This is a genomic window from Shewanella livingstonensis (genome assembly GCF_003855395.1).
GTDB lineage: Bacteria > Pseudomonadota > Gammaproteobacteria > Enterobacterales > Shewanellaceae > Shewanella > Shewanella livingstonensis.
This window is the reverse complement of sequence record NZ_CP034015.1, coordinates 1,206,714-1,322,056: the sequence shown is the minus strand read 5'-3', so window position 1 is coordinate 1,322,056 and position 115,343 is coordinate 1,206,714. Positions and strand designations below refer to the sequence as shown.

General features: G+C 41.0%; 99 protein-coding genes (2 of these 99 cut by a window edge). 47 read left to right on the top strand and 52 right to left on the bottom strand.

Going from position 1 to position 115,343, the window contains the following annotated elements; translation table 11 throughout:
* The 3 genes from EGC82_RS05725 to EGC82_RS05715 form a co-directional block, all read right to left on the bottom strand.
* Positions 1-868 carry the 5' portion of a di-heme oxidoredictase family protein gene (locus EGC82_RS05725; RefSeq protein WP_124729907.1) on the bottom strand. The gene continues 761 nt to the left of window position 1, outside the view, so only the first 868 of its 1,629 coding nucleotides appear in the window; it begins with the start codon at positions 866-868; its stop codon lies beyond the left edge, outside the window.
* 142 nt (positions 869-1,010) lie between these two features.
* The gene (locus EGC82_RS05720) at positions 1,011-2,174 is read right to left on the bottom strand and encodes an imelysin family protein (RefSeq protein ID WP_124729906.1); all 1,164 of its coding nucleotides are present in this window, start codon (positions 2,172-2,174) and stop codon (positions 1,011-1,013) included.
* A 55-nt stretch (positions 2,175-2,229) separates the two neighbouring features.
* Positions 2,230-3,633, bottom strand: coding sequence for a porin family protein (locus EGC82_RS05715; RefSeq protein WP_124729905.1), 1,404 nt, complete (start codon positions 3,631-3,633; stop codon positions 2,230-2,232).
* A gap of 280 nt (positions 3,634-3,913) precedes the next feature.
* On the opposite strand from EGC82_RS05715, the gene EGC82_RS05710 reads away from it, so the two are divergent.
* Positions 3,914-5,053, top strand: coding sequence for an MFS transporter (locus EGC82_RS05710; protein WP_124732568.1), 1,140 nt, complete (start codon positions 3,914-3,916; stop codon positions 5,051-5,053).
* Positions 5,054-5,119: 66 nt separating this feature from the next.
* A complete protein-coding gene (locus EGC82_RS05705) occupies positions 5,120-5,953 on the top strand; it encodes a TIGR03899 family protein (protein ID WP_124729904.1) in 834 nt (277 codons plus the stop codon).
* Here the strand turns inward: EGC82_RS05705 and EGC82_RS05700 are convergent.
* The 4 genes from EGC82_RS05700 to EGC82_RS05685 all read right to left on the bottom strand — a co-directional run bounded on the left by EGC82_RS05700 (position 5,943) and on the right by EGC82_RS05685 (position 9,264).
* A complete protein-coding gene (locus tag EGC82_RS05700) occupies positions 5,943-6,542 on the bottom strand; it encodes a hypothetical protein (RefSeq protein WP_124729903.1) in 600 nt (199 codons plus the stop codon). The genes EGC82_RS05705 and EGC82_RS05700 overlap by 11 nt on opposite strands.
* A 224-nt stretch (positions 6,543-6,766) precedes the next feature.
* Complete coding sequence (locus tag EGC82_RS05695; protein ID WP_124729902.1) at positions 6,767-7,387, bottom strand: glutathione S-transferase family protein; 621 nt, start codon at positions 7,385-7,387, stop codon at positions 6,767-6,769.
* 126 nt (positions 7,388-7,513) lie between these two features.
* Positions 7,514-8,191 (bottom strand): type 1 glutamine amidotransferase domain-containing protein, encoded by a 678-nt coding sequence (locus tag EGC82_RS05690; protein WP_124729901.1) that lies wholly within the window; start codon positions 8,189-8,191, stop codon positions 7,514-7,516.
* 44 nt (positions 8,192-8,235) lie between these two features.
* The gene (locus EGC82_RS05685) at positions 8,236-9,264 is read right to left on the bottom strand and encodes an NADP-dependent oxidoreductase (protein ID WP_124729900.1); all 1,029 of its coding nucleotides are present in this window, start codon (positions 9,262-9,264) and stop codon (positions 8,236-8,238) included.
* A gap of 224 nt (positions 9,265-9,488) precedes the next feature.
* Between EGC82_RS05685 and EGC82_RS05680 the strand changes: the two genes are divergently transcribed.
* Positions 9,489-9,935, top strand: a complete 447-nt coding sequence (locus EGC82_RS05680) for a MarR family winged helix-turn-helix transcriptional regulator (protein WP_124729899.1) — start codon at positions 9,489-9,491, stop codon at positions 9,933-9,935.
* Positions 9,936-10,126: 191 nt separating this feature from the next.
* Here EGC82_RS05680 and EGC82_RS05675 read toward each other — a convergent pair whose 3' ends face one another.
* Positions 10,127-11,089 (bottom strand): sensor domain-containing diguanylate cyclase, encoded by a 963-nt coding sequence (locus tag EGC82_RS05675; RefSeq protein WP_164839096.1) that lies wholly within the window; start codon positions 11,087-11,089, stop codon positions 10,127-10,129.
* 219 nt (positions 11,090-11,308) lie between these two features.
* Positions 11,309-12,613: a metal-dependent hydrolase family protein gene (locus tag EGC82_RS05670; RefSeq protein WP_124729897.1), complete on the bottom strand. Its 1,305-nt coding sequence runs from the start codon at positions 12,611-12,613 to the stop codon at positions 11,309-11,311.
* Positions 12,614-12,743: 130 nt separating this feature from the next.
* On the opposite strand from EGC82_RS05670, the gene EGC82_RS05665 reads away from it, so the two are divergent.
* From EGC82_RS05665 to EGC82_RS05650, 4 genes are all read left to right on the top strand, one after another.
* Complete coding sequence (locus EGC82_RS05665) at positions 12,744-13,715, top strand: 2-dehydropantoate 2-reductase (RefSeq protein WP_124729896.1); 972 nt, start codon at positions 12,744-12,746, stop codon at positions 13,713-13,715.
* A 171-nt stretch (positions 13,716-13,886) separates the two neighbouring features.
* Positions 13,887-17,171 (top strand): nSTAND1 domain-containing NTPase, encoded by a 3,285-nt coding sequence (locus EGC82_RS05660; RefSeq protein WP_124729895.1) that lies wholly within the window; start codon positions 13,887-13,889, stop codon positions 17,169-17,171.
* 27 nt (positions 17,172-17,198) lie between these two features.
* Positions 17,199-17,576, top strand: a complete 378-nt coding sequence (locus tag EGC82_RS05655; protein WP_124729894.1) for a DP-EP family protein — start codon at positions 17,199-17,201, stop codon at positions 17,574-17,576.
* A 536-nt stretch (positions 17,577-18,112) separates the two neighbouring features.
* Positions 18,113-19,222, top strand: a complete 1,110-nt coding sequence (locus EGC82_RS05650; protein ID WP_208646931.1) for a sensor domain-containing diguanylate cyclase — start codon at positions 18,113-18,115, stop codon at positions 19,220-19,222.
* Between the two features lie 40 nt (positions 19,223-19,262).
* On the opposite strand, the gene EGC82_RS05645 is transcribed toward EGC82_RS05650, so the two are convergent.
* Both EGC82_RS05645 and EGC82_RS05640 read right to left on the bottom strand, forming a co-directional pair.
* Complete coding sequence (locus EGC82_RS05645; RefSeq protein WP_124729893.1) at positions 19,263-20,420, bottom strand: alkane 1-monooxygenase; 1,158 nt, start codon at positions 20,418-20,420, stop codon at positions 19,263-19,265.
* A gap of 10 nt (positions 20,421-20,430) precedes the next feature.
* Complete coding sequence (locus tag EGC82_RS05640; RefSeq protein ID WP_124729892.1) at positions 20,431-20,760, bottom strand: 2Fe-2S iron-sulfur cluster-binding protein; 330 nt, start codon at positions 20,758-20,760, stop codon at positions 20,431-20,433.
* Positions 20,761-21,183: 423 nt separating this feature from the next.
* On the opposite strand from EGC82_RS05640, the gene EGC82_RS05635 reads away from it, so the two are divergent.
* Positions 21,184-22,230: an AraC family transcriptional regulator gene (locus tag EGC82_RS05635; RefSeq protein WP_124729891.1), complete on the top strand. Its 1,047-nt coding sequence runs from the start codon at positions 21,184-21,186 to the stop codon at positions 22,228-22,230.
* 10 nt (positions 22,231-22,240) lie between these two features.
* Here EGC82_RS05635 and EGC82_RS05630 read toward each other — a convergent pair whose 3' ends face one another.
* Together EGC82_RS05630 and EGC82_RS05625 are read right to left on the bottom strand one after the other, a co-directional pair.
* On the bottom strand, positions 22,241-23,149 hold the full coding sequence (locus EGC82_RS05630; RefSeq protein ID WP_124729890.1) for a bile acid:sodium symporter family protein: 909 nt from the start codon (positions 23,147-23,149) through the stop codon (positions 22,241-22,243).
* 133 nt (positions 23,150-23,282) lie between these two features.
* Positions 23,283-24,101 carry a class II aldolase/adducin family protein gene (locus tag EGC82_RS05625; protein WP_124729889.1) on the bottom strand — a complete coding sequence of 273 codons (819 nt, stop codon included), beginning with the start codon at positions 24,099-24,101 and terminating at the stop codon, positions 23,283-23,285.
* Positions 24,102-24,192: 91 nt separating this feature from the next.
* Here EGC82_RS05625 and EGC82_RS05620 point away from each other — a divergent pair, with 91 nt between their 5' ends.
* The 3 genes from EGC82_RS05620 to fdhF all read left to right on the top strand — a co-directional run bounded on the left by EGC82_RS05620 (position 24,193) and on the right by fdhF (position 30,680).
* Positions 24,193-25,119, top strand: a complete 927-nt coding sequence (locus EGC82_RS05620) for a LysR family transcriptional regulator (RefSeq protein WP_124729888.1) — start codon at positions 24,193-24,195, stop codon at positions 25,117-25,119.
* A 129-nt stretch (positions 25,120-25,248) separates the two neighbouring features.
* A complete protein-coding gene (locus EGC82_RS05615) occupies positions 25,249-25,965 on the top strand; it encodes an oxidative stress defense protein (protein ID WP_124729887.1) in 717 nt (238 codons plus the stop codon).
* Positions 25,966-26,477: 512 nt separating this feature from the next.
* On the top strand, positions 26,478-30,680 hold the full coding sequence (gene fdhF / locus EGC82_RS05610; RefSeq protein WP_124729886.1) for a formate dehydrogenase subunit alpha: 4,203 nt from the start codon (positions 26,478-26,480) through the stop codon (positions 30,678-30,680).
* A 200-nt stretch (positions 30,681-30,880) separates the two neighbouring features.
* Here fdhF and EGC82_RS05605 read toward each other — a convergent pair whose 3' ends face one another.
* Both EGC82_RS05605 and EGC82_RS05600 read right to left on the bottom strand, forming a co-directional pair.
* On the bottom strand, positions 30,881-31,735 hold the full coding sequence (locus EGC82_RS05605) for a universal stress protein (protein ID WP_124729885.1): 855 nt from the start codon (positions 31,733-31,735) through the stop codon (positions 30,881-30,883).
* A 32-nt stretch (positions 31,736-31,767) separates the two neighbouring features.
* Positions 31,768-33,258, bottom strand: coding sequence for a SulP family inorganic anion transporter (locus EGC82_RS05600; RefSeq protein WP_124729884.1), 1,491 nt, complete (start codon positions 33,256-33,258; stop codon positions 31,768-31,770).
* Between the two features lie 543 nt (positions 33,259-33,801).
* Between EGC82_RS05600 and EGC82_RS05595 the strand changes: the two genes are divergently transcribed.
* A complete protein-coding gene (locus EGC82_RS05595) occupies positions 33,802-34,653 on the top strand; it encodes a sulfotransferase domain-containing protein (protein ID WP_124729883.1) in 852 nt (283 codons plus the stop codon).
* A 130-nt stretch (positions 34,654-34,783) separates the two neighbouring features.
* Here the strand turns inward: EGC82_RS05595 and lgt are convergent, their stop codons facing one another.
* Positions 34,784-35,560 (bottom strand): prolipoprotein diacylglyceryl transferase, encoded by a 777-nt coding sequence (lgt, locus tag EGC82_RS05590; RefSeq protein ID WP_124729882.1) that lies wholly within the window; start codon positions 35,558-35,560, stop codon positions 34,784-34,786.
* Between the two features lie 178 nt (positions 35,561-35,738).
* On the opposite strand from lgt, the gene EGC82_RS05585 reads away from it, so the two are divergent.
* Positions 35,739-36,584 (top strand): pseudouridine synthase family protein, encoded by an 846-nt coding sequence (locus tag EGC82_RS05585; protein WP_124729881.1) that lies wholly within the window; start codon positions 35,739-35,741, stop codon positions 36,582-36,584.
* A gap of 22 nt (positions 36,585-36,606) precedes the next feature.
* Positions 36,607-37,290, top strand: coding sequence for a DUF2057 family protein (locus tag EGC82_RS05580; protein WP_124729880.1), 684 nt, complete (start codon positions 36,607-36,609; stop codon positions 37,288-37,290).
* Between the two features lie 151 nt (positions 37,291-37,441).
* Here the strand turns inward: EGC82_RS05580 and ybaK are convergent, their stop codons facing one another.
* Both ybaK and EGC82_RS05570 read right to left on the bottom strand, forming a co-directional pair.
* Positions 37,442-37,915: a Cys-tRNA(Pro) deacylase gene (gene ybaK / locus EGC82_RS05575; protein ID WP_124729879.1), complete on the bottom strand. Its 474-nt coding sequence runs from the start codon at positions 37,913-37,915 to the stop codon at positions 37,442-37,444.
* 98 nt (positions 37,916-38,013) lie between these two features.
* The gene (locus EGC82_RS05570; protein ID WP_124729878.1) at positions 38,014-38,979 is read right to left on the bottom strand and encodes a TDT family transporter; all 966 of its coding nucleotides are present in this window, start codon (positions 38,977-38,979) and stop codon (positions 38,014-38,016) included.
* A gap of 174 nt (positions 38,980-39,153) precedes the next feature.
* Here EGC82_RS05570 and EGC82_RS05565 point away from each other — a divergent pair, with 174 nt between their 5' ends.
* Both EGC82_RS05565 and rnk read left to right on the top strand, forming a co-directional pair.
* Entirely contained in the window at positions 39,154-40,056 is a 903-nt protein-coding gene (locus tag EGC82_RS05565) for a LysR substrate-binding domain-containing protein (RefSeq protein WP_124729877.1), read from the top strand.
* Positions 40,057-40,312: 256 nt separating this feature from the next.
* Entirely contained in the window at positions 40,313-40,726 is a 414-nt protein-coding gene (gene rnk / locus EGC82_RS05560) for a nucleoside diphosphate kinase regulator (RefSeq protein ID WP_124729876.1), read from the top strand.
* A gap of 1,224 nt (positions 40,727-41,950) precedes the next feature.
* On the opposite strand, the gene EGC82_RS05555 is transcribed toward rnk, so the two are convergent.
* Positions 41,951-42,589 carry an NAD(P)-dependent oxidoreductase gene (locus tag EGC82_RS05555; RefSeq protein WP_124729875.1) on the bottom strand — a complete coding sequence of 213 codons (639 nt, stop codon included), beginning with the start codon at positions 42,587-42,589 and terminating at the stop codon, positions 41,951-41,953.
* 192 nt (positions 42,590-42,781) lie between these two features.
* Between EGC82_RS05555 and EGC82_RS05550 the strand changes: the two genes are divergently transcribed.
* From EGC82_RS05550 to EGC82_RS05535, 4 genes are read left to right on the top strand one after another with little or no spacing between them, the layout of a single operon-like run.
* Positions 42,782-44,374: a cryptochrome/deoxyribodipyrimidine photo-lyase family protein gene (locus EGC82_RS05550; protein ID WP_124729874.1), complete on the top strand. Its 1,593-nt coding sequence runs from the start codon at positions 42,782-42,784 to the stop codon at positions 44,372-44,374.
* Positions 44,364-44,504: a DUF2256 domain-containing protein gene (locus EGC82_RS05545; RefSeq protein ID WP_124729873.1), complete on the top strand. Its 141-nt coding sequence runs from the start codon at positions 44,364-44,366 to the stop codon at positions 44,502-44,504. The genes EGC82_RS05550 and EGC82_RS05545 overlap by 11 nt, the downstream gene beginning before the upstream one ends.
* A gap of 10 nt (positions 44,505-44,514) precedes the next feature.
* Positions 44,515-46,101 carry a cryptochrome/photolyase family protein gene (locus EGC82_RS05540; protein ID WP_124729872.1) on the top strand — a complete coding sequence of 529 codons (1,587 nt, stop codon included), beginning with the start codon at positions 44,515-44,517 and terminating at the stop codon, positions 46,099-46,101.
* 29 nt (positions 46,102-46,130) lie between these two features.
* Positions 46,131-47,030, top strand: coding sequence for a LysR family transcriptional regulator (locus tag EGC82_RS05535; RefSeq protein ID WP_124729871.1), 900 nt, complete (start codon positions 46,131-46,133; stop codon positions 47,028-47,030).
* A 435-nt stretch (positions 47,031-47,465) separates the two neighbouring features.
* On the opposite strand, the gene EGC82_RS05525 is transcribed toward EGC82_RS05535, so the two are convergent.
* Complete coding sequence (locus EGC82_RS05525; protein ID WP_124729870.1) at positions 47,466-48,260, bottom strand: alpha/beta fold hydrolase; 795 nt, start codon at positions 48,258-48,260, stop codon at positions 47,466-47,468.
* Between the two features lie 29 nt (positions 48,261-48,289).
* Positions 48,290-49,312, bottom strand: a complete 1,023-nt coding sequence (locus tag EGC82_RS05520; RefSeq protein ID WP_124729869.1) for a DUF2817 domain-containing protein — start codon at positions 49,310-49,312, stop codon at positions 48,290-48,292.
* 244 nt (positions 49,313-49,556) lie between these two features.
* Between EGC82_RS05520 and EGC82_RS05515 the strand changes: the two genes are divergently transcribed.
* On the top strand, positions 49,557-50,771 hold the full coding sequence (locus tag EGC82_RS05515; RefSeq protein WP_124729868.1) for a 4Fe-4S binding protein: 1,215 nt from the start codon (positions 49,557-49,559) through the stop codon (positions 50,769-50,771).
* A 70-nt stretch (positions 50,772-50,841) separates the two neighbouring features.
* On the opposite strand, the gene EGC82_RS05510 is transcribed toward EGC82_RS05515, so the two are convergent.
* The 3 genes from EGC82_RS05510 to EGC82_RS05500 all read right to left on the bottom strand — a co-directional run bounded on the left by EGC82_RS05510 (position 50,842) and on the right by EGC82_RS05500 (position 56,201).
* Complete coding sequence (locus tag EGC82_RS05510; protein WP_124729867.1) at positions 50,842-52,311, bottom strand: carbon starvation CstA family protein; 1,470 nt, start codon at positions 52,309-52,311, stop codon at positions 50,842-50,844.
* A gap of 230 nt (positions 52,312-52,541) precedes the next feature.
* Positions 52,542-55,127 (bottom strand): acylase, encoded by a 2,586-nt coding sequence (locus tag EGC82_RS05505; protein ID WP_124729866.1) that lies wholly within the window; start codon positions 55,125-55,127, stop codon positions 52,542-52,544.
* A gap of 558 nt (positions 55,128-55,685) precedes the next feature.
* Positions 55,686-56,201, bottom strand: a complete 516-nt coding sequence (locus EGC82_RS05500; protein ID WP_011636249.1) for a VF530 family protein — start codon at positions 56,199-56,201, stop codon at positions 55,686-55,688.
* Between the two features lie 321 nt (positions 56,202-56,522).
* Here EGC82_RS05500 and EGC82_RS05495 point away from each other — a divergent pair, with 321 nt between their 5' ends.
* From EGC82_RS05495 to EGC82_RS05485, 3 genes are read left to right on the top strand one after another with little or no spacing between them, the layout of a single operon-like run.
* Positions 56,523-58,586 carry a TonB-dependent receptor plug domain-containing protein gene (locus tag EGC82_RS05495; protein ID WP_244212543.1) on the top strand — a complete coding sequence of 688 codons (2,064 nt, stop codon included), beginning with the start codon at positions 56,523-56,525 and terminating at the stop codon, positions 58,584-58,586.
* 8 nt (positions 58,587-58,594) lie between these two features.
* On the top strand, positions 58,595-59,125 hold the full coding sequence (locus tag EGC82_RS05490) for a YfiR family protein (protein ID WP_124729865.1): 531 nt from the start codon (positions 58,595-58,597) through the stop codon (positions 59,123-59,125).
* Between the two features lie 4 nt (positions 59,126-59,129).
* On the top strand, positions 59,130-61,175 hold the full coding sequence (locus EGC82_RS05485) for a putative bifunctional diguanylate cyclase/phosphodiesterase (protein ID WP_124729864.1): 2,046 nt from the start codon (positions 59,130-59,132) through the stop codon (positions 61,173-61,175).
* A 92-nt stretch (positions 61,176-61,267) separates the two neighbouring features.
* Here the strand turns inward: EGC82_RS05485 and acuI are convergent, their stop codons facing one another.
* Positions 61,268-62,251, bottom strand: a complete 984-nt coding sequence (gene acuI / locus EGC82_RS05480; RefSeq protein WP_124729863.1) for an acrylyl-CoA reductase (NADPH) — start codon at positions 62,249-62,251, stop codon at positions 61,268-61,270.
* A 91-nt stretch (positions 62,252-62,342) separates the two neighbouring features.
* Positions 62,343-62,987: an acrylate utilization transcriptional regulator AcuR gene (gene acuR, locus EGC82_RS05475; RefSeq protein ID WP_164839095.1), complete on the bottom strand. Its 645-nt coding sequence runs from the start codon at positions 62,985-62,987 to the stop codon at positions 62,343-62,345.
* A 1,055-nt stretch (positions 62,988-64,042) separates the two neighbouring features.
* Between acuR and EGC82_RS21220 the strand changes: the two genes are divergently transcribed.
* From EGC82_RS21220 to proC, 5 genes are read left to right on the top strand one after another with little or no spacing between them, the layout of a single operon-like run.
* Positions 64,043-64,219 carry a hypothetical protein gene (locus EGC82_RS21220; protein WP_164839094.1) on the top strand — a complete coding sequence of 59 codons (177 nt, stop codon included), beginning with the start codon at positions 64,043-64,045 and terminating at the stop codon, positions 64,217-64,219.
* A 3-nt stretch (positions 64,220-64,222) separates the two neighbouring features.
* A complete protein-coding gene (gene putP / locus EGC82_RS05470) occupies positions 64,223-65,719 on the top strand; it encodes a sodium/proline symporter PutP (RefSeq protein ID WP_124729861.1) in 1,497 nt (498 codons plus the stop codon).
* Between the two features lie 14 nt (positions 65,720-65,733).
* Positions 65,734-66,840 carry a glutamate 5-kinase gene (gene proB, locus EGC82_RS05465; RefSeq protein WP_124729860.1) on the top strand — a complete coding sequence of 369 codons (1,107 nt, stop codon included), beginning with the start codon at positions 65,734-65,736 and terminating at the stop codon, positions 66,838-66,840.
* Positions 66,837-68,084, top strand: a complete 1,248-nt coding sequence (locus EGC82_RS05460) for a glutamate-5-semialdehyde dehydrogenase (RefSeq protein ID WP_124729859.1) — start codon at positions 66,837-66,839, stop codon at positions 68,082-68,084. Before proB ends, EGC82_RS05460 begins: the two co-directional genes overlap by 4 nt.
* Before the next feature lie 38 nt (positions 68,085-68,122).
* Entirely contained in the window at positions 68,123-69,001 is an 879-nt protein-coding gene (proC, locus tag EGC82_RS05455) for a pyrroline-5-carboxylate reductase (protein WP_124729858.1), read from the top strand.
* A gap of 86 nt (positions 69,002-69,087) precedes the next feature.
* Here the strand turns inward: proC and EGC82_RS05450 are convergent, their stop codons facing one another.
* Entirely contained in the window at positions 69,088-69,621 is a 534-nt protein-coding gene (locus EGC82_RS05450; RefSeq protein ID WP_124729857.1) for an NUDIX hydrolase, read from the bottom strand.
* A gap of 393 nt (positions 69,622-70,014) precedes the next feature.
* Between EGC82_RS05450 and EGC82_RS05445 the strand changes: the two genes are divergently transcribed.
* A complete protein-coding gene (locus EGC82_RS05445; RefSeq protein WP_124729856.1) occupies positions 70,015-71,217 on the top strand; it encodes a GGDEF domain-containing protein in 1,203 nt (400 codons plus the stop codon).
* A 78-nt stretch (positions 71,218-71,295) separates the two neighbouring features.
* Here the strand turns inward: EGC82_RS05445 and EGC82_RS05440 are convergent, their stop codons facing one another.
* From EGC82_RS05440 to EGC82_RS05415, 6 genes are all read right to left on the bottom strand, one after another.
* Positions 71,296-72,525: a dicarboxylate/amino acid:cation symporter gene (locus EGC82_RS05440; protein WP_124729855.1), complete on the bottom strand. Its 1,230-nt coding sequence runs from the start codon at positions 72,523-72,525 to the stop codon at positions 71,296-71,298.
* A gap of 546 nt (positions 72,526-73,071) precedes the next feature.
* Positions 73,072-73,962: a cold adaptation protein AtcC gene (gene atcC, locus EGC82_RS05435; RefSeq protein WP_124729854.1), complete on the bottom strand. Its 891-nt coding sequence runs from the start codon at positions 73,960-73,962 to the stop codon at positions 73,072-73,074.
* Between the two features lie 11 nt (positions 73,963-73,973).
* Positions 73,974-74,729, bottom strand: a complete 756-nt coding sequence (gene atcB / locus EGC82_RS05430; RefSeq protein WP_124729853.1) for a cold adaptation protein AtcB — start codon at positions 74,727-74,729, stop codon at positions 73,974-73,976.
* Positions 74,726-75,259: a cold adaptation protein AtcA gene (atcA, locus tag EGC82_RS05425; protein WP_124729852.1), complete on the bottom strand. Its 534-nt coding sequence runs from the start codon at positions 75,257-75,259 to the stop codon at positions 74,726-74,728. Before atcA ends, atcB begins: the two co-directional genes overlap by 4 nt.
* 7 nt (positions 75,260-75,266) lie before the next feature.
* A complete protein-coding gene (gene atcJ, locus EGC82_RS05420; protein ID WP_124015496.1) occupies positions 75,267-75,551 on the bottom strand; it encodes a cold adaptation protein ActJcold adaptation protein ActJ in 285 nt (94 codons plus the stop codon).
* A gap of 292 nt (positions 75,552-75,843) precedes the next feature.
* Positions 75,844-76,740, bottom strand: a complete 897-nt coding sequence (locus tag EGC82_RS05415; RefSeq protein ID WP_124729851.1) for a LysR family transcriptional regulator — start codon at positions 76,738-76,740, stop codon at positions 75,844-75,846.
* 139 nt (positions 76,741-76,879) lie between these two features.
* Between EGC82_RS05415 and fdhD the strand changes: the two genes are divergently transcribed.
* Together fdhD and EGC82_RS05405 are read left to right on the top strand one after the other, a co-directional pair.
* Entirely contained in the window at positions 76,880-77,695 is an 816-nt protein-coding gene (fdhD, locus tag EGC82_RS05410) for a formate dehydrogenase accessory sulfurtransferase FdhD (RefSeq protein WP_124729850.1), read from the top strand.
* Positions 77,688-80,069 carry an FdhF/YdeP family oxidoreductase gene (locus EGC82_RS05405; protein WP_124729849.1) on the top strand — a complete coding sequence of 794 codons (2,382 nt, stop codon included), beginning with the start codon at positions 77,688-77,690 and terminating at the stop codon, positions 80,067-80,069. Before fdhD ends, EGC82_RS05405 begins: the two co-directional genes overlap by 8 nt.
* Positions 80,070-80,365: 296 nt before the next feature.
* Here the strand turns inward: EGC82_RS05405 and EGC82_RS05395 are convergent, their stop codons facing one another.
* On the bottom strand, positions 80,366-81,013 hold the full coding sequence (locus EGC82_RS05395) for a DsbA family oxidoreductase (protein WP_124729848.1): 648 nt from the start codon (positions 81,011-81,013) through the stop codon (positions 80,366-80,368).
* Positions 81,014-81,193: 180 nt separating this feature from the next.
* Positions 81,194-81,736, bottom strand: a complete 543-nt coding sequence (locus EGC82_RS05390; RefSeq protein ID WP_124729847.1) for a carboxymuconolactone decarboxylase family protein — start codon at positions 81,734-81,736, stop codon at positions 81,194-81,196.
* A 399-nt stretch (positions 81,737-82,135) separates the two neighbouring features.
* On the opposite strand from EGC82_RS05390, the gene EGC82_RS05385 reads away from it, so the two are divergent.
* Positions 82,136-83,221 carry a PepSY-associated TM helix domain-containing protein gene (locus EGC82_RS05385; RefSeq protein ID WP_124729846.1) on the top strand — a complete coding sequence of 362 codons (1,086 nt, stop codon included), beginning with the start codon at positions 82,136-82,138 and terminating at the stop codon, positions 83,219-83,221.
* A 78-nt stretch (positions 83,222-83,299) separates the two neighbouring features.
* Here the strand turns inward: EGC82_RS05385 and EGC82_RS05380 are convergent, their stop codons facing one another.
* Positions 83,300-84,469, bottom strand: coding sequence for a lipid-transfer protein (locus EGC82_RS05380; protein ID WP_124729845.1), 1,170 nt, complete (start codon positions 84,467-84,469; stop codon positions 83,300-83,302).
* 553 nt (positions 84,470-85,022) lie between these two features.
* Here EGC82_RS05380 and EGC82_RS05375 point away from each other — a divergent pair.
* Complete coding sequence (locus tag EGC82_RS05375) at positions 85,023-86,225, top strand: ammonium transporter (protein ID WP_124729844.1); 1,203 nt, start codon at positions 85,023-85,025, stop codon at positions 86,223-86,225.
* Between the two features lie 107 nt (positions 86,226-86,332).
* On the opposite strand, the gene EGC82_RS05370 is transcribed toward EGC82_RS05375, so the two are convergent.
* On the bottom strand, positions 86,333-86,557 hold the full coding sequence (locus EGC82_RS05370) for a hypothetical protein (protein WP_124729843.1): 225 nt from the start codon (positions 86,555-86,557) through the stop codon (positions 86,333-86,335).
* Positions 86,558-86,814: 257 nt separating this feature from the next.
* Between EGC82_RS05370 and EGC82_RS05365 the strand changes: the two genes are divergently transcribed.
* Positions 86,815-88,293 (top strand): CotH kinase family protein, encoded by a 1,479-nt coding sequence (locus tag EGC82_RS05365; RefSeq protein WP_124729842.1) that lies wholly within the window; start codon positions 86,815-86,817, stop codon positions 88,291-88,293.
* Between the two features lie 87 nt (positions 88,294-88,380).
* Here EGC82_RS05365 and EGC82_RS05360 read toward each other — a convergent pair whose 3' ends face one another.
* The 3 genes from EGC82_RS05360 to EGC82_RS21215 form a co-directional block, all read right to left on the bottom strand.
* A complete protein-coding gene (locus EGC82_RS05360) occupies positions 88,381-90,582 on the bottom strand; it encodes an OsmC domain/YcaO domain-containing protein (RefSeq protein ID WP_124729841.1) in 2,202 nt (733 codons plus the stop codon).
* A 307-nt stretch (positions 90,583-90,889) separates the two neighbouring features.
* Positions 90,890-91,663, bottom strand: coding sequence for a retropepsin-like aspartic protease (locus EGC82_RS05355; RefSeq protein ID WP_164839093.1), 774 nt, complete (start codon positions 91,661-91,663; stop codon positions 90,890-90,892).
* Positions 91,629-91,793 (bottom strand): hypothetical protein, encoded by a 165-nt coding sequence (locus EGC82_RS21215; protein WP_164839092.1) that lies wholly within the window; start codon positions 91,791-91,793, stop codon positions 91,629-91,631. The genes EGC82_RS05355 and EGC82_RS21215 overlap by 35 nt, the downstream gene beginning before the upstream one ends.
* 317 nt (positions 91,794-92,110) lie before the next feature.
* Here EGC82_RS21215 and EGC82_RS05350 point away from each other — a divergent pair, with 317 nt between their 5' ends.
* A complete protein-coding gene (locus tag EGC82_RS05350; protein WP_124729839.1) occupies positions 92,111-93,379 on the top strand; it encodes a thrombospondin type 3 repeat-containing protein in 1,269 nt (422 codons plus the stop codon).
* Here the strand turns inward: EGC82_RS05350 and EGC82_RS05345 are convergent.
* Positions 93,376-94,497, bottom strand: coding sequence for an ISAs1 family transposase (locus EGC82_RS05345; protein WP_124729838.1), 1,122 nt, complete (start codon positions 94,495-94,497; stop codon positions 93,376-93,378). The two genes, EGC82_RS05350 and EGC82_RS05345, sit on opposite strands and share 4 nt — an antisense overlap.
* Before the next feature lie 236 nt (positions 94,498-94,733).
* Between EGC82_RS05345 and EGC82_RS05340 the strand changes: the two genes are divergently transcribed.
* On the top strand, positions 94,734-96,248 hold the full coding sequence (locus EGC82_RS05340; RefSeq protein ID WP_124729837.1) for a choice-of-anchor Q domain-containing protein: 1,515 nt from the start codon (positions 94,734-94,736) through the stop codon (positions 96,246-96,248).
* Positions 96,249-96,346: 98 nt separating this feature from the next.
* On the opposite strand, the gene EGC82_RS05335 is transcribed toward EGC82_RS05340, so the two are convergent.
* From EGC82_RS05335 to EGC82_RS05320, 4 genes are all read right to left on the bottom strand, one after another.
* Complete coding sequence (locus tag EGC82_RS05335; protein WP_124729836.1) at positions 96,347-97,363, bottom strand: hypothetical protein; 1,017 nt, start codon at positions 97,361-97,363, stop codon at positions 96,347-96,349.
* A 542-nt stretch (positions 97,364-97,905) separates the two neighbouring features.
* Positions 97,906-98,136, bottom strand: coding sequence for a hypothetical protein (locus EGC82_RS05330; RefSeq protein ID WP_059745611.1), 231 nt, complete (start codon positions 98,134-98,136; stop codon positions 97,906-97,908).
* Between the two features lie 335 nt (positions 98,137-98,471).
* Positions 98,472-98,684: a transcription antiterminator/RNA stability regulator CspE gene (cspE, locus tag EGC82_RS05325; protein WP_124729835.1), complete on the bottom strand. Its 213-nt coding sequence runs from the start codon at positions 98,682-98,684 to the stop codon at positions 98,472-98,474.
* Between the two features lie 771 nt (positions 98,685-99,455).
* Positions 99,456-99,842: a ribosome recycling factor family protein gene (locus tag EGC82_RS05320; RefSeq protein WP_124729834.1), complete on the bottom strand. Its 387-nt coding sequence runs from the start codon at positions 99,840-99,842 to the stop codon at positions 99,456-99,458.
* A 300-nt stretch (positions 99,843-100,142) separates the two neighbouring features.
* Here EGC82_RS05320 and trmH point away from each other — a divergent pair, with 300 nt between their 5' ends.
* From trmH to EGC82_RS05305, 3 genes are all read left to right on the top strand, one after another.
* Positions 100,143-100,844, top strand: a complete 702-nt coding sequence (gene trmH / locus EGC82_RS05315) for a tRNA (guanosine(18)-2'-O)-methyltransferase TrmH (protein ID WP_124729833.1) — start codon at positions 100,143-100,145, stop codon at positions 100,842-100,844.
* Positions 100,845-101,245: 401 nt separating this feature from the next.
* Entirely contained in the window at positions 101,246-102,217 is a 972-nt protein-coding gene (locus EGC82_RS05310) for an IS1595 family transposase (protein ID WP_124729832.1), read from the top strand.
* 154 nt (positions 102,218-102,371) lie between these two features.
* Positions 102,372-102,998, top strand: coding sequence for a protein disulfide-isomerase (locus tag EGC82_RS05305; RefSeq protein ID WP_011638560.1), 627 nt, complete (start codon positions 102,372-102,374; stop codon positions 102,996-102,998).
* A 129-nt stretch (positions 102,999-103,127) separates the two neighbouring features.
* Here EGC82_RS05305 and EGC82_RS05300 read toward each other — a convergent pair whose 3' ends face one another.
* Positions 103,128-103,760: a LysE family translocator gene (locus EGC82_RS05300; RefSeq protein WP_124729831.1), complete on the bottom strand. Its 633-nt coding sequence runs from the start codon at positions 103,758-103,760 to the stop codon at positions 103,128-103,130.
* Positions 103,761-104,109: 349 nt separating this feature from the next.
* Here EGC82_RS05300 and EGC82_RS21465 point away from each other — a divergent pair, with 349 nt between their 5' ends.
* From EGC82_RS21465 to EGC82_RS05290, 3 genes are read left to right on the top strand one after another with little or no spacing between them, the layout of a single operon-like run.
* A complete protein-coding gene (locus tag EGC82_RS21465; protein ID WP_244212541.1) occupies positions 104,110-104,355 on the top strand; it encodes a hypothetical protein in 246 nt (81 codons plus the stop codon).
* The gene (locus EGC82_RS21460) at positions 104,352-104,639 is read left to right on the top strand and encodes a hypothetical protein (RefSeq protein ID WP_244212540.1); all 288 of its coding nucleotides are present in this window, start codon (positions 104,352-104,354) and stop codon (positions 104,637-104,639) included. The genes EGC82_RS21465 and EGC82_RS21460 overlap by 4 nt, the downstream gene beginning before the upstream one ends.
* A complete protein-coding gene (locus EGC82_RS05290) occupies positions 104,636-105,229 on the top strand; it encodes a hypothetical protein (protein ID WP_124729830.1) in 594 nt (197 codons plus the stop codon). The genes EGC82_RS21460 and EGC82_RS05290 overlap by 4 nt, the downstream gene beginning before the upstream one ends.
* 734 nt (positions 105,230-105,963) lie before the next feature.
* On the opposite strand, the gene EGC82_RS05285 is transcribed toward EGC82_RS05290, so the two are convergent.
* On the bottom strand, positions 105,964-106,212 hold the full coding sequence (locus EGC82_RS05285) for a DUF3297 family protein (protein ID WP_011638562.1): 249 nt from the start codon (positions 106,210-106,212) through the stop codon (positions 105,964-105,966).
* Positions 106,213-106,544: 332 nt separating this feature from the next.
* Between EGC82_RS05285 and EGC82_RS05280 the strand changes: the two genes are divergently transcribed.
* Genes EGC82_RS05280 through EGC82_RS05270 form a run of 3 tightly spaced genes read left to right on the top strand, consistent with a single transcriptional unit; the run spans position 106,545 to position 109,388 of the window.
* Positions 106,545-107,675, top strand: a complete 1,131-nt coding sequence (locus EGC82_RS05280; protein WP_124729829.1) for a DUF2157 domain-containing protein — start codon at positions 106,545-106,547, stop codon at positions 107,673-107,675.
* The gene (locus EGC82_RS05275) at positions 107,668-108,852 is read left to right on the top strand and encodes a DUF4401 domain-containing protein (protein ID WP_124729828.1); all 1,185 of its coding nucleotides are present in this window, start codon (positions 107,668-107,670) and stop codon (positions 108,850-108,852) included. Before EGC82_RS05280 ends, EGC82_RS05275 begins: the two co-directional genes overlap by 8 nt.
* Complete coding sequence (locus EGC82_RS05270; RefSeq protein ID WP_208646930.1) at positions 108,852-109,388, top strand: GDYXXLXY domain-containing protein; 537 nt, start codon at positions 108,852-108,854, stop codon at positions 109,386-109,388. Before EGC82_RS05275 ends, EGC82_RS05270 begins: the two co-directional genes overlap by 1 nt.
* A 159-nt stretch (positions 109,389-109,547) precedes the next feature.
* Here the strand turns inward: EGC82_RS05270 and EGC82_RS05265 are convergent, their stop codons facing one another.
* Entirely contained in the window at positions 109,548-110,297 is a 750-nt protein-coding gene (locus tag EGC82_RS05265; protein ID WP_124729827.1) for a putative porin, read from the bottom strand.
* A gap of 567 nt (positions 110,298-110,864) precedes the next feature.
* Here EGC82_RS05265 and EGC82_RS05260 point away from each other — a divergent pair.
* Positions 110,865-112,058: a serine hydrolase domain-containing protein gene (locus EGC82_RS05260; protein ID WP_124729826.1), complete on the top strand. Its 1,194-nt coding sequence runs from the start codon at positions 110,865-110,867 to the stop codon at positions 112,056-112,058.
* Positions 112,059-112,150: 92 nt separating this feature from the next.
* Here EGC82_RS05260 and EGC82_RS05255 read toward each other — a convergent pair whose 3' ends face one another.
* From EGC82_RS05255 to EGC82_RS05240, 4 genes are all read right to left on the bottom strand, one after another.
* Positions 112,151-112,573, bottom strand: a complete 423-nt coding sequence (locus EGC82_RS05255; RefSeq protein ID WP_124729825.1) for a CBS domain-containing protein — start codon at positions 112,571-112,573, stop codon at positions 112,151-112,153.
* Positions 112,574-112,688: 115 nt separating this feature from the next.
* Positions 112,689-113,159, bottom strand: a complete 471-nt coding sequence (locus EGC82_RS05250; protein ID WP_124729824.1) for an acyl-CoA thioesterase — start codon at positions 113,157-113,159, stop codon at positions 112,689-112,691.
* A gap of 65 nt (positions 113,160-113,224) precedes the next feature.
* Positions 113,225-113,950 (bottom strand): CBM9 family sugar-binding protein, encoded by a 726-nt coding sequence (locus EGC82_RS05245; RefSeq protein ID WP_164839091.1) that lies wholly within the window; start codon positions 113,948-113,950, stop codon positions 113,225-113,227.
* 285 nt (positions 113,951-114,235) lie between these two features.
* Positions 114,236-115,343: the 3' portion of a malate synthase G gene (locus EGC82_RS05240; protein WP_124729822.1), read on the bottom strand. Its footprint extends 1,106 nt past the window's final position; the window shows 1,108 of its 2,214 coding nt (coding positions 1,107-2,214); its start codon lies beyond the right edge, outside the window — the gene reads right to left on this strand; it ends in the stop codon at positions 114,236-114,238.

Here is a 115,343-nt window from a genome sequence, read left to right as displayed (position 1 = left end):
CATCTTTGTTACTGTCATCAGCATCAACATTGGCGAGAATGCTTGCCTCAGGTATTGCTTCTAGCAACCCTAAACCAAACACAGGCATGCCGTTACGCCAACCCATTAACACATCATCTTGTAATAGATTTGAAGTTACATTGGCACTTTGTAGGGTTTCGCCTGGTGCATCATATGGATTTTCGACCGCGAAAATAGGCTTCTTCAAACTAATGGTGCGTCCATCGGCATACACTTCATCATGTCGCTCATAAGACAAATACACATCTGCTTGACCAATAAATGCATTGTCTTGCCAATCAGGGCGCGCTTTTAACACTCCGCGATGAAATAGCTGGTCACCAAAATCTGGCACTTTAATCGGCGCACAGTAATTATTATCTGCAGTTCCTACAGTACAAGGTTCAGCAGGAGCTTTGCTGATACGTAAGAAAATACCCGCTGCCGACCCCAGTTTTACCCGAGTTTCATCTGCGGCCAAAAAAGGAGTGGAATTTCGGCCATCGCGTTGATGGCAAGAATTACAGTCAGCGTTATTAAATACTGGGCCTAAACCATCAAGCTCAGGGTGTTGATCATTCGGCGCTGTAGTAAACGAGACTTCAAAGTTGGTATCACCTCGTAAATGTAACGCGAGTTCATCTGCCGTTAAATTTAACGATGGCGTTGAAAAGCCATGGCCAGAGTTACTGGCATCGAATGTCGTGGTGTCACCACCTAAAGCAACAATTGAGGTATAGCTAGGATAAGTCACTACCGGCTCAATGGGTGCTGGCGAGGTTTCATCATCGCCGCTGCCACCACAAGCACTAAGGCTAAGCCCCAGTAATGCTACAAACCAATATGGTTGTCGTAATAATTTGTTCATCTTTGTCTCACACATTCACACTGAAATTGAGTTTATGTAGCAGTAATGCGACCTTGTTATGAGTTGAGTCTCTATTTTTTGGGTCACACTAACCCTCTCAATAAGGTCGTTCCATGGCCTTATTGAGACGATAACAGCTAAATTATGAGTTCCAATCAGATAATAAAGGCAGCACATCTGACTGCAGCGTCGTTTGTAACTTTGTTAATGCATCCACGGCGACCTGGGTTCTAGCACGGCCATCAGCATCGAGAATCGCTTGGCGGAACGGCATGCTAGTGCTACCCGAAATGGCTTGAATTTTTAAAATGGCATCATCAATTTCGCTGGCGACACGCGTAGCTAAAGTCGCATCGGCTGCTGTTACAAAATCAATTAAGCCTTGCTTATCAGCGCCACCCGTAAATTCACCTTGATAAACGTTACGGACACCAATGATGTTATTTGAAAAGTCGGTTAGTGAGTTCCACGAATATTGCGACTCCACCTTAGAGGTGTCTGCCGTAGTTAATGACTCTCCGAATGGATCGGCAATTTTACCGTTCCCCACTTCATCGACAATACCAATCATGCCGTTGATCAATTCTTCAATAACCGCCAACTGTGAAGAGTAAATAGTGTTAGTGGCATCGCCCGGAGTTTTAAGCAACTCGGCATAAGGTTTGGCATTAGCATCTTGTGGGTTATGGCTCACTTGCCAAGCATCATCTAATTGCGCGGTGTAATCGCGGAACACTTCCGCTAAGGCGATTAAATACTCACGTTCTTTAGTGCTAAGATCTGCAATCAACTTTGTGTTGCTGTTAACACCATCGCCAAACAACAGATATTCCATGGTATGAAAACCTTGAACATCATCATTCCAACCTTTAATGGTGTCGGCATCAAAACCATTACTGTTGGCTAACTGGGTTTGTAAGTCTGTGGTGTTTAACGGCCAGCTGTCTAAATGCGGATCGATACTCAATGAGTCGACTGGGCCAAAGATATGCGACTCCCCTTGTTCCCAAGGTTGACGAGCCGACTTCCACGCATTTTGTGCTGCCACTAAATCGGCTTGTACCGTTGAAGTCAGTAAGGTTTGGGTTGCCAATAATAAGGCATCACCTTTGGCTGCTAAATCAGCATAACCAGCCACAATAACATCATCGGTTAAGTTAGTGATCATTTCTGTCGCGACAAAACTAAAACCGGTTGTCGGTGTAGTTGGGGTTGTCGGGGTGCTAGTGTCATCCGAGCCTGAACCGCCACACGCGGATAATGTTGCCACGAGTGCTAGTGAGATTGCAGTGTAGTTAAAACGCATAATAAAACTCCATGTAAAAAATAAGTCAAAAAACAGGTCAAAAAATTAAATTCGCTTATAGCGAGAACTGATATCCCACACCTAAAGCAAAGAAATTGGTGTCAGGAATGCTGGCAACAGCCACTTGATGAAGACCACCTTCGGCCTTAATCACAATCTCAGGTATCGGGAAATAGTTAATACCTACACTGCTCCAAGTATTTTCATAACGCTTGGTTGCGGTGCCCGTTTCAACGGCCATAAGTGGATTGGAATAATCGATATTGGCAAACACGGTCATCGGAATATCAAACCATTGATCAAGTTTGACGCCCGCCTCAACAAAGAACGACTGCGACTCTGAGCCCAGTTGAGCAAAATTACCTGGACGTAAACCTGGGGTGGTTTTATTAGCCTGGGTAATAGCGTCTGCATTGTCTAACGAGCCATATAAATATTGACCACGAAGAATCCATGGACCTTCAACAAAGGCTCCTGCAACAGACACAATGCTAAGAGCACCATCAACATCGAGTTTGTTACTCTTATGGCGATTACCACTGGTATTACCGTAGTAGTAAGCCACGCCGACTGCACTACCGGTTTTGAAATTGCCATAATCAATACGACCAGCAAACGCTAGGTCATCAGCATTCACTTCTTCAAAGCGTTTTTGATGGCCTGATGCCACCCAATCATAAGTGCGGAAATACTCAGAGTTTAACCCACTGACAACTTGTGCCTGATAATGAAAATCGGCAATTTCCCCGTAAACACCAATACCGTTTTCGTTCCAAACGGTCGGCATCATCGCAGCTTCACTCTTGTGACGTTGCACGGTAAGATATTGATTAGGTTTATGTAACATGCTCGATAAGCCAATAGGTAAGTGAATGTTACCGAATTTCACCCCAAAGGATTTTGATGGACGATAACGAATTTCCGCTTTTTCAACCACCACTTCGCCACCTGCTTCAACTTCGGATTCAAACTCACCAAATTCATCAAAGCCGTCATATTCTAGTGAGGTGCCAGTGCCACCGTGCTCATATTCAATTTCAACTTCCATACTCCAATCATCAGTGAACTGATAACCAAACTCGGTCACAATCCGCTCTAAATCAGTACGACTACGTCGCTCTGCGGATGTATCTTGTACGTTATCGAAATATTCATCACTGGTGTAAACAGCGCTGCCATATGAGTTAAAGCTAAAACGGCTTAAACGGTCTTGCGCTTTAGTGGTTTGTTGCACCACAGTGTCAACTTGAGTCGCCACTTGTTTGTTTTGCTGCTGTTGTTGTTTTTGCTCGGCGGCCAATGTGGCAAGCTGCTGTTTTAATATCGTAATTTCAGCTTCTTGCTTGGCAAGGGCTTTGGCTAATGTTTCAGTATTCGTTGCAGCTTGAGCATTAGGTATTACGCTCAAACCCAATACACTTGCCACAGATACTGCCAACAAGGTTAACTTTCTATTCATCTGTTTCTCCGACACGTCACGTTAATGCTCCCTCTAAAAACGCAACAACCATACAATAATTGATAACGATTCGCATTATAATTTACATTAAGATTAGCAATTTAATTTACACTAAATTACATTTCACTTAACAAACCGTTTTATGTCACTATGGAAAACAACAACCTAAACACTTCCTATAAACCGAGTATTTTCAATGCCAAACAGCAGTGATACGGCCTTATTCAATGGTAAATCCGCCTTTATTGAACGCACTAACCCACTACATCTGCTGCTATGGATGACTTTTGTAATGTCCATGGTGTTTGCAGTTTGGCAGGCTTTGTTAAATAACTTTGTTATTGAACGCGCCGCATTCACAGGCGCTGAAATTGGAATGCTGCAGAGTTTAAGAGAGGTGCCTGGATTTTTAGCTTTTACCGCGGTGTTTGTATTGCTACTGATCAAAGAGCAAACCTTTGCCTTAACATCCTTGGCACTATTGTGCATTGGAGTAGGGATTACCGGCTGGTTTCCTGATGTCATCGGGTTGTATTTAACCACCGTACTGATGTCGATTGGGTTTCATTATTTTGAAACAATAAATCAATCGCTTACGTTACAGTGGGTAGATAAAGCCGATGCACCTGGCTTTATGGGCAAAGCGTTAGCGTGGCGCTCTGCTGCAGCACTTGTTGGCTATGGTTCAATTTGGCTAATAATGAGTTGGTTGAGCCTGGACTACATCTGGATGTATAGCATTATTGGCGGATGTGGATTAGTCATGGTGTTCATTATGGCAGTGTATTTTCCTCGTTTTGCCATAGGTTCCATTCAGCACAAACACTTAATACTGAGAAAACGCTACTGGCTTTATTACTTGCTAACCTTTTTCTCTGGGGCGCGCAGGCAAATTTTTATGGTATTTGCCGGATTTATGATGGTCGAAAAATTTGGTTACTCGGTGTCCGAAATCACCGCTTTATTCTTAATTAACTATGTCGTTAACTTACTCTTTGCCCCAACCATAGGTCGCTTTATTGGTAAAATGGGTGAACGTAACGCGTTAATTATTGAGTACGTTGGCTTAGTGATTATTTTTAGCAGTTACGCCTATGTCAGCGACGCCAATATTGCGGCTGGATTGTATGTGATTGATCACCTGCTTTTTGCTATGGCGATTGCGATGAAAACCTATTTTCAAAAAATTGCTGATAAACAAGATATTGCTTCAACTATGTCGGTCAGCTTTACCATTAACCATATTGCCGCGGTCATTATCCCTGTTTTATTAGGCATGTTATGGCTCAGTTCGCCTAAAGCAGTATTCTTCATCGGTACTGGATTTGCACTATGCTCACTGGCACTAGCGTTCAATGTGCCGCGTCATCCAGCGCCTGGTAAAGAAGCCTTATGGTCACCATTAATGACAAAACGCTAAACGATTTAGCACAGATGTCATACCATACAAATATGGCGCAAGCGTAATGCACACCGAGGATAAGTGATGGCTGATATTGATGTAACTGAGATGCAAGATGACAATGCTCAAGTGTCCGCGCGCAAAAAAACCTTATTACTTGGGCGTATTATCGGTTTAGCCAGCGAAGAGGATTATCGGCCTTCTACTGCATCTGTTGCCGAGCGTGCAGAATACCGTCAACGCAAGCAACTCAGCCAACATCAGACCAACCTTGAAAGCATTTTTGCATTAGCCATTAATTACACGCCTTCAGATGTCACAGGAGTGGAGCTAGATCCTGATTGGCGCTACCAATTTTTCCAAATGGCAGAACAAATTCATAATCGTAAGATGCAAGATTTGTGGGCCAGAATTTTAGCCAGTGAAATCGTTAATCCAGGTAACTTTAGCCTACGGACCTTAGCGGTATTACTGCAACTGACATTTCGAGAAGCACTGATATTTGAAAAAGCCTTAGGCATGTCGGTTAAAATCAATACCGAGCCCAGATTCAAATTACTTAGCAGTTATCGTATTAACGGCGGGATGAAACAATATTTTCGTAAGCATACTCAAACCAACTTTGGCCTGTCCCAATTCGGCTTGCCTTATTCGAGTATTTTAAGTTTAGTCGATGCGGGGATTCTACATAAAAGCGAATTTGAAACTGGATTATTAAGCAGTAGTGAACATATTCAGTTAACCATGTGTAATGCTACTTTATCGCTAAAACCTAAACATCAGCACTTATTATTTACTTATTATCGTTTTACCACTGTCGGTGATGAGTTATGCCAGTTAATTCAGGCTAAAAATGATAATGACTTTATCGATGCAGTTAAAGTCATGTTAAGCAAAGATTTTATAGTTAGCGATTAATATTTTGATAAAGGTGTGAATATTTAGCTTTATGCTCGCTAAATAAAAATTGGCGCAATATCTCACGAGACTCACCTTCGGCACTAATTTTTGCCGCCATCACCCCATTTTCAGTCCTTACCGGCTCAAATACCATATCAAGGTGGACACCATTAGGTAAAATAAGCTGGGTTAAACGTGGCGTTTTAGCGCTAAGTTCTTGCGGCAATTTAATGGTCATGCCCGAGCTAGACAAAGATAACACTTCAACGTATTTAGCCGTGTCATTATCCATCACCTTAATATTTTTGACATCATCAAGCCGCCAGCTACGTTCTCCTCCGCGCATATCTATTACTTCAGGAATGCCTAACTCTGGTGAAAATTGCCCTAGATCATCTATTTTTAAGGTTAACGGAAACCACAAACGATAATAGCTAATTTCAGCTAGCAAAGTTAATTTGGCATTGCCGAGAATATGAGCAAGCACTTGTGGTACTTCAGTTGCGACACTTAATGAATGTCTCGATAGAGCGTTGTCGGTACTATCATCTTGCGGCGAAAAAACATCGCTAAAGTAAGCAAGTTCCTCATCTGATAAAGTAGCCATAATGTAACCTTTTAACACACAATAATACTGTCGGTATAATAGCACCTTAGTATGATAACGAACAAACTTTCACCACAACAACCCAACCTTTAAAGTGTGAAATATTAGCCTGTATACGGCAAAAGCATTATTAATGACGCAACGCGAACATAATGCATAATCAACCTCTACGCCAATAAAAAAGACGAACTGAGTTCGTCTTTAAAGATGGTGCAAGGTAATGATTAACGATCGTTATCAGCTTCGATTTGCATCGCTTTTTTAAATGAAGCATGGCTCATTAGCTGTTGATAATACTTCGCAATATTAGGATATTTATCAAACTCACCATTTTGGCCAACAAGCTCTGCAATAAACGACATCATAATATCGGCGCCACTAAGACTATTACCGACTAAATATGATTTACCCTCTAAACGGTCATTAAAATAGTTGATAACTTTTGCCGTTTCAGCATCTGCATACCCACCAATAAAACGAGTTTCAGCACCATCCATTTTAACAAAAATCTTTAATAATAATGGCAGTGCAGCAGAGCTTTCAGCAAAATGCATCCATTGTAAGTAATCAATGTAATCTGCAGTGCCTTTTGCTGGCATAAGCTTATCAGCGGCATAAGTTTGAATTAAATACTCGGTAATAGCACCCGACTCAGCAATGGTAAAGTCACTGGTTTCTAATACTGGTGATTTACCTAATGGATGAACTGCTTTTAACGACTCTGGCGCTAAAAATGTAATTGCATCACGGTGATAAGCAACTAATTCATAGTCCACGCCCAGTTCTTCTAATAACCAAATAATGCGTTTTGAACGTGATTTATTTAAATGATGTAGTTTAATCATTATGCCATCCTATCAAGCGTTATTGAGTGATGAAATAAGCCCAATGACTACTCATTGGGCTTATTATTATCCATTTATCTACTGTCTTATTTTGAATGTAGATTAACAAAATAAGTCATTAGTAAGTTAGCTTAACAAAGCTAACATTTTCTCTGCCACTAACTCAGAAGATGCAGGGTTTTGACCAGTAATTAATTTACCATCAGCTACCGCATATGGATGCCAATCGTCACCCTTAGAATAAGTTGCACCATTTTGCTGTAGCATATCTTCAACTAAAAACGGCACAACATTGGTTAGCTGTACGGCTTCTTCTTCGCCATTGGTAAAACCAGTGACATTTTTGCCGGCTACTAATGGAGTTCCGTCTGGCTTTTTAGGGTACTTAAGCGCTGCAGGTGCGTGACATACCAACCCTAAAAGTTTATCTGTTTTATAGCACTGCTCAATTAATGCAATAGAGTCTTTGTCGTTGGCTAAATCCCATAATGGGCCATGGCCACCTGGATAAAACACCGCGTCATAATCTGCTACATCAATTGATGCTAACTTATGGGTATTGGCTAACAGTGCCTGAGCTTTTTCGTCAGCGGTGAAGCGACGAGTTGAGTCAGTTTGAAAATCCGCTTCATCACTTACAGGATCTAATGGTGGTAAACCACCTTTAGGAGATGTCAGCACTACCTCAGCACCTTTATCGATAAATGCATAATACGGTGCGGCTAATTCTTCTAACCAAAAACCGGTTTTTTTGCCTGTGTCGCCTAATTGATCATGCGAGGTTAATACCATTAATACTTTCATTGTGATTCCTTAAAATAGTGTCTGTTTACTCGTAATCACTTAGATTACAGAGGATTGTTTACTTTAATGACAACCTTGCCGAAGTTTTCGCCTTTTAGCAGGCCAATAAAGGCTGCGGTCATGTTTTCAAGACCATCGACAATTTGTTCACGGTATTGAATTTTGCCCTGTGCCAGCCATTGGCCCATATCTTGGGCAAATTCTGGATAGCGGTCGCCATAATCGTCAAAAATAATAAAACCTTGCATCTTAATGCGCTTAACCAGCAAAGTGCCCATCAGTAATGACAAACGATCCGGGCCATCGGGTAACGATGTCGCGTTATATTGTGAGATTAATCCACACACTGGCACTCGAGCACCGGTATTTAATAACGGTAGAACCGCATCAAACACTTTACCGCCAACATTTTCAAAATACACATCGATTCCGTTATCACACACTGCCGCTAACTGTTGTTCAAAATCAGCCGCTTTATGGTCAATACATTCATCAAAACCGAGCACTTCTTTAGCATGACGACATTTTTCTGCACCGCCAGCAATACCCACAACTCGGCATCCTTTAAGCTTAGCAATTTGGCCAACGGTAGCACCAACAGGGCCGGTTGCCGCAGCAACAACAATGGTTTCACCTGCTTTTGGGGCGCCAATATCTAATAATCCCATGTATGCAGTAAAGCCTGGCATACCCATAATACCTAGCGCAAAAGACGGATTACTGGGATTGTCGCCCAGCTTCATCAGCCCTTCACCATTAGATACCACGTAATCTTGCCAGCCACCAAACGCTAATATCCACTCACCTACTTTGTAATCCGGATGATTTGATACTTCAACTTGCGCAACAGACGCGCCGACCATAACATCATCAATGGCTACGGGATCTGCATAAGACTTAGCATCATTCATGCGGCCACGCATGTAGGGATCAAGTGATAAATATACCGCGCGCAATAACACCTCACCTTCTGCAGGTACAGGTTTGTTGACGGTTTCTAAGCGAAAATTGTTAGCAACTGGCTCTCCTTGAGGACGGCTGGCCAATACTATACGACGGTTTTGAGTGTTCATCTTGTATCCTTTAAATGAGATAGGCACCATAAGATGGTGCACGAGAAGACAATATGACCTAAGTTATTAGTAAATGTTAAAAATTGTTAAAAGCTGTTAACACTGCAATACAGATATCATCTAAACACTGATACCATACACAACCAAGGCCGACTAATACGTTCCTTTTACCTAAATTGATCAGCGTAAACATGATCAACTATTTTGCGAGCTAAGCGATTGATATGAATATAAACAAACCCATGTTACTTGAGAATCAGTTATGTTTTGCTGTCTATTCAACATCATTGGCAATCGTACAGCTCTATAAACCTTTACTCGATTCTATTGGACTTACCTACACTCAGTACTTAGTCATGCTAGTGCTTTGGGAGCAAGATGGCTTAAGTTTAAAAACCTTAGCCAGCAAACTCGGACAACAATCGGGAGCATTAACACCCGTCATCAAACGTCTTGAAACCGATGGCCTACTGATGCGTATTCGTGAACCTAAAGACGAGCGAGTGTTATGCATGCAACTAACCGAAAAAGGCCATTTGCTTCAACCTCGAGCTCAACAAATCCACGAATGTATTATTGAACAATGTGGTATCGACATAACTGAACTTATCGATCTCAAGCAACGACTCAATCAATTTAGGCTAAAACTACCTACACATATTGAGTTCTAACGCACAAAACAACTCAAAACTTGATTTAAATATACTGTGTCTTGGCTATATGATAATCACGATAACTAATTGCGCGCAACCTAAATTAACAATATTTAAGATCTAGAATCGATTACGTTATACCGACGCATTGACTAGTTGGATTAAGTCTGCTTAGTTATCATATTAAAATAATTATAAAAGACAAGGGATTACGCTACGTTGACATTATTACGACCGATATTTTTCGACGAATATAATGCTTTATCAGCTCGCTTAAATATATCGACAAAAGTTTTATCTTGCGAGCACAAGGTGGCAATACCTATGCTGATGGTTATAGCGGGAGCTTGTTGCTCATAATGTTGCTGAGCTTCTCTTATACGTTCGGCCATTATATAAGCAGAGTCAATATCAGTATCGGGTAATAAAATAGCAAACTCTTCACCGCCAATTCGCGCCAAAATATCCGACTCACGAACATGTTCATTGCATATATTAGCCACGCGCTTAATCACCTCATCACCCACTAAATGGCCGAAGGTGTCATTAACATTTTTGAAAAAATCAATGTCGATAATCATAAATGACAGCGATTCCAAATAGCGCACGGCCCGAGAAAACTCATGGTCACTGAATGTATTAAACGAACGCCGATTATATAATCCTGTTAATGAGTCACTGTTGGCTAGCTGCTCAAGCTTGGTTCGTAAGTGATATTCTGCAGTTATCTCGGTAGAGATACCAATTACCCCCATGAGTTTGCCCTTATTATCGAACAACGGCTGTTTAACTTCATGGTAGACGATAGTGTCGTTATCAATATCTACAATAATATCGTCAGACATTTTACGCTGAAGCGCTAATACCTTACGGTCATTGCCTTGTAGAACATCTGTTATCTCTGAGGAAAAATAATGACTATCTGAAGTGCCCTTCAGCTGTTCAAGGGTAACGCCAAAGTAATCTAAAGTGAGTTGGTTGCCATAAACGTAACGGCTTTGTGTGTCTTTGACATAAATGTAGGCCCCAACTTGATCGAGGATTTGCTCATAAGAATTTAACATCTGGGTTTTAGTTTGTGCTTGGCGATACTCTTTTAAATTAAAAAACAGTAACAAAGCAATAAAGAATAATAAGATGAAGATCAATAATCCGATGGTTTCAATTGACATAAGCATTCCTTAGCTACTATCTACATCCATGTATGTCATTAATAATGTTAACAACTGCGAGTCAATCACAGCGCTTAATGCCATATGGTTAATCATACTGTTTACACAGCGCGAGCAATTATGAGAACATCAGCAGTAAAAATCAAATAATTAATCTATTATCTTCAAACGGCTGAAATTACAATAAAATAGCCGCTTATCATTACACTAAAAATAGCATTACCGTTTGTATATAACGCCAGCTTTCATCACAAAAGGGACATTCAATAGTGTATCAATTTGCGTCAAAGGACTTGCTGACAACGCAATAATATCGCCATATTTACCAACCTCAAGCGAACCGAGCTTATCCGTCATATCGATTAATTTAGCAGCATTAATTGTGGCACTTTTCAAAATATCCTCATTACTCATACCGGCTTGGCTCATCAATACCGCTTCTTTGGCATTATCACCATGATGCGACACTCCACTGTCGGTACCATAGGCGATATTTACGCCAGCGTTGTAAGCTGCACTGAAGTTTTTCATCATGTCGCCGCCAACACGAATTGCCTTTGCCTTTATCGCAGGCGACATAAAGTCACCACCTGCTGCATTGGCCATTTTCACTACCGTGTCACCGGCAAGTAATGTTGGTACTAAAAAAGCGCCGCTTTTCTTCATTAACTTAATACTTTCTTTATCGGCATAACTGCCATGTTCAATACTGTCGACACCGGCGCGTAGCGCAGCATTAATACCTTGAGCAGCATGGGCATGGCTAGCCACTTTACGCCCTAACGCATGAGCTGTTTGAACCACTTCAATTAACTCATCATCATCCATTTGTTGGCCGGTACCGGTATTGGTGTCCGATAACACTCCGCCAGTAGAGGTGATTTTAATGACATCGGCGCCAAACTTTATTGCTCGTCGCGTTGCTCTACGGCAATCATAAGGGCCGTCACAAATGGTTTTAGAGGTGTATCTATCCATTAAATCAGGGCTCATTCCATCAACATCACCATGACCACCGGTTACTGATACTCCGCCAGAGGCAATAATTCTTGGACCATCGACCCAACCTTTATTAATCCCGTCACGTAATGCATAAATCTGCTCAGGCTTTGCGCCTAAATCGCGTACAGTGGTAAAGCCTGCCAATAACGTTTTTTTAGCAAAGTAAGCACTGCGCATTGCTACATCGGCATCCGACATTCTTAACGCTTCACTGTCATTTTTAGGCCCTAATTCACCCTGTAAATGCACATGCATGTCCATCAACCCTGACATAACAAAGCGGTCTTTTAAATCGATAACCTCAACAGTATCTTGCTCGCTCGCATTGGGCCCTGATACATAACCTTTCTCAATCGAACTGATTACCCCATCAGTAATAACCAGAGTACGTTCAGTGAGTGGTGACTCACCCGCTAGAGTTAATAGTGTTCCGGCATGGATGACTTTAATGTCGGCGGCATCAACTTGCGCCGTTACTGCTAAGGCGCTAAATGCCAGTGCAGCTATGTGATAGTTGCTCATGATGACTCTCTTATTGTTTTAAATTTCTACACTGCCAAAAATACTGATATGTTACAAGCAATAACAAACTCATTTCTTCGGTTAACATTCGTCACCGTGGCTTGCGATAATAAAAAAGAGAAATAATTCAATGAGAATTGCAATTTATGGCGCGGGTTCTACAGGCTGCTATCTAGCAGGTCAGCTGTGTTTATCAGGCTTTGATGTCAGTCTTATTTGCCGCCCAGCGATTAAACAAAAAATAATCACTCACAATGGCATCACCCTAAGTGATTATCAGGGCTTTCTTCACACGGTTATGCCACCAGCCATGATCACCGATATAGAACAAGCACCATCGGCCTATACACCTTTTGATGTCGTGTTTGTGACCCTTAAATGCCATCAAGTAAGCAGTATCAGAGATTCTTTGATCGCCATCACCCACAGCAATAGCAATAGCAGCATAGTGTTCATGCAAAATGGTTTAGGCAGTTTCGACAGCATCAACGAGTCAATTAGCCACTGCACCAGGCTGCAAGGCATAACGCCATTTAATGTGTTACAGCAGCCCAATGGGCGCTTTCATAAAGGCACTGAAGGCGTATTTACCTTACAGCAAAATGAACATACCCAAACGATACAAACCGCAATGCAAGCTCAAGGTTTTGGCTGTGACTTACACCAAGATATGGCACCCGTGATTTACGGTAAACTATTGTTAAACCTAAACAATGCATTAAATGCCATAACCGACCTACCGATTAAACAACAACTCAGCCAGCGCGACAGTCGCCGTCAACTAGCTGGTGCCATGACCGAATGGCTCAGCGTATGCCAGGCGGCCAATATCACGATACACCAATACACTAAAGTTAAGCCCAAATGGTTACCGGTGATTTTATCGCTACCCAATGTATTATTTACAATATTGGCCAAGCAAATGCTCGATATCGACCCACATGCACGTTCATCAATGTGGGAAGATATTCAAGCCAAGCGTAAAACAGAAATAGAATACCTTAATGGCGCAGTAGTTCGTTTAGGCAAAAAGTATGGGATAGACACGCCGGTAAATAGCACTATTGTTGAGAAAATACATCAACGAGAACAACAGCTTTAACCAGATGGCATACTAGATATATAAATCGATACTCATTTAAACCTGTTGTACAATTTAGTAACAAAAGATACCTAGCGTAATGACAAAATAAAATGAGAGTTCATCGTGTTTTGGGGTATTGAATAATGACTTCTGGCTTAATCATGGATTGATTGATTTATTGGGTGACACATGAGCAATAGCACTTTCTTTTTTGGCGATTGGCAAATCAATCCACAAAGCAATAGTATTCAGTCGGGTGATATAATCCGCACCCTCGAACCTAAAGCCATGGACGTATTAAAACTACTGTGCCAACACCAGGGAGAGGTGCTCACCCCTGACGATATTATTCGTCAATGTTGGGGCAATATTGCCATTGGCGATAACCCACTGCATAAAGTCATAACCCAACTGCGTAAAGCTTTGGGCGACCAGGCATCAAACCCCAGCTACATTGAAACCATCCGCAAACGCGGTTACCGCACCCTTGCAAAAGTTGAGTTCCCCATTGGGCACCACACCCGAGCCACAACAGAGCCCTGGCAAGGTCAATCGCCCTTTCCTGGTTTACGTGCCTTTGAAGCAAACGATGCTAACGTGTTTTTTGGCCGTGGTGAGCAAGTCGACACCTTACTCAATCGTATTTCTAAACAAATTCACTTCGGCCGTGCATTTTGCTTAGTGCTTGGCCCAAGTGGTACGGGTAAATCGTCGTTAATTAATGCGGGGGTGATCCCTAACCTCAAAAGTGCCAGCGGCTTTAACGGCGTAGGGGTACTCGATTATGCCAGCCTGGACTTAGCCGATGTCATCCAGGACCGCCTGCTTATTGATATTGCCGGCGCCATGCTCGACTGGGAAATTAACGATATTCCGGTGTTTAACCAGTTAAGCGCACAACAACTTGCCGTGCAGCTAATGCAAGATATACCTAACGTTATCAACCAATGCCAACAAGCCATAACCGCAGCCCAAACGAGCCATCACTATAGCCAACCGCAATTTTGTTTATTTATCGACCGCTTAGAAGTGCTGTTGTCATCACCTATTTATAGCGAACAGCAACGCACAGAGATTCTCGATGTGCTCGAAGCATTAGCGACATCAGGATCAGTACTGATTATTAGCGCCTGTCGTAATGACTTTTACCCCCAGGTGGTCAGCCACCCAAGCTTGATGGCAGGTAAAGCCAACGGTTCACACTTTGATTTGTCGGCACCAAGCCGAACCGAACTCATGCAAATGATCCGTTTACCCGCCAATGCCGCTAACCTCACATGGTCAGTTGATCCCAATACCGCCATGCCACTCGATGAACTGCTTTGTAGTGACGCCGCATCCAACCCAGATGCACTGCCCATGTTGCAATACACCTTAGAGGCGCTATACCTCAAGCGCGATGAAAATGACCAGCTTTTAGTGTCTGAATATCATTCTCTTGGCGGCTTAGAAGGGGCTATTGGTAAAAATGCCGAGCAAGTGCTTGCAGGGTTTAATGAAGCCGAACGTACTGCGTTACCTAACGTGCTATCGATGTTAATCACTTTATCCGAAGACGAAAAGTCAGTGACCAGCCGCGCAGCTAATTGGGAAGGATTAAAAAATGAAGCAGAACAAAATCTCGTTAAAGCCATGGTCGACAACCGCTTGTTTGTCTCGCATCTGCAATACGATAAAGCCTGTTTCAGTATTGCTCACGAGGCCTTATTAAGGCGCTGGCCGCGAGCAACCCAATGGATAAACGAGCATAAAGACAGCTTAGCGATTAAAAGCCGCTTACAGAATCAAACACAGCGTTGGTTAACTGAGTCAAAAAGCGCGGCCTATTTACTCACTGAAGGTAAACCCTTAGTGGAGGCACAAAGCTTAATCAGCAATTCGCTGTTTACCCTAGAACCTCAACAATTGGCCCTCATTCAAGCCTCTAGCAAACAAGCCAATGCCGGCCGTTGGCGTCGCCGTTTTACTATGCTCACCTTGGTCACCTTAACCGTTATTGCTGTTGCCATGAGCATTCGCAGCCTTGAGGCCGAAAACCAGGCACAACAAAAACGCCTTGCGGCAGAAAACTTACTCGGTTTTATGGTGGGTGAATTCGCCGACAAAATGCGCGGCATTGGCCGCATGGACTTGCTCGATGGTATCAGTAATAAAGCATTAGAATATTTCAGTGACTTTTCGGCCGACGATGCCAGCTATTTAAGCTTTGAAGCCCAGTTTCAACACAGCCAAACCTTAGAGGCCATGGGCGAAGTGGCTTATTCGCGCGGCAATACCGACGAAGCCCACAGCGCCTTAATTGCTGCCCAACAGCGCATGCTGCCGTTACTCGAAATACAACCGCAAAACCTCAACTTACTTAAAACGTTAGGTGCCAATGCTTTTTGGCTCGGCCAGCTTGAATACGATAAAAGTGATTGGGCTGCAACACAGCCTTGGTTGGAGCAATACTTAAGCTACAGCCAAGCCATGTATCAATACGCGCCAGACGATGACGATGCCGTTATGGAATTGTCGTACGCCCACAACTCCTTAGGCTCGATCCACATGAAGCAGCAACACTTTACCGCCGCCCGTGAGGCATTTGAGCAATCATTGCTACTCAAGTTACAACTATGGGATAAAAATAACACCAACAGCCAATTGATTGCCGATATTGCTAATGCACGCTCTTGGCTTGCCAGCGCCGCCACCGCCCAAGGCGACATTACCGCGGCGATACAAATACACCAACAAATTCAACAGCAGTTGGCCAATCAAGCTTTAGAAAAACAGCCTTATTTACTTGAACGACTATCCAGTAGCTACCAACAACTGGCCATTTTGTTAAGTTATCGAAGTCATAACTCACAAGCCTTTGAAAAAGCAAAACTTGGTCTCATTGCTATTACCAATGCCCTAAAACAAGACCCTGAAAATGAAGTTTGGAAAATACTCCAATATCATGATTATCTGAATATGTTGGCTTTTAGTCTTGAACCAATTGAACACACTATGAGCTACAGTGTTGACTCATTAGCATCCAAATTTGCTGAAGATTTGTACTTACAAACCTCCAACAAAAAAAATGAGTTATGGGCAAAATATCAAATGGCCGCAGCAAATTATTTAGCCTCACAAGGACTGCTTTCAGAAAGCCTTGTTTATGCGCGTCTAGCAATATCCTCTTTTAGCGAATTAACCACTGAGTTTAAACAAAGTTCACTTTATGTGGCGAATTTAACCCAAAGCAATATGTTAGCGGCGTCATTACTGGCTTCCATCGGCCAGCCACAACAAGTTATCACCTTGTGTCGGCAATCTAAAAGTCTGTTAGCAACTATTGTTGAAAAAAATAACGACCCACAATTTACCATTCCTTATGCTCAAGCTCTCGATTGCCTTGGCGAACTCGACCAACACCCTGATTTATTGCAACTGTTACAACAATCGGCCATAACCGATTTTAGGTTTAATCCTAAACTTAAACCCTAAACCCTAAACCAAAGTATGGAGAATATAATGTCAAACACTCAAGGCCAAGCAACGTTTTTTAATCTCACTATCACCCTAAACGACAAAGAAGTGCCTGTATTTACTTATACCAACCTGGATGGCACAGATGTATGTGGCAATGTCGTCGTTAACCAATACAGCACCATTTCTTACCAGCTAATTGATAAAACCGGTAAAGGGCTAAAATTTGTTGGTGCGGCCTTCACCACACCTTTTGATAAAATTATTGATGCGATTACCATTAGCAGCGATGGCACATTAATTCAATTAACCGATTTAGATAAAACACCAGGTAATACCGGCTTTCAGTTTGTATTATCAAACAGCTGCAATACCTTGCAGGTACTCAGTCCCGATCCTGAAATCGTCAATCACCCAAACTAAACATTAAATAAACCTAAGATAAAAGTTCAGGCTTGCCCTGAGCTTTTATCTTGTTCAATATCATTAAAACAACCAATAATTAAACCTTGATAAAACGGCTAGTGTGATCCATTAACATCACCTGAGGTTGGAGTTATCTTTTACCCGTTAACCGAACTCAAAAACCAATCATTTCTCAATAGCCCAACGAGCAAACGCCTGCCAAATAACGGTCTCGCTACCTCCCAGTAACGGCTTACTATCTGTCAACGATGCAACCAAATATAGCCATAAAAAAGGCTGTTTCGGCTAAGAAGACTATCGATTCTAAAGAGACAAATCCTAAAACCCAGCAACAAAACCGGCTTACATCCAAGGTACATGCAATAGCGTCAACTCAATAACAACCAATTTATACTATAAAAAGAAACTTTAAACACAAATAAATCAACAGGTTAAAATAAGAAGATTACCGAAAGGTTAAAAACCGCTATTTCTAATAGAGTGTTTGACATCAACAAGGGGTTACCAATACCAAACGCTTAAGGGAATGCACCATGTTTACCAATGATAAATTAACTGAACTCAATAACACGATTTCTCGTGTGACTAAATTAACAAACTCATTCGCTAAATTTCCTGGCGGGACAAAAAAACAAATTTTAAATAACGTCCAAATCCACGAAAATACCATGTTAGAAAATATGGCCACTGCCGATAATAATGGTCAAATGACGGCGGCAGAAAACGTGCAAATTACCACCTTGCTCAATGTAATTGGGGCCATTTCTGAAGCCATTTTTGTGATTAATTCCGCCGGTGTTATTGAAATGATTAACCCATTGGCGGCTAAATTATTTGGTGCCCCGAATGAAATGTTAATTGGCCAAACCTGGACCGATTATCTACAAAGCCCTTTTAAAGATGAGTATCAATCTTTATTTTCTTTGTGGAATAGTGCCAGCGATGAGGCCAATAAAGTGACTCAGTTTAATCATGGTCCTAAAGAAATTATTATTAATCGCGCCGACAGCACGTTACTCGAAGCAGACTTATCATTGTCATGTTTACCGTCGATGCAGATAGGATCTGAGCCGTTATTTATAGGCATCATGCATAATCTCACTACGCATAAAGCCGAGTACAACAAACTGCGCCACTTAGCCCATACAGACAAATTAACCGGCCTTGCCAACCGTCACGCTTTTGATGATGCCCTGCAAACCAACTGGAACGACAGTATTAACCACGACCAACCGCTGTGTTTAATCATTATCGATGTCGATTATTTTAAAATGTTTAATGACCAGTATGGTCATGTTAACGGTGATAAATGTTTGCAAAAAATTGCTCAAGTACTGGCAGAGGTGCTCCCGTCTAACAATGCGATGGCTGCCCGTTATGGTGGTGAAGAGTTTGTGGTCATTTTGCCCAACAGTAATCCGTTAACAGCAGAATACATTGCCAAAAATATTCAACGTCGTATTAACCAGTTAAGCTTTACCGATATAGGGTTACCTGCACAAACCAAAATCAGTGTTAGCCAAGGTATAGCCTGTGAACGCAGTGGCCAATACCGCACGCCAACCGCACTGGTTTGCGCAGCAGACACAGCACTTTACCGCGCAAAATCAACAGGCCGTAACCGCATTAATATGAGTAGCTAATATCTATTAGCTACTAAACAATCATCAAACAATCAAAGGGTTAACAACACGCTTGATAAGCGACTATGCCACTTTGTTGATTAGCTTGCTGGGCCATATTATATTCAGCTGGCGTGGCAAAATGTGCATCCCAATGTTGTAATTTAGGCAGCATAAGTCGATGCCACAAAGGCGGAATAAGAGTTAATACAAAGGTGCTAAGGTAACCGCCAATCATTTGCGGTGCATCGGGATAAGGCGATAACTGATGATAAGGCAACTGCCCTTGGGCGTGATGATGTGAATGTCGGGTTAAGTTAAACATGGCCCACGAGCTTACCCGCTTATTGGTATTCCAGGAATGATGGGGTTTTACTGGCGAATTAAGTTCGCGAACCAAACCATAATGCTCCATGTAATTGACTATCTCTAAGGTCGCTTTAGCCCATAACGCCATTAATACAAAAAAGCTTAAGCCCTGCCAACCCGCAAGCCAAAATACCCACATCATAATCACTAAGCTCATGGCGTAGCCTCGTAATGCTTTATTGTGCCAACTCCACACCGCAAGCTGTTTACGCACGAGCCTTTGCTGCTCAATGTGCCACGCACTAATATTGCCCTTAATGGTCGAAATAATAATATGGGCATAAACACCACGACCACGAGGGGCGGTAGCAGGATCGTTCAAGGTACTAACGTATTTATGGTGGCCATATACATGTTCAATGGCAAAGTTAGCATCAAAGCTAAATGCCAATAACCAGCGTCCAATCAATAATGACACTGGCTCCCAAGTGCGATGCGTTAGTTCATGGCCAGTAATGGTTGCCATTACGCCAACCACTAAGCCTAAGTAAACCACCATCACCCCATATTGAAGTACACTCGTGTTTTGACGCGCTTGCAAGGCATCATAGCCCGTTAAACTGTTTACCCATGCACCATATTGCCCGATATCTTGACTGGCAAACTGCCAGCAACACACAAACACCAATATCACGGTTAAAGGCAATGCCAACCATAACTGCCACGTCAATAAAGTCGGAAATCGATAGTTTGGTGTGCACACATCGTCACCCAACAACATATCGCCACCTAAGTACACGGCCACCCAAATGGCAAACCCCATACTGATGTACGACTCACCTAGGGTAATACTGGCAATGGCGATCAGTGCCATAAGGTGAAACGACATAAACTTAAGATACTTAAACATGACTGTCTCCTCACTCTTGCGGCTCATCGGCCAACTGGCGTTGACGCAGATTAACCTTAATATTAATCGCAGATTTAGGTACGCTTTGACAGGCCAAAATCATGCCTTGAGCTATGGCCTTAGCTGACAATACATAAGCACTGTCGGTTAACTGCTTAACCTCACCAGACACTAACTGGCACCGACAAGCGCCACAACTGCCTACCTGGCAATAATGGGGAAAAACAATATCGGCTGCCAGTGCCGAAGCTAAAACGGTTTGTTTTACGCTGGCTTGCTCAACCACAAGGGTGTCATTAATGGTTAAGCTCACAGCTTTGGCGGAAAACATCGACAACATAAGTAATCCTTTAAAGGTTAAAGGGTCACTTTACGTCAGCAGACAAAATAGAAAAGAGGGATAAATAGACATAAAGGGGTCATTAATAGACAAGCACCGACAAATCCGTTACAACTGATGAATAGGATTGATATATACCCAAACAACCTGAAGATGCTCGATTTCAGCAAGAATTTACACGCGTTTAGACAAGGCATTGATTGCGGGTAATGGTGTCCCCTTTCCCAAATCAGCTAAATTAACAAAAGCCGCAGCATAAACGCGTGTAAAACTTGCCCTTTGGGAGTTTCACCGTGCTTCCCTGATTATTAAATCAAGAGCGTTGTTACGTTAATTTATAAGGTACCTACATTACCGCATTAACGCGCCTAGTATTGAAAACACGGTGAAGCTCTGAAACACGTCTCTTCAAGTTGATTGGGTATGAAAGCGATTGATAAGGATGCTATGCAGCCACTGCCGATTTTTTATTTAAACCAAGTTTATCAACAACTGCGCCTGTGGGGCTGTGATGTTAACATTTGGTTGGTGCATAACGGCATCACACTTGAGCAATTACAAGATCCACACTATCAAGTGAGCTTTGATGATTATCAACGCCTCATAAACTCTGCCATTCATCTTTGCGCCAGACCAGAACTCGGCTTGCATGTCGGCAATCGTATAGGCATTAACACTCATGGCATGATGGGTTTCGCCATGCTTAACAGCAGTACACTTAAACAAGCTATTGATACATTGAAGCAGTTTATTAACACCCGCACGCCACTGGTAAAGATTAATACCCACGAAACGGCCAACACTACGGTTGTAACCCTTGAAGAAATACACCCGCTGGGAATAATACGGCAACCCTATATGGATGCATTGCTGGTGACGATTGCCAAATTGCTACAACAACTCATGCCGCAACTCACGCCGCAATCGACGCCGTTATGCCAAGTTAACCTCAACTTTTCAGCGCCCACTTATTGGCAGCAATACGCGGAATTATTTAAAGTGCCGGTGCATTTTAATCAAGCCAACACCCAGTTAATATTAACTCAAGCATCAATGACGCAACCTCTTGATATGGCCGACCCGAGTTCGTTTATGCAAGCCAAACAATGGTGTATTAACGAACTTGAGCAACTTAACGGCCAACAAAGTTTAAGTGATAAGGTGTATCAATATTTACTCCAAAGCCCAATACCATTACCAAGCTTAAGTGACACAGCGGCGCATTTTCACATGACGCCCCGTACTGTTCATCGCCATTTAAGCCAACAACAAAGTAGCTATAAGCAAATTATCGCGTCGGTAAACCACCATATTTCAAAGCAATACTTGTCACAAACCAGTGGCAGTATTAAGCAGTTAGCTTATCAATTGGGCTATGTTGATGTGGCTAATTTTCGGCGGGCATTTAAACGCTGGCAAGGTACCACCCCAAGTGAATATCGCCAGCAGCAAAAAACATCTAAAATATAAACCTCAGCGGTTAACGTGAGTCGCGAGTTTGAGCTTGAACGGCTGTATGTTTATCCGAGCGAATGTAACTGGCATAAGCAATCAGTAATCCGGCGCCAGCATACATGGTTAAACTGTAAACCCCTGCGACCACAGCATAGCTAGGAGCTTGCAGCAAACTAATGCAAATTAACATTGCCATTGTAGAATTTTGCAAACCAATCTCTATCGCCAACGTTAAGGTATCTTTATGACTGAGCGCGAGTAATTTAGCGCTTATTACGCCAATAAACATGGCGCCAAAGTTAAGCAGCAAACACGCGATAAACACCTCGTTAAAGGCCTCTACAATAATTGCATGCTCTTTGATCACCACTCCGATGATCATCAGTAGCAAAAATACTAACGCAAAGCGCCTAAAGTACACCTCAACTTTTATCGCCCAATCACGAAAGTAACTGCGCGCAAGCATGCCAAATACTATCGGTAATAATGTGATGACCAGCAATCCCAATGAAATACTGCTTAGTGACACATCAATGGGGGCACCGTTAGCACTATTTGCAAAGTGACTCAGCGAAAACTGAATCACAAATGGCGCCGTTAACACGCACACTATGCTGCTTATGGCCGTTAAGCTAACTGACAAGGCCAAATTCGCTTTGGCTAAATGGCTCACTACATTTGAGGTTGTACCGCCAGGGCACGCTGCCAAAATCATCAAACCAACAGCCATCGGCGTAGAAAGATCCATTGCGACACAAATGCCAAAAGCCAGTAACGGCAGTGCAATAATTTGCCCGACAAAACCCGCCACAATAGGCGCAGGAGTCTGCCAAAGTCGTAAAAAATCGAACCGAGTTAGACTCAAGCCCATACCAAACATGATAAAGGCAAGCGCCAACGGCAGCAGTACTTCAGTAATAATCGAACCTGTCATAGAGATGCATCCTGACTCGCTGAGCTGAGCTAGCCTAAATTAAACTAGATTAAACCAAGTTAAGCTAGGCTAACTAAGCCAAACTAAGCCAAACTAAGCTAGCGAGTGTGGTTAAAAATCAAACTGATGACAACTAGTCTAAAAAGCTATTATCTTGGGCGTGTACCACTTGATACATAGGCTGAAAATTCCCCCAAGTCACCAAGTCAGACCCATTCATTTGGCGGGTTTTGGTGGCAATTTCATGACCAATCAATTTAACGTCACCAGCTGCCTGCGCCAGCAATTGACTATGGCAACAACTGTCTAACATCACAAAATTAGCGGTAGCGGCATCAACCGACTTACCTACGGTTAATAAACCATGATTTTGTAAAATAACCGCAGCATGGCCTTGCAGCGCCTCTGCGATCATATCGCCTTCCGACAAGTCAGCGACTACGCCAGTAAAGGTGCTAAATACACCGTGGTTTTCATAAAACATACAGGCGTCTTGTGAGATGGGTTTAAGCAACTGTCCTAATGCTGAAAAGGCACGACCATAGGTAGTATGGGCATGGGCCACAGCATTCACATCTGGGCGAGCATGATGAATACGCGAGTGAATCGCAAACGCGGCATTATTAATCGCATGTTTACCCTCTAAAATATTGCCTTTATGGTCAACACGCACTAAATCTGATGCCTTAACCTTGGAGAAATGCACCGCCAATGGGTTAACCCAAAACGATTCTGGGTCAATACAATCACGCAAGGTAATGTGGCCAGCCAAGCCTTCATCAAATCGATAATGAGCGAATACTCTAAAAGCAGCGGCTAAGCGCTGTTTTTCGAATTGTTGCTGCTGGTGTTTGTTATCAAATTTAGGTGGCAATGGCATAGGGTATTTATCGGTACCTATAGTCATTTTTTTAATTTGTTGGGCTTGTTGTTCGTCATGTGAAGTGGTCATCTGGAGTCTGCTTTTATGAGTTTAGTTTGACTTTAATTTAACCAAGCCTAAAATAAACTCAAATGATACTAAATCATAGATAACTATTAATATGCTGCATAGTAAGATTGATTTGAATTTATTCTTGGTCATGACCACCGTTTATCAGCAAGGAAGTATTACTGCCGCCGCAACTAAACTGCACTTAACTCAACCAGCGGTAAGCCATGCTATAGCACGATTACGCGATAAATTTAACGACCCATTATTTGTGCGTCATGGCCGTAAAATGGTGCCAACGGCCTTGTGCCAAAAAATCATTCCTGATGTGCAACAAGCAATGAATTTGCTCAATAACAGCATATCAAACCCTGCCCCATTTGATATTCAACAACACAAAAGGGAAATAAAACTGGGCTTAAGAGATATTTTAGAGTCGATGTTTTTCCCGATATTGGTGCCAGACTTACTTAAAAACACCCCTAATCTCACGGTAAACAGCCGTCAAATTAAGCGTACAGAACTCGAACCCGCATTAGCGCAGCAAAACCTAGATATTGTCATTGATGTGCTGATGCCAACCCATAAAGATATACGCAGTAGCTTAATTTGCCACGAAGCCTTTTCGCTTATTTGCCGTAAAGATCACCCAATATTGCAACAGCTTACGCTGGAAAATTATGCCAAAGCATCACATGCGTTAGTCAGCCTAAAAGACTTTGCCATCGATACCGTCGACATGGCTTTAGCAACCCAAGGCATCGCTCGTAATATCGCCTTGCGTTGTGAACACTACTTTGCCGCCATCAATGTTGTCAGCCAGTCAGACATGATAATGACCATGCCCAATAGCTACGCCATGTTACTGCAACAATCTATGCCTATTGTAGTGTCACCGTTGCCCTTTGAAGTGCCCGATTTAGCCGTGCACATGTATTGGCATCAACAAGCCCAAGAAGATCCGGTAAACCAATGGATAAGAGATAAATTACTTACTATTTCAGCACAACTTTTCACTCAAAATAAAAATAAACAATAAAAATAAACAATAAAACCCTTTTTTAATTTAGCACCGTTTACACTGATAACAGACCCATTTTAACCTGTGTTAACACAGTATTAAGCGCGGTTAAAGACAGCAATTAAGCTAACCATTAGCGGAGTCATCATGAATAAAACATTACTTACTCGCATTATCTCAGGCGCTTTATTTACCTTAACCGCCACCAGCAGTTTATCGACAGTGCAAGCGGCAGAGTTAAGCTTCGCTCATATTGAAACCGTGGGAACCAGTACCATTGAAGCGGCTGCAGACATGGCTATCATCAATGTTCAAGTATCAGTAGAAGCCGATAGCGCCAAAGCGGCAAAAGATAAAGCCGACGAAGCGGTTAGCCAATTTATGCAGCGATTACTCAAAGCGGGTATCGACAAAAAGCACATTCAAAGTGCTAACTTACAACTCAATCCGCAGTACATGTATGTGCAAAATGAACCGCGTAAACTCACGGGCTATAACGCTAGTCGTCAAATGACCATTACCGTAATCGACCTTAACAGTTTAAATGAATTACTCGACAGCGCTTTGGTTGAAGGGATTAATAACGTTAACAATATTGAACTTAAATCGAGCCAAGAAGCCGATATTATTGCCCAGGCTCGCCAAGCAGCCATTAACGATGCCAAACAAAAAGCACAATCACTCGCAAAAGGCTTTGGTGAACAAATTGCTGGGGTATGGCAAGTAAGGTACTTTCCGCAACAAGCCAATCAGCCAGAAATGTACCGCGCCACGATGAAAGTGAGTGCAGATGTAGCACAAACCTATCAACAAGGACAAGTTGCGATTAGCGACCGAGTTGAAGTGGTTTTTAGACTGAAATAATATCTAAATACAACTGACAATAATATTTGAAATAACGACCAAGAATAACAATTTCAATTACAATTTCAATTAACAGGCTGAGCAAATGTCGCTCCGCCTGTTAATTCACCTCTAGCAGTATCAACAATACTTCCGCAAGTCGTACGTTTAACTGTTCATAATGACGAACAACCGAACAAAACCTCTCATTTTATTGCTACAACCAACAAAATAAAAAGATCCAAACAATTGTTTATTAAACATTAAATTTATATTTCTCATTTATTAATAGCAAAAATGATCTGAGTCACATCGGTAAGTCGCGGCTCAAATTAAACTGGGTAAATAGAAAGAGGCTGTTACTACGCCTTTGGACACCCAAATAGGCGAGTAACACTAATACTAGAGCCAACATCACAACCCTAATAGACATACTTTGCCTGCGCAGTCATAGCCCAATAAAGTCCCATTTGGCGCATTATTAAAGGCATCAAAACCTAGCCAGTGACTCAACCTAATTAAAAGGTCTTACCATGATTGATATCACTATCGACGGCATATCGCTAGCGCTTCCCCAAGCAGACAACTTGTTAAAAGCGGCCTCTAACGCCGGTATTAATATTCCCAGCTTGTGTGACTTTTCCCACAACCAGGCCAAGCAGCACTGTAACTTATGCCAAGTACAAATCAAAAATAATGATGGCAGTTTACGCTGTGTTCGCGCCTGTGAAACACCGCTTGAAACGGGCTTAGAGGTCATTACCCAATCAAGCCACTTAAGCCATCTTCGTCAACAAGCACTCAAAGATATTCTAAGTGATCACTTTGCTGATTGTGAAGCACCTTGCCAAACCGCTTGTCCTGCCGGCGTTGACGTGCAATCGTACCTGTATCATATCGCTAGAGGTGATCATAAAGAAGCCGTCAAAGTTATCAAACAAACCTTACCTTTGCCCTTGTCTATAGGCCGTGTTTGCCCGGCTTTTTGTGAAGCCCAATGTCGCCGCGCACTGGTAGATGAACCTGTGGCGATTCGCCAATTAAAACGTCATGCTGCTGACCTAGATTTAGACGATGCAGAGTCTTATGTTCCGCCAAAGGCACCAGCCACCAACAAGCGCATTGCCATTATCGGCAGTGGCCCAGCAGGACTCACCGCCGGTTATTATTTGTCTAATAATGGCCACGATGTCACCATCATGGAATCGGCTGAAAAGGCAGGAGGCTGGTTACGTTATGGTATTCCAGAGTACCGCTTACCCAAAGATATTCTAGATAAAGAAATTGAACTGCTCACCCGTAACGGACTAAAGATTAAAACTGGATGTGAACTAGGTCGCGATATCAATCTTCACGATTTAGTCGCTAATTATGATGCGGTTTGCCTCGCCATTGGCGCACAAAAAGCCGTGCCAATGAATTACCCTGGCAGTGATTTAATCGGTTGTTATTTAGGTGTGGATTATTTACGTGATTATTGCACCGACAAAAAACTCATTACAGGCAAAAAAGTAGCCGTGATTGGTGGCGGTAATACTGCGATTGATTGCGCCCGAACGGCTGTACGCGATGGCGCCGATGTCACCTTAATCTATCGCCGTAGCCGTGATGAAATGCCAGCAGAACCCTATGAAATACTTGAAGCCGAAGAAGAAGGGGTTAAGTTTCATTTTCTTACTAATCCTATCGAAAACCACAGTGATAGCCAAGGCCGAGTTAAATCAGTCACCTTTGCGAAAATGGCACTCGGCGAGCCCGATGGATCGGGTCGCCGCTCTCCCAAAGCGACCGGAGAAACCTTTGAGGAAGCCTTTGATACCGTAATACCCGCAGTATCTCAGCAAGTAGATTTAGCCTTTTTAGATCAACCAGAAAATCAAATAGACACAGGCCAAATAGCCCTCACCCGCTGGCATACCTTCCTTGGCTGCGAGCAAACCATGTCTGCTGGGGTGGAAAAACTGTTTGTTATTGGTGATTCTCGCACTGGCCCAGGCACTGCCGTTGGGGCTGTGGCAGACGGCCGAAAAGCCGCTGAAGCCATTGAAGGATTATTAACTGAAGGCTTAACCTGTCATTTACAACAAGAAGATTTTAACTCAAGAAAAGCCGACAAAACCGCTTCATTGTCTGCTAAACAATACCCTGACTTATATCCCGAGACAGTGAAACGTGCACGCTTAAAAATGCCTGAGTTAAATCAATTAAATCGAGTGCTTAACTTTGCCGAAGTGGAACTGGGCTTTGTTCCCGACGCCGCAATGAAAGAAGCCATGCGCTGTTTAGAATGTGCATGCCAAGCCAATACTGATTGTAAGTTACGCGATTATGCCACCGAATATAAAGTTGACGGCAAAACACTGGATCAAACTCAGGCGCGTAAATTTAAAGTCGATAACAGTGCACCTTTTATTACCTTTGATGCCAATCGTTGTATCAGCTGCGGTGCGTGTGTTGAAGCCTGCCATCTACAAAGTGGCCATAACGTTATTAACTTTGAAGCCAATAGCTATCAAGCGCTACCCGATGCTGCTACAACAGGCATTAGCCGCAACGCCCCTCGTGTTGGCTTTACTGCGTCGATGAATGACAGCGATTGTGTGCAATGTGGCAACTGCGTGCAAGTTTGCCCTACTGGCGCTTTGGTTGATGCCCGCGATAAAACCCAAGGCACGGATAGAGCGTTAACTAAAACCTCCACCGTGTGCACATATTGTGGCGTCGGTTGCCGGGTTGAGTTGCATGTAGACCAAAGAAAAAATCACGTTATGCGTGTCACCGGTGACACTCACTCGCTGGTAAATGAGGGCATGTTGTGTGTAAAAGGGCGCTCTGGTTTTGACTTTTTAAACAGTCCTAAACGCCTTACCACGCCATTAATACGCAAAAATGGTCAACTGCAACCCGCCACTTGGAGCGAGGCTATTAGCTATATTGCTCAGCAACTACAACCGATTAAAGATGCCGCTGGGCCAAGCAAGTTTGCGGCATTGTCTTCTGCTAAATGCACCAATGAAGAAAACTATTTAATGCAAAAGTTCACCCGTAGCATTATGGGCACCAACAACATTGATCACTGCGCACGATTATGTCATTCATCGTCTGTCGCAGGGCTATCCGATACCCTTGGCGGCGGGGCTATGACTAATGATATTCCCAGCATTAAAGACTCAGATGTGATTTTTATCATCGGCTCAGATACCACCAGCGCCCACCCTATTATCGCCTCGCATATTAAACGAGCCGTTAGCCAACACGGCGCACGCTTAATTGTCGCCGATCCAAAGAAAACCACTATCGCAGATAGTGCCCATTTATATGTATCACATAAACCTGGCACAGATGTGATGTTGCTTAATGCCATCATGCAGCAAATTATCATCAATAACTGGCAAGACATGCACTACATCAATAGCCGTATTGAAGACTATGAATTGCTCAAGCAAGAAGTGATGAAGCCTGATTACAACTTAGTCAATGCAGCATTAATTACTGGTGTAAATGCCGAAGACATTGCCGCTATGGCTAAAATGATTGGCACAGCAAACAAAACCGCCTTGTATTATGCCATGGGAATTACTCAACATACCTCAGGTTACGACAATGTAGTGTCCACCTCTAACCTGCAATTACTGTGTGGCAACATAGGTGTAACGGGTGGTGGACTCAATCCATTGCGCGGCCAAAGTAATGTTCAAGGTGCCTGTGATATGGGCGCGCTACCTAATTATTATCCGGGTTATCAGCAAGTCGATAACCCACTCAATAACGTTAAATTTGCCAAAGCTTGGGGCAACGCTACGCTTAACTCAGAGATAGGATTAGCAGCAACTGAAATCATGCAGGCTATTGTTAAAGGCAAGCTCGATGCTTTGTATGTATTGGGTGAAAATCCAGTGCTAAGCGATCCGGACCAAGCTCATGTGGTTGCGGCGCTGTCTACAATCAAGTTTATGGTAGTGCAAGATATCTTTTTAACCGAAACAGCCCAAATGGCCCACGTGGTATTACCTGCGACCGCCTTTGCTGAAAAAGAGGGTCATTTCACTAATACCGAACGTCGGGTACAACAATTACGTGTCGCGTTAACCCCTCCGGGGGATGCGATTGTAGACTGGAAAATTATCCAAATGATTGCCAACAGCCTTGATGCTAATTGGCATTACCACAGCACCAAAGATATTTGGGATGAAATTAACCACGTCACCCCGCAATATCAAGGTCTGACTTGGCAACGGCTTGAACACAAAGTAGATGGTTTACAATGGCCATGCTTTGATGAAAACCATCCTGGCACACCGATTTTGCATACCGAAACATTTTTACGCGGTAAAGGCAGAATGATGCCCGTGAGTTATCGACTACCTGCTGAAATGCCCGATAGCGAATATCCTTTAACCCTTTCAACAGGTCGTTTACTGGAACAGTTTCATACTGGCACCATGACGCGCAAAACCCCGGAACTGGATATTAAAGGCTCGCCCAGAGTAATGATTTCGGTTTTTGATGCAGAGCAATTGGGCGTCAATAACGGTGATATGTTGAAACTGAGTACTCGCCGCGGAAGTATTAAAATAGCCGCCTTTGTGACTAAGCGGGCTCAGGTAGGCGTATTATTTTTACCATTCCACTTTGCCGAAGCCGCAGCCAATAAGCTGACCATTAATGCATTGGATCCCATTGCAAAAATTCCAGAATATAAGGTGTGTGCTGTTAAAGCAGAAAAGTCACTGTAGCCAAGTGTTGTTGCTTAAGCAAATACCTAGCTCGCAGCATACTAGTAGCCTAGTAGCGCTACGCTGCTAGGTCGCTGCGCGGCTAGATCCTATAAAATCAAGAACCTAGCCTCTAGCAAGACGCAAGTCCGCTCTAGCAGCGCAGCGATCCTAGCAGGACGTAGTCCGCCCTAGCAGCGAAGCGATCCTAGTCTTTTTGCTTAGCGCAACAATAACAATGGGATGTGGCTTTTACTGATCATCCGTGTCGTGTTACTACCAACAAAAAACTCACGAATACGTGAATGACCATAAGCACCCATTACCATTAAATCAATTTGGTGTGCTAGCTGGTAAGCCTCAAGAGCAGTTTGCACCTCTCCCTGACAAACCGCAGTTGTTACCTCAAACCCAGCCTCAGTAAGTGAGTCTGCAACCAAAGTTAGTTCAGTTGTAGCTTGCGACTGATTGTCAGACACCATCACTAAATGACATCCGAGCCCTTTAAGTAGTGGGCTGCTAATCACGCGCTTGAGCACTGTTTTCGAGGTGGCGCTGCCATCATAAGCAATCATAAAACGGCTTGGCATTGTAAACTCAGGCATCACCACTAAAATCGGCTGCTTAAGCGTGCGAATAACACTTTCTAAATGACTGCCAATCGCTTGCGCTTGATCTTGATGTTGCTCACCTTGACGACCAATAACCACCAGTCTGGCATCGGCTTCTTGCTCAAGCAGCGTTTCCACTAAATCCCCATGGCGCTGCAGTGTTTGCACCGTCACAGTAGGTTGCGCTGCTACAATGCTCGTTTGAGCATCTTGTAACATATATTTACCTTGTTCGAGCGCGAGTTTACTCATGCGCCCTTCAAGTTCAACCATTTCAGCAAGTAAATGCTCGCGGCTGCCAAGGCCAATATTGCCAGACAGATTTAACTCTGTCGGATAGGCAGACTTATCCAATACATGCAATAACATCACAGGGGCATTCAACTGCATAGCCGCCCACCCGCTCGCATCTGATACAGCGTGTGTAGCTTTTGAACCATCGATACAGGCAATCACATTTGTCATCAATATTATCCTTTTATGGGGTTGCTATGGGCTTAGTGACCTGACATCATTTTTTCAACGTCTTCTGGTTTATCATGCACACCAAATTTATCCACAATGGTAGCGCTGGCTGCGTTAAGACCTATTAACTCAACCTCAGTCCCCTCGCGGCGGAATTTAATCACCACTTTATCGAGCGCCGATACCGCAGTAATATCCCAAAAATGCGCCAAAGATAAATCAATAGTGACTTTTTCAACCACTTCTCTGAAATCAAATGAGTTGCTGAACTTATCTGCTGAGGCAAAAAAGACTTGGCCAACAATTTGATAATGACGGCCGGCTTCTGCGGTGGTGTCGGTGCTTTTAACCACCATAAAACGGCCCACTTTATTAGCAAAGAATAGCGAGGCAAGTAACACACCTACAAATACCCCAATCGCTAAATTATGGGTAGCGACAACCACAACAACTGTGGCGACCATCACAAGATTGGTCGACAAAGGATGATGTTTAAGATTACGGATAGAATCCCAAGAGAAGGTTCCAATAGACACCATGATCATCACGGCAACGAGTGCAGCCATAGGGATCATTTTTAACCAATCACCTAAAAACACGATCAAGATTAACAAAAACAAACCGGCAGAGAAGGTCGACAAACGCCCACGACCGCCAGATTTTACGTTGATAATAGATTGACCAATCATGGCACAACCTGCCATGCCGCCCATTAAACCAGCACCGATATTAGCAATACCTTGGCCTTTACATTCGCGGTTTTTATCACTTGGCGTATCGGTTAAATCATCAACAATGGTCGCTGTCATCATTGATTCCAATAAACCAACAACAGCAAGACCGGCTGAATAAGGGAAGATGATCATTAACGTTTCAAGGGTTAATGGCACTTCTGGCCAAAGGAAGATTGGTAACGTATCAGGAAGTTGTCCCATGTCGCCTACGGTACGGATGTCTAATCCCATGTAAACCGCAAAAATGGTTAAGCCGACAATACAAATTAAAGGTGACGGCAACGATTTACCAATAACAGGGATTAATGGGAATAAGTAAATAATACCCAGTCCTGCTGCGGTCATGGCATATACATGCCACGTCACATTAGTCAGCTCTGGTAACTGCGCCATAAAAATTAAAATGGCAAGTGCGTTCACAAAGCCAGTCACTACCGAACGCGAGACAAATCGCATTAAACTGCCAAGCTTTAAGTAACCAGCAGCAATTTGAAATATGCCCGTCAATAAGGTGGCAGCCAATAAATACTCTAGGCCGTGCTCTTTAACTAAGGTCACCATCAATAGCGCCATCGCGCCCGTGGCTGCCGAAATCATTCCAGGACGACCGCCAGTAAACGCAATCACCACAGCAATACAGAATGAAGCGTACAGGCCAACTTTGGGATCAACCCCAGCAATAATAGAAAAGGCAATCGCCTCAGGAATTAACGCTAGCGCGACAACAATACCGGCTAATAGGTCTCCACGGATGTTGGAAAACCATTCTTTTTTCATGTTTTGTATCATGTATTTTACTCTGTTTTAATGTTAGCCAATATGCCAATAACATATGATAACGCCTGATATATCAGCGTGCGTCAGCGGTGAAATTAACTCATTAATGCGACAAAATGATATTGGATAGTGATATACAACAAAAACTACCAACATGGCAGCAATTACGGACGGATCTTAACGATCCAAATAGGCAGGAAAAACTAATGCGGCTTAATATTCATTATGAAAAAACGACCTCGGTAATATGTGTAAATTAGGCTTAAAATTTATTAAACGCGCAGTGCATAAAAATGCAGCGGCAAGTATAAAGGGTTGCATAAGTAAAATCAAAACGTTTAAACAGTAACGCCACGGACACGTTTACTGGATTAAAGCCTTGTCAGAGCGGTTAAAGTGGATACAACACTCAGCTATCTCCTTTTTAATGCTCACACTCTAATCCCTATACCTACAACCCAGTAAACTTGCCATTTTGTACAATTATCGGTAGTTTTAAATTATCGGTAGTTTTACTGCATTGAAAGACCTAAAAATAATAACAAAGGATTACGGATGGGAAACATACTTTGGGTGGCCTCTTACCCTAAATCGGGTAACACTTGGGTACGCGCATTTTTAGAGAACTATATTCAAAATCAAGATCAACCGATTGATATTAATACCATGCACACCATTTCGACGGCAGAGTCGGCCGCGCATCGTTACCAGCATTATTTACCGAAAGACAAAACGGCCACCACCGAACTGACTTTAGAAGAAGTCAGTGTACTAAGGCCGCAGGTTCAGGCTGATATTGCGCATCAAGCTAATGGCACCACATTTGTAAAAACCCACAACTACCTAGGCGAATACAACGGTCATCCACTGCATAACTCCTCTGTCACATCAGGGGCAATTTATGTGGTTCGTAACCCGCTAGATGTGGCAATCTCAATGGCCAATTACTTTGGTTATAGCATCGATGAAGCCATAGCTTATATGGCAGAAGAAATGACAGGCACCCCAAATGAAGCGCCACATGTGCCGCAAATTATTACTTCTTGGTCTATGCATGTGTCTAGCTGGACTGCCGATGATGCGTCAAAGTTGATTTTACGTTATGAAGATATTTTGGATGACCCCAAAAAAGTCTTTCGAAAAGTCGAATCATTTTTGGGTTTGAAAAAAGATCCTGTCCGCCTAAAAAATGCCATTAAGCACTCTTCTTTTGCTCAATTGAAAGCTCAAGAAACCACACGCGGCTTTGTTGAAAAACACGAAAATGCTAATGCCTTCTTTAGAAATGGTGGCAAGCATCAATGGAAAACTAAGCTGACAACAGAGCAAGTACAAAAAATTGTTGATAGCCATTACGAACAAATGAAACGCTTTAAATATTTGCCCGCGGGTATGAAGCCTCTATAAAAATGAAGCGGTTTAAACACAGAACTGCCGCTAAAGCATACTGATAAAAAAACGTCCTATGGCATCTGTCATAGGACGTTTTTATTATGCATTCTTTATGTTATCGCCGTGCTTTATAGTATTTAAGCGCCTAACGGGGTTTACGGTAAGCCATAATCAGCAGCACTACACCAGTGAACAAAAACGGTAAGCTTAACCATTGCCCAGCACTGAGCAGCGACTCATGATAGGCGGCTTGACTGACCTTAACACTTTCAATCGCGATACGGGCACTGAACACCGACACTAAAAACACCCCAAAAATTGCGCCGTGTTTTTGCTTCATATTGGTGTATTTATAAATGGCGTATAAGCCAATAAATATCAATAAATAAGCAAACGATTCATATAGCTGCGCGGGGTGGCGCGGTAGCATGTCAATCCGCTTAAAAATAATACCCCAAGGTTGCGTAGTTGGCTCGCCCAAAATTTCCGAGTTAGCAAAGTTAGCCAGACGCACAAAAAAGCCAAATATCGCGGTGGCAATGGCTAAGCGGTCAAGTAAAAATAAAAACGGTAACTTCACTTGTCGTTTGTAATAGTACAAGGCCAATATTGCTCCAAGTCCACCACCATGGCTGGCAAGTCCGCCTTCCCAAATAGCTAAAATTTTCAGCGGATGTGCAAAGTAATAGCTCGGATCATAAAAAATACAATGAACTAAACGAGCACCTACGATAATACCGACTACGCAATAGACTAAAAAGTTATCGAGAGATTCAACATCTAAACCTTCTTTTGCGTACATGCGCTTCATCACTTGAAAGCCAGTCGCAATCGCTAACGCAAATAATGCCCCATACCAATGAACCTTTAACCCCATAAACGAGATCAGTACAGGGTCAAGATCCCAAATGATGTGTTCCAAATTACCTACTCCAATGACTGCTGTGTTTTGTCGCATTATGCTAAAACAACTTTGCCGCAGATGATACCCAGATACGCAGCACAAGAGAAAGTTTCATTAACTAATAAACATACTGCGGCCAAATAAGGTAACATTTACCCTTATTGACCGTGTGCCGAATCACTGTATAGAGTTGAGAATGATTGCTGACAAGACTGAATATCATATTGATATCACTGAGCATGGTACTGATACCATCAATTTACTGGCACAAACCAGCGGTTTAAGTAAACAAGTATTAAAAGATGCTATGCAAAAAGGCGCAATATGGCACAGCCACGGCAAACAAACTAATCGTATTCGACGCGCAAAAAAAGCACTACAACCCGGTGATAAATTACACCTGTATTTCAATCAATATATTTTAGACGAGCAGGTTTCAGCTGCAGAGTTGTTGTTTGATGAAGGTGAATACAGTATTTGGTACAAGCCTTATGGTATGCGCTGCCAGGGTTCAAAGTGGAGCGATCACACCACCATTAATCGCTACGCAGAGCTGCACTTACAACCGCAACGTAATGCATTCATTATTCATCGACTTGATCGCGCTGCAACCGGCTTATTAGTACTTGGCCACAATAAAAAAACGACTGCTGCGCTGGCTAAATTATTCGAGACACGCGCATTAGAAAAATATTATCAAGTGATTGTTGAAGGCAAATTTTCTAGCCAAACCGTTAGTATTGATAACCCTGTCGATAATAAGCCAGCACTGTCGCATGCCACTTTATTGGCATACAATCCCACGCTTAATCAATCAAAGCTACAAGTAAAAATAGACACGGGTCGCAAGCATCAAATTCGTATTCATATGGCCAGTCTTGGACATCCTGTTGTCGGCGACCGTTTACACGGCAATGCAGATGAACATTGCCAAAATCTAGTACTGACCTCCTGTTTTTTTCGCTTTATTTGCCCAATCAGCAATAGCCTAAAAACCTTTGAACTGCCAGATCATTACCGTCCAGCATTCACCACCACTTAATCAATTTATATGGGATCACATTATGCGTAGCATTATCGCGTTTATTTGCCTTAGCGTATTCAGCCAATTAACGTTAGCCGCCAGTTTACAATTGCCCGATAGAACCGAAACGGTATTAGTGAATAATAAAGCCTCACAACAACAATCTAGCGTAGAACTCGACTTAACTGTGCCTAATGCCATACAACAAATAGCCTTTCGTTATCAAGCACGTTACCGCGATAACGGTAGCCAAAACAACTTTGTTTCTGATGTTATAATCTTGCGCTTTACCGCCAGCGCACAAGACTATCAATTAACACTACCGAGCATTAACTCAGCTTCAAGTGCCAAGCAGTTCTCTCTAAAACCAGCCATAAAATTAACGGATGAAAGCGGTAAAGAGATTGCGTTCACCCAAGACAAATTGATCAAGTCAGGCCTACAAATAGGACGGAATTTTGTCCACGAAATCACTCAATATAATAGCTCTGGTGCCATCGCCGCTATCGCACCTAGTACCGCCATTATCAAAAAATCACTCACCACGACATCAAAAGTTGCCACAATAAGCGATAACCATAGCCAAGCGATAAGCTCGAGTGCGGATGTGTTTGAAGTAAAACCTGTAGATATCACTCAAGCGGAAGTAAGCCGAATGCTCGATTATTGGTACCAAAAAGCCAATAACCAAACTCAAGCAGAATTTAAAGCCAAAATAAATTGATAACAATGAATCGTTATCAATAGAATGCTAAGTCTAGATAATGTAAATCTGAATCAGTTGAAACAGGCATGTTTGAAAAAATTGAGATGAGGATATTTGGTAACCGATGACAAGGCTAACGCTGCTATCAGCCTTTTACCACAAATAAGGTTTACCCCTGGGCACAAATATCGGCAAACTTAGCATTGAGTAATTGCTGTAAATCGTTAGGACTTAATGAAATTTCTAAGCCTCTTTTCCCAGCACTAACATAGATACAATTGAACAGCTGCGCCGATGCATCAATTACAGTGACTAATCGCTTTCTTTGCCCCAATGGGCTGACACCACCTAATACATAACCACTTGATCGCTCTACCGCTAATGCTTCTGCCATATGGGCTTTTTTAGCACCAGCAGCTTTGGCAATTAACTTCATACTGAGCATCGACGACACTGGTACAACGCCAACCACCAACGAGTGATTATCTAAACTCACCACTAAGGTTTTAAACACTTGCTCGGCCGGCACTGCCAACTTTTGCGCAGCCTCTAAGCCATAAGACTCGCTATTAGTATCATGTTGATATTCATGCACCTTAAAGTCTATTTTGTGTTTTTTCGCCATATCAATTGCTGGGGTCATGGTGGTTACTCTTTAAATCGCGAATTTGATGACACATTTGATGACCCGTTTCGTCGCTACTGAATGCATTAATATTAGATTTATACGCCCATTAAACATTAAGAAACTAGCGACACTTTGTTCGGTTGGTAAAAGTGCAAATATCGTAGGCAAACATAACTGACAACAACAGTGGCTACTAGCAGTTCAAGCTCAGCTAACGCATTAATTTGTTGTACATATTCGGTAGCTATTCCGACACTTTCCATCCACATAGACATTTTAAATAACGCCGTTGCACCAATCACCATTGGGAAGGTAAATGCAGCATAACCTGGGCTAAAAGGTAAGCGTAACAACTTAAAAAATGACAGGTAAATAATAGAGGTCATTAACACCCCAATACCAAATAGTAGCCCTACAATTACCGGTGATGGTTGCGGAGTAATTGCCAGATAACCTGCCAAAGATAAACTCGCTGGTGCTGCTAAAATAGCTAATGTTGGCTTAGCCGCATCTGGAATTTGTTCTTTAAAAATCAGACGGTAAATCATCATAGGTAACATTATCGCATAACATAACATACCAAAAATAAGCGCTATATGAGCAACCCAAAATAGATGTACATTACCAGAAAAAGACACATCGGCGACCACAATACCAATAGGTGGAACAAACCAACTCGGCACCATGTGAGTTAATGAAAATTGCTTACTGCGATGGTAGATAAACCCAACTAAAAAACTAATGTGCAACAATACCGCAAATAACCATAATAAATCTCCCGCTAACGCAGAAACATAACCCAACGAATTAGACACCACCATTAATGCCATCGCAAATGTCGGAACCACGCTACCTACCACTGGATGTGCGAGATCTTGGCGTAATAGATTTGAGTGTAATAAAAATTTACCACTCAAAATCAGCAACAATACACTGGCAATAGCAGCACTTATCCATTGACCATAATGATGCAAGTTAACCACATATTCCCAACTCCAGCCTAAACTGGCAATACCAAGTGCAAGACCTGCCATCGGTGTTGGTACTGCTATTAGTGTATTTTTTAACGCTCGAATCATTACAACCTCAAACTACCCATCAGAGAATAAGCTTATGCTACACTTGCACTTTGTTTATATATATCCAATTATATGAAACATACGTTCAGAAAAACTAAACACACAATCACTTAAAAGTAAGCACCATTATTTTATTCTTTTTTTACAGCAAACACCTTTACCAAGACAGGCGTTATGAATATCTCACTTAAACAGCTCAATGTTTTTAGCAGCATAACTCAGCATAAAACCCTAACGGCTGCTGCAGAGGCATTATATTTGTCTAAAGCTGCAGTGAGCATGGCACTGGCTGAATTAGAAAGACAACTGGGCCATCCGCTATTTGACCGGGTTAATAACCGCTTAATTCTTAATCAAGAAGGACATAAGCTATTGCCCCTTGCTGACGAGCTGCTTAGTAGAGCAAATAATATCAGTCAATTGTTTGATGCAGACCACGCTTTTACGGGTCAATTGAAAATAGGAGCCAGTGACACCTTAGGTAATCATGTTGTACCTGGGTTATTGAGCCAATTTAGACAGCAACATCAACATTTCTCACAAAGCGTGGTAATTTCTAATTCACGACTTATTTGCCAAAAACTGCTGGATTACGAACTCGACATAGGTTTAATTGAAGGCAAAAGCCATCACCCTGAGCTTATCGCCAGTCAATTTAGTCATGATGAAATGTGTATTATTGCAGCACCTTATTTATCCATAAGTCGGCAAGCACAATGGACGTTTAACGATTTAGAACAAAGTCAGTGGGTATTACGTGAGGCAGGTTCAGGCTCTCGAGAGTTTTTTTTGCGTACTATCGCACCGCAAATAGAATCGTGGCATGAAGTGTTTGAACTTAACACTACTGAGGCATTAATTAACAGTGTTGCCGCTGGACTTGGCTTAGGATGTTTATCTGCTTTGGCGGCACAATATGCGATTAACGATGGCCGCGTGACTCAGCTCAATTCTCCAATTAAGGGCAATCATATTAATATGCAACGACCGTTTTGGTTGGTGGTTCACAAAGATAAATATCACAGCCCGCTGTTGAAAAGCTTTATTGAGTTTTGTCATCAATGGGATAATTCATAAAAAATACCGCAGCCGGCAGTTATAGTAGGTTTATTGATATATTTATGGTTAATCACTTATGCGACATATATGTTTTATCACTATAAATTAATAATTAAATTAATTAAGGTATTTTTAATGTATTAGGGATAGCATCTCAGATCGGACATGAATTTTTATTATAAGTATTTTTACCTCGTTGAACTTTCTTGTTAAGTTAAAGTTTGATCGTAAGGTAGATTTTAAAGCATTAATTACTAGACTGTTTGAGGAAAAAATGAGTAATCGACCTGAAATAACCATTTCGTCACTAGATGCTATAAGGCTCTTTAAGTTAATCGAGTCATTACCGACAAAAAAAATGGTCGGCATCAGTGAACTAGAAGAAGAGCTTGCCCGTGCAAATATAGTTGAACCAACGGAAGTTCCGCCTACTATTGTTACCATGAATTCAACAGTTAAATTTACTGTCGAGTCATCTCGTGATGAGTTTATGATGACTCTTGTCTATCCCAAAGATCTTGATTTAAATGGTGATAAGATCTCTATACTTGCACCTGTTGGCAGTGCATTACTTGGGCTTTCTCAAGGTGATGAAATTGAATGGCCGAAGCCTGGTGGAGGGTTAATAAAAATTAAAATTAAAGAAATCTTCTATCAACCAGAAAGGGCTGGCGAGTACAACCGCTAAGCTCAAAATTATTGATGACACGCTAGATTTACCTAGCAAAGAACCAGAGTCTCCAGCGTAATCATTTAATTTTAATACACTTATAAACCACCCCACTATTAACATGATATATTTTTTATAAAATATATCATGTTATTATTAGACTTTTACTTTCTGATTTAATGCTTCATTGAGCAATGTTTCATCCTGAATATTTTTATCTCAAAGCTGTTTATCAAGAAATATTAACCTTAATGTTGCTAAAAAATCTGTGGATGTAGGGTCGAGGGATTTAGCAGGGTTGCATTAACTGGCATGAGCAATTGTGCATACTTATTATTAAGCCATTTTAATAAATGGCATACTATAACAATGTGACCGTTATTTTATTAAAGCCTAGAGAAAAAACTATGGAGTTATGACTTTTAACATATATAACCGACTAAGGTTACTATTATCTTTTTTTATTTCCATGAATCTGCTTGTAGTTATTATTTAAGCTGCTATATTGACGCAATGAACATATCAATTATTATATTTTACTCCCTTAATTTCTTAGGGAGCTTTGCCCTAAAAATCCCCGCTTAAACGGGCGCCTATTTACGCCCATCTGTTTTACAGATAAAACCCATTACTAACTAAATCATTGAGTTGCTATATTTTTATAGTTTGTTTTAAATGGCGATATTTAAATGGCGAGTTTTAATCATGTAATTTTTAAAAACAGATCTATTAAACAGTTACCTCTAAAATATACTTAAAAATTAATAAATATTATTCCGAGAAGAAATTTAGTCAACATTTAAAAATAAAATCAACTGACATATTAACTGTGGTAGATTATTAAGGAGGGCGATGGATTATTTATTTAAAAAATCTATTTTATTGCATTAAATAAACATTATTAATATTTTATTTATTATTAGGTGATAATATGTCTAAACATGAAATGAAAAAACCATTGTTATCGTTAAAAGAAAAACGTAAATTGAAAAAAGAGTCAAATACAACAGAGATAGTCAAACTTAGAAAGAAAAAAGGTTAAAGCGATTGGGTGCCAACAATTTTGGCACCCTTTTTATTATAGCTATGATTTATATATGATAATAGACAGTGCCAAGTATCCATTTTACCATGATACTTGATTGTTTCATGGTTATCTGGCATGTACGTTTAAACTCAAAATGTTATCAAGAGCATCGTTTTTGACCCTGTATCAGATTATGTAAAACTGCTTAATACAATTTAGTAAGCAACGCTAATACGTTGATTAACATGCTTAGCACTTTCGGCTTCATCAACCATGGCTTTGGCATAATCGACGACTGAAACTCGGCTTTGACCGGCTGCATCAGTAAAAAACTCATCGCCGCCTAAACGGTATTGACCTTCTGAATCACCAGGGAAAATAATCGCTGCAGGGCTTACATAGGTCCAATCGATAGCAGAATCTGTACCACGGAACACGGCTAATGCTTCACCTTGGGCGATGGCTTCGGCTTTATAATCTGCAGGAAACTCTGGTGTTGACACTAACGTCACGCCTGGTGCGACTTCTAAGCTCCCCGCACCGCCAACCCATAATAAACGTGACGTGCCGGTTTTAGGCAGATACTGCAATAACTGCTTGGCAGTTTGCGCTACAATCTCATGGTTTTGTGCGGCGCGGCCACCAATGGCAACGATAACCACATCAATATCTGCAAATGCTGTTGCAACTGTTGGTGCTGACATTTGTGTAATATCAAGCGTACGCACAGACACGTCTTGAGTGACTTTGCTGGCATCACGCACTACGGCAACCACTTCATGTCCTCGGCTTATCGCTTGTTGCATGATAGTACTGCCAATCCAACCGGTTGCGCCTAATACTGCTAGTTTCATTTTTCCGTCTCGCTCTATTAATTAACAATGGAGCCAGTTTATAGATAACAAGATAAGAGATAAATATCGCTTATTGCGCATAATTGTTTCATTTAATGATACTAATAGCCGCACAAAAATAATCCATAAAGCAATCCAATACACCAAAAGTAACGTATCAACTGACTCATCCATTTTGAGACTTTTGGCCCCATGCTCAACAGCAACAAACAAGCGATCAATATTGTCTGGTTTAAACGTGACTTGCGCTTGTCTGATCACCAACCATTAGTCGATGCATTTGATCATCATCTCCCCTGCTTACTGATATATAATTTTGAGCCATTAATGCTTGCAGATTCGCATTATAATGAACGCCATTGGCGCTTTGTGTGGCAGTCATTGCAAGAGATGAATCAACAACTGCTCCGATTTAATGGTCAAGTGTATGTTTTCGCTATGCCGATGTTAACGTTGTTAAATAAGCTCGCCGAACAATTTGAAATTAATACTGTTTTTAGTCATCAAGAGATTGGCTTAAACAATACTTTTAACCGCGACAAAGCGGTGGCGAGTTGGTGTAATCAACAGCATATTACTTGGCAGCAATCACCAACAGGCGCGGTAGTGCGTGGTCGTAAACACCGCAAACAGTGGGATCAACATTGGCAACAAGTGATGAACCAGCCCATCGCAATTCCTAATTGGCAACAGTGTAAACAGCAATGCAAGTTACAATCACTGAGCCATTATCAACAGCCAGTGCTAAGTAAAACGATAATCGAACCCAATGAGCAGTTTCAAGTCGGTGGCCCAAAAGCGGCTAGATCAGTAATAAACAGCTTTTTAAGCCATCGCGGCAAAGATTATCAACGCAGTATTTCTAGCCCCAGCTTAAGCCGTACTCATTGCTCACGCTTATCGCCTTATTTGGCTTGGGGTAACATTAGCCTTAGGCAAGTGTACCAAGCCACATTAACCCGTTATAACGAGGTGCAGGGTGGGAATAGCGATGCCACAAATAACCGAGGCTGGCGTAAACCATTGCTGGCGATGATGTCGCGCTTACACTGGCATTGCCATTTTATGCAAAAATTTGAAAGCCAATGCAGCATGGAATTTACCCCAGTAAATCCTGGGTATTTGCAGTTCCCGTATCGAGATGATGACGATGTCGCGCAAGATATTCAGCGCTGGGCCGAAGGTCAAACGGGCATTCCGATTATTGATGCCTGTATGCGTTGCTTAAAAGAAACCGGCTATATTAACTTTAGAATGCGTGCCATGCTGGTCAGTTTTGTCACCCACCATTTAAACATTAACTGGCAGTTAGCCAGCTTGCCATTAGCTAATTACTTTCTTGATTTTGAGCCGGGGATTCATTACCCACAACTGCAAATGCAAGCGTCAGTCACGGGCATTAATACCATAAGATTATATAATCCGATTAAACAGTCACAAGACCAAGATCCGCGCGGCGATTTTATTCGCCAATGGTGCCCAGAGCTCAGCAACTTACCCAATGAATATATTCATCAGCCTTGGCTGCAACCGCCAATGGAAGCAATTTTTAATGACGTGATTTTAGGCCGTGATTATCCAGAACCTATGATCGATCTAACCCTAGCGTCACAAGCCGCGCGGGATCGTTTATGGTCATACCGTGAACAACCACAAGTTAAGCGACATATCGCGGCAGTATTAGGCCGACACGTTAGTCCTCAACGTAAGCAGGCTAAACCTAAGCCAACTAAAGGCAAACCGTTAGCGCAAAAAACACGAGGAAAAAGTCCTCATGACACATAAAAAAACGCATCTTGAGTATAAAACCTGTCTGGTTTGCCTACGCCCTTTTGCATGGCGTAAAAAATGGGCTAAAGATTGGGAGCATGTTAAGTATTGCTCAGAACGTTGCCGCCGCCACAAAGCTGATTAAAGGGAATAAAATGATAACCGTTTTTAACACTATTTCGGCGTCACTATCGCCACAAACACAAACCTTACGCCTCATTTTGGGCGATCAACTCAATGCCTCGCACAGTTGGTTTAAACAAATCGATCCGACTGTGGTGTATGTGATTGCTGAGCTAAAGCAAGAAACCGGTTACGTTAACCATCATGTACAAAAAGTGTGTGCCTTTTTTGCCGCCATGGCGCAATTTGCTCAAGCTTTAGCGCAATGCGGTCATCAGGTTATGTACCTGACCTTAGATGAAACCCAGCATTATGCCGACCTGCCACAGTTACTTGAATACATTACCAAAGAGCACAAATTAACTCATTTTCAATACCAACAACCTGATGAGTATCGATTATCACAGCAGTTAAGCTCAGTTGTACTGCCTGGTATTGCGATCAACGGCACCGACAGTGAACATTTTTTACTGCCTTTTAGTGATATTCAACGCGAATTCACCCCGAAAAAACACGTTAAAATGGAGTTTTTTTATCGCCGTATGCGTAAACGCTTTAATGTGTTGATGCAAGATGGTGAACCTTTTGGTGGTCAGTGGAATTTTGATCAGCAAAACCGGGCGAGTATAAAAAAGAATGATTTGGCCGATATTCCTTCGCCATTACTGTTTGCCAACGATGTCAGTGATATTTTAGTCCGACTTAAACGGCACAATATCAACACCATTGGCAAAGCAGAAAGCCAATTATTATGGCCAGTTAATCGACTTCAATCCCGTAAGTTACTCGACTATTTTTGCCAGCACTTATTGATCCGTTTTGGCCATTTTCAAGATGCGATGACCGAAAATAGTCGTTCCGATTGGAGCCTATATCATTCAAGGCTATCGTTTGCGCTTAACGCCAAAATTATTTCCCCTAGCGAAGTGATTAATAAAGTCATTGCCCACTGGCAAGCGCATCAAGATGATATTTCTTTGGCACAAGTAGAAGGTTTTGTACGACAAATATTAGGTTGGCGCGAATATGTCCGCGGGATTTATTGGATCAATATGCCCGACTACGCCACTCAAAATGCTTTGCAAGCGCAAAGACCGCTACCAGGGTATTTTTGGACCGCAAACACCAAGATGAGCTGCATGCACCACACCATTAAGCAGTCACTCGACTTTGCCTATGCGCACCATATTCAACGGTTAATGGTTACCGGTTGTTTTAGTTTACTCGCAGGTATCAACCCTGATGAGGTCGACCAATGGTATTTGGGCATTTACATTGATGCCATCGAATGGGTCGAAATGCCCAACACCCGTGGCATGACCCAATTTGCCGACGGCGGTATTGTCGCCACTAAACCTTATGCCGCCAGTGGTAATTATTTAAATAAAATGAGCGACCATTGCAAAAACTGCCATTACAATGTCAAACTCAAAACAGAAGAAAATGCCTGCCCGTTTAACAGCTTATATTGGCATTTTATTCAACGCCATCAAGCGCAATTTGGCCGTAATCCGCGCATGACGATGGTATATAAAAATTGGCAAAAGATGGATACTGGCACTCAACAAGCCATTATCAATAAAGCCGAAGCGCTGTTAGCAAACCTCGACAACTTATAAGCTTACGTAAACCAACCATCAGGAGAGTCATGGACAAGATCTCAGCTATACGCAGTTTTGTAGAAGTAGCCAGTTGTGGCAGTTTTACCCAAGCAGCCGAGCAGCTTGGTTTAAGCCGCCTGCAGGTTTCTAGACACATTAAAGAAGTTGAACAATGGTTAGCATTACGCTTATTACATCGCACGACAAGGCGAGTGAGTTTAACGCTGCAAGGTGAAGAAGCGCTTAACTATTGCCAGCGTATTCTAAGCGAAGTCACCGCGATGGAAAGTCGCGCTAATAGCCATAATAATGAACTGGTTGGCAGTATCCGTATCGCCTCACCTATTGGGCTTGGGCAACACAAACTGTATGACGTAGTTGAGGCTTTTTGCCAGCAACATCCTCAAGTTAATATTCAGCTATTATTGTCTGACAATGTCTCGCAATTGGTTAATGACAGAGTTGATATTGCACTGCGTTATACCCACCAGCCAGATGAAAGTTTAATTGCTAGGCGCTTAATGCATATCGACAGTGTCATTTGCGCATCTCCTGTCTACCTAGCCAAAAATTCAGCTATATTGTCAGCCAGTGACTTATTACAACACAACTGTTTACGCCATTCGAGCCAACCACGTTGGGAGATAATCGATGAGTCACGAACCTGTTTACTTGATGTGACTGGCAATCTACAAGCCAACGATATGGGCGTGTTGATCAATGCGGCGCTGCGCGGTAATGGCGTAGTATGCTTACCGACCGACTTAGCTAACCATTACCTTGAACTCGGAGAGTTAATTGAAGTGCTGCCCAACATCACTGCGCCGGGTAAAACGTTGTGGGCGGTTTATTTGTCGCGTAGCTATCAGCAAACTGTTGTTAGAGCCTTTATCGACTTTACCGCCAATGCTTGGCAGCAAGACATTAAAAAATGGCAAGTAAGCTAGGGCCTGTTGATCTTTCAAGGTTATTTTTGCAGCGAATTGTTGGCCATTTGTACAAGGCAGAGACTTTGAGGTGTAGTTATTCTACATAAAAAGTCGATAACACAGTAAAAATGGCCAACAAACGCTGCCCGAAGGGTTCGGCTAAAAACGTTTTACTCTTTGTTGAATGCATTTTGCTTAGATGACTAGGCATCAATCCATTCGCCTCGATTAAAACGTTTTTAACTCGAACAAAATTCAACCAGCAAAGATCAACAGGCCCTAGAGTGACTGATTGTGTGATTGAATGACTAATCGCTACTAAGTACTTTCTATATAACATTATCTATTTAACATTCTCTATTTAGCGCTCGATTCAGTACTTTCTATTCAAGAAGCAATATTCTATGAGCCCCGATGGAACCGTCCTAATGAATAAGCTCTAGCGAATAAGCCCTAATGAATAAGCTCAAGCAATAGTTGTTGCAATTGTTGCGGTTGATCAAGGCTGACATCGTGGCCACAGTCATCGATTTTGTGTAACTGAGTTTGATAAAATACCGCTAACTGTTCGCTACATTTGGGATGGGCTAACTTATCTTGATTGGCGACAATCACACTAACTGATATGCCATTCAAGACAGGACTATGAAAACGAGCCGAGGCGTACAACTGGCGTAATCCATTGGATAGTGACGTATGGCATTGCAAGCGTAATAAGCTCCAGGCATGAATGACTTCAATACTTTGCCCCAAATGCCTGCTGGTAAAATCTAAAACCGTTGCCTCTAGCCAGTGGCTCTTGTCATTATCAATATTGTTCGACAAGCTGGTGTGTAAAGCTCGAGTCAACACCGCCCCCAATGACCTCATTAACCCCAAGCACTGGAATCGTTTATACCAAGGTGACAAGTTGGCTGCACTGCTGTTAATTAACACCACATGTTGTACTCGCAAGCGACACTGCGCCGCCATCGTTAAGGCCAACATGCCGCCCATAGACAATCCAACCAATACCACCTTAACTTGGCTTGGTAGCATGCCCTGTTTTAGTAATGCATCATCGATTTGTTGCCACACCGCATCACAATAATCTTGCATTTTACCTGGGCTAGGTTGATTGACTAACAGGCCATTACCCGGTAAATCGATGCTAATAACATTCACCGCTTGTTGAGCTAAACGCTGATCAAATCCATACCAATGGCGGCTATCACGCATTAAGCCTCTAAGTAACACTAACGTCGTCATAGCATGACCTCACTTATCCTCACAGAGCCTCATTTAGCTTTTTTAGACCAAAAGCGATTGGCTTGTTGAGTCAATTGTGTCAGCTGTTGAGGTTTTATTTGCTCAATAACTTGCGCATAAGCTGCATCAATCAAAAACTGCATTAGTACCACGTGACGTCGTAAAATACGTTGATGTCGATGAGTTTTTTGCGGATTAAAATAACCAGAAAAGTTAAATAACTGACGTGGATTTTTACGCACCCAAGCCCACGATCCCATTTCTAAGGTTAACGGAATAAACGGTTTTTCGCTGACGTTACTTGCCACTAAGTAATCCCAAATATCGCCATGAGTGCGATAAAAATGGCTTTGTGGTGCCAACCGATAATGGCTGTGATGCGGATAGCCTTTCTCGAACAACTGCATTAACTGGTAAATATAACCTATGCCAGCAAAGGGCTGCCGAGTATGCGCATGGGGGAACCACAGATGATCTCGCAAACCAAAACCAGAATGCGCATCTAACACGATGACACTCGAACTTTCACCTTGTAGTTGTTGGACATACTTGATTAACGCATGGGTTTCTAATTCCATACCATTTTGGCCACGATACCAAGGCAAGCGTGGTGATAATCGTTGCCCTCCCACTAAAAAGGTCACATCCTCGTCAGAATCAATCGGTGCATTGCGCATTAAATCAACGTTATTACTATTGCCACGGCTGCCTCGTAAAAAGCCCGCCGGATTGACTACTGGCACAAAGGCTAAACGCACATATTTGAGTAACTGCTGTAAGTGAGTATCCCAGGGTAGACGATTAAGTAAACTGTCTAAAAACGCCAATACTACTTGTGCTCCGATGCGCTCAACACCGTGTACCCCACCAACAAATAATACCGTAGGGCAAGGCTGTTGCTGTTGACCTAACTCAATAGCAGTAACCGAGAGTTTTTCACCACGGTAGTACAAATCCACCAAAGACTGGTGCCTAAATTGGTGCTGATGTTGGGCAACCAAACGCTTTAAGGTGTCGATCTCGAACGAGTGCTCAAATGAAAACTTAGCCATTAGCCACTTTTTACTGTCACAAAATAGTCTGAATAAGTTAACCAAAAAATAAGACAAGTTAATGACAATAAATTGAAGTCCCCTAAACAACACATTGCTTAACAATGTTTACATAAATTAAACAAATCAATATAGATCATATATTTAGAAATCAATTATCACCTTTGTTGATCCCTCTCACATTAGCCCTTAAGCAGAACTTTTATCATTATTGATAGAAAATAAAACACTACAGGCATCCTCTATGAGTACAATTGAATCAATTACCTTAATGCTAGCCTTAGTATATAGCACCAGCTTACTGTATTGGGGTGGCAAAAAATGGGGCGCATTGGTCAGCGGGGCATTATTGCTCGGCGCAACTCTTGCTAGCTTTTTCTGGCCGCTTTTACTCATATTGTTGGGCGCGGTATTAGTCGTCACCGCATTAGGACAATATCAACCTGCGTTTGCCAATGCAGAAGGCAGACCCAATGCAATACGTGAGATTTGCCAACATTTTTTTGCATTGTCGATGTTATTGGTCGGAGTGCAATATGCCATTAATGCAGGATTATTGTATGCCGGAGAAACACCTTGGTTAATGAGACCAGATGTAGGTGATGCATTTTTACCCATTGCCGGCGGCATTGAACTTAAAGCCATTTTAACATTAGGCCTATGGGATCAAAATCATCCTGCTGCTGTGGTGATGTTGTGCGTAGTATTGCTCACTGGCGTTGTATGTAAGCGCGCTTTTTGTGGTTGGGCTTGCCCGCTAGGACTGGCGGGTGAATACTTATACAGACTAAGAAAACGTATTATTCACGCTGAGTTATTACCGCCGGCGTGGATAGACTGGCCACTGAGAATGGTTAAATATTTACTATTAGCAGCACTGCTTTATTTGGTTATTTCTATGCCATCAGCAAGTATTCCACATTACTTAGAAGGTAATTATCACAAAGTAGCAGACTTAAAAATGGCCGTGTTTTTTATGATGCCATCCGTGGTTGCTCTCATTGGTTTTAGCATTATCTTTGCCTTAGCGGCATGGCGTCGCCAAGGTTTTTGCCGCTATATTTGCCCTTATGGCGCGTTGTTGGGCATTGTCAGTTTTTTAAGCCCGTTTAAAATCCGCCGTGATACTCAGCATTGTTTAATTGAAACTAAAGGCATGAGTTGCGATAAATGTACTCGCGCTTGTCCTGCCAATATATCGGTGCATACTCAAAAAAATATCCATTCAGATGAATGCCAAGCTTGTATGCGTTGTGTGTCTGCTTGTCCTAAAAAAGAGGCTCTACAATTTAGCACTCGCAATGGTATTCAATTATCCGCCAGAGGATTACTGATTGTGTTACTGACTATCATGTTTATGTTACCGCTATTTGCTTACGTAGGCGGTTACTGGCACAGCCAAACGCCGGATAGTATTAAAATAGAGTTGATACAAAAGCTTGATCGTATCGGTCATTAGTCTACTTTTAAAATGACCAACAAAAAGGGCTGCACATGCAGCCCTTGGTATTAATTAACCCTGTAACAAATTATAAAGCAGATTTCACTTTACGTTTATTGTGGGCAATAATCAGTGCGATAAGAGATATCACACCAACCACTATACCCGCAGGTTGACTGAGTTCTTGTGGTAAACCTAAACCAATACCGGCGGTTAAAATATACGATATGGTTACACAGGTACCGATAATCGCTGGAATGCTGACAATCCAATGGAAGGCACCGCGATCAAACAAATACTTAGTCGCTAACCACAATACGCTGGTAGATAACAACATATTAGAGAATGCGAAATAACGCCAAATTAACGTAAAGTCAATTTTGGTCATAAAATATGCAATGATAAGTACAGGTACTGCAACCAATAGACGGTTAGTCATACTTTGAGGGATTTTAAACGCATCGATAATGGTTAAACGTAGCGATCTAAATGCAGTATCGCCTGAGGTAATAGGGAACACAGCAACAGCTATAACCGCCATAATACCACCAGCAACGCCTAAGTAAGTAGTTGCGACCTGATTAACCACCATACCTGGCCCACCTTGAGCAAGGATCTCCTTAAGCTCAATATAACCACCAGGGAATGCCGCAATACCAGCGGTTGCCCATACACATGCCACAATACCTTCAGCAACCATTGCACCGTAATACACAGGTCGGACATACTTTTCGTTGGTTAAACAACGCGCCATAATGGGTGCTTGAGTAGAATGGAAACCACTAATGGCACCACAAGTAATGGTAACGAATAATAATGGCCATACCGGTAAACCGTCTGGGTTAGGCTCTAATAAATCGTTGTTGTAGTGGCTGTGATCAAAATAAGCAAAGATATCGCCAAATTCTGGTAATTGTGGTGCATTGATTAATAACGCCACCGCAATCGATGTGGTCATCACAATCATGAGTGCGCCAAAAAATGGATAAAGCTTAGTTATAATCTTGTCTATCGGCAGTAATGTTGCGAAGAAGTAGTAAGCTAAAATAATTAATACCCAGAAGGTATTATTAGCAAAAATGGTGTCTTTAAAATAATCTAAGTTACTTAATAGACCTGCTGGACTCATGATAAATACCACGCCAACAAAGAACAGTAGCATAGCGGTAAAAATCAACATGGCCGCTTTAAAATACACATTGAAATAATGACCGGCGATTTCAGGTAAGCTTTTACCGTCTTCTTTGATACTCATTACCCCAGAAAAGTAATCGTGTACGGCACCACCGAGTACATTACCAATAACAATCCAAACTAGTGCGATAGGGCCATAAAGCGCGCCCAAGATAGGCCCGAATATCGGTCCGACACCTGCAATATTAAGAAATTGAATTAAGAACGCTTTCGCGGGATGAACGGGGACATAGTCAACGCCATCATTAAAACGTGTTTGTGGGGTTATAGCGGTAGGATCAATACCTGCTTGTCGCTCAACAAACGGGCTATAAAACTTGTATGCGAGCAGCAACACGGCAATACAAATAACAAAAATCAACATGGTTTTATCATCCCATTAATTATAAGAATATATTTAATGGTGAGTTTGTTTCAGTTACAAGTATAGGTCAAGCAACTCAACCTTATACCAAAGTAGGGGTTGATAATCTTAAACCCTTACAAAACCTAGCCATTTTGATAGTTTTTATTGATTTTAATCACAGACTTAGTTAGACATCATACTAAAACCAACCTGCTATTAACAGGTTGGTTATTTTGGTCTGACCACTACTAATTTCGTTGGAAGGTCAGCTCTGTGGTCGATTCAAGCGATGCTTGGATCTCTGTCTCAGTAAATAGCAATGGACGTAACTGCTTTGACGAGGAATACAATTCACTTTGATCGGAAAAGCTCGGACTTAGCACATTGCTAGATTCCGAATAAGTCAAAATACCTTTTGCCTTAGGGCCTTCATCGGTAAAACTCACGGTCATCATCCAACTTGAACCATAGCGAACTTGGTAACCTTCAGCCGTTAGTCCTGATGCTGTAGCATTACCAGAAACAACATCCATAATAGGGCTATATTTATGCTGAGGAATTAAGCTGTCATCGCCCGATAAACTGGTCGAGAATACGTTGAAGCCGCCTTCCGCATTATGACTGCCTGGCCAAGGTAACTTAACCCCAGATGCAGTACCATCAGGAAGTGACTTTTCAACAAATTGCACATCCCCTAACGCAACATCAACCGCAAAGCCTGCCGCTTCAAGATTCAAAGCTGCATGAGCTAAAGCCGTTAACGCACTGCCATCGGTATTCAGTTTACTGGGCGTGGTTGCTGCACTCATATAATCAAAAGATTCTGTTAACATGGTGTTTTGATTGAACTGATGGGCAAATTCTCGAAGTAACGCCCCGCCTTTGCTGTCATTATCTTGCTTGCCGTTCCACGCCTTTAGCGCGGCACATGATGCCGAGACATCTTTAGACAATGTAGCACTCACCATAACCGGTGTAGAGCCTTGTTGCTCACACTGGCTAATTAAGTCTGGTAACACTAATTCAGCAAGATAAGCCCGATTGGATAATAAAGCCGCCTCTAGTTCCTCAATATTAAATTTACCGTCATCACCCGCGGCATCTTCCATTAAGGTTAAGCCCATACGAGTACGTAATGATAATTGGCCTCGTTCTGGACCGTATAAAGGAGAGTAGTTTTCGAGCGGTGCCGCTAAGTTAGTCGACCAAAAGGAATTATTTGAGTTTTGCACAAAGTCTGTACGTTCAAGCTTAGGTGCACGTTTATATGGCATGGGTGAATCATAACTAAATACCGAGGTATTACCGGGTAAAATAGTAAACCCTGCTTGGACTCTCGCGGCTTGTATCGCTGGAGTCGTCTTAATAATATCGACCACTAAGTCTGAAAAACCAGGAACCGTTGAGTCGTCAATATAAAACGCATTGCCTTCTTTGTCGGCATACAAGGTGTTATTAAAAATCACTCCATCATAATTTTTAAACGCCTGCTGAAACTCATCAAGATTACTGGCGCGGTTCATGGCTAACCAATGATCAAGCGGATCTTTATTGGCCATGTTGGCATCTTGAATAAAGAAAGCCTGGCCATCATCCCATCCAAATGGCGCTAATGTTGGCGGCGCTTCAACCATCGGACCTTTGGCTGTGGTGTAAATATCTTTTTCTGCCACTAACATGCCTGCAGGGCCTGCATTAACTAACACCGATACCGTTTCTTTGGTGATCGGCATAGCTGAGCCATCGAACATATACTGCAACCTGTCACCAGCAACTAGCTCAAGATTATACATTACAAAATGTTCGGCAGTAGAAAAGGTATGGGTCCATGCGAGATCTTTGTTAAAGCCAATATTGACGAGACCAGGCATGCCCACTAATGACCCGCCCATTACATCCATGTGCCCTGGTATAGTCAAATGCGACTGCCAAAAACGTAAATTACCGGTATGCGGAAAGTGTGGATTACCTAACACCATGCCTTTACCATTTTCGGTTTTATCCTTTCCTAAACCCCAACCATTAGAGCCCAAATTTCGCGGATTAGTTTCCGGTGTGCTAATGGTTGCAGACCTTGCGATTAATTTGTTGTTCATATCCTGCACAAACGCCATTTGCGCAGTGGACGGGGCTGGTCCAACAATACGCGGTAAATACTCTTGAGCATCGCCTGGGTTGGCGTAAAAAATTAAATCTAAAAAGTTTGCCGCTCCAGGTAATAACGCGATGGAAAATAGATAGCTTGCAACATCGACACCGCTAATAGGTTTAACCCAGGGTTGACCAGCACAGAATGGTTCGCCGGTTTGGGTGCCGGCTTCAACATCGGCAAGATATTGATTATAACCCGCACTAAAACCTTCCATTAATGCACGCGAATTATAACTAAACTGTGGGTATTGGTTTTCTGCAAGCTGCCTGATTTTCAATGCTTTGTAGGCAAAATCAGAAATTAAGTTACCATTATCTTCACTGGTTGGAAGTCCGGTTGTAAAGTCAATCGATGCATGGGGGCCAAAGTACATCGACCGTTCAGAATTGGCTTTAATAAAGCCATCGGCTATTACACATAAATTATCTTGTGCTTGGGCATAACCATTACCGAAACCAAGACTCTCTAAATTGTCGGCAGTAATGTGTGGTACACCATATTGAGTTCGGCGAATTTGAACTTTTAAGCTGCCATTAGGCGCAAAAGCTTGTAAAGGAGGAGTAACGACTTCGGGTTCAGGATCTGGTGGAGGGGTTTTGCCGTATTGAGTGTCATCACCGCAACCCACTATCGCAACGCTAGAAGCCATGCCGATAGCGAGTAGAATTTTATTCAGTTTCATTATTATTATCCTTGTTGTATCCCAATGCTATTCTGCAAAATGGATGAGGCTCTTAATCCTTTATGCCTCAATTTAAGCTCACAGCACCGCCAAAGTAATCCCAGTCACCTTGAAACGAATGTGCTGTTGTTAAATACAACAAAGACATGCACTGCTATTTAAGCAATCATTCTCTCGTGTGTCCACATCTTGATAGAAATAGCCAAAATGTGCTTAACAAAAACAATTAACTTTATTCAGCTAACCTCAGTCCTGGATAATAAACGATTATAAAATAGCGACGTCTTTGGCTATTTGCGTTGCATTGACCTGAATTAAACAAGTTATTTATGCGTAAATACGCCTTGTTAGCAGAACAAATGGCAAGTTTGATATTGATGAGCAACTGCGAGTGTCGCTTAGCTGCTAGGGCGGACTGCGTCCTGCGTGTATCGCTTCGCTGCTAAGATTGTATAGCATCTAAGCTTTTCGCCTGTATAGCATCTAGCAGCGTAGCGTCCTAGCATCTAGGTTTTTCCCTTTTATAGCGCCGACGTTGACATGAGATCAGTCTAGTGGTTATTTATTCCACGGGTTATTTGGATCAAATGTCGGCTGCGGCTTATTTTGATTACTACGTTGTGTCGCTGCATCGCTGTCATTTGAACGACTCGATGAGGAATATGAAGGTGATGACGAAGAAGCATATGAACGACTTTGATTATGTTTCATTTGTTCATAATCAGCCGTTGCTTTGGCTTTCATTTCGGCAACTAACTCAACCGTTAAAGGCTGCGGCTTACGCGGTAAAATACCGTCAGCAAAACCACGCTCACGAGGTTTTAATTCAAATTGTGCTGAGTTACCTTTTGGCATACGCTTGAAACGGTATAAATAAAAGTTTTCAACACGCTCTCTCGCCCATTCCGTCTTTTTTAGGAACTTAACACAAGCGTCCATATTAGGGTTAGTATTGAAGCACTCTAAACGCAAGGCTGCGTAGAGAATTTTCCAATCATAAAATGCCACTAACTCAGATATCATCGTTTCTGATTTTAAACCGTGAAGTGGATTATTTTGCTGCAGTTCTACCATACTATCTCATGACCTCAAAAGCTGTCTCTATAATAGGTATAGTTTACCGTTAAAATGCGCCATCGTCTTTATGCATCTTGCAGACTCTTTGATGCTGTTCCAAATAACGCTAATTATTTTGATCGTGGCGCTTAATAATCGATTTTTAACCCATAACTGACACTACTCACAACTATAAATCCTAAAATAACAACTTACTCGTTAACAGCAAGTAAATTAATCCGTATATTGAAACTGATACGCTGACATTTAGTTAACAGCATGTGTTAAAATAGTCACTATAATAGATCATAATTATCAACGATTTTCGAGGACTTTAGCTTGACGTTATCACAAAAATGTTTGCTATTATTTATTTTGATTTCGCCTTGGGTTGCAGCCGAAGAGTCTCTTGGTGATCTTGATTTAGATTTAGATTCACTTATGGCAATGGATGTTCAAGTAACTTCAGCGATGAAGAGAACCCAGTCTGCCTTTGAAACAGCCTCGTCTATCTATGTACTAACAAAAGAACAAATAACCCGTTCTGGTGCAACATCTGTTCCTGAAGCTCTAAAAATGGTCCCCGGATTAGCAGTAAGACAACTCGACAATAATCAATGGGCGATTTCATCTCGAGGAGTGGCATCGAGATTTTCAGCCAAACTATTGGTGATGATAGACGGCCAAAGTTTATATACTCCTAAGTTTGCTGCTGTGTATTGGGAAACCCTTAACGTACCGTTATACGATATTGAGCGCATTGAAATTATCCGCGGTCAAGGCGGCTTACTGTGGGGCAGCAATGCCAATAATGGCGTCATTAATATCATTACTAAAAACAGTATTGATACCCGAGGCCTATATGCCGATGTCAGCAGTGGTAGCCAGCTTAATATAGATACCAACCTTCGTTATGGTGGCGATATCGGCAATAACGGTAGTTTCAGGGTATATGGCCATGTTAAAGATGGCCAAAAGTCGAGTAAAGGCATTGAGATGGAACCCGCTGATTTTTCGGAACAGCAATCTGCAGGAACTCGGTTTGACTTTACCCCAAATGATCAATGGTCAGGCTTAATTCAGGGCGATATTACGCAGTCTACATTAGGCCAAAATTATCGCGGTGTCGTTGATGATAGTAATCGTAATATATCATTTACCGACAGTTTAGATCGTACCGATTCACGTATTATGGCTAGGCTAGACAATCGTATCTCACCTTCTGCAAACCAAATGCTGCAAACATCTTGGTTAAAGCAAAGTGGTAGCCAAACTTATTTACAAGAAGACTTTCAATCATTTGATATCGATTATCAAATGAACTTTTTATACCAAGACTTGCAATTCGATTGGGGGCTAAACTACCGTTACAATTCTATTTCTTTTGCAGACAGTACCTTTGTGCAAAGCGATGGAGGCTTTGAAAGCCTACATCAATATGGTGGATTAGCGCAGGCTCAATATAAGATTGTTGCGGACAAATTAGACTTAATTGTGGGTGTCAAAGTTGATCATAACGATTTGACTGGTTGGGAAAACCAACCACTAGCAAGGCTGGTATGGAAACCACTAAATAATCAAGTCTTGTGGGCCTCTGTATCAAAAAGTGTTCGGGTTCCCTCTTTACTTGAATTTAACGACAACTTTCTTATCGATGGACAAAGAGTCGAAGAAGTATCGCCTATCACCACCGGAATACCCGAGATTGATCGTTATTATATCCGCACTTACCTCAATGGTAATGACAGCGTAAAGTCAGAAAAATCTGTATCTTATGAAATGGGCTATCGTTTATCTGATACCACATGGGCACTTGACCTATCGGTTTATCATACTGATACCGATGATGTAGCCGTGATCCAGGTTAACCCTAATATCGAGCAATTTTTACCTATCTTCGCGATGTTACAAGCCGGCCAAATTGATTCCGCAATACAAGCACTAACAACCACATCAATTAACTTTGACTTAGTCTCTAATGCCGAACTGACCACTGAAGGTGCCGATATTGTTTTATCATGGCAACCATTAGACAGTTTTAATGCAGAATTAGGTTATAGCTATAACACCTTTGATTACGACTTAGAGGACAACACCTTCCCTGCTATAGGTTTTGACTCAACCAGTCGTCAAATCTTTGCCAAAGCAGATATTCATTTTTTTGAGCAACATAATATTTTTGCGGCACTCAGAGTTGAAAATAGCAATGCTTACCAAACGGACAGTTATACTGCGCTCGATCTAACCTGGAATTGGGCTTTTCAGCCTAATTGGACTGCTGCCATTATGGGGAAAAACCTTTTTGCGGGCTCACATATTGAATATGGCAATCATGGTGAAACGTATACTCGCTCAAATTACATCGATGAGAGTGTTACTTTTAAAATTACCGCGAAGTTCTAATTAATTTGATGTTAATCATTAAACAAGTGCTATTGGGATCACTATTCACGCTTTTGCTTATCATGAGCCAGAGCGCAATTGCCATTGAAAAAGAATATGCGCTTAAAGCAGGCTTTTTATTTAACTTTTCCCGTTACGGCGAATGGCAAAACCTGCCCGATAATGCCACCTCATTTACACTGTGTAGCCCAGATGCCAGTTTTATTAATGTATCGCGCTCAGTGCTCAGCGGTAGAAAAGTGAATAACTTACCAATAAAAAATGTCGAAATAGCTGTCACAACAACAGACCTAGCGCAATGCAATATTCTGTTTATAACCGCAGACACTGTTGAGCCTTGGCTGGAATTTAATCGCCCTCTTTTACCCAATGTCATGGTTGTTGGAGAAACAGACCACTTTATTGAGCAAGGCGGACACATTCGTTTCTTTTTATCTGGTGGCAAGGTTCGCTTTGAAGTCTCACCCGACCAATTGAAATTATCAGGTATCACAATGAGCTCAAAAGTATTACGCCTAGGCCGAGTGGTAAATAACTAAGACTATGAAACAATTTTTTGCACTGAATACTATTAGTAAAAAATTACAGTTCATTTTAATGAGCGTCGCTATCATATCGACGCTCACGGTGACGTCTATATTCAGCGCATTTGAACTCTCTTCGGCTAAAAGAGAGCAAGTAGAAAGCCTGCAAAGCTTATCTCAAATGTTGTCGCCCAATATTACTGCTGCCTTATTGTTTGATGATCAAGATGCCATTCAAGAGCTGATTAACCCAATATTATTACGATCGGATGTACTGTCTATCACTGTCACTAATATTGAAGATATCGTGTTAGCTCAAGCATTATCAAAACGATTTTCAACAAACAATATTGATAACGATCTCAATAACATCACCCAAGTCATTACGCCGTTAACACTTGATAATCAACACTATGGTGATTTGCATATCTCTGTCGATGATAGTCTGCTAACCGAGCGGGTTAAATTTTACGGTCAATTTATTATATTAATTCTGTTGTCATCGTTTATTGCCAGTTTCTTTTTATCTTTATTTTTACGACGAAAATTTTTAAGCCCGATGCTCTATCTAGCTAATATATCTCAAAAAATAACTGTATCACAAGATTATAGCTTACGCGCCAAAGTGCAATCTGAAGATGAAATAGGTCAATTAACGACCTATTTTAATAGCATGTTAGATAATATTGAGCAGCGTGAAAGTTTACTTGAAAGTGAAGTAAAACTGCGTACTTTGGAGTTAGAAAACGCCAATAGTCAATTACACGAATTTGCCTATCAAGACGGTTTGACGCAACTACCGAATCGACGTTATTTCTATGAAAAACTCCAGTCACTGATTGAAGTTGACGATATGGTTTTTGCACTCATTTTTATCGATCTAGATGGTTTTAAAGAGGTGAATGACACTTTAGGGCATGACTATGGCGATTTACTACTCCATCAAGTCGCTAAACGTTTACGAAGATGTGTACGCGACCATGATACCGTTGCCCGTCTTGGTGGCGATGAATTCACTTTAATTCTTCAAAATGTTAGCGACTTAACGCAGGCTTCTGCTATTGCAGAGAATGTTAAAAATAGCCTAATGCAGTGTATTAGCATCAAAGAAGCACAAGTGAATGTAACAGGTAGCATTGGACTGACATTCTATCCTGCTGATGGCCAAAGTGTTGAGGCGTTAGTCAAACACGCAGACCAAGCAATGTACCTGTCTAAAAGCAAAGGACGAAATAGATATGAGTTTTTCTCTCATGCTATAGAAGAACAAGCCATTGAAAAAAGACGTCTTATTGAAGAGATTCGCCTCGCACTCAAACTCAATCAATTCGTATTATTCTATCAACCTATTTTTGATCAATTTGGACTTAAAGCTGAAAAAGCAGAAGCGCTCATTCGCTGGAACCATCCACAGCGTGGCCTAATTGGCCCAAATGAGTTTATTCCGGTGGCTGAACAAAATGGCTTAATAGAAGACATTGGAAATTGGGTAAGGGATCAAGCAATTGAAGATGCTGCTTATTTTTATCAGTTATCGGGCAATATAATGCAAGTGAGCGTTAACACTTCACCGTTACAAATTGATCCTAGCGGTTTATGGGTCGATGAATGGATATTGGCCTGTAATAAACACCGCTTACCCCGCGATACCATGATTATTGAAGTGACAGAAAACACCTTGATGGACCCAGACTCCCCTATTCAACAGCAAATGCAACGCCTCAATCATTATGGTATTGATATCGCTATTGATGATTTTGGAGTTGGATATTCGTCATTAGCTTATTTGCAACGACTCGACATTGATATTTTGAAAATTGACCGCTCGTTTATCCAACATATGGAAACCAATGAAAGTAGCATTGCTTTAGTACGCGCCATTATCACTATGGCACACCATTTAAAAGTCAAAGTCGTTGCAGAGGGAGTCGAAACAGAAGGACAACATAAACTGCTTGAGCAATTATCTTGTGACTATTTGCAAGGGTACTTATTTGCTAAGCCAATGCCAACTCAAGACTTTATTGACCGATATATCTCGTCAGCTGCACTTATCCATGTTTAAAAGCATTCTCTTATAAGTGTAAAAACTGCCAGTCAGATAAGTACTGACTGACAATTTAATGACAGAATTAACTAAGCAGAGCAAAAATTGGATTAACGATTGACATCAACAACCACACGGCCACGAACTTTACCAGCTAATAAATCACTTGCCACATCAACCGCTTCAGTCAAACTGACTTCGTGAACAATATCATCGAAAACAGCAGGATCAAGGACCTCCCCTAATCGTTTCCATGCTTCTGTACGATCAGCTAAAGATCGCATAACACTGTCTACACCCGCTAACGTCACGCAACGTAAAATAAAAGGTGCCACGCTAGCGGGAAAATCCATTCCTTGTGCCAAACCACATGCTGCTACAGTCCCGCCATACTTGGTACTGGCACACACATTAGCGAGAGTATGACTACCAACAGAATCAACTGCACCAGCCCAACGCTCCTTGGCTAAAGGCCGACCAGCTTCAGATAAGGTCGCGCGATCAATAATGTCTTTAGCGCCTAACTTTTTCAAATATTCACTTTGATCAACTCGCCCGGTAGATGCCACTACGTGATAGCCGAGTTTAGCTAAAATAGCGATAGCAAAACTGCCAACACCGCCATTAGCACCGGTCACTAGTATTTCACCTTTATCGGGGGTTACGCCATTTTTCTCAAGAGCCATAACACATAACATCGCCGTATAACCTGCGGTACCGATGGCCATGGCTTGTTGCGGTGAAAATGCACGAGGTAATGGAATAAGCCATTCACTTTTTAAACGCGCTTTAGTTGCTAAACCACCGCAATGGCTTTCACCTACGCCAAAACCATTCAACAATACTGCATCACCGACAACAAACTTATCACTATCACTGTGTTCGACAATGCCCACTAAATCAATACCAGGCACCATAGGGAATGTTCTTACCACAGGAGCTTTACCGGTAATGGCCAGAGCATCTTTGTAATTAAGAGTGCTATAAAGTACTTTTACCGTCACATCACCTTCAGGTAGCACACTTTCGTCAATGCTTTTTACTGTGGTGCGGTAACCTTGGTCATCTTTCTCAATTAGCATGCCATTAAACATTGTATACCTCTAATTTAGACTGATCGTCTTTTAATGATTGAAAAATTATTTAACCTCAACTCTTTTTAAGAGATGAGGTTGTCAGTTAACGTTATTTAGGTAGTGCGGCCATAAAAAAATCACAGTAATTATCTAACGGTGTGGCCTGCTGAACCAACTTAGCTCGACTTACCGCCCCTTCCCAACCCACCCAAAAGTTTTCGGCTAAAAGATGGCAATTTGCATTTGCTGCAAGCTCGCCATGTAATTGAGCATCCTTAAGGCAACGAGCTAGGCAATCTTGCCAACTCACAAATATCTCAATAATTTGCGGTCGAAAGCTTTCTGGTAACACGCCCACTTCTTGACCTAAGTTACCCACCAAACAACCGCGTTTAAATTCATAGCGGATCATGCCTGCTTTAGCATTCTTAACAAAATTTCTAATCCGCGTTAATGGTAAAAATGATTCGTCCAATAAATGAATTTCAAGCTTGTGTAAAAAATAGTCGGCATAATTTTGCAATACTGCCTGACCAAATGCTTCTTTACTGACAAAGTAATGATAAAAAGAACCTTTAGGTACACCTACCTTTTTCAAAATAGGTTCAATACCCGATGAAGCAAAGCCTTGCTCTGTCAGTTGTTCAAGACCACTACGGATAAGCTCTGCCCGCGTATCAGAATTTTCACGCGAAACTTTAGGTGGCCTACCGCGGCGAGGTTTTAGGCCAGGAGTCTTATCTGGATTGCTCATTAAATTTAAGCTTGAATTTTTCATAACTCATATTAGACCGATCGTCTAATTAAATGCAATAAAATTGTGTTTAATCAGAGTCTGGATCTCATTTACTATCAATATTAGTTCCGCCACAGCAATACATTCCCCTAACAATGCAACATATCACTGTTTAACATAATCTCAGCTTCGTTTAGTTAAATCGGTATCTGAAGTTATTTTAGCGGCTGTAACTGCAATATTGGTGCGCTGTTACATCGAGTTAGACTCTTAAGTTATCTTCAAACTAGGTTGTCAAAAATAATGACTAATTTACGGTAACAAGGAAAGAATAACGACAAAGTAATTTGAATTAAAACCATTTGAACTGTAATGATTAATTCAATTAACTCATCGACTCATAATAGTGTGCCTGCACGCTACTTTGATGTCGTTTCGGCTATTAATTAATAGCGATATTGCAGAATAAGCATCCTGGCCCAGGGATAAGGAGTTAGATTACTTGTTAGAATAAGCCAATAGATTTGTATTGATAAAAACTTATATGCACATTGATAATAAAGCATATTTAGGTATCTCTACGCGTAAGATGCCTATAGAAGCAATTTATTGGGCTTTGCAGGAAAAACTTAATATGAGTTTATGGTTATGATTTTAGCTTAAATGATATCTTCATTATTCAATAGAAAATAAATCGCTCTGATGTATAAAGTGAGGTAGACCTGAAGCCACAACCCATCGAAAGGACTTAGGGATAAGTATTAAAATACAACTAATTAGAGTATAAAAAAATTAGTTATGCAAACGTTCAATCCATCAGCCGACGTGAAAACCCCTACAGACTCTGCTAATGATGACGTTACGCATGTATACCGTTCTCCTCACGACCAGGCTATACCAGTTTACATCGCACAGAGAAACCCGCGTAAAACCGTCTTATCCTATAATCAATTGGAAATTTGACCTCTAATCGTGCTATTATAATTAGACCACTAACTAGTTTGGTGGTTTTTTTATTGTTGATTTTAAATAAGTTAACAATAAACCGATTAGCCCGAACCCAGGAGGACATTATGTCTGCAGGCACTTTAAGCGAAGAAAATCTCGTTACAAACATTTGGAACACCGCTACATTAAAGCTAAAAGAAGCTTCACAATTATTGTGTTTATGTGCTCTTTTAAGCACCTATCTCTTTGTTATGTTGAAACCTAAAGGGATTCAAAATCACAAAGCGTTGGGAGGCAAGTAATTCATGCATTACCTAACCTATGTCTCATTAGCAATATATTTCATGGTAATGCTAGGCATTGGATTGTTTGCGTATAAACAATCAACCAGCGACGTATCAGGCTATATTTTGGGTGGGCGTAAAGTCAGCCCACAAGTTACAGCACTGTCAGCTGGCGCATCCGATATGAGTGGCTGGATGCTTATGGGCTTGCCAGGAGCAATGTTTCTAGTCGGTTTTGAAACCATCTATATTGCACTGGGCTTATTAATTGGTGCGTTGGTTAACTATCTAGTAGTAGCACCTAAGTTAAGAGTCTATACCGAAGTTGCAGATAACTCCCTGACCATTCCTGAGTTTTTTGCTAAACGTTTTCATGCTCCTAATAGCCATGTGCGAATTATCGCAGCGGTTATCATTGTTATCTTCTTTACCTTATATACCTCAGCAGGATTAGTTGCTGGCGGAAAATTATTTGTCTCTGCCTTTGATTTAAGTTATGAACTTGGCCTAGTGGTTACCCTAGGTGTTGTAGTGTCTTATACCCTACTTGGTGGTTTTTTAGCCGTTAGTATGACTGACTTTGTTCAAGGCTGTATTATGTTTGTTGCCTTAGTTTTGGTACCGGTTGTTGCGTATCAAGAGTTTAGTAGTGCAGACAAAATGATGGGCTTTGCTTATGAGTCGATTCCACATTTTTCTGATGCCATGCAAAATGTCACCATGCTCGGGTTAATTTCCAGTCTTTCTTGGGGATTAGGTTATTTTGGTCAACCCCATATTATTGTACGTTTTATGGCTATTCGCTCAGTGTCTGACATAAAAATAGCTCGTAGAATTGGTATGAGTTGGATGACAGTTACCATTATTGGTGCACTGGCTACAGGTCTAGTGGGTATTGCTTATGCCAATAAATTTGACATGAAACTAGTCGACCCTGAAACCATATTTATCGTATTTTCTGAATTACTGTTCCATCCTTTGATTAGTGGTTTCTTACTGGCTGCGATACTAGCTGCGATTATGAGTACAATTTCGTCACAGTTATTAGTGTCGTCAAGTTCTCTAACCGAAGATATTTATCGTGTACTTTCGAAAAAAGAATCTACCGATAAAGAAATGGTCAAAATGGGCCGTTATGGCGTAGCAGGCGTTGCCGTTGTGGCGAGTGTGTTAGCTCTTGACCGCTCGAACAGTATTTTATCGTTAGTGAGTAATGCTTGGGCAGGATTTGGCGCAGCCTTCGGTCCATTGGTATTATTCAGTCTTTATAAGAAAAATTTAACTCACAAAGCAGCTGTTGCTGGTATTGTCTCGGGTGCTGTTACTGTCCTATTTTGGATATATGCTCCGGTACTTGCCGACGGAAAAGCATTAACTAGTTTGATGTATGAAATGATCCCTGGCTTTATTGTTAGCAGTATAGTGATTTGGATTACCAGTGCATTTGACGCAGATCCTTGTAGTAAAACAGTTGATACCTTCCATGAAGCAAATCGTGTTTTAATCGAGCAACAGTAATGGAGAACAATAATATGCCAACTTCACATTGGAAACGCATTGTCGTTAAAGTGGGAAGCGCGTTAATTGCGCCCCATCAACAAGGTTGTAGCAGCCATTATTTATTAGGTATTGCACAGTTTATCGCTACCTGTCGCGCTCAAGGGTGCCAAGTTGTCTTGGTATCTTCAGGTTCAGTTGCCGCAGGTAGACATCGATTTCCTGAAACAGCAGAACCAAGTATTTCACTTAAAAAAGCGATGGCTGCAGCAGGCCAAGCCGATATGATGGCAACTTGGGATAAGTTGTTTGATTTTCCTTCGGCTCAGCTATTACTGACTCATGGTGATTTACGCGATCGCGATCGTTATATTAGTATTAAAAATACTATTTTTACCCTGTTAGATAATGGATTACTTCCGATTATTAACGAAAACGATGCCGTTACCGCAGCTAAGTTACGTGTGGGTGATAATGATAACTTATCAGCCATGGTCGCCGCCGCAGCAGATGCAGATGCGTTAATCATCTGCTCTGACGTAAAAGGGCTTTATAATAAAAACCCCAATTTACATGATGATGCCACGCTCATTAAGCAAGTCAGTGAAATCAATGCTGAGATTTATGCTATGGCTGGCGGTGCTACCAGCAGCGTAGGTACTGGCGGTATGTTAACCAAGATTGAAGCTGCTGAAAAAGCGATTTCACACGGAATTGAAACCATGATAGTGGATGGTTTTGACGCGGATACCTTCAATCAACTATTAAAGGGCCAAAATCCAGGCACTTTATTCACCCCGTATGATGTACCGATGCAAGAACATTTACATTGGATGACGCATACCTCGCAAGTTCAAGGTGAGTTAATTGTCGAGAATGACTTTAGCGCCGACCTTGAAGAACATGATACCCAGCTAACCAGTGACGACGTAGTAGCCGTAAGAGGCAACTTTTCCGTCGGTGATACTGTTTTAGTGCGCAAAGGCGATGGCACTAAATTGGCAAAAGCCAAATCAAATTACAGTAGTTGTTTATTACATTTTATTGCAGATCAAGAAGATCGTGAATTTGCCAACAATGCCCAGCAAAAAACGGGCCCACTGATCTCTGACAAAAACATCGCCATTTTGGAGCAATTATGAGTTTAATTAAAGATTTATCGCAAGCCGCAGCAACAGCTGCACAAACTCTAGCCCTACTAGATGAAAAAGTTAAAAATACCATTTTACTTGATATGGCCCGTGCACTTAGAGCGCATAGCGACGATATCATTAAAGCTAATTTATTAGATCTTGATCATGCCAAGAAAGCTGATTTAGGCGCGGCAATGATAGACAGACTGACGTTGACACCTGAGCGTATTGAATCAATGGCATCTGGTATCGAAACAGTTGCATCATTACCCGACCCAGTCGGTATGATACGTGAAATATGCCAGCGACCAAATGGACTTAACATTCAAAAAATGCGTGTGCCTTTAGGGGTTGTGTGCATGATTTATGAAGCACGTCCGAACGTTACCGCAGATGCTGGCGCATTATGTTTTAAATCAGGTAATGCTGTGATATTACGAGGCGGCAAAGAAGCACTGCATTCAAGTAAAATTATCGCTTCAATTTTACAAAATGTATTGCAAGCATATCAGTTGCCACCAGCACTGATTACTGTGATACCCGATCCAGACCGTGCCTTATTGCTTGAGCTCATGCAGCAGCGTGACTTTATTGACGTTATTATTCCACGCGGTGGAGAAGGCCTAATCAACTTTGTTACTGACAACAGCAAAATCCCTGTTATTCAGCATTTTAAAGGTGTTTGCCATTTATATGTTGATAAAGATGCCGATCTTGATATTGCGATGTCTATATTGCTCAATGGTAAAACCCAACGTACCGGTGTATGTAATGCCCTAGAGGGATTACTAGTACATGAAGACGTAGCTGCAACATTTTTACCGAAAGTGGCCGCCGAACTTGCTGCACATAAAGTCCGTATTAATGTGAGTAAAAATGCCCAACAATACTTTGAACATGCCAATGTGATTAGCGATGATGACTTTGGCCAAGAGTATTTAGATTTAGAAATTGCCATTCGCCAAGTCACTGATTTTGATCATGCAGTAAATCATATTCGACGCTTTGGTAGCCATCACACTGAAGTCATTTGTACTCAAAATGAATTAACGGCGACGCTTTTTCAACGCACTGTAGATGCCTCTGTTGTGATGGTAAATGCATCATCACGTTTTTCTGATGGCAGTGAACTCGGTCTTGGCGCAGAAATTGGTATTGCGACTAGTAAATTACACGCCTACGGTCCAATGGGTCTTGAGTCTCTCACCACTGAGAAGTATTTAGTCAGCGGTGTAGGTCAAGTTCGCGCATAATCAAATAGGTTCCACCGGTAAAAGGCCAAGCGAAAGCGTTGGCCTTTTCTTTTTTAGCGACATTTTCGGAGGTTATCATCTCTCAACATCAATCATTGGACCCCAATACCTGTATCGCCTTCATCGGTGGCGGCAACATGGCAAAAGCCATTATTAGTGGCTTACTTAAACAAGGCCATAATAGTGCCAACATCCTAGTATGCGCCCCGAGCCAAACGACCCGACATGACTTGATGAATAAATTCAATGTTAAAGTGCACCATGATAATACGGCTGCTGTAGCATTTGCCGATGTTATCATTGTTGCCGTTAAGCCATTTGTAGTACCCGTGGTGTGTGAGCAATTGAGCGAGGTTATGCAACATGATAACCGTAAATTAGTTATCTCAATTGCGGCGGGTGTCAAACATGCTACTCTCTGCCAAAAGCTAAATAATTCACCTAAAGTCATTTGTGCTATGCCAAACTTGCCAACGGCCATTGGTGAAGGATTAACAGGCTTATTTGCTGGGTCAGACACGCAACAGAATGACATTGCACTTGCCGAAAGTGTTATGCGAGCAGTAGGTGAAACAGTTTGGCTAAAAGATGAAAATCAAATGTCGACTATTGTTGCTGCAGCAGGTAGCTCTCCGGCGTATTTATTCTTATTTTTAGAAGCGATGGAAAAAGCCGCTATTGAACAGGGTCTTCCACAAGAAACAGCGACTAAAGCAGTGCTTCAGAGTGCGATGGGAGCAATATCAATGGCGATGAATAGTCAGCATAATTTAGCGAGCTTACGTCAGCAAGTCACCTCACCAAAAGGGACTACTGAACAAGCAATCATGGCATTTCAAGATGGCGATCTTGATCAGCTCGTTGCCAGTGCTATGGCATGTGCCGCCACAAGAGCAAAAGAACTGTCTATAGGTTAAGCATCTCAACCATCGCAGAGGTTAACTCTCTAGCTGACAGTCATGTCATTCCATATAACACTTTACTCATCAACAATGGCTTGAGTCTAACTCAATAACTCTTGTTTAATCAGTTGCAATAGAAAGGTTTCTCGTTCAATCGATAAACCTTTCTTGCTGCTGTTAACGATAGTGTCAAGGTTATGCTGAATTGCTTCATCAATATCTATCCATACTGGCGCCATACCATTATTGACTTCGTGAGCTTCAAATTGAGTTTCACCCAATTGACTGTCGATATCACAAGTGAAGCAATAAGACAGCATGTTAACCGACGTATAGCCATCTCGCTGCCATGGTCGATACTCTTCATATAAACCAAATGCATTAATATTGCGGATCGCTTGCGCGCCAGTTTCTTCTTGTAGTTCACGAATGAGCCCTTGCTCTATTTCCTCGCCTATATCTACCCCACCACCAGGTAATGAATAGTCATGGTAACGTTGGGTATAAAGCATCAATATCTGCTTCTCACGCACCACAATGGCACGAGCAGCTAGCCGCGTAAGCATCGTTTGTTGATTCGCCGCAATAAAGTCTTTGGGAGTGTCGATATGATAACGAGTGGTTAAATGACGCATAATATAGGGCTCATCGCAATAAAAAGCGCATCATACGTTGCCAAACCACATGCTTCAAGTTTGCCGTATAAACACAATCTATATGCATGCTTAAGCTGATATTTGTTATATGGAGTAAATTTTGACGCTTAACCCAAGACAGCCAAAAGATAGATGACTCCACAACCTTATCGCTAAAACGGACCTAGACTATGGGCGCTTATTTTCAGATTGTTAAGTAAACTTAAACAACATCATAAGCAAATCAGATGTCAGGATCATAAAAACAGCCTATTTAAGCGGTTTTTTTCAAGATTTTAACTATTATTAATGATAAATAATTAACGCTAAAAATGATATTCTTATAAGGTTTTAAAAATTAGCATCCGCTTAAATTTACCACGGAAGTTGCTTATGATTAGATTTTGGTACAAACAATTCCCTCAATATCCGCCTGATCATCCCGATTACTGGCGCATCCGCTTAATCGAACACTCATTACTCATTACAACAAGCTATTTTCTAATATTGACCCTGATTAACCTATTATATTTTGAGGGTTATCAATACGCCTTGCTCGATGGATGCGGCTTATTAATATCATTGAGTATTTACTATCACTTTCGCAAAAAAGGACAGGTTAAAACAACGTCATGGGCTGTAACCATCATGATTGCCAGTCTAATCATGCTGTTTGTGATATCGACTGAGGGTTACTCACACTCATTATTTTGGGCGACACTGATCCCACCATTTTCATTTTTTCTTATAGGTCGAACATGGGGAACTGTTATTTCGTGCCTCACTTTTAGCGTATGTGCTTTATTGGTTTACCTACAAACTCAGCACCTTGAGCCAGTGAATTTTGGCACAGGCTCTTTATTTAACGTTATTGAGGTATGTATTGCGCAAATTTTATTATTGAGATTTTACGAAAAAACTCGTTTTTCAGCCTATAAAAAGCTGGCTCTACGCAATATAGAAATCCAAAAAATGGCCGAAACAGATAAACTTACAGGGCTATATAATCGTGAAAAACTTGATGTGGTCCTTGATAAACTACTCAATACTCATGGCGACAATACTGGAGCGATAAATACTGGAGCGATAAACCCACGGTTTAACACCACAGATAAAATATCAGCGGCGGTAACTCATCAAGCTATTATCGATAATAGTAAAGATAACAATGGTATATCGTCAATAGCACTCAAGCCGATACCTCCAGTGCAATACCCTATTTCGGTTGCCATTATCGACATTGATTATTTTAAGCGGATTAATGATAATCATGGTCATCTTGTGGGTGATAAAGTCTTGTATGAACTAGCACAATTGCTACAAAGTAAAATGCGCAGTGATGACTTATTAGCGCGTTGGGGTGGGGAAGAGTTTGTAGTGATATTACCCAATACTAACTTGGAAAATGCCATCGAACTAACCGAGAGATTACGTTTATACATTGCCACCGAAAACATTCAAGACATGGCGCTAACAATTAGCTTAGGCGTAACCCAATATGCTATTAAGGACAATGCCCACAGCCTATTGGAACGTGCAGACAAAGCCTTATATCAAGCAAAGTCACAGGGACGAAATTGCGTCGCCGTCGCTTAAAAAAATACCACAACAGAGGCAATATCATGCTGTGGCATACTTTTCATATACAGTTATTATTCACTTTGATGAATGGGCTTAGTCAACCAGCTCACTATTAGGTAATTTAGCAGCATAATGTTTACCATTAATGCGCTCAATAATTTGCGTGGCCGTTAAATCGTGCACCACATTAATCACCGTCGATGCGGCATCGGTTATTGCACCAATAACCACTAATATGGGGATCACTTCCATAGGTAATCCTAAGGTTGTAACAATAAAGATTTCACCTAAAAATGCCCCGCCCGGTATCCCACCAATAATAAATGCCGATAACACTGAAATCAAAATTGTCAGCATAAATACATCGGTAGTAAAATCGAGTCCTAATAGAGAATAAATAAACACGATTTTTAATGCGGTAATCGCTGCTGCACCACCTTTATTTAGATTAACCAGCAGTGGCAAACTAATCTCTGAAATTTGCTCATTTAGGCCCATTTTAGCGGCGCTACGTATGGTTACTGGTAAGGTGGCTAACGATGAACTGGTACCTAATGCTGTAACGGCGGGTTCAAGCATATGTTGCCAAAATAGCTTAACCCCTTTTACGCCGCCGCCAATCCAGGCGTATAAGGTTGAACCTAATGTAATATACAAAGCCATCGCAACAAAAAACAGTCCCACTGCACGGGCAAATGTGCCCATTAACTCAGTGTCTTGGCTGGCCATGGTTGCGGCAAAGTACGCGCCTAAACCAATAGGTGCAACATACATTAATATCGAAATAACTTTCATGATCACGGTATTTAAACTGTCTAACATGCGCCCGACTTTCAATCCATCTTCACCAGACTGTCCAATAGCTACGCCACCAATAACCGACATAATAATTAGCGCTAAAATGTTTGATTTAGACAATAAACCGACAAAGTCATTCGTGGTTAGTAAGCTGACAAAATCCATACCACCTGATGCTGTATCAACCGTATTGGCTAAATCGAGTGTAACACCTTGCGCAGGATCATACGCTAACGCTAGCAACACTACTCCGACAGCCGGAATAATCGCCATTACAATCGACACAGCCATAATCGATATGAGTAAGGCACCTAATTTCTTTAAATCAGTCATGTGAGCAATGGATGACATCACACTGACGGCAACTAAAGGCACAATAATCATAAATAACAGGTTTAGAAATATTTGTCCTATCGGTTTCAACTTTATGGCAAGTTCAGGTACTAAGCCACCGAACAGACCACCAAGCAATAAAGCACTCAGTAATATAATTGACGAACGATAAGCACGTAGGCTATTGAACATAATGGATCCTAAGGACAATGGAACAAAATAACAAATGGCCAAACAGACACGGCCTGATGAACGTTTAAAGTATAAGTATCTAATAATATAATGCTTTAATACAGTAGCTTATCAATCATTTAGTTAATATTTTTAACACAAAGCATCAGAAAAAAATGTCAACACTAACGCTAAAATATGGCTCAAAACCAATACGATACCAACTACAGGCGTATTTTAGCAATCCTTAATCATAGGAGTGATATCTACAATACTGTACGTCGGTTAATTTTAGGCTGATTAATAAGATTTTGTGGTACTAACTGAGGCTCATGTAGTTAATACTATTATAAGACTCATGACAGGGCTAACAGCTGGGCAGGCTTATATTTCAATATCTTATAGTTTGATAAGGATTTGATAAGGGTTTAAAACTAATGATATATAGAATAAGTACGGCATAGAATGAGTGTATTAACTCAGTATCGCTAATTAATCTGATGTAAATAAATCAGTCAATAGAATAAATTGAGGAAGCTTACACACGCAAGCTCCCCCTAAGCGCTACTACATGACGATATAGATTGGCCAACCAAGAAGACCAATTAAGCCTTCCTTGTATTCAAATCGCTCTAATCGTTCAGGAGAGGCATTTTGGGCCGCTAACTCTTGATAGCTACGAGAGAAATTAAGAGTACGCAGCAGCGCAGAATTAAAGTTCTTACCTAAATCAAGACGGATTGCGGCTTCAAGCTCTTTAGGTAACTCAGCTAATGCCACATTAGTTTGTTGCTCGATAAATTCGAGGCTAAACCACTGCGGCTGAAGTTCTACACGAGTCATACGTCGTTTAAGATCTGGGCGTACTTTTTTACCGTCGAAAAATATTCGATACAACACAGCTTCGGCCAAGGTACTTTCAAGGTTAATATAATCCATAGGATCAAAAGTGCCAGCAATGTAAAACTGGGCTAACAAGGCATTAATCGACTGTTGCCGATTATGCTCAGTTAAGGCTTCTTGGTAGTAGACCCAACCTTGCCATTCATCACAATCCGGTGGACTAGACACTTGATCAAGCAAAATTTTATCTACATCACCATAAACCGACTTACCATGAAGCCTGTATTGGCTCACTTGAGTTAGCATACTCCAGCCTTTTTGAAACGACTTAACTACGCCGTCATCATTAAGCAACATAAGAGCATTATCTTGATTCTGTTCAGATAACGCCATCAAACCAATGCTCACAATACCAATGACATCTTGCGCCGCTTCTTCAAGCAAATGCATTTTATACTTGTTATAAAACTTATCTGCGAACTTAAGGCTCATTAAAATGGCTTTCGCTTTGATCTGTCCCAATTGCTCATTGCTAAGCAAACCTTCGGTTCGACCATAAGCCAATACCCGACTCAGATAGGGACCCTGATTTTCGTCACGTAATACCAATTGCATTTGCAGAACCCTTAATCAAGAAAGCTAAACATGTCATCAACTTCAGCGTACTCGTCTGTGACCTGGTTCTTTTCTTTCGCCTGAATCACTAATTCGCTAGCAAACTGGCTGATAATTAACTGCCAGTCTGAGCCGGTGTTACGCAGCATATTCTTAATCGACTTCTCAACATTAGGCGCTCGCTCACGGATCAACGCTAGCAGGCTTCGCGGGTCATCGATACTGAGACTATGCGCTTCTTCATCGGCTTGCCAATCAGAATAACCCACGGTTTCTTCATCTTCTTCATCATCAAAAGTATCATTGATCTCATCTTCATCACCGCTAGTACCGCCTAAGATAAGCTCAATAAACGGGATCGATAGATAAAACAACGCCGCAGGATCTTCAGCCAAACACTCTAAAATAGCAGTTTGTTTCTCTTCGCTGTCCTGAATACGGATAAGGTAAGTCATAAAATCAAACGTATGCTGCATTAACTCTTCAGCATTACTCTTAATTTTCTCTTCCCAGTAAAGCGGCTGCTGGCAGACGATGTCACGGATCTGCTCTGGTGACATGAGCTCAGACATGATCGACGGACACGAAATATCATGCTGGCTGTTAATTTGCGTCAGCGTAACAATATCCATTTTCTCGATGACTTCAACTAACTGGTCATCAGACATTGACGAGGCAATCAATTCAAATCTCTTGCTTGCCTGTTTAGGCTCAACATTCGCCAGCTCTTGTATTTCAGCGGCGGTTATTTCAATGAGACTGTTCATTCGATTTCCTCATCATATTGGTCATAATAACCTTCTTCATCGCTATCATAGTCACTGTCGTCGTCATCGTTTTCATCACGTTCATGCTCATGAAGACCGTCAGAATCATCATCCTCAGTGGTTTGCTTGGGCGCAGAATCTCCCTGCGTCTCTAACAAATACACTACAGCACAACTTTCAATGAGCAAATCTTCGCTGTATTTACGTACCGCAAGTGCCAAAGGAAGATCGGCGTTATTAAACGCAATCGTGGTTTTAAATTCATCCCAGCTAGGGTGAATATTCAAGCTAATCCAATGTGCCCATTGGCGCTTTGATTCGGGAGAAAACTTAACTCGGTCATAAAGCGCTACCGGTAAATATTCAGGAACCGAATCTAGCATCCCAGGATCGGCCAACAATATCGCTCTGATTTGGCTGGTAAACTTTGCTAGCGCATTTGGCGTATCAGGGTCGTTATAAGATTCGATATTGTCGTGGGCATTATTTTTAAGCTCATTAATGCGTGAGATATTTAGATGTTTAGCCATGGGATACTCAGGAATAATATTCGTCCCATAACTCCCGCATTGCGGCAGTGGGATCAGTGACAATTACGTTGTTAAAATCATTGATAAATGCATTTCTCTGCTTTTTATCTGATAGCACTTCGTAAGCTTTTTTGACTCGTTGGAGCTGAACCGATGCTTGCTGTTTCTCATCATCAGACGCCCCTAGTAACTTGTCAGGATGGTACTTGTTCGATAAACGTTTATAGGCTTTTTTTATGTCATCTTCTTTGGCATTGGGTCTGACCCCCAGTACACTAAAGTGGTTAATCATAGTTATTCCTGCAGGCGATGGGGCAGTTATTGCGAGATAAAAAAGTCTGTAAATAGATAAATTTTTTAGCCCGCTATTATATCAACATTCACAGGCTGGCAGCAAACATAAACCCAAGTTAAGTTTCAATCTTTTAAGCCAACAATGACACACGCAAAATGCGAGGTCGTTAACGAGTCTATTGTTTGCTCTTGTTAAGGCGCCGCGAGCCAAACTTAATGATATGTTATTAACAACATCCAGCCCAATTTTCAGTGCGGCCATGGCGCAATAAAGACAAATATCAGTAAAATTAATTTATGTCTATTAAACTAACAAACTCACTCATCGCTGGCGACACACTATATTTTCGGGTAATAAACACCGTATTACCCGACTCAATGCCTTGAAGTGGCCGATAATGTAAATTGAATAACTGCTGAGCCGACTTTGCAATACCACTGCTAACAATGGCGTAGCCAATATTGTGTTTTACCGCACTGACTAAATGAAACAGCGAATCGGTTTCTAACACCAGGTTAAAAGCTAACTGAGTTTGCGCTAACGCATTATCAATATATTGCCTAAACTGCATATTTTGACTTAACAGCACCAAAGGCAAACTCTGTAAGTCGTTAAGCATTAACGTTTTATTTTTCAATGTCATATCAAGCTGAGATACTAATGTTTGACTTGCAAGTACAGCCATATTGTTATCAATCTGCGGATAAAAATGAAATGTGCGCCGATTAGCCTCTGTAAGATGTTCATCAAACCCCAAACCAATGTCAATTTGATGTAAGGTCAGTTGCTCAATAAGCTTTTCATTAGTCGTCACCAACAATGAAATTGTAATATTAGGATGCAACTCATTGAATTGTTTAATCAACGGCATAATATCGACACTTGATTGCGGCACAATACCAATCCTAAGCGAACCGATTAACGGCCCACTAAACACACTGAGTTCCTGCTTTAACGCCGCCTGGTCTAGCAACATTTTCTCAGCATAGCGCAACAGTATTTGCCCGGCATCCGTTAACGCGACAAACTGACTACCACGCACCACCAGCTCGGTGCCAAAGCTTTTTTCCAACGCGGTAATACTGGCCGACAAGGTAGGCTGGGTTATATGACAAGCCTTGGCTGCTTTAGCAAAATGCTTACATTTTGCTAACTCATAAAAATAATGTAACTGCCTAAGATTCATATCCCCTCACACCTTAAGTTTGCCTATTAATTTAGTCATATTAATAGATAAAAGCTATCGCCGCATAAATTTGTTTGATTGGCTTTGTGTATTAGCGCCCCCTAAACTGTGATCTACGTCAGGTTTTGAGTCTATACACATGAATGCTTCATACAAATGGTTGCCATCTATCGAACATCTGGTAGAAGAAGCTGCCGCAGCCATTAGCATTAACGGTATCAACTATGCTGTGATGATGGTAACCCCAGATAACCTTGAGGACTTTGCCATTGGCTTTTTGTTTTCAGAAGCCATCATTCGCCATGATCATGATGTCCATGACATTCAAATAACACCATCTGATAACGGTTTTATTGTTGAAGTAACCCTTGCAAATCGTTGTATGAATGCCTTAAACAGTAAAAAAAGACGCTTAATAGGCGCGACTGGGTGCGGGATTTGCGGTGTTGAAGCCATAGAGCATGCACTGCCGCAATTATCCACACTGCCGATCACTCGCCCTATTGACATTAACGATGTTGAAAACTTAAAACAGCGCATTACCGACAGCCAAATAAAAGCCCAACAAAGTGGTGCAATACACGCCGCTTTAGCGTTAACAGCCCAAGGCGACATTATCGCCTGTCGTGAAGATATTGGCCGTCATAATGCACTCGATAAACTTATCGGCATGTTAATTAGGCAAACAACCGCGTCGCAAAAAACATCCTGTAATACCTTATTAGTCACCAGTCGTTGTAGCAGTGAATTGATCCATAAAGCGGTGCTGTTTGGCGCTAATAACCTTATTAGTCTAGCCTCACCAAGCCAACTCGCGGTCAAGCTAGCACTAAAATACAACCTCAATATTATTCACATACCTAAGTTTTCAGCGCCTATTTATTATTCTAGTTACGATTGTCATTCCAATGTTAACCGTCTATCGCTGAGCCCTATCGGAGAAATACATGTCTAGTCATCATCAGAAACCAACTAAAGCCGGCGGATTTCCTTCACTGCAAGCCACATTTGCTCATGTACTTCGCAGCCAACACACTAAACAAAACCTTAAAAACTTACTCCGTGTTAATCAAACCGATGGCTTCGATTGTCCGGGTTGTGCCTGGGGTGATAACAAACAAGGTGCATTTCAGTTTTGCGAAAATGGTGCTAAAGCCGTGGCATGGGAATCAACAGGCAAAGGCGTTGGCCGCGATTTTTTTGCTCAGCATTCTGTACGCCAACTAGCAAAACAGACCGACTACTGGTTAGAGTATCAGGGGCGTTTAACCGAACCAATGCGCTTTAATGCGATAACGGATCATTATGAGCCAGTAACCTGGTCTGAGGCATTTTCGATTATCGCCACCAAGCTCAACAGTTTAAGCAGTCCCGAGCAAGTTGAGTTTTATACTTCTGGGCGCGCCAGTAACGAAGCCTCTTATTTATACCAACTATTTGGTCGACTTTATGGCACCAATAATTTTCCTGATTGCTCCAATATGTGTCATGAAGCCAGCGGGATTGCACTGACAAAATCAATCGGAATTGGTAAAGGTACCGTGGTACTCGATGACTTTGATGCCGCTGAAGCTATTTTTGTGTTTGGCCAAAACCCCGGCACTAATCACCCAAGAATGATGAACACGCTGCGCAAGGCTGCTAAACAAGGCTGTAAAATCGTTACCTTTAATAATCTTAAAGAAGTTGCCTTAGAAAAATTCGCCAGCCCACAAAACCCGATAGAATTGCTCACTCCAGCAGCCACAACCATCAGCCATTTATATTTAACCCCTAAGTTGGGCGGCGACATGGCAGCGGCGCGCGGTATGGCTAAATTTATTATTGAACAACGCCCGGACAAAGTTGATCATCACTTTATTAAACAACACAGTGCATTTTTTGAAGACTATCAACACAGTGTAAAGCACACCAGCTGGGATAAAATTGAGCAACAATCAGGGCTAACAAAAGCAGAGATTATTCAAGCCGCTACTGTATTTAGTGACAGCAAAACCGTGATCAGCTGCTGGGCCATGGGCTTAACTCAACACAAGCATTCGGTCGATATTATTAGTGAAGTGGTAAACCTGCATCTTTTATGTGGTCAAATAGGTAAAAAAGGCGCCGGATTATGCCCTGTACGCGGCCACAGCAATGTCCAAGGTAACCGCACCATGGGCATAAATGAACAGCCATCGGCAGATTTTATCACTCGCATAGAGCAACATTTATCGACGACCTTACCCCGTCAAGCTGGCCACAATGTGGTTGAAGCACTTAAAGCTCTGCACAGTAAACAGAGTAAGGTGCTAATTTGTTTAGGTGGAAACCTTGCGGCTGCGGCGCCCGATACTGATTTTACCTACCAAGCCATGCGCAATGCTGAACTCAATGTTCAAATCAGCACTAAGCTTAATCGCAGCCACTTACAAGTAACACACGACGCCTTAATTTTACCTTGTTTAGGCCGTACCGAATTAGACAAGCAGCTAAGCGGTATTCAAAAAATCACCGTTGAAGATACCTTTAGCATGGTTCATGCTTCAACAGGTATGACACAACCCGCCTCTGAACAATGCTTATCTGAAATTGATATTGTTGCCCAAATGGCCCATGCAAGCTTCAGTTATACTAATCATAGCCATAAGCAGACCGACACTAAGCAAGCGAATCACAACCCACTTAATCCAACGGCTCATGTTGGTAGCAAGCTCGACTGGTTAGCTCTGCGTGACGACTATAGTCTTATCCGTAATCTTATCGAAAACACCATTGCAGGGTTTAGCGATTTTAATCAACGTATCGAACAACCCGCCGGATTTTATCTTGGTAATAGCGCTGCAGAACTTATTTGGAACACCAGTAATCAATTAGCTCAATTTAATCCAAGTGAATTGCCCGAATCTGTCATCGCAGATTGCTCAAGCAACGCACAAACAACTGCGTCATCCGCCGAACAACAAGCTATTTTTCTACTGCAAAGTTTGCGATCTCACGACCAATACAACACCACTATTTATGGAATGGACGACCGATATCGCGGTATTAAAGGTAAGCGGAATGTATTGTTTATGAACCAACAAGATGCTCTTCAGCTTAATCTGCTTGAAGACCAACTTATTGATATACAGTCTGTTGCCAACGACAATATCGTCCGCAAAGTCTGTGGCTTTAGCGTGGTTTATTACGACATTCCACGCGGTAACATTGCTGCTTATTATCCTGAGACGAATCCACTGGTATCCATTAACAGTGTGGGGATAGGTTCATCTACCCCCACATCAAAATCGATACCAGTGATTATCACATCATCAAGCAAACAAGTGATTAATGTGGCTCAGATCTAGGGCCTGTTGATCTTTCAAGGTTATTTTTGCAGCGAATTGTTGGCCATTTGTACAAGGCAGAGACTTTGAGGTGTAGTTATTCTACATAAAAAGTCGATAACACAGTAAAAATGGCCAACAAACGCTGCCCGAAGGGTTCGGCTAAAAACGTTTTACTCTTTGTTGAATGCATTTTGCTTAGATGACTAGGCATCAATCCATTCGCCTCGATTAAAACGTTTTTAACTTGAACAAAATTCAACCAGCAAAGATCAACAGGCCCTAGTGTAATACTCAACAATATAGGTCCAATGTAATTAGCACTGGGCCATCAACTCTGACAATACTTGTTTATATGCTTCAACAGGATGCGCGCCAGTTAATGCACTCGATTGGTTAAAAATGACAGTGGGTACACCTGAAATACCGAGTTGCTGCCAATGGGCTTCTTTGGCGCGAACCTGTTCAGCCACTGATGCATTATCAAGTAAACTTATGGCTTCAGTGGCATTAATACCCACAGCAATGAGTTCAGCGGCTAGCACTTCACGGTTTGAAATATCTTTATGTTCGGTAAAAAAGGCACTGAATAAACGCAGTTTAAGCTCTGTTTGCTTACTCACTTCTTTAGCGTATTCCAACAGTACATGAGCGTCTAAAGTGTTAACCATTTTCATCTGTTCAAAATAGTCAAAAATAAAGCCATGTTCAGCCCCCTGTTGAGCAATATTGGCCCGTGCACGAACGCTACCTTCCGGGGTTGTACCGTATTTTCTGGCAGAATGCTCACGCAGATTTTCGCCCTCTGCAGGCATGTTTGGGTTAAGTTCAAATGGCTGCCACTCAATCTCAACCTGATCTTGTAAGCCAAGTTCATTTATCGCCGCTTCTAAGTGTTTATAACCGACAATGCACCAAGGGCACACCACATCTGAAATAATATCGAGTTTAATCTTTGCTGTCATTTGGTGCTCCTCATCTGTTCAAGTACGTTTTACTCACTCAAACCTGATAAAAAAATACCAATGCCATGTGCGATAACGCGGGCATTGGTATTAGGAAGTCATACATTCATCGACTTATCGTGAATGATAATCTTTAATAAAAATGTCGATCAAAATGTCGGTAACAATGTTGGTAAAGAATTACCAAGCAAACTTTTTGAATACATCATCAACCGGTGTTTTTGCTACATGGTTGGTGTAATTACTGATCACTTTTTGTGACAAGCCTAAAATGATTTCTAGCACCTGCTGTTGGCCATAACCAGCGGCATAAAATGCTGCTAGTTCTGCTTGTGAAATGTTACCGCGGTTACGTACGATACTTAATGTTGCATCTTGTAACGCTTGTAATTTTGCAGTTGGCATCGTCGTTTTATTACGCAATGCTTCAGTTAACGCTGGGTCTACTTTCATTGAATGTGCAATACCTGTATGTGCTGGTACACAATAGCCACATTCGTGTTCAACGTTAATGGTTTGCCATACAACCGTTAGTTCTTCAGGATTAAATGATGTGTCTAAAAAAGCCTGATGTAACTGTTGGTAAGCTTGCAATGTGCTTGGAGATTCTGCCAACACGCCAAATAAGTTAGGTACCATACCCATTTGCTTTTTCGCGCCTTCCAACATGGCTTTACTTTCTTCTGGTGCACTTTCAATGGTATGGATAGTAAATGGAGTCATAATATTCTCTCGCTTAGATTAATAAATTTGAGGATGTTTTGTTTCGAATTGAGACCACTATAAATCAATTTGAACGTTCGCTCAAGTTTATTTTGAGTGATTGCTCAAAATAATTAAAAACCTTAGCTTGCTATAAAACAATAACTGTATTTATCTGGTGTTTAATCAGTTCTCATAATGAAGCCCGTATGACCTCAAGTAAGCTGACCACCGTTAATGCTATTAAAGCCTTAAATCTGCTAAATCACGACATCTTTACACTTATTTAATTGAACAATTAAATGAGATTAATTATCATTACTAATATTATTAGTTCGGCCATTAAAATAGAAAGCACAATAAAATCAGCTGGTTTTATAATTTATCTGTAATTTTGCAGTGGGTAACTGAGTACACAACATGAGCATGGTTTCGGCATTAAAATGGTTTCATAACTGGGTAGGTTTTTTCATTAGCATCACTATGTTAATTGTACTGACCACAGGCGTTTATTTAGGTAGCGTCGATTTACTTAAACGCACAGACAATAAAGGCCAAGTATTTGTGGCGCTCACTCTTGAGCAAAAAGCTGATACGGTAAGCCGTTTATTTGAACGCTACCCCAGTATGAGCACCATTCGTTTTCCAACTGAACATACGCCTTATGTTCAGGCTAGCACTCGCGGTAAAGCGATAGCATTAGACAATCAACTCAATGAACTTAGCAGTAGCTCTTCATTCGACTTACCTTTTTATGAAACCGCTTTCTGGCTGCATCGTAATTTTCTTATCGATAATGGTGGCAAATACATCAATGCGTGGGCTTCTTTGGCAGGTGGTATTGTCACCTTGATTGGTATTTACCTGTGGTGGCGAGTGCGTAATGGCTTTAGATTAAAACAAAGTATCCCTAAAAATACCCGCTCAAGCAGTTTACTTAAAAGCCATATTCAACTGGGATTATTTATTTCCGTACCATTATTTATATTGTGTATCAGCGGATTTTTAATCACTTACAACAGCTTATGGACAGGTGCTCTTAAGCAAGATACCACCAGCGAACAGACACAAACTTATCCTGTCAGCCAACAAAATCATTGGTTAAGCCAGCTAAGCAACGCACAACAAATTTGGCCAGACGCAGAGCTTGTATCGGTGAGTAAACCACGCTCGAAGCCAAATAAAGGCCAGCAAGCAGAAACAGATAAACCACAAGACCTTGTGTACAGTATTCAATTCGATGAACATCAAGGCGTATGGTTAAGAGAAGCGGATCGGATCAGCATGAATTATCAACAAGGAACGATTGAGTCAGTAATCAAACACAGTGACCGACCTTTATCAGCTAAAATTGCCAGTTTTGTTCGACCTCTACACGATGGACTGTACATGCCAGCAAGCTATGTAATGTTGATTACCTTGGTGTCACTCATTGGCACATTGATTTTATCATTCAGTGTGGTGACCTTTTACCGACGTACTTTTAGTCGTAAAAAAGCCCGTTAACGAACAGCCCTGCATATTGCGCCACATTGCCTTCATACATCAAAGGCAATGTAGCGCAGCATGAAATCAAACCGTTAGTTAAACGCCATATAACGTTACCACCACCGCGCCACCTAAACCTACATTATGCTGCAAGGCTAATTTGGCATTATCGACTTGTCTGTTGCCAGCTTGACCACGTAAGTGCCAGGTTAATTCAGTGCATTGTGCTAGCCCGGTAGCACCAATTGGGTGCCCTTTGGACATTAATCCACCCGATGGCCCAATGACAAATTTACCGCCATAAGTGTTGTCACCATTAGCAATCAATTCTGCTGCGCCGCCTTCGGCACATAAGCCTAATGCCTCGTAAGTGATCACTTCATTAGGGGTAAAACAGTCATGCAACTCAATCACATCAATATCAGTGGGGCTAATACCGGCCTCGCGGAAAACCTGCTCAGCAGCCTGTTGTGTCATGCCTTTACCAACGGCATAAATAGGATCTTGCCACGACAGCTGTGTATCGGTTGCCATTGCCTGCGCAATAATCTTTACCTTGGATGTTATGCCGTTTTTACGGGCAAATTTTTCGCTACAGACAATGGTTGCAGCCGCACCACAGGTAGGAGGACAGGCCATAAGCCGTGTTAAATAGTTATCGTAAATTAATTTATCATCAAGTACTTGCTGGTACGTTAATGACGTTGAAAACATCGAGTATGGATTTTGCAGCGCATGACGGCGTGACTTTTCTGCCACCTTGGCAAAAATATCGGCACCAACATGGTACTTATCCAAATAATGTCGGCCTGCGGCACCAAAAGCGCGTAATGCGATTGGGCCTTGCGGGGCATTAAACTGCTTTAACACTGGCTCAATCCGCTCAAAAGGGCTTTCTCTGTCAGTCCAATGCGACCCCAATGCACCTGGTTGCATTTCTTCAAATCCAAATGCTAACGCACAATCCACTTGTCCAGACAACACCGCTTGGCGCGCAAGAAATAACGCTGTCGAGCCACTGGAACAATTATTGTTAACATTGATAATTGGAATACCGCTTTGGATTACATCGTAGAATGCATGCTGCGCGCAGGTGCTGTCGCCATAAATATAGGCTCCATATGCTTGGCCAATTGACTTGGCGTCAAGACCAGCATCGGTTAATGCTAGCTTAATAGCTTTAGCCGCCATGACACGATACGGTTGATGATTACCCGGTTTACAAAAAGGGATCATCCCAACGCCTGCTACTCTTACTGCTGTCATATTGCTCCCGCCATTTTAGTTATTATTGGGCATGCTGGTAACAACTTCTTAAGGATTAAACTGCTTAATATTGGAACTAAGCACTTAACATCCAGAGGTTACAACTCAGCACTTTAAAACAAGCACTTGAGGCTTAAAATTTAACACTCAAAACTCAAAATTCAGTAACTGAAACCGAGAGTTAACACTCAGTAAGTGGAACATCGACAATTCATAATACGAATACATATCGACCGTTTACTTGCTCGATATTATCTCAACAGCACTGTTAACATAAAGTTAATTTAGCCGCCGTGCAATGCACCAAAGATAAGCAACAGTGCACCAACTTGAAACATTAGCAGCATGCGCATTTGTTATTGGCGTTATTATTGAACATACAACCCACTTTAAAATGCACCGATGTTGATCATTTTATAGATTATTTAAGCAACATTTTCATATATTTGCACCACGACAGGTCAATGAAATACCAAATGTATTGTGATTTAGGAATGATTTTTGCTCTGTAAAAGCATGAATTTCAACAGAGAATCGATTTGTGGGAACTGAAATGAATAATATTAGTGATGCGATTGGCGTTATCGCACAAAGTGCAGACACCTTGTTTATCTTACTTGGTGCAATTATGGTGTTAGCCATGCACGCGGGGTTTGCATTTTTAGAAATGGGCACAGTGAGGCACAAAAACCAGGTCAACGCTTTGGTCAAAATTCTAACTGATTTTGCTTTTTCAGCCATGGCCTACTTTATCATTGGTTATCAAATTGCTTACGGCAGCCACTTCTTTGTTAGTGCAGAAAGCTTAACCACAAATAACGGCTATCAGCTGGTTAAATTTTTCTTCTTATTAACCTTTGCTGCCGCTATCCCAGCGATTGTATCTGGTGGTATTGCTGAACGCGGTAGTTTTAGGCCTTTCTTACTCGCTTCGGCATTGATTGTTGCCTTTGTTTACCCACTTTTCGAAGGAATAATGTGGAATGGTAATTTTGGCTTTCAAGCATGGTTAGAAAGCCGATTTGGCGCCCAGTTTCATGATTTTGCCGGCTCTGTTGTGGTTCACGCTATGGGCGGCTGGTTAGCGTTAGTGGCTATCTATTTACTCGGTGCACGCCGCGGTCGTAAACCCGGCATTGCATTTGCTCCATCAAACATTCCCTTTCTAGCGCTAGGCTCTTGGGTGCTAATTGTTGGTTGGTTTGGCTTTAACGTTATGTCAGCACAAACCCTCGACGGTATTAGCGGTTTAGTTGCAGTAAACAGTTTAATGGCCATGGTTGGTGGCACTATTGTGGCGCTTGTAGTAGGTAAAAATGATCCTGGTTTTATTCATAACGGACCACTAGCCGGTTTAGTCGCCGTGTGTGCAGGCTCTGACTTAATGCACCCTGTTGGCGCATTTGTGGTTGGCGGTATAGCAGGAGGTTTGTTTGTTCTGGTGTACACCAAATTACAACGTAGCACTAAAATTGATGATGTACTCGGTGTATGGCCTCTACATGGTTTATGCGGTGTGTGGGGCGGTATTGCTGCGGGTATTTTTGGCCAGCAGGCTTTAGGTGGTCTTGGCGGGGTCAGCTTTATATCGCAACTCATTGGCAGTATTGCTGGCGTTGTGGTGGCAATTGTTGGCGGTATTATTGTTTATGGTTTAGTAAATAAAATATCCAGTTTACGCCTAAGCCAAGAAGATGAATTTATTGGCGCAGACCTAGCTATTCATAAGATTGGCTCAACTAATTCAGATAAGTAACCTGGAGGTTGGCTCGCAAGTTAATTAACAAAAGAGCAGCAACCTTGTTGCTGCTCTTTTTAAACGCTTGGATGCTGCTGATATCAATGTGTAGATTTTAACCCGTTTTACACCATATCTTTGCCGGTTTCAAACACTTCATTCGTTACCCAACGACCTAATAATAACTTATGGTTATCACCAAATACCGCAACAAAATGACGACCATCAGCATTACTGGTTGCCATACCCACACCAACAACCCCTTCTAAGCCTAAGCCGCCCTTTTCAACCGTCAATAGAAAGCGTTCTAATTCAGCTAAGTTATCTATCACATTGTTTTCAATATTCATTTATTTCCCCAACTGATTTCATTACCAAGTTCGCGTTGTCACGCTAACGGATCATTTGGGCAGATTATATCATTATGAATTAAATCAATATATCTACGCCTAGCTAGAGTACAGCCAATATAACGACCATAAGAATATCACTTTCACTAACTTGCGGTTTTATTCCACAGTTACTGTGCAGCTTCTGCACTTTTACTCTTTAACATGCTGCTAACGACTTTGCGTTAATAATTTTACCTAAATACTAGGAGATTTCGATGTTTTTCCTCAACAACGTACATACTGAAAAACGGTTGATCAATCCACCATTAACACTATTACTGATTATCATATTGAGCTGTGCTTTTGGGCTGACAGGTTGTGGTGAAAGCAATAGTAGTGATAGCACTACCGAATTGGCTGAAACCGTGGCCGACGCGGATTCGGGTACCGCAGAAATCACCGACGCAGACTTTGAAGCGACCGATTGGACTGACGAAACTCACAGTAAAAATGTCGATCCTAACTTTGATGAAGTATTTAATAATACTGAAGTCAAACGACTCGATATCGTCGTAACAGAAGATCGCTGGCAGAGCATGTTAGATGATATGACGTCTATCTATGGTGAGTTTGGTAGAACCACTTCAAATGGATTAACCGATACAGATGAAGACGCAATATTTGTCCCTGCCGAGGTCTTTTATAATGGGATTGAGTGGTATCGCGTTGGCATCCGCTTTAAAGGAAACTCGTCACTACAAACCAGTTGGCAGCAAGGCATTTTAAAGTTAGCCTTCAAACTCGATTTTGATGAATACGAAGACGATTACCCGCAAATTAAAAACCAACGATTTTATGGCTTCAAAAAATTTAGTCTAAAAAACAACTATGACGACGAATCCTTATTACGTGAAAAGGTCGCTGCAGATGTGTTTAAAGACGCCGGATTAGCGGTATCACACACCGGATTTTATACTTTATACGTTGACCATGGAGACGGCCCTGAATATTTTGGTTTATATACGCTTGTAGAAGAAATTGATGACACGGTAATCGACACGCAATTTTCTAGCGACAAAGGTAACTTATACAAACCCGAAGATGATGGCGCAATGTTTGTTGATGGGTCATTTAATCAACAAGATTTTGAGAAAAAAACTAACGAAGACGACGAAGATTGGTCAGATATACAAGCCCTATTTACCGCCTTACACGACGACACTCGCACTACAGATCCAGAAACATGGCGAGCGAATCTAGAAGCAGTATTTGATGTTGATGTATTTTTAAAATACTTAGCCGTTAATGGCATCATTCAAAACTGGGACACTTACGGCTTAATGCCACACAACTACTATTTATATAATAATCCAGACAATTCAAAACTGACCTGGATACCTTGGGATAACAACGAAGCATTGCAAGACGGCAAACAAGGTGGCGCATTAGCATTAGACTTCTCAGACCTCAACTCGAACAGTTGGCCACTGATATCAAAGCTGTACGCAGATGATGTATACCGTGACCGCTACAACCAGCTTTTACTTGAGGTGATTAGCGATGCATTCGAAACCAATAAAATGCAAGCAAGCTACAACACATATTCGGCTCTTATCGCCCCTTATGCGACCACTGAAGTATCTGGGTATAGCTTTTTAGAAAGCAGTAGCGATTTTTATCGTGCTATCGATGAGCTAATAGAGCATGCCGAAGATAGAGCCACTGCTGTAGAAAGTTATTTAGACAATCAATAAATACTGTAAGCAAGCTGACGATAGAACCGCTTGCAGAAAATAAAAAGCGAACCCAGTTAGGTTCGCTTTTTTTATAATGTTAATAATTTATCGGTCTAAACGTGACAAATCTGCTTTGATTTTACGCGCTTGGTGCAGCTTCTTGTAGCTTTCAATCAAACGTAAATGAGGCTCAATACCTTCTAAGTTCATGCTGGTTTTACTCAGGCCATAAAAGCGTACTGTGCCATTAACAGAACCGACCACATTGTCCATAACGTCTTTACCGAACATGCGGTTAAAGTTACCAATAAAGTGCTCAAGTTCTAAGTCTTCATCTAAAGTCACTTCCAATACTGCATTCACAGCTTGATAAAACAGACCTCGTTGTACGGTATTGTCGTTAAACTGTAAGAACTCACCAACCAATTCAATCGCGTCTTCGTGCGAGCCTAACGCCAGATAAATCAAAATTTTCAATTCGATAATGGTTAACTGGCCCCAAACGGTGTTCTCATCAAACACAATGCCAATTAATGTACGGATATCAGTGTGGTTATCTAATTGACTTTCTTCTAAGCGATTAACTAACTTACCTAATGCTTTAGTACTTAATGAATGCAGATTTAAGATATCTTCACGGTAGTGTAAAGACTTATTGGTATTGTCCCAAATCAAGTCATCTACAGGATACACTTCTGAATATTCAGGCACTAAAATACGACACGCAGATGCGCCTAAATCTGTAAACTCGGCAATATACACTTCTTTGCCCATGGCCTCTAAAATACCGAATAAACCGCTGGCTTCTTCTTCACTGGTACCGCTAAAGTCCCATTCACAGAATTCATAATCAAACTTACTGCTAAAGAAGCGCCAAGAAATAACCCCAGTAGAATCAATAAAGTGCTCAACAAAGTTTTCTGGCTCAGTCACTGCCATACTATTAAAAGTAGGCTTTGGCACATCGTTTAAGCCTTCAAAGCTGCGACCTTGCAATAACTCGGTTAAGCTGCGCTCTAATGCCACTTCAAAGCTAGGATGTGCACCAAACGAGGCAAATACACCACCAGTACGAGGGTTCATTAAGGTGACACACATCACCGGGAATTGACCGCCTAATGAAGCGTCTTTCACAACAATGGGGAAGCCTTGCTCTTCAAGTCCTTTAATGCCCGCTAAAATACTTGGGAATTTCTCTAGAACGGCCATTGGCACATCGGGTAGTACAATTTCTTGTTCGATAATTTGGCGTTTAACTGCACGTTCAAAAATTTCAGATAAACACTGCACATGGGCTTCTTGCAAGTTATTACCCGCACTCATGCCATTGCTTAAAAATAGATTTTCAATCAAGTTAGACGGGAAATAGACCGTTTCGCCATCTGATTGACGGGTATAGGGAATAGTACAAATGCCACGATCTTTATTGCCTGAGTTAGTATCAATTAAATGCGAGCCACATAACTCTTCATCTGGATTATAAATATCTAAACAGTATTCATCTAAAATGCCAGTAGGCAGAGCATCATCATCTTCTAGTGCAAACCATTTCTCATTTGGGTAATGCACAAATTCACTATTGGCGATCTCAGTACCAAAAAATTGATCATTATAGAAAAAGTTATTATTAAGACGTTCAATAAACTCGCCTAAAGCAGAACATAACGCGCTCTCTTTAGTGGCACCTTTACCGTTAGTAAAACACATTGGTGATGCTGCATCACGAATATGTAATGACCACACGTTTGGCACAATATTTCGCCATGACGAGATTTCGATCTTCATGCCAAGATCCGCTAACAAGCCCGTCATTTCTTTAATGGTTTGCTCAAGCGGTAAATCTTTACCTAAAATAAAAGTACTTACATCCCCGTCGGGTTGACCCATCAACATGGCATTGGCGTCTGCGTCTAGTTTTGCAACCGTTTCGACTTTAAATTCAGGGCCTGTTTGAACGACTTTTTTAACAGTACAACGATCAATAGAACGTAAAATACCTAGACGATCTTTATCAGAAATATCATCTGGTAACTCAACCTGAATTTGGAATATTTGGTTATAACGATCTTCAGGGTCGACAATATTGTTTTGCGACAATTTGATATTTTCCGTCGAAATATCACGTGCTTTACAATACACCTTAATAAAATAAGCGGCACAAAGTGCTGAAGATGCTAAGAAATAATCAAAAGGGCTAGGAGCAGAACCATCACCTTTGTAGCGGATCGGTTGATCGGCAGTGACAGTAAAGTCGTCAAACTTAGCTTCGAGTCTCAAATTATCGAGAAAATTTACTTTGATTTCCATTGAATATATCCACAGTCTTGCGCAACCAAAAGGCCAGCTTGTCTAAATTAGAGTGAATTATCGGTGTTTTTGACTCAATAGTCTTGGGTTAATTGCCTAAATAATGGTAATTCGCTTAATTGTAAATGATCTGTGAATGATTCTGTTTAAATAATGGCTACATATTGAAACATCTCAATTATCCACACATCATTTTAGTGAGATAAAATACTTTGATCAGAACCTGACATGTTTAGTGTGGCGATATCAGAATGACAAACAAAAAAGGCCACTTATCGTGACCCTTAATGTCATCAGTAACAGGCAATTATGACTCTTCAGGAAGCCCTACATGCATATGACCAGACTTGTAGTCTATGGTTAATACAAAGTGTTTAAGAATGTCGTAGCCAACAAGACCTTTGATATTTTTACCTTTAATTCGCGACAAACCACTTCTATCCTGGCCAGAAATAAACTCACTTTGGCCATCTTCAGGCACGCTAGACTGGACATTTTCGATTGTAAACGGACCAAACTTAACTTCAGGCAAGCGGAAATTATCGATACTGGCAATATTATTAACACCGTAACCTGTACCTGATTGAGCACCATAAAGCGTTAACCAATTTGAATCTGTAGCCAAAGTCCGTTTTAAAAACAAACCACTGTTATTGCCCGTATCAAGAATAAGCCAGGCGTTCTTTTCACCGTTTAATGAAACTTTAACAATCGGTTGCCCAGTTCCGCGATCAATTTGCATATCGATATTCTTAAGCTTTGCTAAATCGATTGAGTCTCTTTCAAATAATCTCAAACGACTGTTTGGGTAATCAATTTGGAAAATAAATTTTTCGAGTAAGCCTGCACCTAATAATAACTGCACCTCGTGATGACCTAAACGTAGGCCAACCAACTCGTCTAACTCAAGTTCGGCTCCAAATAATTTAACATTAACATTGTTATAAAGTTGCCGAGTTTCAGTGCCGTATACACCTTTTATATCAACCTTGCTTCCCTTAGAGAATTCAAACTTATTTTTATTAATGAAGCTGATATTGATTGCATTAACCTGAGAGCCACTGTCGAGTTTCAACGCCATTGATCGTAACAGGAAGATTAATGTGACCATTGATCACTTCAAAATCAACCCAATTAGTAACAGCAAAAGAGTTAAATGAAGTAATGGTAACGACCACAAATGTCAATAATTGCAGTAATGTTGAACGCATCGATTTTCCTTAATCTAGCACAAAAATTAGCTCAACAATCTATTAACAAAAAGAGGGAAAGTCAATCGTTTAAACTGACAGTTTACCGTGCAGCATACAATTAAATGCAAGGGTATCAAATGAACTAATAAACCATGCTCTGCTAGTTAAAATCTAGGCTTACACAAGCATCTAAAATGGTGATAACGAAAAAAATGCTCATTGATTTTACATATTATTAATATACTCTAGATCTAATGTTCTATGCAGATAGAATAATTACATTACCCATTTCAAACTTTGGTTATATCCAATTATAAAGAAAGGATTCTTATTATATGATGCGCCATCTATGTTTCCCCTTAATTTTATGTGGTCTTTTTGCTTGCGGCGGTGGCTCAGACAAAAAAACAGAAGCGCCAACAACATCACCCCAACCAGTTGATTTATCGAAATTTACAGATGTAGATAAAAGCTATTTAGGAAAGACTGCGGAAGGTGTGGTAGATGAAACATCATTGGGTGTCATATATGATTATGTACTACTTTTAGCACCAGAATTACTCCCTAATTTTGTAAATCATAGAGATAGATTAGGATTAAGTTGTGACAACGGAGGAACTTATGACATTTCTGAAGCAATCCCTTCAGTTGGCAAAAAAATTACATACACGAATTGTTCTGAAGGCGGCTTGATAATAAATGGTCAGGCAACTTTAAAAGAATCAGCTTATTCCGAATTAGGCTTTCCCACAGAAAGAACCATAATATTTGAAAATGTCTCTGTTACGGGAGAGTTCGGTAATAAAATCTTAAAGGGCACCGCAAAATATGTTGAACCTGAAGTATTTTGTAAGACAATAGAATCAACTTATAATTTATTGTTTACAGATACAAAAACAAAACATCAAATTTTATATACTGATTTTAAAACAAAAAGAGGAAATACATTATCTCCAACATGTAACTTACCTGAGAACAATTTATCTTTTAATCTAAAAGGAAAAGTGTCTGACTCAAATATTGGCACATGGGATATAGATACAACTGAAAACTTTATCCTTACACCTTTAACTCAATCATTTGAAGAGTCAGGCGAGTTAACCTTTTCAGGCAACGAAAATAGCCGTGCTACTATGACTATTAAAAATTATAGCGAATCACGAGAAACAACCAATTCAATTACAAGTTATACATATTACATTATAACTTTAAAAGAAAAAAACCAAGAGAAAAACTACCTTTTCTTAAAGGAGTATTTAAAAAGAGATATGCTCACATCATTTATAGATGACGACAATGATGGATTAACAAACCAGTGGGAATTACGGTTTGGGTTAGACCCATCAAATCCGAATGATGCTTCTCAAGACTTAGATGGTGATGGACATAGTAACATTCAAGAGTACTTACATTATGGGCACCCTGATGATTCAAAAATAGTACCAAGACTTGCCGATTTAAGTATCACATTAGAACATCTAACTCAAGACTATGGTTCTCATATAATAGTAACAGCGTTTGCAACAAGTGCAAAAAACTCTTCAATGGCGGCTAAAACAGATATAACTTACAAAGTAACGCAGGGCCACCGCATGAGTGTTTAATTTTTAACCGAACCACTAAATCCAGTCTTTAATACTGCTTCAAGCATCGATGGATTCATCATGCATCGCTTTTGTTTTCCAACAATGCTTATCTTCGTCGGCTCTGCACGTAACATATTCAAACTCATATGACGCAGGCATGACAGATTTTCCGCCCCATGAGCGTTGTATATTTGACATGCATCCTCACTCATACTGACATCAAGCACCCAGTGCATCGATTCGATGCCCCAATGTTCTCGAACGGCTATCGCTGCTTGTTCGGCACTTAACTCTTTAGAACTGATGTAATAACGATACTCAAGCTCGATTGGCTTTCCTTTCTCAAGGCGACAACTTTCAACCATAACGATATTTTTTAGCCCCTTCCACTTTGAAAAGTCACCGAGTAAGTTTTTACTATCAATAACATAGCACTGGCGACACTCAGTACGTCCGTGACCGTGTTCAATCACTGATTTGTCCGTATTGTTAGCTCGCTGGAAAGCGAAGGCTTGTACTATCGCTTCGCGTAGCTTTCCCTGGTTACTTTTAACGGCAAGCAGATAGTCACCCCCTTGGTCCACAATGGTTTTGGCTATCTTTGTTTGACAAGCCATCGCATCGATAGTCACTAACGCCCCTTTGATATCTAACATCTTTATCAACTCAGGAATGGCGGTTATCTCATTGCTTTTTTGTTCTGTTTTAAGCTGACCAAGCACTAATTTGTTTGAGGAAGCGTAGGCACTAATCATGTGTATGGTACTGGCTCTATCTTCACGATTGTATGACCCTCGAAGCGTTTTTCCATCAATAGCAATAACTTGGCCTTCAGTAAGGGTGTGTATCGAAGACATCCAATTGATAAAACATTGGTGAAACTGCTCAGGTTCAATGGTTGATATGATACGAGCAATCGTGTCATCAGCGGGAATGCCGTTCACGAATAGTTTGTTGTTTTTAAACCAATCATGATGCCCAAGAATGTATTCGCGAATATCAAACCAGCCTTTAGCGCCTGCGATAACGGCACATAGCGAACCAAACAGTACCTCAAAAAGGCAATAGGTCACTTTAGCCCCTTGACGCTGGTCTGTTATTGTTTGGAAATTCTCTTTGAAGTGGTCAATATGCATGGTGTGCTCCCAAAAAAAGGGAGTATAAGATCATAGCGAGATGTTAACGTCAAACCTTATGTTAAATTGATTGAAAAACGTTCACGATCTCGCCCTGCAAAGTAACGCCGCCAATTAAGTTTAATCCAGACAGTAGATATAATACTAACCCATGTCGTAAATCAGATGACCTTCAAACTCTATTTTGTCAATTCCCCAATTTATTGCCAGGACAAACAAAACCTCATAAGATCTATTTGACTGCTGACAAATCTTTTTCTGGAAAAATAGAAAGCAGACTTGATGCTCATATCGAATATGCTCAAGGGGGGCATGATACAAATCATTCGAATAATAATGCAACAACTCAAGTTTATAGGGATCAGATAGATGCTAAGTACAACATTCAAAACTTGAACAAAAACGATTATTTAATGATTTTAGAAGAAACAGAGAGCGAATTAAATTTTGTTTTCAAACAACTCAAAAATAAAGAAGGAAACATTGATCCTATTGAAGGCTTCACAGTTGAGATGCTCCCACCTGAGTTTATTAACATAAAAAGTGCACAATGCTACAACGACAGTTTAAAATCATGGTATGAGTGCCTTGTTACAAATAAACTTATATTTACTAATAACAATTACAATCATAAAGTAAAAATAAAAGTAAAAGCCCTTAGTCAAGGGCAAGGTAGAATGGAGTTTACAGCAAAAAGTGATACCACTGGTAATAGTTCTTTAGGGAAAATGACTTACCCTATAATAGTTGGAAAATCTGCTAATGTCATTCAATCAAAAATTAATTTTGCAGAAAACAAATCTACACTACATATATCGAAAGGGATATACTTGGGGAGAATATCACTAGACAGTAAAACAATATATTTAGTTGGAGACAATAAAGAAAGTTATTTATATTACATGTTTGAAGATGATGAAAGTGGATTTACAAAACCTAGCATCACATTAGGTAAAGGAAGCTCAATAAATGACTTTACTATAGCAAATCATTTATTATCAATAGATGAAAGCTCTGCTAAAATAGAATTTAATCGATTTGATGCAATTGATTTTAATTTACCATCAGTTAACATATCCAACTCAGGTGAATTGATATTTGAACGAAATATATTAATAGGCTCTGCACTTAATACTAATTATGAAGTTAGTTCATTTCAAGGGAATTATCATTGCCCATACATAAACTCATCTAATCCCGAAAAAACAACTATAACAAAAATAACAAACAATATTTACTTAGGCAACTTACTATTACATCCTGATTTATCATCTGGCTGTGATTTTATCAATATAGATTCAGATGCTGAACTAATCATGTCAAACAACACTATCCTTGGCATTGATAGAGTAATTAGATTATTTCATAATACCTCTTCGGAACCTTACTTTAATATCCACTTAGAAAACAATATATTTTCAGAGTCAAGAAAGTTAATTGATAACATATCATACTCGATCACATCTCTTGAATTTAGTGAGCATACAAAAATTTCAATACACAACAACATAATTAATGAAGTAACTACACCATTTGTAGACCTACTTAACAAAGAAGTTGAAATAGGGACGATTTATGTTAACCCAGTGTTAGATAATTTAGGTTATCCATTAAGTAACTCTCCAGTTATTGATGCAGGAATGCAATCTAATCTTGATATCGATATATTTGGTATTACAAGGCCCATTGATGGTGATAACAATGGTTCAAAGATAATTGATATTGGTGCTGTAGAGTTTTTATCACACTAGAGTTAAAGTAAACAAGGTGGTTATATGTTATAACCACCTTACCCTATTTTAAATATCTATAACTAAAACTTAATAAATGAAGATTAAATCAACTATTTTTAGCGAATAGTTACGTTTCGTCCAAAGTACTCTTCAGACTCATACTTAGCGATCACTTTTTCCAGTGTTTCGCCATTATTATCCATAACCAATTTATGTGAAATCGCACTCAGTGAAATCAAAATATCTTTACACTCGATTCGAGCTTTCATCACCGAGTCTGAAGCGGTTCTTAGTACTTGAGAAATTAGCTCATGATTTTTACCAATTAAGGCTAAAATAAAATGAATCATCACTTCTGAGCAAAGCTCTTTATCTTCAATTTTACTTGGTCTAACAACCTTCTCTAAATAATCTTCTTCTTTTCCAGCGGGAACAAAACGTTGTACCCAATAGAAATAATCTTCATCATAGATGATTGATTGTATTGGTTGCATAAAGTTTTCATCTGTCGATATCTTTTGAAAAATCTCTTTTTTGACTTCATCAGACACGTCAATAAGCTCATCACCAAACTGTTTATTGAGCAATGAAATAACGGCTTCCAGCTCTTTTAACAAAGATACATTTCCTGATGTCACTTGGTTATAAGCATCACCGACCTCGTCGATGTTTTGTTGGAATACACCAATATACTTATCACCTTCTTCAATAGCATCAAGCAAAGGTATCAAACTATAACGTCTAACCTGAATCAATTCATAAAACTGACCTAATTCTTCGCGAATCGCTTGAAGGCGATCAATCGCTTTCATCAGGAATTGATCATCTCGTTTTATGGCTAAATTCAACCGAGAAAAATCGAGTTGATCATTTATTTTGCGAACACGATTATCGATCATATTTTCATAAGTCTGTGTTTCATTGATCAGCACAGAAAATTTATCTTCCATCTCAAAAAGCACATCTTGTACTTTTTTCAGACTAGTAGATCGAACTTGTTGATTAATGCCACGCACTTTTTCGGCTTCAGCTTGCTTCTTTTCCCGAATAATCCAAGTAACCGCAGCACCAACGATTGTTAAGCTTGTCGCCATATCAAAACCAAGCTGAACATTACTAAACCATGAAGGCATTATTTTTCCTTAAATGTTATTTCCTATTTGTATAGACAGTAATAACGGATCCAAAAACGAATGTCATCCCAAAAACCATTAAAAACTAACAAAAGTCACACATATTTAACCAAAAAAGTGATATTGGTACCATAAAGCAGTTGGTTTATTATAATATAAATATCTTTAAAATCAATATGATATATTTTTATAACGACAAATCTCTCATCATTATGTCGAAACAGACCAGTATCACTATTTATGTAACAAATTAAACGTCTCACAGTGATGAACTTCACAGAAAACCGATTAAAATCAACCATAAAAAACTGTCATTCTTAAGTATTAAATTGCAACTAAGCCACTCAATAAAATTTTTACGTTTAATAATTTCGGTTTTTTGCAAAAATAAATTGGTCAAGATAAAAGGTGGTAGAAGAAATTTTCATCATTAAAAATTATTTCGATCAAGTAAAAGCAGGGAGATAAAAATTGATATTTGAAATGAAATATAGGCAGTGTAAACATTTACAGTCAACTTATATGAGCCGACTAAAATGAAGTCATGCGGTTTTTTCTACTTCACGCTTAACCAGTATAAAAGTCAGGTACATTTTTGTTGGTAGCGACAATGCCATGCCAAAAGCCACACACATAGCACTAATAATGATTCCATTAACCCCCATCGTTGCAATCGTTTCGCTAAAATTATGACAATAAATGCCTAATAAAATTAAGCTAATCCCTATCGAGATACAGATTTTTAAAATCAAGATGAGTGTGTTATCTGACATTATGACCTCGGCATCACTAGCATTATGTTCAGCTAATATAATGAGTTGATTAACGATGGTAAGCGTTGATTTAGATCAAAATAACCGTGGGATTTTAGAATCATTAGAGATGACAAGTGTGAAGTACGCTGATTGAAGGGGAGTGACTCATGTTGAGTTAGTTGGCCATGTTATTAGCAATAGCAATAAATAGCTAAGGAGCAGATAAAAAGGAGATATTTGAAGTGTATAGCCAATGTTAAGTATCGCAGCGAGTGAAAATACGATAAATCATCAAATTACAGGCAAAAAAAAGCGCAAACAGTCGTTAAACCGTTTGCGCAATCTTACAATGTTTAGATTGCAGCTACGTTAGCAGCTTGCGGGCCTTTTTGGCCTTGCTCAACATCGAAAGATACTTTTTGGCCTTCAGCTAAAGTCTTGAAACCTTCTGAAGTGATTGAACGGAAATGAACGAACACATCAGCGCCGCCATTGTCAGGAGTAATAAAGCCAAAACCTTTATCTTCGTTAAACCATTTTACTAAACCAGTTGTTTTATTAGACATTTTTGTGTCCCTTATATAATTAAATTTAATCAATCTGTCGCGAAAATGCGATGCGCTCGAGCTTGAATTATTGAATGTCACGATGAAGCTAAGGGAAACACAGAGGATAACAACGATAACGAAGAGATTCTAAGGCTTTTCTTTTACTTGATGTTCATTAATAACTCTGAATGTCAGAGCAGGCTGTATAATACCTTAGTTACGGATATTGTAAAGGCTTAATTCGTTAAATCGCAAAATTTATTGTGGGCATGATCGTTAATATGATTAACGATATGCAGAATCTGTACATCAAGTTTAACGAGCAATACCCATTTAACACCATAAAAAGTAATCCACAGCAAGAACACGACTACGGCAGACTGATGTGTAAATCATAAATTATTATTTGATTACAGCACTTTAACATCATGCTTGCGAGGTAATCCCTCTAGTTTGTGCTCAACCAAATGTAAAGCATGACCTAACGAACCCAAAGGAGCTTTGCTGGTAGTAAAAGTCTCAGTACATTTGCACTATTAATTTCTAAACTAATTCCTAAACGCATTTCACAACGATACATGTGATAACCAGTTAATGATATTAATACACTCATCCATTGAATATTATTAAAAGTGAATGTTATTAAAAGTGAATATTATCAAAAGCCGACAACTCATGTTCGGCATGAGGTAACAAAAAAACTGAGCATGCATCAATGATCCAAGTTGCCATACCTGCACGTTCAAGGTAACTACCGATGCTAATAAACTCGTAACAATCAGCTTAGCGCTATAAGTCAGCTTTAAAGCGTGCAACTCGAGCCTCAGCCATAGTGCATTCAGTCTGTTGGATCAACTCTCCCAAGGTAATACAGGGGTTGTCATTAATTAAACGGTAAAGCTTTGCCTCTAAAGGCTCTAATTTGTCGGCATGACCCAGTAATGCAGTGGCAATCTTTTGAATAAGATAACCCAAGCCATCATCGTTTGCAGTTTTCAATCGCTCAATAAACGACTGAATACTCATGGCCTTGCCTGTAATACCCCAATGTCGAGAACGGCGCACACGCTTAAGCTCGCAGTGATATTGCAATGCAATCACTTTGGCTTGATTGGCTTTATCCCTGCCTATTCGATGAATAAGCGCAGGAAGTTGAATGGTAATATCTTCTGTCATGGCCTGCTGTAAACATGTCCTTAATTGTAATCAGTTAGCTTAAATATACTAATAAAACAGTTATTTATGTTTCACTTACCACCATACATTAAAAAAGCAATTTTGTGATTACTGGCTGCATTAATATGCTGATAATTCTGTTGCTGGGATCAATGGCGTTTTAGGGTTAGCATTTTAACGCTATAATGCCAGCCGAAATAGTCACCTTGCTGTCAATATGACTCTTTTAGCGGATGTATTGAGCGCCTTTGTGTTGAAAGCAAATGTTAAATATAGAATCAAATTAAATAGAGTTACTCCATGAGCCCAGAACGTTTTGCCCGAATAAATCAGATGCTCGATAATCGACAAGTCGACTTAACGGTCTGCCTTGATAAAGTGCATATGACCAATAATATTGCTGCGGTTCTTCGCTCTGCTGACTGTGTGGGTATTCATGAGATTCATGCCGTATGGCCAGATATTGATATGCGAGTATCGGGTAATACTGCTTCTGGCAGCCAACAATGGGTTAATACCGTTAAACATTACACCTTTGAAGAAGCTAATCAGGTTTTTAAAGCACAAAAAATGCAGGTGTTAACCACCACGTTTTCAGATACTGCTGTGGATTTTCGCGAGATTGATTATACCCAGCCTACTGTCATAGTAATGGGCAATGAACGTGATGGCGTCAGCGCAGAAGCCATTGCCGCAGCAGACCAACATATTATTATTCCCATGCGTGGCATGGTGCAATCACTCAATGTGTCTGTAGCAGCAGCATTAGTGATGTATGAAGCACAGCGCCAACGCGAACTAGCTAATATGTATGGCACCCGCAAACTGGATCACGCTTACTGCCAAACGATGTTGTTTGAACAAGGTCATCCTGTCTATGCTAAAGCCTGTTGCCGCAAGCATATCCCCTATCCTGTTATTGATGAACAGGGCCAAATAGTTGCCGACAATGAATGGTGGGATAGAATGCGCGCGCCGATTGAGAAAACATCTATTGCTTAAAAGCCTCCGCGGATATTAATTACAAAAACCTAATGTAAGCCAATGTTATTTAATGGTTCTTAGTATCAAATTACAATGACCAAAATCAATGTAGCGGAAACCACAATAAAGCCATAACTGCTGCACCGCTATGGTTTTTATGGAGTACTACTTATTGAGTGCTATTTATTGAGTGCTATAAATGTGTAAGTCATAAGTAGAGCCTGTAAATAATCACGGTAAACCGCAAACAACACATCTCCCAGCCAAAGCACCTTTCCCATTCATTACTGTATCTACTACTCAATACCTATATGACACATTCTAAGTGTCCATTTTACTAAGCCTAAATATCTGGCGCTGTTGTAGGTAAATGTTGTCTATACTTAATGAGTGAAGCTAACTGATTGAGGGTAAAGGAAATGAAAGCAAAATTATTTGTGAGTAAACTTAACCGGATAACAAAAGCACTTATCTCTATGACTCCAGCTCAGAGAGAGGTAGTTCACCAGTCAATTCAAGCATTAGATACCGAAATCCCTATAGATGAGCTGTTCCAACCACTTTTTGATTCAAAATCGCAGTGTCCACACTGCGATTCAAGCCAGTTCAAAAAGTGGGGGAAAGCAGGTGGAGTACAACGATATCGCTGCAATAGCTGCAGTAAAACGTTTAACAACAAGACTAATACCCCGCTAGCTAGGCTGCATAAGAGCTGCATTTGGGTCGAGTATGCCCACTGTATGGCGTTGCGGTTAACGCTGAGGCAGGCGGCTAGAGTCTGTGGTATTAATCTTAAAACAGCCTTTTTATGGCGACATCGATTTCTTCAGGCTCAGGCAGGGAAAAATGATGACAAACTATCGGGCATTATCGAGGTTGATGAATTCTTTCTTGCCTATTCTGAAAAAGGTAATAAAACACTCGGTTCAGGTCAAAAAGCCAGAAAGCGCGGTGGTGATATTGATAAACGCACTAAAGAAGGCCAAGTTGCGGTGCTTCTTTCCATTGACCGCAGTAAACACATGATAGCGCCAATTTTATCTGCTGATACGTCTTCAGAAATATCCATTAATCTTACTGAAAACATTGAAGAAAATTCAGTGCTTTGCAGCGATGGTGCATGGGCATATGTGAAGATAGCCAAACTAAAGCACTGTGACCATAAGCGATTGATAAATGGGACAATCAGAGTGATGGATAATATTTATCACATTCAGACTGTCAATGGTGCAATAGCGAATTTTAAAGCCTGGGTAAACGGAAGTATGAAGGGAGTAGCTACAAAATATTTATCGAATTATCTCGCTTGGTTTAAGGAAAGCAGCGCAAAGCTAAATAAACGGCAAATACTGTTGTCCGCTTACGGTAGACAACAGTATTATGGAACATAGCCAAATATCTACGTTCAAAGGTTTACTCTTACTCTTACTAATATGCAGCACCCAGCGGCGAGAGCTAGCTGCAGATATAAATATTTCAATGATTGAATAATACCAATAAACTATTTAGGATCAGCATATCTGATCGCAAACAAGAATTAACGTAATGACCACTGAGCTTTATTTTATCTACGACTCACATTGTCCTTGGAGCTATGCCACTACACCCTTGGTGAATGCATTGCAGCAAGCCTATCCTGAAATGAATGTACATTTACTGCATAGCGCACATTACATTGGCAAAGACAGTGCTGGCGAAGAGCAAATGGAAGCGGCGGCAAGAATGAGTGGACTAAAATTTGGCCGCGATCATATTCGTTACGTAAACAGTCCTAAAAGCTCAATCAAAACCGCAAACTTTATGGCCTGGTTGCAGGGCAAACAAGCTGACAAGCAATTAGATGTGCTCAATGCGCTACAAAGAGCTCATTTCATTGAAGGCAACCCACTTAGCAATAAGCACGACTTTAATGACATCGTAGAAAAATTTAAGCTGTCACCATCGAATAAAGTGTTTAAAGATGAGCTCAGTATGGACGCAGAATACGTACTGGAAGGCATAGAAGAGATTCAACAAGTGATTGGTACTACCGGCTTCCCCGTTTTAGTCATGACCGTTAATGATAACGCTATTTTTATCGATCATTCACAATATCTGAGTAGCCCTCATGCTGTGGTTGCTGCGGTTGAAAAAGAAATCGCGGCGATTAAACTCGCGAAAACGGAATCGTAGCCATAAATCGCAACCCGCCAAATACATCATTGATGTGAATGTGCCTGCAGTAAGATCAAAAAAACCACGGCTAATGACCGTGGTTTTTTATTTACTAGCGACTTTTAATTGTACAGGTTAAGCAATACTTTAAACCTGCGATACAAGTAACCAAATCGCTAAAGCAAAAAATATTACGCCCATAAACTTGTTTTGATAGGTACGAAACTTTTCATTATTAAGCAATGGTTTGCCTAAACTGCCCACTAACGCCACCAGCAATAGATTAAATGCTAACCCCATAACATTAAGCAGTAGGCCTAAAGCCAACATCTGCTCGCCAGAACTGGCACTGAGCTGAGTCGATACAAACTGGGGCAAAAACAACACAAAAAACAGTAATGCTTTAGGATTGAGTAAATTGCTCATTACTGCACGGCGATAGAGTAATTTAGCTAAGTTATTCTGTTGGGCAATCTCAGGCGCCTCACTGGCACTGCTACGCATGCAATCCCAGCCCATTTTTAGCAAATATGCGCCGCCTAAAATCCGTAATAACTCTAATGCCATTGGATTCATCGCCACCAGCGCTGACACGCCCATTGCCGCAAGTAAGGTTAAAATAAGCCCCGAAGTCGCATTGCCAAAACTGGCATACACGCCCACTTTGCGGCCATAGCTCAAACTCGAACTCGCAATCAACAACATATCAGGGCCAGGAATTAACAGTAATGCCACCACAGTGGTCAAATAAACGGGGAGTAACGCCAGATCAATCATCATAAATACGCAAATTCTAAGAATGGTAAAACACGGCGCGGATTCTACAGTGATTAAACATGAATGAAAATCATGTTGTGTTTAAACAGAGTGACGCTTGGCAGAGTTTGTTTACAGATGAGATGATGAAATAAGAAGTAGACAAATTTTACCCTCAAACTAGCTATTCTGGTTACTACAGACTAATCATTTATAATAGGATTAAAAAATAAAACAATATATTTCATATAGATATGGCTAATAATTATTCAGTTAAGTCAATATCAGTTATAGTATGAGAATGATTCAAATAGAATAAATTAAAAGGAATTAAATATGACATTTAGCGATTACCGCTCAAGAACGAACAAATGTGCTTAATGGTAACTTAGAAGCTTTCTGGAGAAGTCGACTAAGTAAAAAAGCTCCTGTAGCTCGGATTGGATATGCTCTATGGGTAACCGATACCACAAAATTAAAACATGTTATTCAAAGCGGCGATACTCATTTTTGGAATAACAAAGGGTTTGCTTACTGGGAGTTTATGGCTCGTTCGACTGTAGTTAATTTAGCAACCGGACTTGAACGTGGCGGCTTTCGGGGTACATTTTATAAATGAGAGCGAAAATTAAAGACGTCGGTATTGAAGTGGCAAACCAACATATATCCTTCGTTACACATGACTATGACAATGACAATATTGGCAAAGTAAAAGGTTTGCTCAGCCTTAAGCAAATGGCTGACTACCATCACATCGCATTTAAATTGTTCAATATCCCTAACCATTTTTATGGCGGTACTTGGCTTAACAATATTCCTGATGAAGCAGAATTTACATTGTATGGTGAACTTTACTGCCATGACTGTGATTCTGCTGTTGGATATAAAGGAGCTAACCAATGAAACAATTAATCATATTAACGCCACTATTATTAATCGCGGCATGCAGCCCTAATACCAGTACAATAAAATGGGATAAATACTGTTTACCGAAGGCATATTTAACGCCAGCGTCACTATCTACCGCATCAAGTAACGATTCAAACTTTGATAAAAATACAGGTTATGGACCTTCAATTTTTTTTGAAGGTAAAGAGCTACACAAACATATTTCTGCTTTTAAAGTAACATCACCTAGCCATTCCACAGGTAATATCTACCACCATATTCAAGTTAATCTTTCTAACAATAAAATTATTAAACATGTTTTGAATATTGAAGATTTAAGGCATTCTGATATGGAAAACATCAAATTTGAAGATCAAAGCCCATATCATTGGGTAGCATATGATAAGGCTGGAAGCGATTACCTATATTGGGGGGATTGTATGTTAGATGGTCACGGCGAAACAGATCCGAGTTATCGATGTACACATCAATTCAACATCGGAGATACAGTTGGAACTTATACTATTAAAGATGAAAATATACTTTTACATCAAAAAATTGATGAATTCATACTCAATAAACTTAATACATGGCAATGCAAGTAAACTCATACCAGATTGGGACTAATAATATGTGCTCACTTAAACACATGAATTAACATAAATAGTTGAACTTGAACTACCTAATACTTCTGAATTCCGATGTAGTATCAATTTTAATACAAGACCAGACTAAATAGGATCATAAATAAATGGAATTAACTGAAATAATAGGAAGTTATATATTAATTTTTTTTCTAAGTATTGTCTTTTCTTCATCTAAAGATAATGAGGTAGCATACATCTTAGGACCGGCATTATGCTACATACTCCCTTTTTTTACAGGTAATTTTTGGTCTCAGTTACTCGTGAGTATAATAGTTGCATTCCTAACATCTATATCGATAGGACAAGCAAAACTAGCAGGCGATGTAACAGGTACTGGAGCAGTCATGCTTATCTGTATAATAAGTCATTTTGTTTTATTCGTTATCAGTATCGTCGCATATTTCATTTTGACATTTTCAGGCTTCGTGATCGATTAATAACAAGTTTACAAGGTAGATTGTAGCATTGCGAATAATTAGTCTAATCAATTTTTATATATTGTTTTCAATATTATTATGGATTTTTTAACTGCAATAAAACATCACATGCGCTGCCATGAGACGAAACTTAATGAGTAATGCTTGATAAGTAAATTATCGTTAATTATTTATCTAAACTCTCACCAAAGCATAAAGGCCAGCGCTGACGGCTAGCCTTTGTTTTTTTGACGCTAAGAGTCAGCTTACTCAGTTCTACTTGTAGAACGCTTCAACTTTGCCTTTTACTGTCATCGTAAGCGGTTGGCCACGACGATCTAATGCTTTATGCGAGGCAACTTTTACCCAACCTTCACTGATGCAATATTCTTCAACATCTGCACGCTCTTTGCCATTAAACAAAATGCCAATCTCGTGTTCGAAAATTGCAGCCACATGATGTGGGCTACGTGGATTAACGCTAAGACGATCAGGTAAAGCGGGTTTAGCAGTAGTGTCGTTCATTGTCGTGTGCTGTAGTTAATAAAACGTGCGCTATTGTAGGCAATACCAGCCAGATGCTCAATAGCGGCGATCATAAATGTGAGTCGCACCGAAAGATACCGTTTGCCAGGGAAAAGACACTGATCATAGACGCTAAGCATCAGTGTTAAGCTGAGTGCAAATCTAAGTGCAAATCTAAGTGTCTGTATTTAAAATACAGTATGATATTTTCAATGTATGTTAATTGCATATGACTTTTAATTGCATATAAGTAGCGTTAGTTTACATTTAGCTTAGTGAGTGAAAACGTATTGGCTGCAACTGATTCAATAAAAGGGATAACGGACAAGGGAATGATGACGCAAAAACGATCCACTATATGGCATTGGTTTTTAGACGGTAAGATAGACCGCGCTAACTTTAAGGCCGCAATGTTAGAGGCCTACCCTCACCCCAATGCAAACAAGTGGCAGCAATTAATTGCCAATCTATTATTGTATCTCGGGGTGTTATTAGTGGGCGCCGGTGTGATATTTTTCATGGCGTTTAACTGGGATGCGCTATCGCATCTGAGTAAATTTGCCATAGTCGAAACCCTATTCACGCTGTTTATTGGCGGATTTTATCTCGCTAATCACACACAAAAAAAATACCTTTTACCATCCAGTTTGCCACATAATCAGCATACGCCGCATTTTCAGCAAAGCCAGCCTAGCCCAAATATTTATGGTTGGAACCTGCCTAACGCCATGTTATTGGGTGCCAGCATTATGCTTGGGGCATTACTGGCGTTAGTAGGGCAAACCTATCAAACAGGCGCTGACCCATGGCAATTATTCGCCATTTGGGCGGTACTCATTTTACCCTTTGCTTACATCGCAGGTTTTGATCTGTTGTGGTTACTAATAGTGGTGTTACTCAACGTCAGTTTAGGGCTATATCTGCAATCCTTTGCATCGGTATTTAGTTTTCTACTCGAAGACATCCAGCAAATTGCTATTTTTGGCTTAGTTAACTTAGCCATTCACCTACTATTTATCCTTGCGAAAAGCTTTCAATGGCGCGGACAATTGCGCTTTAACTGCCTCATGGTAGAAGCAACCAGTTTACTGGCTAGTATAAGTGCATTTACCTGGCTAATCGTGTGGGTTATTTTTGACTTCAGCTATGACTACAACTCCAGTGAGCATATTGCCTATTATGCGCTGCTTTACCTCGCCATTCTGACCAGCTTATTTGTTTGGTACCGTTATCGCTCTCCCTCTTTATATCCACTCACACTGGTGTTAACCAGCATAAGCACCGCGATTGTCTCGCTACTTTCAAGAGAGCTTCTTGATAGCCACGACCCCATTGGAGGCTTTTTTCTAATAGCAATGGTGGTTATAGGCCTAACCAGTGGCAGTTTATATTGGCTAAAACAATTACAAAAAGAGTTTGCTCAAACGGCAACGCTTAACAGTGAGGAAGCCGCTCATGAGTAATATTAAATCATCCAACACATTATGGCTTTCACTGCACAATAAAGGTTTGGTAAACACAGATACCGCACCAGAATCTATGTTAGCCAACCCTTGGTATATGATTGCCGCACAAATGCTGGGCGGTTGGATTGCAGCGCTATTCTTATTGGCGTTTGTGATGGTGGGGGTGTCGTCTGTAAGTGATATAACCGAATCATTTATAGGCTTTGGCACCACGCTCACTCTCGGATGCTTAGCGTATTACAAGTTAGGCGAAAATCGACAAGAGTTTATCCTGCAGATGGTATTTGCATTTAGCCTATGCGGACAAATAATGCTGCTTTTTGGCACCTTCGAAAGCTTAGAATCAAGCAACGAAACACTCATAGCAGTTATTTATGGGGTCACGTTTGCCATACACTGGCTCGTCATCCCCCACAAAGCTAACCAATTTGTCGCGGCATTAGCCATGGTGCCCAGCTTATTAGCCATCTTAGTGATTAACCATTTATCACTACTTATATTGCCATTATTGGTGCTGAGTTTAGTGCTTATCTGGACTCAAATTTATCGATGGCCACAACATTACCAGCGCATCAGAATGTTAGGTTACGCCGTTGCTATCAGTCTACTACTCACCAATTTCATGTTATCTGAAATGGGCGACACGATGGAATTACCCAACGTACTCATGGCACTAAGCTCTAGCCTCAGTGATTACTTAGCTATCGTCATCAGTTTGTTATCAGCCCTATGGTTGATGAATCAAATTTATAACCAGCTCCACTTTAATGCCAATAGCAATACTAATACCGATAGCACTAAGTATGGCAATCGCGATCACGTTGTTACTGTGCGTCCCCGTGACATGTTAATGGTTATCCTAACGGCGATATTAATCGGTCTACTGTCCATCGTCATGAGCGGATTAAGCGCAGCACTACTCATGCTACTGCTAGGTTATTTTTATAACGAGCATAAATTAGTCATCATTTCGGTATGCGCCCTACTCGCCTTTATCAGCATGTATTATTATTCACTCCACATCGACTTGTTTGATAAGTCATTGTGGTTAATGGCCAGCGGCATAGTGCTACTACTGCTCAGATTTGCCATGAGCATGAATACTAACAAGACAGCTGAAGCAGAAATAACAATGAATACCGCGACAACGGCACAAAATAAGGAGCAACCATAATGGAATTAAATACTATGGCGTCGCTCAATTCACGCCAGCTAAGTCAGCGGTCACTTTGGGCTATTATCGCAGCATTGTGGATACTCGCCGGTATTAACTACAAGATTTTTCAGCAAGAACAGCTGTTGGCTAATGGCGAAATAATCCTGTTTGAACTCGCGCCGGTCGATCCGAGGTCGTTAATGCAAGGCGATTACATGGCATTAAATTACGACATTGCCCGAGTCGTTAGCCAGTCAGTTGATCAACTCTCAAACAAGCCAAATAACCATGATGGCTTTTTTATTGTCACACTCGACAATAACCACATCGCTCAGTTCGATGGCATCTACCACGGCGCTGCGTTAACACCAGCACAGCGACTGATCCAATACCGTGTTCGTGACGGCAGGGTCAAACTGGCCAGCAACGCTTTTTTCTTTCAAGAAGGTCGAGCTGAAGAGTTTGAAGAGGCTAGATATGGCGAGTTTAGAGTTAACCAAGCAGGACAAATACTGCTGAGTAACATGATAGACAAAGATTTTAAGCGGATTTAAGCGACAGTGAATTATTGAAGATGAAAGAATAGCCTCAACCATCAATGATTAAAGATAATAAAAAATAAAAAAGGAGCCTGGTTAAGGCTCCTTTCTTTAAGGGAGAGGATCTGTATCAATAAGCGGTTATTGATAACATTTTATTAGAGATTTTTTAGCTTAGAAACGACCAACAACACCCACACCAACAAATAAACCGTCTACGTCAGAATCAAGTACTTTTGCTAGCTCAAAAGTCGCTGAAAAAGAATCTGACATACGTAACCAGTAAGCTGTTTTGGCGGTAAAGTTATCGTCTGAACCATTATCGTCATAACCTAAACCCACAGACCATGCTTTAGTTACATACCAGTCAGCGTTTACGTTAAACATATCGTCATCATCAGTATGAGTCCACATCGCACCTAAATCGATACCTGTAGTGCTTTTAAGATCGATAAAGCTACGCGCTTCAAGACCATAGATAGAATCAATATCGCTACCATCAACATAGAATGCAGCAACTTTTGAGCTGTCGTTGAAGTAATAACCTACATCAAGTTTGTAAGTATCAGTATCGAAAGCACCAGCATCATAACGTTGGATTGCCGCGCCAACAAACCACTTAGAATCGAAAACATATGTGCCATCGACATTGAAAATATCAAGGTCAGCATCATCAATTATTGAATAGCTAGCGCCAACATTAGTAGATTGTGCTAAAAAGCCATTTAATGCATATGGGCCTTTTTCTTGTGATACTGAGTCAAGATAAAAACGGTAGTTTAGATCCCATTGTCCATCACCGAACTCTTCAGTATTAGCAGAATATCCTAGACCCGCTTCGTGGTGAAATGGCGCATCTTGTGCAGCCATAACAGGTAAAGCAGTAAAACCTAATACTAATGCTAATGCAGTCACGTTTTTCATCAATCATTCCTTAATTTGATTATTTTACACTAGGTGATTCAAGCAGATAAATAGAGTGGGTTAACCAAAAGGGTTAATCCTTTAACTCAACCGTGGCCTAACCGTAATGTTGGCCAACGTGCTTTCCTAGCGGCGCATACTCTAAAATAATAAAATGTTAAAATAAACCCGAAACAAAAAATTAATGATATTTTTCAATGAAATACATTACATGTAATGTAAGCTATGTCGCCACCACCTACTTTAGCAATAGATAAACTCGTAACCATTAAGTTGTAAAAATGTTAATTAAAACAGTTGTTCTAACTGATAGGCCAATGGCAGCAAAGTAAATAACACCGAGAATAAACAAAACAGCGGTTTTAGGACTCACGGAAATTAACACAAGTAATGGTAAATCTAATGGCTGTTTTTGATTAACAACAACCTAATGCCGAGAGTCTTGTTAGCCATTCAACACAGGGCGTACCATTCCCAGAGGTAGCCATAACAAACTCGTTAACTATTTGATTTATAGTCTCGATAACATTAGGTTATTGTTAACGCCTACGCTATTTGGAAACACTCATGTCGACTTTGCTCAAGTTCATCAAAGGCTCTTTTATAGCTCTTATCACCATTGCCGTTATCTTACTGGCATTTAATTGGCAAAGCGCAAACCGCTTATACAGCGTCATCAGCTTGTTTGATGAAGCACTCATCGTGAATAACTTTTCCCACATGAATGACGTGTTTTTCAACAAAAAAATTGTTCACCAAGGTCAACCTTATGTATTTGGCGTCGAACCAAAAGCCTTGCCAGACTCTTTCACCTACCGAGACAAAGTCACTAATAGCGATGCGTTTTTAGCGCGCAGGGCAACAACCGCATTGTTAGTGCTTAAAGACGACAACATCACCTTCGAGCAATACTATTTAGGTACCCAAAGTGACGACAAACGGATTTCGTGGTCGATGGCCAAATCCTTTGTGTCGATATTATTTGGTATGCAAGTCGATGCTGGCAACATTGATATCGACAAAACAGTCGGCTTTTATCTGCCAGAGCTTGCTAAATCTGGGTATGGCAACGTTAAAGTTAAACACGTACTGCAAATGTCGTCTGGGGTTAAGTGGAACGAAGACTATCTAGACTTTAATTCTGACATTAACAAAATGGGTCGAGTGCTGGCCATTGGTGGCTCGTTAGACGACATGACCAGTGAACTGGTGAATGAATCTGAGCCAGGTAAAGTCTTTCATTATGTCAGCATGGACACCCACGTAATTAGCATGATCCTCAGGCGTGTAAGCGGAAAATCATTAGTCGAACTGATCCAACAAAACCTGTGGAATACCATCGGCATGGAAAGCGATGCGTTTTGGCTAACCGACTCTCAAGGCGCTGAATTTGCATTAGGCGGCTTAAATGTCACTACCCGTGATTACGCCCGCTTTGGCCGTTTATTGCTAAACAATGGTGACTTTAACGGCAAGCAAATCGTCTCGGCAGAGTGGATAAAAGCCGCCACCACACCACAAGCTGAATACCTTAAACCGCAAAAAGACAAACTCGGCTACGGCTACCAAATTTGGTTACCACCACAAGCACAGCAAGGGGAATTCTTTTGTGTTGGGGTTTATGGGCAATATATCTATGTGAATCAACAACATAATGTGGTTATTGTAAAAAACAGTGCCGATTTAGGCTTTCAAGATAGCCTAATATCAAAGCATGAAACCATCGCGTTTTTCCGTGAGATTGTCGCGTCATTACAATAAAAGGCATCCGCTATTAATGGTATTACGCTAACGTGACAACTCAAGCGCTTACACTCACAACGCCTCAAATAATCATCAAAGCCAGCTGGCGTTTATTGTTGTAGCAATAAACGCTGGCACAGTTTGACAAAATCAGACGAGGTGACAATCCCTAATACCTGGTTTTGCTCATCGACCACAGGCAAGCAGCCTAATTTGTTATCGATAAAATATTGCACCACAATGGTTAACGGTTCATCTAATCCAAGCTTTTGCACTTGAGTATCCATCACCTCGGCAATTGGGGTGTAACGCTCTTTTCGATCAAGTGCCCCTTGGCCATATTTATTAAGCATGGTTAATACCATCGCAATCATCTTTTTATGTGTCAGCATGCCAATAAACTCACCAGTAGATTCACTGATCACCGGCAAATGACGCACATTTCGGCTTTGCATTAACAGATGCGCATCTTTAAGGCTCGCCTCATGGCTAATACACACCGGATTAGGGGTCATAATATCACGCACATTCATGGTCTATCTCCTTAACTCACATAGGTTAAATACTAGTCAAAAGTAAAACGTTACGCTAACAACCTTAACTAATAAGCACACCGCTACACTGTGATCCTACTCGCTAATCTGAATGCTACTCGTTAATCTGAATGTTAGCTCGGCCATAAATATCGGCAAATATTTCGGGCATTCGTTTTGGGCGGCCGCTAGACAAAGCAATACACACAAACTCGGTGCGTGCCGTGAGTAAAGACACACCATCACTGCGGCGAATAAACTCAAAATGGCGCGCCAGTTTCAGCCTGCCATCGCACTCCACAATCCAGGTGGCACAATCGATGACATCATTAAGATAAGCCGCAGCCAAATAATTAATCTCATGACGGCTAATCGCCATGCCCCTATCTAACGCGATATATTGCTCAATCGTTAACCCAAGCGCATTAGAATGTGCCCAGGAGGTTTGCTCTAATTGGCTCACATACGCGACATTGTTGGCATGTTGATAATGATCAATCTGATCTGGGCTAACAGTCCAGATCATAATAAAAGGATCGGCATGCCGCCATTGTTGAGCTGCAATAGTGTTGCTTGAATCGGGCATCCGTTTCGCCTATTGGTAATTAAAATCGATTAAACGCACAAACAACCTTGAAAGATCAACAGGCCCTAGCGTTTCAGGGTTATTTTGCCAAACACACTGGCATCAATAAACCCTCTGTTTTTGTCACCGTTAACCGGAGTAATGTCATGAGAACCCATAAAATGCTCTCTTAATGGGCTGCCGTCATTATCACAATAGGCGAGCATAAAACCGATCACTTTATTTGGTGTTAGCAGTAAAGGCTTATCTTCTTGGCCTTGTTTAAAATCATTAGGATACAGCTTAATCGCGACCTCCCAAATCACATTATAAGGCGCCTCACTACTGCGCTGCCAACGGCTCTTTAAGTGCGACGTATACAAATGAGCTTGTTTGTCTGGGCCATAATCAGCCGCCTGATTATCTAAGCCAATATGGTAAGCAAATGCACTGTGATTAAATTGATGGTCGCCACCAGAAGCATCGCTATCAATAAACACTTCCAGAGTGTCATCATCCCAATAATTCACCGTTGGGTCGGCATGGGTATCAAGCAATACATCATCGGTAATTTCAGCTTGCAGATACAAATAGTGCTCATCCCACAGTAATTTATATTGACCGCTAAAATCACTCGCAGAGTCGGGCAATACTCCATCCATTAAATACGGCATCGTATGCCACTTCGCTTGCTGCCAGGCAGAGTCAGCAACCCCATCAATATCGATAGGCGTTGCAGTATATTCAACATCCATAGCAAAAAGAGTCTGGCTACTAAACAGTAACCCCAAAGCAAATAACGAATATTTCATCAGGCTCATCTCTAGTCAGTTTTATATAGCCTCGCTTAATCTGGCTTTGAAAACAATCATAAATGAGACCCACACTTAAAAGCTTTGTATCTAACGATGTCTGAAATAAATCGGCCAAACAATCTGTTCAAAACCCCGTAGGCTAGCTAGTACTTTAAAAATTTACTCTGACATCACTCTTACACCAACTAAAAAATAACCACAAAAAAAGCCCTAATCTTTGCAAGATCAAGGCTTATTTATTGCGTGACTACATAGGCTTAAAGCCAGTATTAACGATACTGATTAACCTGCTTTAGCTTTAGTTTTAGCTAGAATTCGATAAGCATGTAGCAAAGGCTCAGTGTAACCAGAAGGTTGAGATTTGCCCTTAAAAATCAGATCGCATGCTGCTTTAAAGGCGATGCCGTCAAAGTGAGGTGCCATATTAGTGTACAGCGGATCACCAGCATTTTGAGTATCGACCACCGCAGCCATTTTTTTCAACGCCGCCATCACTTGCGCTTCACTGCATAGGTCATGTTCAAGCCAATTAGCTAAATATTGCGATGAAATTCGTAAGGTTGCTCTGTCTTCCATCAAGCCGACATTATTAATATCAGGCACTTTTGAGCAGCCCACACCTTGATCAATCCAGCGCACAACATACCCCAAAATACCCTGAGAATTATTTTCTAGTTCAAAAGTAATTTGCTCATTGGTGAGTGTTACCCCTTCTGCAAGTAAAGGAATGGTCAACAAACTGTCAATGCTAGCACGTGGACGTTGCTTAATGTGTTGCTGAACGTCTGCCACATTAATTTGGTGATAATGCGTAGAATGCAGCACGGCACCATTTGGCGACGGCACCCATGCGGTGTTTGCACCCGCTTTAGGATGAGCCACTTTTTGCTCAAGCATCGCGGCCATTTCATCTGGCATAGGCCACATGCCTTTACCGATTTGAGCGCGACCTTGTAAGCCACATTCAAGCCCAATATCAACATTCCAATCTTCGTAAGCACTGATCCATTTTTGCTGTTTCATCACCGATTTAGGCACAAACGGGCCTGCTAACATTGAGGTATGCAGCTCATCACCGGTGCGGTCAAGAAAGCCGGTATTAATAAACACCACGCGCTCTTTAGCAGCCCTAATGCACTCTTTTAAATTCAGTGTCGTTCTGCGCTCTTCATCCATAATGCCGACCTTAATCGTATTACGCGGAAGATTGAGCGCATCTTCTATCTTGGTAAACAGGTCACAGGTAAATTGCACTTCTTCAGGGCCATGCATTTTAGGTTTTACAATATTCACCGAACCTTTGCGACTATTACTACGACCATTATTGTTACCTTTAAGGTCGTGCATCGCAGCAAACACAGTGATCATGCCATCAAGTATCCCTTCAGGT

Excerpts from the sequence above, each read along its gene's own strand:
- EGC82_RS05720 (WP_124729906.1), bottom strand. The coding sequence starts at position 2,174 with ATGCGTTTTAACTACACTGCAATCTCACTAGCACTCGTGGCAACATTA.
- EGC82_RS05715 (WP_124729905.1), bottom strand. The coding sequence starts at position 3,633 with ATGAATAGAAAGTTAACCTTGTTGGCAGTATCTGTGGCAAGTGTATTG.
- EGC82_RS05710 (WP_124732568.1), top strand. The coding sequence starts at position 3,914 with ATGACTTTTGTAATGTCCATGGTGTTTGCAGTTTGGCAGGCTTTGTTA.
- EGC82_RS05705 (WP_124729904.1), top strand. The coding sequence starts at position 5,120 with ATGGCTGATATTGATGTAACTGAGATGCAAGATGACAATGCTCAAGTG.
- EGC82_RS05700 (WP_124729903.1), bottom strand. The coding sequence starts at position 6,542 with ATGGCTACTTTATCAGATGAGGAACTTGCTTACTTTAGCGATGTTTTT.
- EGC82_RS05695 (WP_124729902.1), bottom strand. The coding sequence starts at position 7,387 with ATGATTAAACTACATCATTTAAATAAATCACGTTCAAAACGCATTATT.
- EGC82_RS05690 (WP_124729901.1), bottom strand. The coding sequence starts at position 8,191 with ATGAAAGTATTAATGGTATTAACCTCGCATGATCAATTAGGCGACACA.
- EGC82_RS05685 (WP_124729900.1), bottom strand. The coding sequence starts at position 9,264 with ATGAACACTCAAAACCGTCGTATAGTATTGGCCAGCCGTCCTCAAGGA.
- EGC82_RS05680 (WP_124729899.1), top strand. The coding sequence starts at position 9,489 with ATGAATATAAACAAACCCATGTTACTTGAGAATCAGTTATGTTTTGCT.
- EGC82_RS05675 (WP_164839096.1), bottom strand. The coding sequence starts at position 11,089 with ATGTCAATTGAAACCATCGGATTATTGATCTTCATCTTATTATTCTTT.
- EGC82_RS05670 (WP_124729897.1), bottom strand. The coding sequence starts at position 12,613 with ATGAGCAACTATCACATAGCTGCACTGGCATTTAGCGCCTTAGCAGTA.
- EGC82_RS05665 (WP_124729896.1), top strand. The coding sequence starts at position 12,744 with ATGAGAATTGCAATTTATGGCGCGGGTTCTACAGGCTGCTATCTAGCA.
- EGC82_RS05660 (WP_124729895.1), top strand. The coding sequence starts at position 13,887 with ATGAGCAATAGCACTTTCTTTTTTGGCGATTGGCAAATCAATCCACAA.
- EGC82_RS05655 (WP_124729894.1), top strand. The coding sequence starts at position 17,199 with ATGTCAAACACTCAAGGCCAAGCAACGTTTTTTAATCTCACTATCACC.
- EGC82_RS05650 (WP_208646931.1), top strand. The coding sequence starts at position 18,113 with ATGTTTACCAATGATAAATTAACTGAACTCAATAACACGATTTCTCGT.
- EGC82_RS05645 (WP_124729893.1), bottom strand. The coding sequence starts at position 20,420 with ATGTTTAAGTATCTTAAGTTTATGTCGTTTCACCTTATGGCACTGATC.
- EGC82_RS05640 (WP_124729892.1), bottom strand. The coding sequence starts at position 20,760 with ATGTTGTCGATGTTTTCCGCCAAAGCTGTGAGCTTAACCATTAATGAC.
- EGC82_RS05635 (WP_124729891.1), top strand. The coding sequence starts at position 21,184 with ATGAAAGCGATTGATAAGGATGCTATGCAGCCACTGCCGATTTTTTAT.
- EGC82_RS05630 (WP_124729890.1), bottom strand. The coding sequence starts at position 23,149 with ATGACAGGTTCGATTATTACTGAAGTACTGCTGCCGTTGGCGCTTGCC.
- EGC82_RS05625 (WP_124729889.1), bottom strand. The coding sequence starts at position 24,101 with ATGACCACTTCACATGACGAACAACAAGCCCAACAAATTAAAAAAATG.
- EGC82_RS05620 (WP_124729888.1), top strand. The coding sequence starts at position 24,193 with ATGCTGCATAGTAAGATTGATTTGAATTTATTCTTGGTCATGACCACC.
- EGC82_RS05615 (WP_124729887.1), top strand. The coding sequence starts at position 25,249 with ATGAATAAAACATTACTTACTCGCATTATCTCAGGCGCTTTATTTACC.
- fdhF (WP_124729886.1), top strand. The coding sequence starts at position 26,478 with ATGATTGATATCACTATCGACGGCATATCGCTAGCGCTTCCCCAAGCA.
- EGC82_RS05605 (WP_124729885.1), bottom strand. The coding sequence starts at position 31,735 with ATGACAAATGTGATTGCCTGTATCGATGGTTCAAAAGCTACACACGCT.
- EGC82_RS05600 (WP_124729884.1), bottom strand. The coding sequence starts at position 33,258 with ATGATACAAAACATGAAAAAAGAATGGTTTTCCAACATCCGTGGAGAC.
- EGC82_RS05595 (WP_124729883.1), top strand. The coding sequence starts at position 33,802 with ATGGGAAACATACTTTGGGTGGCCTCTTACCCTAAATCGGGTAACACT.
- EGC82_RS05585 (WP_124729881.1), top strand. The coding sequence starts at position 35,739 with ATGATTGCTGACAAGACTGAATATCATATTGATATCACTGAGCATGGT.
- EGC82_RS05580 (WP_124729880.1), top strand. The coding sequence starts at position 36,607 with ATGCGTAGCATTATCGCGTTTATTTGCCTTAGCGTATTCAGCCAATTA.
- ybaK (WP_124729879.1), bottom strand. The coding sequence starts at position 37,915 with ATGACCCCAGCAATTGATATGGCGAAAAAACACAAAATAGACTTTAAG.
- EGC82_RS05570 (WP_124729878.1), bottom strand. The coding sequence starts at position 38,979 with ATGATTCGAGCGTTAAAAAATACACTAATAGCAGTACCAACACCGATG.
- EGC82_RS05565 (WP_124729877.1), top strand. The coding sequence starts at position 39,154 with ATGAATATCTCACTTAAACAGCTCAATGTTTTTAGCAGCATAACTCAG.
- rnk (WP_124729876.1), top strand. The coding sequence starts at position 40,313 with ATGAGTAATCGACCTGAAATAACCATTTCGTCACTAGATGCTATAAGG.
- EGC82_RS05555 (WP_124729875.1), bottom strand. The coding sequence starts at position 42,589 with ATGAAACTAGCAGTATTAGGCGCAACCGGTTGGATTGGCAGTACTATC.
- EGC82_RS05550 (WP_124729874.1), top strand. The coding sequence starts at position 42,782 with ATGCTCAACAGCAACAAACAAGCGATCAATATTGTCTGGTTTAAACGT.
- EGC82_RS05545 (WP_124729873.1), top strand. The coding sequence starts at position 44,364 with ATGACACATAAAAAAACGCATCTTGAGTATAAAACCTGTCTGGTTTGC.
- EGC82_RS05540 (WP_124729872.1), top strand. The coding sequence starts at position 44,515 with ATGATAACCGTTTTTAACACTATTTCGGCGTCACTATCGCCACAAACA.
- EGC82_RS05535 (WP_124729871.1), top strand. The coding sequence starts at position 46,131 with ATGGACAAGATCTCAGCTATACGCAGTTTTGTAGAAGTAGCCAGTTGT.
- EGC82_RS05525 (WP_124729870.1), bottom strand. The coding sequence starts at position 48,260 with ATGACGACGTTAGTGTTACTTAGAGGCTTAATGCGTGATAGCCGCCAT.
- EGC82_RS05520 (WP_124729869.1), bottom strand. The coding sequence starts at position 49,312 with ATGGCTAAGTTTTCATTTGAGCACTCGTTCGAGATCGACACCTTAAAG.
- EGC82_RS05515 (WP_124729868.1), top strand. The coding sequence starts at position 49,557 with ATGAGTACAATTGAATCAATTACCTTAATGCTAGCCTTAGTATATAGC.
- EGC82_RS05510 (WP_124729867.1), bottom strand. The coding sequence starts at position 52,311 with ATGTTGATTTTTGTTATTTGTATTGCCGTGTTGCTGCTCGCATACAAG.
- EGC82_RS05505 (WP_124729866.1), bottom strand. The coding sequence starts at position 55,127 with ATGAAACTGAATAAAATTCTACTCGCTATCGGCATGGCTTCTAGCGTT.
- EGC82_RS05500 (WP_011636249.1), bottom strand. The coding sequence starts at position 56,201 with ATGGTAGAACTGCAGCAAAATAATCCACTTCACGGTTTAAAATCAGAA.
- EGC82_RS05490 (WP_124729865.1), top strand. The coding sequence starts at position 58,595 with ATGTTAATCATTAAACAAGTGCTATTGGGATCACTATTCACGCTTTTG.
- EGC82_RS05485 (WP_124729864.1), top strand. The coding sequence starts at position 59,130 with ATGAAACAATTTTTTGCACTGAATACTATTAGTAAAAAATTACAGTTC.
- acuI (WP_124729863.1), bottom strand. The coding sequence starts at position 62,251 with ATGTTTAATGGCATGCTAATTGAGAAAGATGACCAAGGTTACCGCACC.
- acuR (WP_164839095.1), bottom strand. The coding sequence starts at position 62,987 with ATGAGCAATCCAGATAAGACTCCTGGCCTAAAACCTCGCCGCGGTAGG.
- EGC82_RS21220 (WP_164839094.1), top strand. The coding sequence starts at position 64,043 with ATGTCTGCAGGCACTTTAAGCGAAGAAAATCTCGTTACAAACATTTGG.
- putP (WP_124729861.1), top strand. The coding sequence starts at position 64,223 with ATGCATTACCTAACCTATGTCTCATTAGCAATATATTTCATGGTAATG.
- proB (WP_124729860.1), top strand. The coding sequence starts at position 65,734 with ATGCCAACTTCACATTGGAAACGCATTGTCGTTAAAGTGGGAAGCGCG.
- EGC82_RS05460 (WP_124729859.1), top strand. The coding sequence starts at position 66,837 with ATGAGTTTAATTAAAGATTTATCGCAAGCCGCAGCAACAGCTGCACAA.
- EGC82_RS05450 (WP_124729857.1), bottom strand. The coding sequence starts at position 69,621 with ATGCGTCATTTAACCACTCGTTATCATATCGACACTCCCAAAGACTTT.
- EGC82_RS05445 (WP_124729856.1), top strand. The coding sequence starts at position 70,015 with ATGATTAGATTTTGGTACAAACAATTCCCTCAATATCCGCCTGATCAT.
- EGC82_RS05440 (WP_124729855.1), bottom strand. The coding sequence starts at position 72,525 with ATGTTCAATAGCCTACGTGCTTATCGTTCGTCAATTATATTACTGAGT.
- atcC (WP_124729854.1), bottom strand. The coding sequence starts at position 73,962 with ATGCAATTGGTATTACGTGACGAAAATCAGGGTCCCTATCTGAGTCGG.
- atcB (WP_124729853.1), bottom strand. The coding sequence starts at position 74,729 with ATGAACAGTCTCATTGAAATAACCGCCGCTGAAATACAAGAGCTGGCG.
- atcA (WP_124729852.1), bottom strand. The coding sequence starts at position 75,259 with ATGGCTAAACATCTAAATATCTCACGCATTAATGAGCTTAAAAATAAT.
- atcJ (WP_124015496.1), bottom strand. The coding sequence starts at position 75,551 with ATGATTAACCACTTTAGTGTACTGGGGGTCAGACCCAATGCCAAAGAA.
- EGC82_RS05415 (WP_124729851.1), bottom strand. The coding sequence starts at position 76,740 with ATGAATCTTAGGCAGTTACATTATTTTTATGAGTTAGCAAAATGTAAG.
- fdhD (WP_124729850.1), top strand. The coding sequence starts at position 76,880 with ATGAATGCTTCATACAAATGGTTGCCATCTATCGAACATCTGGTAGAA.
- EGC82_RS05405 (WP_124729849.1), top strand. The coding sequence starts at position 77,688 with ATGTCTAGTCATCATCAGAAACCAACTAAAGCCGGCGGATTTCCTTCA.
- EGC82_RS05395 (WP_124729848.1), bottom strand. The coding sequence starts at position 81,013 with ATGACAGCAAAGATTAAACTCGATATTATTTCAGATGTGGTGTGCCCT.
- EGC82_RS05390 (WP_124729847.1), bottom strand. The coding sequence starts at position 81,736 with ATGACTCCATTTACTATCCATACCATTGAAAGTGCACCAGAAGAAAGT.
- EGC82_RS05385 (WP_124729846.1), top strand. The coding sequence starts at position 82,136 with ATGAGCATGGTTTCGGCATTAAAATGGTTTCATAACTGGGTAGGTTTT.
- EGC82_RS05380 (WP_124729845.1), bottom strand. The coding sequence starts at position 84,469 with ATGACAGCAGTAAGAGTAGCAGGCGTTGGGATGATCCCTTTTTGTAAA.
- EGC82_RS05375 (WP_124729844.1), top strand. The coding sequence starts at position 85,023 with ATGAATAATATTAGTGATGCGATTGGCGTTATCGCACAAAGTGCAGAC.
- EGC82_RS05370 (WP_124729843.1), bottom strand. The coding sequence starts at position 86,557 with ATGAATATTGAAAACAATGTGATAGATAACTTAGCTGAATTAGAACGC.
- EGC82_RS05365 (WP_124729842.1), top strand. The coding sequence starts at position 86,815 with ATGTTTTTCCTCAACAACGTACATACTGAAAAACGGTTGATCAATCCA.
- EGC82_RS05360 (WP_124729841.1), bottom strand. The coding sequence starts at position 90,582 with ATGGAAATCAAAGTAAATTTTCTCGATAATTTGAGACTCGAAGCTAAG.
- EGC82_RS05355 (WP_164839093.1), bottom strand. The coding sequence starts at position 91,663 with ATGGCGTTGAAACTCGACAGTGGCTCTCAGGTTAATGCAATCAATATC.
- EGC82_RS21215 (WP_164839092.1), bottom strand. The coding sequence starts at position 91,793 with ATGCGTTCAACATTACTGCAATTATTGACATTTGTGGTCGTTACCATT.
- EGC82_RS05350 (WP_124729839.1), top strand. The coding sequence starts at position 92,111 with ATGATGCGCCATCTATGTTTCCCCTTAATTTTATGTGGTCTTTTTGCT.
- EGC82_RS05345 (WP_124729838.1), bottom strand. The coding sequence starts at position 94,497 with ATGCATATTGACCACTTCAAAGAGAATTTCCAAACAATAACAGACCAG.
- EGC82_RS05335 (WP_124729836.1), bottom strand. The coding sequence starts at position 97,363 with ATGCCTTCATGGTTTAGTAATGTTCAGCTTGGTTTTGATATGGCGACA.
- EGC82_RS05330 (WP_059745611.1), bottom strand. The coding sequence starts at position 98,136 with ATGTCAGATAACACACTCATCTTGATTTTAAAAATCTGTATCTCGATA.
- cspE (WP_124729835.1), bottom strand. The coding sequence starts at position 98,684 with ATGTCTAATAAAACAACTGGTTTAGTAAAATGGTTTAACGAAGATAAA.
- EGC82_RS05320 (WP_124729834.1), bottom strand. The coding sequence starts at position 99,842 with ATGACAGAAGATATTACCATTCAACTTCCTGCGCTTATTCATCGAATA.
- trmH (WP_124729833.1), top strand. The coding sequence starts at position 100,143 with ATGAGCCCAGAACGTTTTGCCCGAATAAATCAGATGCTCGATAATCGA.
- EGC82_RS05310 (WP_124729832.1), top strand. The coding sequence starts at position 101,246 with ATGAAAGCAAAATTATTTGTGAGTAAACTTAACCGGATAACAAAAGCA.
- EGC82_RS05305 (WP_011638560.1), top strand. The coding sequence starts at position 102,372 with ATGACCACTGAGCTTTATTTTATCTACGACTCACATTGTCCTTGGAGC.
- EGC82_RS05300 (WP_124729831.1), bottom strand. The coding sequence starts at position 103,760 with ATGATGATTGATCTGGCGTTACTCCCCGTTTATTTGACCACTGTGGTG.
- EGC82_RS21460 (WP_244212540.1), top strand. The coding sequence starts at position 104,352 with ATGAGAGCGAAAATTAAAGACGTCGGTATTGAAGTGGCAAACCAACAT.
- EGC82_RS05290 (WP_124729830.1), top strand. The coding sequence starts at position 104,636 with ATGAAACAATTAATCATATTAACGCCACTATTATTAATCGCGGCATGC.
- EGC82_RS05285 (WP_011638562.1), bottom strand. The coding sequence starts at position 106,212 with ATGAACGACACTACTGCTAAACCCGCTTTACCTGATCGTCTTAGCGTT.
- EGC82_RS05280 (WP_124729829.1), top strand. The coding sequence starts at position 106,545 with ATGATGACGCAAAAACGATCCACTATATGGCATTGGTTTTTAGACGGT.
- EGC82_RS05275 (WP_124729828.1), top strand. The coding sequence starts at position 107,668 with ATGAGTAATATTAAATCATCCAACACATTATGGCTTTCACTGCACAAT.
- EGC82_RS05270 (WP_208646930.1), top strand. The coding sequence starts at position 108,852 with ATGGAATTAAATACTATGGCGTCGCTCAATTCACGCCAGCTAAGTCAG.
- EGC82_RS05265 (WP_124729827.1), bottom strand. The coding sequence starts at position 110,297 with ATGAAAAACGTGACTGCATTAGCATTAGTATTAGGTTTTACTGCTTTA.
- EGC82_RS05260 (WP_124729826.1), top strand. The coding sequence starts at position 110,865 with ATGTCGACTTTGCTCAAGTTCATCAAAGGCTCTTTTATAGCTCTTATC.
- EGC82_RS05255 (WP_124729825.1), bottom strand. The coding sequence starts at position 112,573 with ATGAATGTGCGTGATATTATGACCCCTAATCCGGTGTGTATTAGCCAT.
- EGC82_RS05250 (WP_124729824.1), bottom strand. The coding sequence starts at position 113,159 with ATGCCCGATTCAAGCAACACTATTGCAGCTCAACAATGGCGGCATGCC.
- EGC82_RS05245 (WP_164839091.1), bottom strand. The coding sequence starts at position 113,950 with ATGAAATATTCGTTATTTGCTTTGGGGTTACTGTTTAGTAGCCAGACT.